Below are 115,343 nucleotides of genomic sequence, written 5' to 3'. Positions count from 1 at the left end.
TAAACTTCGGTTATACGGATCAGGAAGGCTTTTTCAAGTCAAAAGCAATGGATTATGACCGTTATAATCTTCGTGCAAATTTAAATGCCGAAGTCGCTAAAAATTTGAAGGCTTCGATTAAGATAAATGGTATAATTGATAGCAAACAACGTCAATACTTATCAACATGGGAGGTTTATAAAGCTTTGTGGCGTGCAAGTCCTAATGAGAAATTGTATGCTAATGATAATCCGGAATACTTTCAAAAGATGTCATCTGACCAGCTGAATCTTTTGGCAGCAACAGACCCTGATGTTTCCGGTTATAATAAGACAACAAATAAAATCTTCCAGTCTACGATGGAACTTGAATATGCTGTTCCATTTGTAAAAGGTCTGAAGGTGAAAGGCATGTTCAGTTATGATACTTCTATAGCTGATAATACCATATATAAGAAAGAGTATAATGAGTATACTTATAGTGAAGCAACTGATACTTATACTGCTTATGCTATGCAGTCGCCAACTAATCTGGAACGTTATTATGGTAACTCATGGACTACTTTATGGCAAGCTTCTGTAAGTTATGAAAATACTTTTGCATCAAGTCATAACGTATCTGGATTGCTGTTATTTGAAGAAGCACATAGTGTAGGTGATAATATCCGTGCAGCTCGTGATTTTTCTATACCTTTACCTTATTTATTTGCGGGTAATTCTGCCAATCAGCTTGGTACAGCTAATGCAAATGGATTGACAGAAAGTGCTTCTCAGGCACTGGTTGGTAGATTTAACTATGATTATAAAGGACGCTATCTGTTAGAGTTTGCCTTTCGTTATGATGGTTCTTCCAAATTCCCATCACATAGTCGTTGGGGCTTTTTCCCAAGTGCTTCTGTAGGATGGCGCATGAGTGAAGAGAGTTTTATAAAAGACAAATTACCTTTTATAAACAACCTGAAACTTCGCGGTTCTTATGGTAAGATGGGTGATGATTCCGTTGCTGATTACCAATTTATTTCTGGATATGATTATCCGAATACTGATGGTGATAGATATAATAAAACTCCGAAAGGATATTTTTTCAATGGATCATTCATGAATTCATTAGGTTTTCGTGCTGTAGCCAATCCTAATATTACGTGGTACACCGTTAAGACTCTGAATGTGGGTATCGATGCTGATTTGTGGAATGGATTATTAGGAATTTCTTTTGATTTGTTTCAGCGTGACCGTGATAATTTGATGGCTAATCGTATTGCCACTATTCCAGGGACATTCGGTGCTGCAATGCCTAAAGAGAATTTGGAGAGTGACCGTACAAAAGGTTTTGAAGTTGAGTTGAGACATCGTAATCGTGTGGGGCAGGTAAATTATAGTGTTTCTGGAAACATTGCTATTACTCGTTCCATGTGGCGTTACAAAGAACGCACCCCGTCAGGTAACTCCTATGATAACTGGAGAAATAACTTAACTAACCGTTATAATGACATTTGGTTTGGTTATGGTGCAGACGGCCGTTATACTTCGTGGGAACAAATTGCTAACTCTCATATATTTGCAGGTAATGCAACTCTTCCTGGAGATTATGTTTATGAAGACTGGAATGGTGATGGTACAATTGATGATATGGATAGATATCCTATCGCTACAACTACTAATTCTACTGCTGCTAATTTTCAGGATAAGAAAAATTATCCGTTGATGAACTTTGGTTTAACTCTTTCTGCTCAATGGAAAGGTTTTGATGTTAATATGACTTTCCAAGGTGCTGCAATGTCTTATGTATCTTATGGCGAACAGTTGTCGGCTCCGCTACAATTTAATGGTAACGCTTTGGATATGTTCTTGGATAGATGGCGTCCAGTTGATCCCAAACAAGATCCTTATGATCCTTCTTGTCAATGGATTTCAGGATATTATTCTTATGGTGGTACAACTCCGGATCTTAATTCTGAATTCTCTATTCAGAAAGGTACTTATCTGCGTTTGAAGACTGCTGAAATAGGTTACACTTTGCCGAAGAATTGTTTGTCATTCATAGGTATAAAGAATCTGAGAATTTATATGAATGGATATAACTTGTTCACTATAACAGGTGTGAAAGGTGTCGATCCAGAAAGACCAGCTGAACTCTATGGATATATGTATCCGTTGAATAGAACATATAACTTTGGTGCAAGTGTTACATTTTAAGTAAAAGGAGATTATAGAATGAAAAAGCTAAGAAATATATTGATGTGTGTTGCTATAGGAGGTATGTTTGTAGGATGCCAAGATTTGGATATTCCTCCTAAGAATATTCTGTCGGGAGAAGACATATATAATGAAGGTGGTATTACTGCCTATATGGCTGGTTTGTATAGCCAGTTGCCGATGGAAGATTTTAATATGTCAAATGATGGTAGTTACAATGGTTTTTATAATTGGAATTGTATTATTTGGGATATGCTCAGCACTGGTGAAACTGTAAATCGTAATAACACAGGTATTTATATTCCTCAAAAAGAGTACTGGAGTATGGGTTATAAAACGATTCGTCAAGCCAATGATTTAATTGCCAATCTGCCTGCGTATGTCGGAAAACTGAAAGGTGCTGAATCATGGATTGCTGAAGCAAAGTTTATTCGGGCTTATGTATATTTTGCGATGGTAAAACGCTATGGCGGTGTACCTATTTTGGAAACCCCGCAGGAAATGACTAATGACGAGAAAGCATTGTGGGTAGCGCGTAGCAGCCATGAAGAGTGCATAGACTTTATTCTTTCGGATTTAGATTATGCCATTGAAAATTTAGGTAAAACAAAAGTTGCAGGCCGTGCTAATAATACTTATGTGGCAGCAGCTTTCAAGTCACGTGTTGCTTTGTATGCTGGCTCTGTTGCCCGTTATGGACAGACATTTAATTATTCTGGAAGTGAAAGTGGCAAAATGCTTACCGGTATTCCTGAAGGAAGAGCAAACGATTACTTTATGCAAGCCTATAAAGCATCCAAAATTGTAGAAGAAGGTGGTTATAAGTTATATGAGGGAAACTCTGATAAAGAAGCCAACTTCCGTGAGATATTTGCCAATGCTGATAAGAGTGATGAATCTATTCTTATTCGGCAGTATAGTAAAAATGACTTTGTTCATAGTTTTGATGCTGTATATTGTCCGCCTCGTATGACCGCAACTTATGGTGACCGTTATAATGTAACATTGGATTGGGTAGAACTGTTTGACGGCCTGCCTATTGATCCTGCAACGGGATACCTCAAAACAACGGATGACGATGGTAATTATATTGTCTACAATGATGTTAAAGACCTATTGGACAATGCAGAACCTCGTTTAAGGGGCTCTATCTTATTACCTGGACATACTTACAAAGGGGTTGAACTGGATATTCGTTTTGGTATAATAAAGGAGGAAATAGATCCATCTACATCCATTGCCAAGTTTATAAAGGATGATGGACAGACTACAGTCAATTATACAAGTAATGCTTGGTTCAAGAATAACGTTTTGACAACAACCGAGAATGTAAAAGAACAAAAGCCTTATGAAACTTCTACGGGTATGAAACTTAATAAAAGTGGAATGGATGGTCCAGCTAATGGTGGAACGAGTAATACACTGACAGGCTTTCATGGAGCTAAATGGTTGAATTTGAACTGGACAATTGCCGAAACACAGTTACATAGTTCTACACAGTCTTGGATTGATATTCGTTATGCTGAAATATTATTGAATCGTGCCGAAGCTGCATTGGAACTTTACCAGAATGGCGTTGCTACTATCGATGGAAAAGATATGCAACAGGATGCTTACGAATGTATCAATAAGATACGTTCAAGAGCTGGTGCTGAGTTGCTGACCAGTCCTGCAGAACTATCCAATGTATCACGTGATGGCATTGAACGTGGTCAAGGTATCCGTTCGTTTGTATTTGCTCCTAATGAAGGTATGCATATTATCCGTGTAGAACGTTATAAGGAATTGGCTTTCGAGCATAAGATTTATTGGGATTTGCGTCGTTGGTTTACTTTCGATTCACAAATTTATCAATATCGCCGTAGAATGCTGTCTCCATTCTTGTTTGCCAAAGGAGCAACAGTAAATGAAGCAGGTAATCCGGTGGGTAAGTATATTTTTGATACCCGTGTTTGTGAAAGAGCTAATAACTCATTGACATTTGCTACTAAAAATTACTATGATAAGATTCCTGATGGTGAACGTAAGGTAAATCCGTTACTTGAGCAAAATAATCAGTATTAATTAGAAAAAGGAAAATAGTATGAAAAAGATATTTAATTTGCTGTTAGTTACTGCATTAGTTTTAGGCTTTTCATCGTGTGAAAAGGATAATTATGATGCACCGGAAGCTGGTGTCTTCGGGCAGGTTGTAGACCATAACGGTAAACCTTTGCAAACAGCTATGGGACAAGGAAGTATGAAGATACAGATTACAGAATTGAGTTATGCGGGTGGCGATGAATCGATCGTTGTGACGAATCAGAACCTCAATATGAGGCAGGATGGTTCATATTCCAATTCTAAACTGTTTGCAGGTACTTACCGTATGATTCCGTTGGAAGGCGCATTTTATCCTTATGATGTAGAAGGAGAAACGGTGGAATTGAAGAACGGGAAAATGACAGAACGTAACTTTACTGTTACCCCCTATCTGGAAGTAGAATGGGTTACGGAACCTTACTTGGCTTCTGATAATTTCTTGAAATGTGCAGTGAAATTTAAGAGAATAGCAAAAGAAGGAATTGCTATGCCTGATGTAAACAACATACAATTGTATATTTCGCATACGCAATATTGTGGAACAGAATCTGACGGAAATTATACTCCCGGTTCTGTGAAAATAACTAATGATCAGGAGGGCACAACTATTGAGTTAACTTCTAAAGCTGCTATTAAATATTCCAATACCTATTGGGTAAGAGTAGGTGCGTGCTGTAACGACACTTACAAGAAGTATAACTTTACTGATATCAAGAAAATCGATCTGAAATTGAATTGATTAAATAAGTAGGTAGGTAAGTAAGGAGGGTATTTGTTTCCGTAATAAGTGCCCTCCTTCTTTTTTGAACAAAATTTTAGTACTGCTTTTTGGTCATAAACTCTTTTAGGGCGTATCAGGGTCGTACTTTCTTCGCTCTTATACATAACTAAAAATAGTGAAGCTGGTACGAGGAGGGGGTATACATGATACAAAGCAACTCGTTTTGTTCTATTTGTCGGTTGTAAATCTGGTTAGGGGATTGCACCTTATATCGAAGCTGATTATTATGGCAACATAACATAGTTTAAAAGTTTATTGGATGTTTTGTAATGGTATCAGCTACGATTAATTACTTTTTAATGTCTAATTAATTATTTATTTCACTTTCTGTTAATGAGTCGAAGCTATATTTGCAGGAAATAATATTATATTTTAATATCATGAAGAATTTCTATATAGCCTTTTGGACTGCCGCATGCCTTTTGATTTCATCATCCGGATATGCGCAATCTGAATGGAAAAATAATTTCTCTGATCAAGGAGAAATACTGAAAACAGTGGGACGGGGTGAATGTAGCATTGCAGACGGGGTGTTCCGTTCAAAAGGTTCTTATGCTTGTTTCGGTAATCCTGAGTGGAAGAACTATACTATGTCCTTTAAAGCGCGCGCTCCCCAAGAAGCAGAACAAGTTCAAATTTGGGCCGGTTTTCGTGCCAACAACCGTTTTGACCGCTATGTAGTTGGTCTAAAAGGTGGATTACAAGATGATTTATACCTGATGAGAATGGGATATATGGGTACTGATGAATTTATGGGAGTTCGCCCGTTAGGATTCCATCCTGTGCCAGGTCAGTGGTATAAATTAAAGGTAGAAGTATGTGGTAGTCGTATTCGCATTTTCTTGAATGATGAAAAAGAACCACGTATGGATATTACAGATAAAAATAGCAATTTAGCACCCTCCGGTCCTGTGACTTTGGGAGGAGGTTGGATTGAAACTGAGTTTGATGACCTTGTAGTTACTCCTCTGGAAGAGGATGCATTGAAGGATGTGAAGGTTACAGAATATCGTAAGGTAGTAACACCACAAGAGAAGGAAAATAAGCGTCAGTTTGAGAGAGCAAACTATACCTCTGTTAAAGTGAGTGAACTGGAAGAAGGACGCACGGATATTTCGTTGAATGGAAATTGGCTTTTTATGCCCGGATATCAGTTGGATAACAAAGAAAAAGCAATATCTACTACAACGGATGATAAAGATTGGCATGTAATGTCTGTTCCTAATTTCTGGAATCCTATTCGTATTTGGTTACATGGCGAGACTATGCCTTCACCTACAGGAGCTCAGCCTAAAGGAGTTTCTGATACATACTATCAGCAAGAAACAGATCGTTGCGAAGGTTATACTTTTGATTATAGGAAAACAAATGTAGCCTGGTATCGTCAGTGGGTGGAATTGCCTGCTAATATTGAAGGTAAGAACATGACTTTGACTTTCGATGCGGTTTCAAAGGTAGCGGAGATTTATATTAATGGGGAATTGGCTGGCTCACACATCGGTATGTATGGTGAAATACAGGTAGATGGAAGCAAGTTACTGAAACCTGGAAGAAACTTGGTGGCAGTGAAAGTAACACGCAGAGCAGAAGGCAGTTCTTCAGAAAGTGGTAGTGCTGCTATTGATTTTTTCTATTCTTCTGTTCGTGAAAGTGAACAAGAAGGCGGAAAAGTGTCTGTAAAGAGTAATATTCTGAAAGATATTGCCCATGGCTTTTATGGTGATGATCCTGCAGGTATCTGGCAACCGGTGAGGTTAACTATTACCAGTCCGGTAAAAGTAGAAGACATATTTATAAAACCAACTTTAGAGGGGGCTACTTTTGATTTGACAGCGAAGAATCATGGCAGTAAGAAAAGCCAGTTCGATCTCTATACTGATGTCATAGATAAAGAAACCGGTTCACTACTTTACAGTGGCCTTTCTTTGCCTAAACTGGTACTAAATGCTGGCGAAGAGAAGGTGTTTACTTACAGTGTGAATAATTTGAAACCTCGACTTTGGACGCCTCATCATCCTAATTTATATGACTTCCGCTTCCGCTTAGTTGCTGCCAAGGGTGCTGAACTGGATTGTATGACAGAGACTTCCGGTTTCCGTACTTTCGAAGTAAAGGAAGGATTGTTTTTCCTGAATGGTAATCGCTATTGGTTACGTGGTGGAAATCATATTCCGTTTGCTTTAGCTCCAAACGACCTGAATCTGGCCAATACTTTCATGCAATTGATGAAGGCTGGTAATATGGATGTCACTCGTACACATACTACTCCATGGAATAAACTCTGGATGGGAGCTGCTGACAAAAATGGTATTGGTGTTAGCTTTGAGGGTACATGGCCCTGGTTGATGATTCATTCTACGCCGTTGCCCGATGCAAAACTTATTGAGATGTGGAAAGAAGAATTTCTCCGTCTGTTGAAAAAGTATCGTAATCATCCTTCACTACTCTTTTGGACAGTGAATAACGAGATGAAGTTTTATGATAATGACAATGACTTGGAACGTGCTAAAGAGAAATACCGTGTAATTTCGGATGTAGTGAAAGAAATGCGCCGTATAGATCCTACACGTCCTATCTGCTTTGACTCTAATTATCAAGCTAAAGGTAAGGATAAGAAATTTGGAACAGACTTTATGAATAGTATAGACGATGGAGACATTGACGATATGCATGGTTATTATAATTGGTATGATTTCTCTGTATTCCGCTTCTTCAATGGTGAATTTCAGGAACGATATAAAATGCCGGATCGTCCGCTCATCAGTCAAGAAATGTCAACTGGATATCCTAATAATGAAACAGGGCATCCAACACGCTCTTATCAGTTGATTCATCAGAATCCACAATCATTGATCGGTTATGAGTGCTATGATTTTTCTGATCCGAAGTACTTTCTTACGGCGCAGTCGTTTATTACAGGTGAATTAGCCGAGACGCTTCGTCGCTCCAATGACCAAGGATCGGGTATTTTACACTTTGCATTACTCACCTGGTTCCGTCAGGTATACGATTATCAGAAAATAGAGCCGTATCCCACATACTATGCTCTGAAACGTGCTTTGCAACCAGTACTGGTAAGTGCCGAATTGTGGGGGCGCAATCTGTATGGTGGCGATAAACTCTCTACGCGTGTTTATGTAGTAAATGATCGCGAGGATGGTACAGAACTGAAACCAACTTTGCTGCGTTGGGAAATTCAGGATGAAACAGGAAAGAAACTAGTTTGGGGTAGTGAAGAAGTTCCGGTGGTAAAACATTACGGACGTCATTATATTGAACCAAGTATTCAGCTGCCTACCAATTTACCAGCTGACAAGATCAACGCTAAATTAGTATTAAAGCTGACAGAGAATGGATTACCTGTATCTGAAAATGAATATCATTTAGTGTTAGCTCGTAAATCCTGGAATATGAATCAAATCTCAGAAGGTAAGAAAGTGGTTCTTTTGGATAAGGATGGCATGAAAGATAAACTTGATTTCTTACATGTAAAATATCAAACGGTATCTTCCATAAAGGAATTGGTTAATTCTAAACTGAAAGCTGACCTTTGCATTATCTCAGGATTGACTGAATGTACGGATGAAGAAAAGGAACTGATTCGTTCTTATCAGTCAAAGGGGGGTAAGCTTCTTTTGTTGAATAGCAAAGAGGTTGCAAAAAACATTTATCCTGAGCATATCACAGGTTGGATTATTCCGACAGAAGGTGATATTGTGAATATGGAACGTAATGATGCTCCTGTGTTCGATGGTATTGATGTATTGGAACTACGTTATTTCAACAATAATAAGAGAGAAATCCCTTTGGCTTGTAATGCTACTCTGAAAACGAATCGGAATGAAAATTTGGTAGAGTTGGCAGGGCAGATGAAGATACATGCTTATATTGATGGAGGAAAACCGGAAGACCGTATTCGCAAGATAGATTCGATGAGAGGCTTTACTTTAATCCAGATAAAGGATGGAAAGGGATTGGCTACTGTTTCTACAATGTGTACGGAAAAAGCTGATACAGATCCGATAGCAGGAAAGTTATTGGTGAATATGATATCAGATTTGTTGAAATAGCGGATACTAACCCTTAAGTCTGTTTAAACTATTATAGTCAAAATACTATGATGAAGAAATATCTTGTGATTTTTTGTTTGAGTGCTGTAGCCATTTGGGCTACAGCACAAAATGAGCCTTATAAGAATCCGAATTTGTCGCCTTCGGAACGTGCTTGGGACCTATTGAAACGAATGACTTTGGAAGAGAAAATCAGTCAGATGAAAAATGGGTCTCCGGCTATTGAACGTTTGGGAATTCCAGAATATAATTGGTGGAATGAAGCACTACATGGAGTAGCACGTGCTGGAAAGGCAACTGTTTTTCCGCAGGCAATAGGGCTTGCTGCTACTTTCGATGATCAGGCTGTTTATGAAACTTTTGATATTGTTTCCGATGAGGCCCGTGCCAAATATCACGATTTCCAGAGTAAAGGCGAAAGAGATGGTTACAAAGGATTGACGTTCTGGACTCCGAATATTAATATATATCGTGATCCACGTTGGGGACGGGGTATGGAAACTTATGGTGAAGACCCCTATCTTACCTCCCAAATGGGATTGGCTGTGGTAAAAGGTTTACAAGGTGATGGTACCGGGAAGTATGATAAAACGCATGCTTGTGCAAAGCATTATGCGGTACATAGTGGTCCGGAGTGGAACAGACATAGTTTTGACTCCAAAAATATTTCCCAACGTGATTTGTGGGAGACGTATCTGCCTGCTTTTAAAGCTTTGGTGAAGGAGGGAAAAGTGAAAGAGGTGATGTGTGCCTATAATCGTTTTGAAGGAGAACCATGTTGCTCGAACAAGCAGCTACTGATTCGTATCTTGCGTGAAGACTGGGGATATGACGATATCGTTGTTTCAGATTGTGGAGCTATTGGAGACTTCTATTACCCTAATCATCATGAAACCCACCCTACAGCAGCTGCAGCTTCTGCTGATGCGGTTGTATCCGGAACGGATTTGGAATGTGGTGGTAGTTATTCTTCTTTGAATGAGGCTGTACAGAAAGGACTGATTTCAGAAGAAAAGATCAACGAATCTGTGTTTCGTTTATTGCGTGCTCGTTTTCAGTTAGGTATGTTTGATGATGATATGTTCGTAACTTGGTCCGAAATTCCTTATTCAGTAGTAGAGTCAGATGAGCATGTGATCAAGGCTTTAGAAATGGCGCGTAAAAGTATGGTATTGTTGACTAATAAAAACAATGTCTTGCCATTGAGTAAGTCTATTCGTAAAGTAGCGGTATTGGGGCCTAATGCTAACGATTCGGTTATGCTTTGGGCAAACTATAATGGTTTCCCAACCAAATCTATTACGATTCTTGAAGGCATTAAGAATAAACTTCCGGAAGGAGTAGTGTGCTATGAAAAAGGATGTGATTACGTGAATCCCCAAACTGTATTCAGTTATTTTGACTGTTGTTCTTATAATGGTAAGAAAGGATTTAAGGCAACTTTCTGGAATAATAAAGAATTGGAGGGGGAAGCTGCAGCAGTTGGTCACTTTAGCGAGCCGCTTAATTTTGGTAATGGTGGTAATACAGTATTTATGCCAAGGGTAAAGCTGAATAATTTCTCAGCACGTTTTGAATCGGTATATATTCCGAAAGAATCAGAAGAAGTTTCTTTTATTATTTCTGCCGATGACGGTTCACGTTTGTATATTGATGGCAAAGAAGTATATTCAGATTGGCATGATGGGCCTGCAAAAGAGCAGATATATACTCTGAATGCAGTGAAAGGTCAAAAATATAAGGTTGTATTAGAATATTTTCAGGCTGGTGGAGAAGCCTCATTGAAGTTTGATATAGGTATCAAAAGAGAAATAAATTATAAAGAAGTGGCGGATAAAGCGGCTGAAGCAGATGCTATAATCTTTGTTGGTGGTTTGTCTTCCTCATTGGAAGGTGAAGAAATGCCTGTAGATCTTCCCGGTTTCAGAAAAGGTGACCGCACCAATATTGATCTGCCGCGTGTACAGGCCGAAATGCTGAAAGCTCTGAAGAAGACAGGTAAACCGGTAATTTTCGTAGTATGTTCTGGTAGTACACTGGCGCTACCTTGGGAAACTGAGAATCTGGATGCGATTCTTGAAGCATGGTATCCAGGTCAACAAGGTGGAACGGCTGTGGCCGATGTTCTGTTTGGCGACTATAATCCTGCCGGACGTTTACCACTTACTTTCTATGCTTCAAGTAATGATTTACCCGACTTTGAAGATTATGATATGAGTAACCGTACCTATCGTTATTTTAAAGGTAAAGCTCTATTTACTTTTGGACATGGTTTGAGCTATACTACTTTTGATTATGGTAAGGCGAAGGCAGATAAAACGGTCCTTCGGATAGGTGAGGGGATAACTTTAACGATACCATTGAAAAATACAGGTAAAATGGCTGGTGACGAGGTTATACAAGTCTACTTGCGCAATACAGGTGATAAAGAAGGTCCCATTAAAACTTTAAGGGCTTTTCGCAGAGTCAACTTAAAAGCAGGTCAGGCAGAAAATGTACGTTTTGAATTACCGGTCTCAACATTTGAATGCTTTAATCCTGCAACAAACCGAATGGACATTCTTCCTGGTAAGTATGAACTACTTTATGGAGGGACTTCGGATGAGAAAGCCCTACAAAAGTTGACAGTGACATTGAAAAAGTAAAATAAGTTCTCCTATTAATCTTTAATACTGATATGAATAAATATTTATCACTATTTTTTGTCTTTTATCTGCTTTGTAGCTTTTCTGCCAATGCAGGAGAGGGAAGATGTACTATCCCATTAACGGGAGGTGGCTGGTCGTTATGGTTCGATAAAGAAGCAGAGTGGCAGAATGATCGCCTTTATCTGCCTAATGAAATCACAGACTTGTCTATACTACCTGTGAATGAACCCACGGGTGGTTGGCAGGTCTTAAATCATAATCCTAATGCTGTTCCTGTTGAGGTGCCGGGTACGGTAGAGGAATATCTTACCAGTACTGATAATCCTCGTCCGGAACACTTCCGGGGAGTTAGCTGGTGGTACCGTAAAATCAAGATTCCGGCAGATCAGCAGGAGAAGCGCTTTATCATCTATTTTGAATCAGTCCGTATGCGTGCGGAAGTTTATCTTGACGGTAAGTTGGTAGCTTATGACTTGATTGGTGAGACTCCCTTTCATGTAGATATTACTGATGAGGCAAAACCTGGGACAGAGCAGTTATTAGCGATACGTGTAACTAATCCCGGAGGAAATTTCCATTGGCAGGATTTTGATATATTGAAGTGGGGAGAGTACAACATTCCTCCTGCAAGAAGTTTCAGTGGAATAATCGGCAGAGTTAAGTTGGAAAGCGTGAATCCGGTTTTCATTTCTGATATCTATATGCAGAATACTCCAGAACTGACTAAGGTGAATGCAATCATATCTTTTACCAATGAAACACTTTCCAGCGTGAAACAGAATGTAGAACTGGTAGTGAATGAAAAGGCTAATCCCGATAAAGTAGTATTCCGACAAACTTTGAAGAATCTCTCTTTTCCTGTAGGAAACCGTGAAGTAACAATTCCTGTTAATGTTCCAGACGCCAAACTATGGGATCTTTCTACTCCTGAATTATATACCTGTAATGTACAAATAAAGAAGGGTAAGAAGACGCTTGACCAAGATAAGAAAGATTTTGGATTCCGTTGGTTTACTGTTGATGGAATTGGTAAGGATGCAGTATTGCGTTTAAATGGACGGCGTATCATGTTGAAAAGTGCAATCAGTTGGGGATATTTCCCTGTGACAGGATTAATTGCAACAACCGAAATGGCCGAGAAACAAGTACTTACAGCTAAAAAACTGGGGTTGAATATGCTGAACTTTCATCGTTGCATAGGTAGTCCTGTTGTTCTTGAAAAGGCTGACGAGTTAGGGCTGTTGTACTATGAAGAACCGGGTTCTTTCCATTCGGCTAATCATGAGCCGTTTATCCGCACTATAGTAAATGAGAAGTTGAAGCGAATGGTTTATCGTGATCGTAGCCATCCGAGTTTAGTTATTTTTAATCTGATTAATGAGTTTGGTGGTCCATTGACGAAGGATAAGGCACTTGTAGCTAAACGTATGAATGATATGCGTGAGGCTCATGCCGTAGATCCCAGTAGAATTATGACATTTACATCGGGTTGGGCAGGAAGCGAAGATAAAGAAGAGGACTCAAAAGCGCATATGCTACCATTTGACACCACTTTATATAGAAAAGGCTGGTTCGACAACCACCGTGCAGGAGGACCGGAAACCTATGTAGAAAGCTATTATAAAGGTCCTAAAGATAATCTCATGTATACCACTAATTGTACGGAAGTATTTATGAGAGGTGAGGAAGGGGCTATTTCTACTCCTCCACGTATTCAGTTGATTCATGATAAAGTTGAGAGTACAGGTAAAACTGGTTGGGATGGACTTTTCTGGAAGAGTCAGTATAAGGCGTTTACTGATTATTTTCAGGCTAAAGGGCTTGCCACCTACTTTGGTACTCTTGATTCTTTAACTCGTGCAATGGGGAATGTCTCTTTTGAGCATCAGGGAAGACGTATAGAAGGTATGAGAATGCAGAATCTTGGTGATGCTTATATGGTAAACGGTTGGGAAGCAATGCCTTATGATAACCATTCTGGTATTGTAGATATATATCGTAATCCTAAAGGCGATGCTTCTATATTAGCATACTATAACCAGCCGCTATATGTAGCCGTGGCCTCACGTAATCAAGTGGTTAAACTTCCTGGTACTGCAACGGTAGACTTTTATATTGTAAATGAGAAAAACTTGAAGGGTGATCATACTCTTGAGATTAAGGTGATTGCTCCCGATGGAAAAGTTGTTTATACCCAAAATGAAAAGGTGAATATCGAAGGGGGAGAGACTTTTGGACAGCTTCTATTGGAGAACGTAGAAATACCTATTGATAAGACAGAAGGTACTTATCATATAAAGGCTAATATAAAAGCCGGTAATCAGCAGATATGTGCCCAAGGGCACGATGAAGTAGTTGCCGTAAGTTGGAAAGCTACTGATTTGGCAGGTAACGGCGCGTATTACGGCGGTGAAAATGATAAAGTTGCTGCTTTCTATAAAGAAACTACCGGTAAAGAACTTCCGGTTTTCACACCACAACAGGCTGCATTGGATTGGCTCATTGTCAACCGTTCATCATTGGATGCTCCGGTAGCTGTTGCTCCTAATTACTTTCAGGATAAGACGGGAAATTCTACTTTGAAAGTTACTTGGTATTATGATAATGATATGAAGTCTGTTGCCTCTGTAAAATCTGATACAGAGATTAACCGGACTTTTGTGGGAGGTGCCCAACCGGATGAATCCGTTCCGGCTAACCAACCTTTTTCCGTTGTGTGGGAAGGTGACATATATCCACTTGAGTCAGGACAATATTTACTGGGAGTGGAGACGGACGGTGGTGTGCGTTTGTATGTTGACGGATTACAATTGATAGATGACTATAATAATAATTCTCTGATAAAGCAAAACCGGCCGGTTGTTATGGAAGCAGGTAAGCCGGCTAAAATCCGCTTAGAGTATCGACTAGGTGGTCAGGGTGGTCAGATACAATTGAAGTGGTCTCAGCCAAGTGCAACTACTATTGCTCCACAAAAATTGTTTGATCGTGTGAAGAATGATGGAACTACATTGATTTTGCTCGGTGCAACTGAAACTTGGATGCAAGCTGTAGCAGAGTATACAAATACTGTATATAGTGGTTATTACAATGTTGGAAAGAATTGGGTTGGTGGTATTCATTTTGTAAAGGAACATCCTTTGTTCGATGGGCTTCCTGTGAATGATGCTCTCAACTGGCCTTATCAATCGGTAGTGAAAAATGGTGACCGTAGATTTGGTTTCCGTATGCAAGGAGAAGAATTGGTGGTTGGTTCTTATCGAAGTACGCCATTTGAGTTGGGAACAGCAGTGGGAGTTATTCCATGTGGAAAGGGAAAAATAATATTCTCTTCATTGGATATTGTAGATAATTTGGATGATCCTTCCGGACCGGCAGAAGTGGCTCGGAAGATATTGTGTAACTATATTAAATACTCTTTATATCGGTAGTCTTTCCACTTTATAACAATCAATAATTATGAATCGAAATTGCAGAATGACAAAAGTGTTTCCTAAGTTGTGGATAACGGTTTCAATAATCCTGATGACGATGTTTCCCGTGAATATCTCTTGTGCGCAAACAAAACAGCAAGCCCCACAGCAAAGTATTAAAACCATTTATCCGACAAAGGATTGGGTTATATCTGACTTTGTTGTGACCGAGTTTGGAGCTAAGGCCGAACCTGGATTTGATAACAGGGTTGCTTTTCAGGCGGCTATTGATGCCGCATATAAAAGTGGTGGAGGTGTGGTATATATACCTGCCGGAAATTACGAATTCCGTAGCACACAAGTTGGTACTAAAAATGTCAGAGTTCGCCAAGGTCGTTCGGAAACAAAGACAGATTTCCATTTCGAGTATGTTTTACGTCTCCATCCTGGTGTACAGCTACGGGGTGATTGGGCTGATCCGGAGGCTAATAATGGGAAAGTTCTTGGAACGATTCTTGAAGTTCGTGTCGGCAAGGATTCACCGAATTATGATGGGAGCGTTGAAAGTTGGTGGAACGATGGTCAAGCAGGAAATGCACTTCGCACAACCTATACAAGCATAGCTGATAGATTCATAGAAATGAATGCGGGAACCGGGGTAACCAATCTTTCCATCTGGTATCCCGAACAAGATATTAATAATGTAAAGCCATATCCATGGACGCTGTTTCAGACTCAGGGAGATTGTGCCACGATAGAGCATGTTACTCTTGTGAACTCTTATAATGGTTTCAATTCTGCACCGAGTGAGTTGCATTATGTTTTGAACAGCTACATGACTGCTCTGAATAAAGGTATTGAGGTGCATGTATGTACTGATATCGGTCGTATTGAAAATGTCAGTATAAGTCCTAAGTATTGGGCTAATTCAGGCCTTCCGGGATCTCCCTCTCTTGCTGCTGTAACAGCCTATACAAAAGCGAACGGAACAGGGTATCAAATGCATCGTTCGGACTGGGAATATGTTTCTTACCTGCATGTCTCAGGTTACAAGACTGGTGTGTGGATAGGACGTGAACCCGGTTTTGCCGATGCACCGAATGCTCAGTTGTACGAGGTTCATGTAGAAGATTGCGGAAACGGATTGTATGTTGAGGATGTCAACCCTTATGGTATACTTATTTCCAACTCTTCATTCAGAGCTGGTAAAGAGGATAATGCTGTGTACTTTTACAAAGACTTCAGTACTTCCGTACAATTCAATGGAGTGGATTTCAGTGGAGCTATCGTAGGTGATGGTGAAGATGGGGTCGTATCGTTTGAAAGTTGTACATTTGGCGAATACAGTGATTATGCCCTTAAGATGAATAGCGGTAATGTATTGCTGTCTCAATGTGATTTTAAAAAGAATATCGGGCATATATATCTTGGCGCAAATATGCATACTTTGAAATCTGTTAATTCAGGTTATAAAGGCAGGCTGAAGATTGATAATCACAGTACTTCTGCTAAAGTAGAAGTTGTCACAGGGCAAAAATATGCTTTCGCCCCCATTCCTAAAAACATAAAGACAAATATAGACGTACATCCAAGGCCGGCATCAGATAAAGTTTTGAAAGCAGATTTAGCGAAAGCAACTGGTTTTAATAATAATCGTCCGGTAAAAGATATATCAGCAGAACTGCAATCTGCATTGGATGCTGTGAAAGCTGCTGGTGGAGGTACGCTCTATTTGCCAGCCGGAAGATATTTGGTGGATAATCCTATCAAAGTTCCTTCGGGAGTGGAATTGAGAGGATCATGGGATGTACAGCATCATACACAAAGTGGCGGAACTGCCATATTCACCAATTATGATGGTGGAGCTGCAGGAGAAAACGGTTCTTCACTCATACAACTTGAAGCTAATGCAGGTATCAGAGGTATTACGCTGGCACAGCTCAATATCGCTTCTGACGGTTTCAGTGTTGATAATCCGAGAAAGACTCCATTCTTGATACAGGGACAAGGTCCCAAAGTGTATATTGTTAATGTAACCATAGCTGTAGGTGATAAAGGTATAGATTTGGCTTCATACGATACGAGTGGACACTATGTCGATTATTTGGGTGGTGTACCTTTAAGGGCAGGCATTTGGGTTGGCGGTGGAGCCGAAGGGGGATTCATTCGCAATATGCAGCTAAATCCTCACTATGGATCAAGGCTTCCAGAAGGAGGGCAGGGATATCCGGCAGTATTTATGATGCGTTTTGTACAATCCAATTGTAGTGCACTTAAATTTGCAGACGTTAAGAATCAGACTATTTTCAATAACTTCGTTTATGGTTCGGTATACGGAATACATTTTCTGAAAGATGCAATAACAGGCAAGTATCCGGGGGAAATGACTGTTATAGGGCATGGATCTGACGGATGCACTTATTCTTTGTTTGTGGAAGATGCGGATAAGAATACTAAGATAGTTGCTGTTAACTCTGAGTTAGTTAATACAAAGATTCCGAATGAACCGGTCAGGTCATACGTTCTTATGGGAGATAAAGTCAATACTGATAAAGTACATCCGGATGCCAAACTTATCTTGTACAATAGTGCATTTTGGGGTAGTCCTGTTTTTGGAGCAATCATAAACAATGGTATTGTGTCCTTTCAACAAGCTAATTTCTCGCGTTCTGGTACACAGGGTGTAGATGTCAGAGGTGGAAAAGCACATGTGTTCACTTCTTATTTCGCTCAAAAAATAACAGAAGGAACTAACGGAAGTGAAGGCTATGCAAGGCTGGGTATGCAGGGTAAATCGATAGAGTTCACCAATAATTATTATGTTTCCGGATTCCTGTTTAATAAGTCCGGAGAAGGACTGATTTATGGTTCCGATAAGAAATAAGTGTTGCAGGACAGTAACTTCATTTACATACCGCGTTAAATGCTTTTACATTGTAGGTGAATTGTAAATGCTATCTGGTGGTAATCGATGAGTTAACGAAATGTTGTAGGCAAGGTTAATTCGTTTCTACTCAAGAACGAATTAATTTTGCCAACGCTATTTTAAATGTTTGATACTTATTGTGTTGTCATTATTTTTTTTAGGTATGCCAGTTCTGAATAATAATATTTCATTTAAGTGTTGCTTGTTGGGAGTTATTTTCTTGTTTGGGGAAGTCGTTGATCTTAGATCTCAAACGGTAGTGTTCTCTGAACTATCGGCACTTTGTTCAAAGTGATGGGAATTGATATAGATAAGAAAGACGTTCAAATAAAAACGCTATTAATGTTTCATTTTAATTGAAAATTAATTGTCAGATAAGCGCAATGTACCTGAAGGTTTAATTCCCCACCTTTACTTTTGCAGAAGGATGAAAAAATAAAAATAGGTAGAAAGTATTATAAATAATAGATATAAAAGATAATTCATTATGAGGAATAAGTTATTCGTTACATTGGGTATACTGGGCATGAGTTTGTTGGTTTATGCCGGTCCCAAACATTCTCAGGAAACTTCTTATCCAAGTTACAAAGGATTAATTATGGCGGGGTATCAAGGATGGTTCCGTGGACCGCAGGATGGGACCAATCAGGGATATGGGCATTATGGAACCGGAAAATTATTTGATGAAAAACATTGTACCATTGATGTATGGCCTGATGTAAGTGAATATCCGAAAACGTACGAAACTTCCTTTAAACATGCTGATGGAAGAAAAGCGCGTGTGTTCAGTTCAGCGGACCAATCTACTGTGGATTTACATTTTAAGTGGATGAAAGATTATGGAGTAGATGGGGTGTTTATGCAACGTTTTGTTGGATATACCCGTGGTAATCAGGAAAACTCTGTACCTAACCGCATCTTGGCAAATGCTTTGGAAGCTGCTTCGAAATATGACCGTGCTATAGCCGTTATGTACGATCTATCTGGTTTGAAGAAATCCGGTGAAGACTGCTCGATGATTATTGAAGATTGGAAGCGTCTGGTGGATAAACTGAAAGTAACGAATCAAGCGGGTAAAAAGACCTATTTGCATCATAATGGTAAGCCTGTTGTAGCGATTTGGGGTGTTGGCTTTCCCGACCGTCCCTACAATATCAGGAATATTGGTATGGAACGTTTAATAGACTTCCTACAAAATGATCCGGTATATGGCGGTTGTACGGTTATGTTGGGTGTTCCCACTTTCTGGCGGAATTTAGAATCAGATTGCATTAATGATCCCTATTTGCATACGATAATTAAGAAAGTAGATATCGTCTTGCCATGGACAGTTCAGCGCTTTTCTCCTCTGTTACATAACGATATGGATCGTTATCGTGATTTGGTTATTGGAGACATTCGTTGGTGTAAAGAGAATGGGGTAGACTATGTTCCTGCCGTGACTCCGGGATTTAGCTGGCATAATCTCAGTAAGTTGGAGTTCCCGGATGACGTGAAGCCTGTCGGCAGTATTCCACGTCAAGGAGGGCGTTTCTATTGGCAACAGCTTTCAACAGCAATGGTGGCAGGAGCTGAAATGATATATGTTGCTATGTTTGATGAGGTCGATGAAGGTACTGCCATATTTAAATGTACGGGAGATCATCCGGTTAGTGATACAGCCAAGTTTATAGATATGGACGGACAACCTTCTGATCATTACTTGTGGCTGACGGGAGAAGCTGCCCGTATGCTTAGGAAAGAAATGCCATTGACATTTAAGATGCCTGTAAGAAATTAAACAATGAAGCGATATCAGTTAATGATGACTTTACTTGCATCCTTTTTGTTTCTAACGGAAGGGGTGCAGGCTAAAATAACATTACCCGCTTTTTTCTCGGATGGAATGGTGTTGCAACAACAAAGTTCCGTTGCTATTTGGGGGAATAGTGACAAGAAAAAACAAAAAGTTACGGTAAAGACGTCATGGGATAACAGGAAATACACGGTAGCTGCTGATGAATCGGGGCAATGGAAAGTAAAGGTGGAAACCCCTGTATATGGTGGTCCTTATAGTATAGAGGTCAGCGATGGTGAAACGGTGTCTATTAATGATGTATTGATTGGTGAAGTATGGCTTTGTTCAGGTCAGTCTAATATGGATATGCGTGTAGGTGGGCGTTATAGCGATCCGGTGATTGGTTCATTGGATGCTATAGTTACTTCTGAAAATCCCGAAATCCATATGTTTACAGTGGGGAGTAAAATGACGTCCGAGCCCCTGACTGACTGTGAAGGTATTTGGCAAAAAGCCTCTTCAGAAACGGTCCCCGATTTCTCGGCTGCCGGATATTTTTTTGCACGTAAGCTGAATGAGGTACTCAGGGTACCTGTGGGCATTATCCATGCCAGTTATGGTGGTTCGCGGGTAGAGGCTTGGATGAGCAAGGAAGCGATAGAACCTTACAAAGATTTAGAGGATGTACACAATGCTTCCATTCTCTATAATGGAATGTTGAGTCCGGTTGTAGGATATGGCATACGGGGTTGCCTGTGGTATCAGGGAGAAGCCAATGTAGATGCTCCCGATTTGTATACCCAATTGTTTCCGTCATTGGTAAATGATTGGCGGAAGAAGTGGGGAATGGGAGAATTCCCTTTCTATTATGCCCAGATCGCTCCATTCAATTATAATAAAGGTGAAGGAAAAGGAAAGAATTCAGCTTACCTGCGAGAAGCTCAAACAGCATGTTTGAAATTGATTCCTTCATCCGGTATGATCATTCTGACTGATATCGGCGATGCGCGTACTATACATCCGATGGAGAAAGAAGCGGTAGGCAATCGCTTTGCATATATGGCGTTGGGGCGGACTTATGGTAAGAAAGGTTTTCCTACTACCGGTCCGTTATATAAGTCTATGCAGACGGAAGGAAATAAGATAACTCTGTCGTTTGATGAAATGGGCAAGGGGTTGACTACGTATCGCCAACAATTGACAGGGTTTGAGGTAGCCGGTGAGGATAAAGTATTTCATCCTGCCAATGCACGTTTTGGCAAGGATGCACAAACGGTTATTGTTTCAAGTCCGGTAGTGGAACAGCCGGTGGCTGTACGGTATGCTTTTAAAGATTATATAAAAGGTACTCTTTATAATATGTCCGGTCTTCCGGCATCTTCATTCAGGACAGATAATTGGTAATATATAGGATATCATGAAAAACAGAAAGAATTTATTTAGAATAGCTTGTGCCGCATTGTTCCTTTTTACTGGATTACCCCAAAATAGTCGGGCTCAAGAACCTTCCAAAGATTATTGGAACATACGTACCCAATTAACCCCATTGCGTCTCCCTCCTCCATCGGTTGGTTATAAACCGGAGTACCTGGATCTGAACGGAGACGGCAAACCGGATGCCATAAAGTCTGTTACCCACAATGACATCCCTATCTTGTGGCTGGACGATGACGGCAATATGAAGGAAGGTGACCTGGAAGGTGATATGGTGAACGACTGCTTGTTGATTGACCGTAATCGGGATGGAATTTACGGAGGTCAGGGAGACTTGATCATCGACTGGGTAGATACAGACGGAGATGGCAAAGCAGATATGCAGATTGTCATTGAATACCCGAAAGAACGTACAGGGGAAGTATGGCCTAACGGACATTATATGATAATGCTCGATCTGGACCATGATAATGTTTTCAATTATATCAATTGGAATAACTTTACTCTTCAATGTTGGGATCGTAGCGGTTTGTCCGATTTCTATGAGGACTATAGTGGTCATTCTGCTTTCATGAAGATACATACTTCTACGTATGATATGAAGGATTTGCGCTTGAACTGGGAGAATCCCTTCTTGTTCTATGATCCGGATAAAGACAATAGGACAGAAATGGCTATTCGTTTATTGGATTCTCCTAAGATTCACGATCCGAATGCTCCCTCTAACAGTTATGTGAATCGTCAGGTAGAAGGACGGGTAGATTGGGTGTCGCTTTCTGTGGATATTGATAACGACAATGCCACCGGTAATGAGTTTGACTTTGATTTCACTATCGGTTTCCAGGGCGAAGGTTTTGATTATATGGATCAGGTTCACCCTATCAGAAACCTGCGTGGAATGCCCGAGGCTGATAAATTCTTTATGGACCCCCGTTATCGTCAACTGACGGAATTAATATATCCGGATCATGACAGTGCCCGGGAACTGATCTTCCAGCGTGGTAAGTGGAACCGTATCAACTTTATCTATGATGAAGATGATGATTGCAGCCGTTGGGAACGTGTAGAGTTCTATGATCCCAAAGATCCGTTTAAGGTAGGATGGAATAAGGGTGGTATCGACAACAACAAACAGAGTGATGCTGCCGGTGACCGTGGTGAGTGGGACATGGATAATTCGGGTAATGCGCAGCTTTATATCAGCCGCTTTGACGGTCGCCTGCACTTGTATGGAGCAGAAACCGGAGTTTGGCGTATTGATCAGAATGCGGAATACTTCCAGGGATGGGACCGTATGTGGATGGGCTTTCGCGATCCGAAACAGTTTGCTACGGTACTTTATAGCGACCGTGACAATAATGGTTTCTTCGATCATATTGAATATGACCTCGATGGTGATACAAAGATGGAGACCGTGATTGACTTTAAAGAACTGGGTATTGACGATGCCTGTGAGGTGATTGATATTTCCAAGTTTACTTATAATGATTATGTTGCTTTAGGCAAACGGATGTCTGAAGATATCTGGAAGAATGCCGGGCAAGCCGTTCAGGTGGCACGCCAATATGGAGTAGAACCTTTGTGGTATGCTAAATGGATGCAAGCTTCAACCACACGCGAGAAATATAACCGTGGTTACTGGTTGCAATTCTACTTATACAAAGATCTGGAGAATCTGTTTATCCGTCAGGGCGATGCTGCCAAGCTCCGTTTGTTGAATCAAGCTTATTATTCCGGCGATTGGTCAATTGTAGCCAAGAAAGGCAACGAAGGTTTTTATTTCTTTTCTGATGAAGATGTTGCTGCTATTCGCTTATCGGTAAAATCACAGTGGGGAAAGAAAATCATAGCCGATTTGGAACAGAAAGTGAAAGAAAGACGTAAGCATCCGTTGGAAGTGCCTAAAGAAGAAGGAGGACATTTTCATGATTACTTCTGTCCGGTACATAATCTGCAATTTACTTTCCGTTGGGATAAGCCTTTGGCACAATATTGCTCGGCTTGCGATAAAGAGTGGATTGGAAACAACCGTTATGACTGGGCGTGGATTTATGAAGTACACATGCTGAACAGAGATTATATGTATCAGTGTATGTATCTTTATCTGGCCACCGGAAAACAACAATATGCTGATTATATCCGTACCATGTTATTGGATTATGCAGGTAAGTATGCCGGTTGGTTCGAGCATAACTCAGGTAGGAAAGCCACTGCTCAACATAGTGGGAAAGCATTTGCTCAGAGTCTGGATGAGGCCAACTGGGCTACTAAAGTGGCAATGGCCTATATGGCTGTTAAACCAGTTTTATCAAAAGAGGAAGTTCAAGCGATAGAAGAAGGATATCTGCAACCTGCCGCTACTTTATTGTTGCATCGTCCGGCCGGGGCTAACTGGCAGATGTGGCATAATAGTGGATTGGCTGCTTTAGGCATTGCTTTGGAAAATGACTCTATTGTTGATGTAGCAATCAATAAGGATAAGTATGGCTACCACTACCTGATTGAAAAACATAAAAATAACGATGGCTGGATAAATGAGGGATCTCCCCATTATCATTATTATCCGCTGGAAGCCTTGCTGTTCACTGCTAATGCAGTAAAATGCCGGGGGATAAAACTGTTTGATAAGGATTTGCACGATATGTTTGTGGAACCGGTAAAGGGGACATATCCAGATTTATCTTTCCCTGCACATAGCGATGGATGGTATGGGGCTAATCTTCTGTCTCAATCAGCCTTGTATGAGGTAGCAAATGCTCGGTATAACGATCCTTTCCTGAAACGTGTATTGGAACTGACTTATGCTCAGAAAAAGAGACTGGATCCCGAAGCTTTGCTAAGTAACCAGTTGATAAAAGCATCCGGAGAGAGTCTGTTACAACAGAGTTATTCGTTTAATACTTCCGGTTTCTGCTTGTTACGTAGTGATGCACGTACTGTTGTATTGAAATTTGGTGGAGAAGGTATCGGACACGGTCATCCGGATAAACTTTCCATTACGATTCATGATGGTAAGAATGAGCTGGTATCAGACTTCGGAACTTCCGGTTATGGAGTTCCGGATTATTTGAAATGGTATAAGCGTACTCTTTCGCACAATACGGTGACTGTGGATGCTAAGGATCAGAAAAGGAGTGTGGGTAAACTTTTGAAGTTCAATCCCCGTTCTGACGGAGGATATGCTGAGGCAGAAACCACTACAGCTTATCCCGGAGTCAGGATGAAACGAAGCCTGGACTTAAAAGGTACACATTTGCAAGATGTATATACTTGTACATCCGATTCTTCTCATTTATACGAATATGTCATCCTGTTCAATGAAAAACCGATTATGGATGGACAACCTACAGCAACTACATTGACAGGCAGCGAAGTACACGAACGGATTCATAATACTTTCTCCTATCCTTATAAATCTGGTTTTACTTGCCGTACTTCTTCTGCTTCCGTACAATTCGGCATTCCTGAGGGAGAAGTGGTGGAAGTGGTATTGGGCGAGGCTTCGGGAATACCGGCCAATCCAACCGTTAAAGATGGACCGGGTGCGGGAGATGTAGCAGTAAAGCCTTGTTATCCACTGATTATCCGTATGAAAGGGAAGGCTATGAAGGTTGAAGCTAATTGGAATCTTACACGTATCAAGTAACGACTGATTGTTAACATATAAATATTTGCTTTTATAACAAAAACATAAACATATAATTTTATGAAGAATAAACTCTGCATGCTGTTGTTGGTCTCAGGAATCGGATTGTTTTCCTGTGCAGAAAAGAACCTCCCAAAGGAGTATACCGATAGCGTGAATGTATTTATAGGGACTGGTGGACATGGGCACACTTTCCCTGGTGCAACTTTACCTCATGGAATGGTACAGTTGAGTCCGGATACCCGTCTCTTGGGCTGGGATGCTTGTTCCGGCTATTATTACGACGATACTTCCATCATGGGCTTCTCTCATACTCATCTTAGTGGAACGGGTATTGGAGATTATGGCGATATACTCTTTATGCCCGTAGTCGGCGAGAAACCTTTGATTGCCGGAACGGCAGAAAACCCGGATGAAGGTTATCGTTCTCGTTTCTCTCATGAACAAGAGAGTGCCCGGCCGGGCTATTATCAAGTACTGTTGCAGGATGATTCTATCAATGTGGAACTGACCGCTACTTTGCGTGCAGGCCTGCATCGGTATACTTACCCTAAGGCAAGTGATGCCCGTCTGATTGTGGATATGGAACCTACCATTCATGGTCATCAGCATCCTGTTACTCAGATTCGTGTGGTGAATGATTCTACCATAGCAGGAATGAAATATACTGTTGGTTGGGCTAAGCGTCACTATGTATATTTCTATGCAGTGTTTTCCAGTCCGTTTGATTATAAATTGTATTCGGGAACTGAGTATCAATCGGATAGTACATCTGTAACAGTCAATACCGCTAAGGCAGTGATTAGTTTTAGAAATCTCCCTGCTGACGGACGTGTATTGGCAAAGGTCGGTATCTCAAGTGTGGACGAAGAGGGTGCCCGATTGAATGTAGAGGCTGAAATCCCCAATTGGGACTTTGAAGGTGTCATGAAACAGGCGAATACTGCCTGGAATGAAGCCCTTGGAAAGATTGATATCGAAACTTCGGACAATGATAGCCGTACTGTATTTTATACTTCACTGTATCACGCATTTATCCAGCCGAGCCTGGCATCCGATGTAGATGGGCGTTACCGTACAATGGGACATGAGATTAAACAGGATGCTTCTTATACAAATTATACGGTGTTCTCTCTTTGGGATACTTTCCGTGCAGCTCATCCTCTCTATACCATCGTTACACCGGAGCAGAATCAGGCTTTCATTCGTTCACTGCTTCGTAAGTATGATGAGGGTGGCATCTTGCCTAAATGGGAACTGGCTTCTAATGAAACCGGTACTATGATCGGTTACCATGCCGTTTCTGTCATAGCCGATGCCATGATGAAAAAACAATGCGATTTTGATGTAAAGAAGGCATTGGAAGCGTGCATACGTTCATCAGTATATGATACTACGGGTGTCACGCCGATGATGGATCGCCAGATTCTGAATGGGAAACTGATGCCTGTATCCATTAAATATAAGAATGAACTGGGATATATTCCTTGCGATAAGGTAGGTGGTTCTGTTTCACAAGGATTGGAATTTGCCTATAATGACTGGCTGATAGCCCAGATGACGAAGGAGCATAACCGTAAAGACCTTTATGATAAATATATGGAGCTTTCCAGGAACTATCGGAATTATTTTGATCCGGAAACTAAACTGATGCGGGGACGTCTGAGTGATGGCAGTTGGATTACTCCTTTTGATCCGGCATCCGTGCAACGTCCCAGTAATTACGTAGAGGGAAATGCATGGCAATGGGCATGGTTTGTTCCGCAGGACGTAGAAGGACTGATGGAACTGGTTGGGGGACAGAAATCTTTCGAAGCCCATCTGGACACGCTGTTTACTACAAGTTCCGAACTGACGGGTGATCCGAATGCCGCTGCCGATGTTACCGGGATGATTGGGCAGTATGCACATGGCAATGAACCAAGCCATCATATTCCATACCTTTATAATTATGCCGGTGCACCTCGCAAGACACAGGCTTTAGTAGACCATATTCTTCGTACACTCTATCATAACGATCCTAACGGGCTTTCCGGAAACGAGGATGTTGGACAAATGTCTGCTTGGTATGCATTGAGTGCTATGGGATTCTATTCGTTCTGTCCGGGCCGTCCGGTCTATGAGATTGGCCGTCCGATGTTTGATAAAGTAACTATTCATTTGAGTGATGGAAAAGATTTTGTAATCCAAGCGAAGAATAATAGCGAAGAAAATAAGTATATTCGCTCCATGAAGTTGAATCGTGAGGAATTGGCGGAACCAAGATTCTCTCATTTCGACTTGATGAAGGGTGGAGAATTAATATTGGAAATGGAAAACTAAAAAGATGCTATGAAAAGAAGAATTGCTTTATGTATTGCTGTATCGCTTTGTGCGGGTGTGTATGCGGGTAATAATCCCGGTATATATAAGAAAGGCTGGATTGATTTTAACAAGAACGGCGTGAAGGATATTTACGAAGATCCTTCGGCACCGATAGAGGCAAGGGTAAAAGACCTGCTGTCGCAGATGACTCTGGAGGAGAAGACTTGCCAGATGGCTACTTTGTACGGGTCCGGCCGTGTACTGAAAGATTCGCTTCCTACCGAGAAGTGGAAAGATGAAATCTGGAAGGACGGTATAGCCAATATCGATGAACAGGCCAATGGTTTGGGACGTTTCGGTTCTTCTTTATCATACCCTTATGTGAATAGTGTAGAAAACCGGCAGACCATTCAGCGATGGTTTGTGGAACAGACCCGCTTGGGAATACCTGTCGATTTCACCAATGAAGGAATTCGCGGACTTTGCCATGACCGGGCCACCATGTTCCCTGCCCAATGCGGACAGGGGGCTACCTGGAATAAGGAATTGATCAGTGAAATAGCTCAGGTCACCGCTGAAGAGGCTAAAGCGTTAGGTTATACTAATATTTATTCTCCTATTCTGGATATTGCACAAGATCCGCGTTGGGGACGTGTAGTAGAGTGCTACGGAGAAGATCCTTTTCTGGTGGGAGAGCTTGGAAAACGGATGATTAAAGGACTCCAGCAAGAAGGACTGGTTGCCACTCCCAAACACTTTGCAGTATATAGTATACCTGTCGGTGGGCGTGATGCCGGTACCCGTACCGATCCGCACGTAGCACCGCGTGAGATGCGGACTCTTTATATCGAACCTTTCCGCAAGGCTTTTTGCGAAGCCGGAGCATTGGGAGTCATGAGTTCGTATAATGACTATGATGGTGAACCGATTACCGGAAGCTATCATTTCCTTACTGAAATACTTCGCCATGAATGGGGATTCAAAGGATATGTAGTGTCTGACAGTGAAGCGGTAGAATTTCTTTATTCCAAGCATCAGGTGGCTGCCGATGCTGTAGATGGAGCTGCCCAGGTAGTAAATGCGGGACTGAATGTGCGTACTAACTTTACTTTGCCCGAGAACTTCATTCGTCCGCTTCGGCAGGCTATTAGTGAAGGAAAGGTTTCCATGCAGACGATTGATAGCCGTGTAGCAGATGTGTTGCGGGTGAAGTTTGGAATGGGGTTGTTTGATAATCCTTATAAGGGAGATGCAAAACATCCTGAAAAGGTGGTGCATAGCAAGGAACATCAGGCAGTATCTATGAGAGCTGCTTTGGAATCTATCGTTTTATTGAAGAATGAGAATAATATCTTGCCACTCTCCAAAGATTTGAAGAAAGTAGCAGTGATTGGTCCTAATGCGAATGAAGTGCAGAACCTGATTTGTCGTTATGGTCCGGCTAATGCTCCGATAAAGACGGTATATCAAGGAATAAAAGAGTATTTGCCTGATGCAGAGGTTCGCTATGCAAAGGGAACGGACATTATTGATAAATATTTTCCGGAGAGTGAACTTTATGAGGTACCATTGGATCAGGAAGAACAGGCTATGATGGATGAGGCTGTAGCCTTGGCTAAGGAATCGGACGTAGCCATCATGGTGCTGGGAGGAAATGAGAAAACGGTACGTGAGGAATATTCCCGTACCAATCTGGATTTGTGCGGACGACAGGAAAAACTGTTGCAAGCTGTATACGCAACGGGCAAACCTGTGATCTTGCTGCTGGTAGATGGACGTGCCGCCACCATCAACTGGGCTGAGCGTTATATTCCGGGTATTGTACATGCTTGGTTCCCGGGAGAATTTATGGGGGATGCCGTGGCACAGGTACTTTTCGGTGATTACAATCCGGGTGGTAAACTGGCGGTAACCTTTCCCCGTTCGGTAGGGCAGATACCTTTTGCTTTTCCTTTTAAACCGGGTTCCGATTCAAAAGGTTTTGTACGTGTTACCGGTACGCTTTATCCCTTCGGATATGGTTTGAGTTATACTACTTTTGCTTATAGTGATTTAAAGATAGAGAATCCGGTCATTGGTGTACAAGGCAGTGTGAAGCTGAGTTGTAAAGTGAAGAATACAGGAAAAGTTGCGGGAGATGAAGTCGTTCAGCTTTATCTGCATGATGAGAAGAGTTCTGTGACTACATATGTAAAAGTATTGCGTGGCTTCGAACGTATCCATCTGGAACCGGGCGAAGAAAAAGCGATTGACTTCGTACTTACCCCGCAAGAGATGGGATTATGGAATAAGGATAATCATTTCGTAGTAGAACCGGGTACATTTGCTGTAATGGTAGGAAGTTCTTCACAAGATATCAGGTTGCAAGGGAAGTTTGAAGTGAAATAATCGCTATCTTTGCTATGCGATATGAACCATAGTATTTAATCACAATGAAATGGCAACTTTGTAAATAGCTTCGTTTGGTATGGTAGGGCAATAGTTAAGTCTGTTGCCCTATTGGGTTGTGACCGTCTCCGTCACAAGATATTGAAATACTAAACATACAAAAAGAAGTAATTACAATGAATACGAAAACATATCCGCGTACCAACGATTACCAGACTATCTATCTGAATACCATTATCAACAATCCGAATATCATAGTTGGTAACTATACCATATACAATGACTTTGTAAATGATCCGACTCAATTTGAGAAGAATAATGTACTCTATCATTATCCTATCAACCAAGACCGCCTGATAATCGGCAAATTCTGTTCTATTGCCTGTGGGGCAAAGTTTCTTTTTAACAGTGCCAACCATACATTGAAATCCTTGTCCAACTACACATTCCCCTTGTTCTTTGAAGAATGGGGATTGGATAAGAAAAATGTAGCCTCAGCATGGGATAATAAAGGTGATATCATTATAGGCAATGACGTCTGGATAGGTTATGAAGCCGTTATTATGGCAGGAGTGCATATAGGAGATGGAGCTGTCATCGCAGCCCGGGCAGTGGTAACTAAAGATGTTCCTCCCTACACCATAGTAGGAGGAACACCTGCCAGGAAAATACGGATGCGATTTGAAGAAGAGACAATCGCCAAGCTGCAACAGACACAATGGTGGAACTGGCCTGTTGAGAAGATACGTCAGTCCTTACCCTATATCATGGATGGAACGGTTGACCGACTTCCTTAATTCCTCTCTCTGTATCAGAATCATATCTCCATCTTTCACTTTATGTTTCTGGGGCGGTTTGTTGCCTGAAATCGTAATTATACCGTCTTCGAACATACGTTTCACCTGATTGGCAGAGAGTGAGAAGCATCTTCTGATTAATGATGATAATTTGAGATCAAACTCAAACTCGCACTTGATGTGGATTTTGATAACCTCATTGGATAGATTCAGCAGATCTTCCAATGAGGTATCAGGACCGACTTCATATTCTACGCTACCATAATCCAGTCTCAGGTTATTCTTTCTCTCCATTTCAGTAGAAAAAGCATACTTCCAGGCCGCATCTTTATCATTCATTGAAAAACTATGGAATAATGTCTTATCAATCAAATCCGGTTTACTGCGTGATAACAAAGTGAGGTTACAGGTGTTGTCGCACTTCACACATCTGTAAATCAACCATACATCTATGTTCTTCTTTTGAGCATTCATCCTGAACTTATCGCTACAATAAAATCGGTCACTATCGCAGTGACTGCATTTCTTAATTAATAAAGGGGTATTCTTCACCTTTACTTCCCATGTAATTGTTGTCTCCATAAATAAGCTATTGTCTTTCTTTGCGGGTTAAGTAATTTTCCGGCAAAGTTGGATATTAGCCATTTGCATAATTCACAAGATGTCACAAGACGCTATGAAATATTCTTTGTTTATCTGTCAAGTTCATCCATCATTTGGGTTATTTTCTCTTTCAGTTTATCCAGAAATTGTGTCCTGCTTTTCTTCCTGTTCCTGATTTCAAGAAATATCCGGTAGAAATCACCAATCTCAATATCAAAAAGAGTTTCGCAACAGAAAGCGATGTCTTTCAGGTTCGTGTTACCATTATTAAAGCATTTTCCGGCATATAGCGCATAAATGAATTCTACCAATGACACCTTACTTTCCGTCCATTGCAATAGTTTGCTTTCTATGATGGAAGTGAATTTAAGGTGTAGTTTTTCCGATAACGCATCAATCTCTGTGGAGAGATAATGAGTGAGTAGCTTATTTGCTAAGATCTCTGCTACGCTGGAATCATGCAAAGTGGAAAAAGAAGTATCTCTATCCAACGAGTGGCAGTGAACATTTGAAAGGATATCATAATGCTTTCTCATGAAATACAAATGATCTGAGTCGGTTTTACCGGCTTGATAATAGTTATAGAAATTCTTGTCCGAAGAGATGTTCTTCAGACTTTCATATTCCTCCTTCAGGTATTTATATTGAGCTGACGGTGATTTCCCGATCCGATTCTTTTCAATCTGATACAGACGGATATAAAATATCAGTAGACCGGATATTTGTGGTTTCCGGACTTTAAAGAAAAGAATCTCTTCCTCGGGATTGACAAACTGATAGTCCGCAATGGTTGCTTTTAGCCGGACGAGTGAAATCTGTATGAAGCCGACTATTTGCTTTATCTTATCAAGGATATCAATATCTTGTTGCTCAATTCTTTTGATTTCTACTTCTATGTCTTGCTTAATGTTCTTTACGAAATTCTTCATTCGCATTCAGCGCATCCATAACTTTCAGGCGGTTGCAGCGAAACCTGCTAAAAGTCTGAATAGCAAATTACAATTGCCTTGCAGAGACAATGTAGTTAATACTAAAAATGATAAAATGAAAAACCTGTCTGAATAAGAATTATTCAAACGAAAGAAATTAGCCTGTGGTTTGTGAGGCTAATATTAAGCAATAACAAATTTAAGAATTGTGCCCAAAATATTTGCTTTTAGAATTCGGGGCAAATATAGTTCTTTTTTTGTAAATCCCCTAAATCTACAGTCAAAATGTAGATTCAGAGGATATTGAGTATAAAGAGTATTGAATTGAACTATCAGAATATATATTGTATACCGAACTGGTAACCGATATACAATTGTTGCAGTTTTGTAGACTCAGCCTTTTTCCATAAGGAATGGTTCGGGAATATTTTGCTGTTGCTTACATCTTTGGTCATCATATAGTTTATGCCTACCCCTCCGAATAACTCAATATGCTTCCCGATTCTGAAGGACGGTATGAGCGAATATCCAGTATTCAAGACAGGTTCATCCGAATCGTTTCCGATGGTTGAGGCTTTAAGTTCATTGTTAATCCTGAACCAGGAAGTAACAGGAATATGAGCACCGAATCCGCCTTCAGCCACCAATGAGCTATTCTCTGTTTTATGGTTATATCCAACACCTATAATGCCATAAGTGTATCTGCCGCCCGAACGGAATGTGGCTATCGTACTTCCCAATGCATCATAAGTGACAGCAACCCCCATCTCACCATTTTTAATGATGTTGATTAATCCGATGGGACAGTCACTCTTATCCGCTATATTAACCAGTCCGGCAAATTGTATGCCATTGACCTCTTTTGCAATGTTGACTAATCCGGCAATCTGCAAACCGTTTACTTCTTTTGCAATATTTACTAATCCGGCAAATTGGAACCCGGTCATTTCAGAAGCTGTATTTGCCAGTCCTGCCATCTGGAAACCACTGAACTTATTCTTATTTATATTAGCCAATCCCGCAGACTGTACTCCCTGTCCGTCATTTCCTACATAGTTTGAAAGCCCTGCCATCTGAAAACCTTTGGCATCATTCAGAATAATGTTTGAGATTCCTCCCCAGGTGAATGCCTCCTCATTTCTGGAAACACCTACAAGTAAGTTGAGTGAAACAGTATTCGTATACTGATACGAATAGGCTCCATTGGTACTCAGGGGTGGGACAAAACTCAATTGAAATACGGTTTTCTTGTCTTCATTGGATTGAGCAAACAATGCGCTATAAACTAATACACATAGTATTAAAACTAAAATCTTCTTCATCATTTGTTTTTTCTTTGTTACTAATCTTTATATTTCTATCATCTTGATTTCGGTGACAAAGGTAAGTCTAAATCATTCTTCCCTAAAGAGTTTGTAGACGAACCATGCTGTTTCTTATGACGAAATGATGAATATGAGTGATTATTTCCATAATTTCTTTGGTGTGATAAACCAATCCTCAACATGCGATAAACTAACTCTCAGAATGCAAGAATCTATTTTCGGAAATGCATAAAACTATTCATACTATAGCTGTTGTTGAATCTTACAACAACTGTGTTATTATATTACAATAGATATTGTTTTATCTTACAACAGTTGTTGTAAGAATAAAAATGTGTATTTTGAGAATTAGTTTCTTGCATTGTGATGATTAGTTCTTTGCATTGCGGTATATTAGTTACTTAACTTAAGTTCCACAAGCGCAATGAGCCTAATCATTCTTTCTTGAAAAGCTGGTAGACGAACCGCGCTGTTTCTGTTTATTCCAACTCTGTTGCACAGATATCAATTGTCCGCAGTGCGTCCGAGACTGTAGCCGGGGTTATCCCCTGACATTCTATTCTCAGTATCTTTTCCCAATCTTCAAAGTCTACATTCCATATATGAATCTGCGGGAAATGGATGAACAATTTCTCTATTCTCTTTATCTCCTGCTCCTTTTTTATAGAAGTCCGGAAAATTAAAATATTGTCTGTCATTGCGATAATTTATTTTATACCACTTTATATTATTTAGTCTGTTTTAGTCTTTCTGGAAGCACTTCGTTTGATGCAAAGATAAGCTGAATAATCTTCTCGTAAAAAGTTTGTAGACCAACCTGCAGATTCCTTATGACGAAATTAAGAATATGAGTGACCAACTTAAAAAGAGAGAAATTTAAAGAAGCTTTATCGGTATACAAATATCAACGATATGCTTATTTTCAGGGTGAGTCCGGTAGCTATTGTGATACAGTTCGTACGTACATCCTCAGAAATAGGGTGTAGAGGCTCTTGTTGTTGGCACCGAAACTTGCTATTCGCGTTCTGTTTTTGCAACCTGAAAGCCGATTGGAGATAAAATTGTATCTTTGTTATTCATTTTAACCACGACATTTCAGATGGATGGTAATTATCATATATATACCGATCTCTCTGCCCTTCCAGCAGATGAGCATGAAGCGTATTTGGCGGAAGGGTTTAGTGGGGTTTGTACGGGTGGGACGGCTGTAATAAAGGTTTTTTCAGTCAGTCGGCAGGTATCTAAAAACGACCTGGTGACAATTTTGCCACTGCAGTCGGTATCGGTCCGTGAGGTAAGTCCCGATTTCTCCATGACTTTTTTCAAAATCGACAAAACAATGTTTTTGGACACCATGAGCAGTTTGGGGAAGATCACACCTGATTTTTTCTTTTATATGCGTAAGAATTTCCAAATCCGGTTGAATCGGAGTGAAGTTCTGAGGTTTCTTGGTTTCTGCCGTGTGATTGATTTTCGGAACAGTTCTGATGATCCTGCTTTCCGAAGGGAGACTATTTTGCATTTGTTACGTATCTATTATTGGGATTTCTATGTTCATTTCCAGAAAACGGTAAACCGAGGGGCAGATCTCGTTCCATTGAATTCTAATAAGGAAAGTATTGCTTTCCGGTTTGCAATGTTGGTCTATGAACACTATAAGAATCACAAAGAAATGGCGTTTTATGCAGATAAACTGTGCATTACGCCTCAATATCTGACCCGGACCATTCAGGAGGTAAATGGTCAGTCGGCCCGCGAGCTGCTTGCAGATCATGTTGTGCTTGAGGTAAAGGCACTGCTTCGAGATGCAAATCTTGAGATAAAAGACATTGTACGGCAGACGGGGTTTTCAAACCAATCGTCGTTGAGTCGCTTTTTTCGCCGATATACGGGGATGTCTCCGACAGAATATCGGCGTACAATTCACATTATTCGATAACAACAAAACCAGAGAAATGGAACGGCCGGAAACACTAACTTGCAATGAAGGCGGTGCAGCATTTGCAAAAGAGATGCTGGAATTGCTACATGAACAGATATTTTTGACAGAGAGCGTGTTCGCCCGTCTGCCGATGGGGGTGGAAATTTATGATACGACAGGTGTCCTGCGTTGTTTAAACGAGAGGGCACGGCTTATGTACGGTGTCGAATTCGATGCGGTGATAAACAAAGTCAATCTGTTTGACAGCCCTTATGTGGATGAGAAACTTTTAGCGAGAATTCAGTCCGGGGAGGATATAGTGCTTGAATTTGAGTATGATTTTGACCGGGTAAATCAGGAGTATTTCCGTACTTGCAACAAAAATACCATTATCTACGAGGTCAAGATTGTATCGATAACCAATAAGAAAGGGATTATTGTAGGCCATATGCTGCTTACCAACGATGTGACTTCTACCAAAGAGGCGGAGTATCGTACGGAGGAAAGTAAGAAAAATCTGGAGATGGCGATGGAGGCTGCGAATATGTTTTCGTGGGTATACGACGTGCGCAAAATGGAGTTCGGGGTATTACATGGAAATCCTGTTTTCGAGAGTGGTATGTCCTTGGAGCAATTATTACCGATGCTTCATCCGCAGGACTGCACTCCCTTAAAGGAACTCTTCTCCAAATTGATAAATGGAGAAATCGGGCAAGGACAGCTTACAGTACGTATTTTCAATGAACAGGAAGGAGAATATCGGTATTACGAGAGCCGTATGCGGCTTTCAACCGAACATCTGGGTAAATTGCAAATCGTTGGAACCCAGTTGGATGTGACCGAAAAGATACGAATGTCGAAAAAAACGCAGGATCTTTTGGCTAAACGTGAACTGGCCATGAAAGTCAATGATATAGTTCACTGGGATTTCAATGTGCAAATGCAAAAATTCGAATCTTACAACGACCCGGTTAATGATTATGCTTCTGACAAGTTGGTATCTTTGGAGGAGTACTTGAATGTGATTCATCCTGAAGACAGATCTTTGGCCAATGATGCCTTGCAGTCTATGCTGTTGGGGCAGAATATGAACATCAATTTTACCTGCCGCATTCAGACCAAGTATGATGATACATGGCAGTACTGCAATATTACGGGAGTTCCTTTTGAATTTGGAGAGGCCGGAGAAGTCATCCGCTTTACCGGATTTAGACAGAATATTTCTAAGCTTCATCAATTGAATGAGGAGCTTAAGGAACGGAATTACAAAATGGAACTGACGTTCAAGACCGTCGGTATGTCTTATTGGGATTACGATGTGGAGACCCGCCAATACCGGTCGTTCAATGATCCGGTAAACGATTTCAATCCCGAAAAAGCAATTATGCCCGAGGATTATCTGAATGCTGCTCATCCTGAGGATACGGAACGTGTTCGTGAAAATATGGTCGGCATGTCTATTGGGCAGTATAAGGAGTTCTCGCTTCAGTATCGCTCCCGTACCAAATGGGATCAGGATTGGCAAACACTTATTGTTACCGGTCTCCCGTCCGAACGTGATAAGAAGGGAAACGTCATTCGCTATACCGGCATTGCTTTCAACAATACGAAGTGGGAAAGAATGGCTCAGGAGTTGAAGGAAATGAAGAACAAGGCTGAACTTTCCGATCGGCTGAAATCGGCATTTCTGGCTAATATGAGTCATGAGATACGTACGCCGCTGAATGCTATCGTCGGATTTTCCGAATTGCTGGTTGATTGTGACGACCCGGATGAAAAGGCGGAGTACTGGCATATCATCGAGTCCAACAATGACTTGTTGCTGCGACTAATCAATGACATTCTGGATCTTTCGAAGATTGAGTCGGGAATTATTGATCGGAAACGGGAACGGTTTAACTTGACGCAACTGTGCAATGAACTCTATGTGATGATGCGGTCGAAGATTCTGAACGCTGACGTGGAATTGCTTCAAGATAGTCCTTGTCCGGAATGCTGGATTTTTCTCGACAGTAACCGGCTTAAGCAGGTATGGATGAACTTCCTGACCAATGCGATAAAATATACCAGGTCGGGATATATCAGAATGGGATACTCCGTTGAAAAAGGAGGTATTCGGATTTATGTGGAGGATACAGGGGCAGGTATCCCAAAAGAATTGCAGGATCGGGTTTTCGGTCGTTTCCAGAAGCTGAATGAATTTGTTCAAGGTACAGGACTTGGATTGGCAATCTCCCGGGCAATTGTTGAAGCTGCGGATGGAGAGATCGGATTCACTTCTGAGCAGGGGATTGGATCGACTTTTTGGGCATGGGTTCCGTGTGAAATCTTCCAATATGGAGATGTCTGTTGTTCGGAAACATCTCTTCCGAACTGTCGTCCCGTATCTGGCGAAAGTGGTGACAGGAAGTTCAAAATACTGGTGGCCGAAGATAGCGATAGCAATTTTTTGTTAGTGCGGAATATCCTTAAAGATTATGACTTGTTACGGGTGACTAATGGTGTGGAAGCTGTTGAGGAGATTCGTAATGGGAGGTTTGATTTCGTGCTTATGGATTTGAAAATGCCTGTCATGGACGGTCTGGAAGCGACTCGGAAAATTCGGGAGTTCAATAGTGACATCCCGATTATAGCACTTACAGCTAATACTTTCGATACCGACCGTGTCAGCGCTATAGATGCCGGATGTAATGCTTTCTTGCCCAAACCGGTAAAGCGGAAGCAGTTGCTTGAACTTTTCTTGGAGAAATAGAACTTTCTATAAGATTAAAGATAGATTGATGTAAACGGTTCATAACTATACACGATTGGCTTTCCTTTAATAAAACCTTTATGGTAATCATATATGAAATTTAACTTGATATTGGGGATGTCTGCCTGGATGTGGCAGGGGTATTTATTGTTTTTCGTTTTATTCTCCACCCTGACACTTCAGGCACAGAATAATTCTGCAGTGGGTGTCGGTGGTAATTGTCTGCTCATTATTAATACTTATACTTCGGATGCTCCTTGGAGCAATGGTTTCATTGAGCCCGTGCAGAAATGGATGAACGAAGCGGATCTTCCGGTTTTGATTGAGCATCTCAATATGCTGATGGTTGGAAATGCCGATGATTTCACTATGGTTGAAGAATCAATTTTCCGGAAACATGCCAATCATACCCCTAAGGCCGTACTTCTGCTGGGGAATCCGTCACTGCTCTTGAAAGAGGCTATCCGTGCCCATTGGGGGGATATTCCGTTGATTTTGTGTGCGGAGGACGATTTTTACGGACCTCCCCAAGCTTATATCGAAAAAAAATCAATCGCCTGTGAACAGCGTGTTCCACTCTCGACTCTCTCCGACGAATATAACCTGACCGTGTTGCATGCAAAGATGTTTCTGAAGGATAATGTAGATTTACTGCGGCACCTGCTGCCTCGGTTGAAGGAAGTGATATTAATAGGGGATGACCGTTATGTCAACCAGCAGCTTGATTGTGACATGAAACATCTTATGGCAGACGAATATCCAAACCTTGAATATTGTTTTTACTCAGCGGAGAGTATGACATTGGACAGTCTGTTATTTCGATTGAATGATATTGATATCCGTACCACTGGAGTGCTTTTTTCCTCTTGGTTCAGTAAATTCGAAATTGCAGGTCAGCCTGTACTTAATGCTAACTCTTATCGGGTAATTGCTAATATGAATGTTCCGATTTTCGCCCTTAAAGGTTCGGTGATGAACAATAGTGGAATGCTTGGAGGATGTATTTATGATGAAGAAGAGTTTCTGGCGCATCTTAAAGAGACCCTTTTATCAGTCGTTTCCGGAACTCCTGCGCGGGAGATTCCTTTTTTCATTCCTTCCGGGTCAATTCCTACATTTAACTATCTTGCATTGCTTCAAAAAAACTTTTCCTCAAAGCAATGTCCAGCCAACAGTGTGTTTTTCGGACGCCCTGAGAATTTTTTTCAAAAATATAAATATGTATTCGGAGGAATATTCTTTGTTATTTTGTCTTTTGTTCTTTTTCTGTCTCACCGTATCCGCATATTAGCAAAATTGAATGAAGTGCAACAAAGGCAGGTGGAAACAAGCCGGGAACTGAGTACCTTGTTTGAAAACATGCCGGTGGCATATATGAAGGCGAAACTTCTTTATAACGAAACAGGTGGAATAGCGGATATGGAAATCCAGCGTATGAACGGGCGTTTTATGATGAATTTTGCTGCGGATGAAGTAGTTGGAGGCTATAAGGGAAGTGAACTTTTAGGTTCTGATTTTGTCATGACACTGCATTTTGCAGAGTTAGCGCATATAGAAAACAAAACCATTACGTATACTCAATATTTTGCAAAGCCGAATATCTATCTTAATATTGTAGTGGCTCCTGCCGCCCAAAAGGATTACATTGATATCTTCTGTGTTGACGATACGGAACTTTATCGTACGCAGCAAAAGTTCTATGATACCAATTGTAAGTTGGCGATGGCACTTGATGTAGCCAATATCATACCATGGAACTGGGATTTGCAGAAACATAGGATACTTTGCGATGTAAACAGCTCTATTGAGTTAGGCTATACGGGAGTGAATGTCGATGCGGAGAAGTTCTCGGTTCCAGATACAGAGTATTTTTCTAAAATTTTTAAAGAAGATAAAGAGCGGGTAGAACACGCCTATCGTGATTTGATCGAAGGTCGAATAGGTAAAGTGCGTGAAGAATATAGAGTCATATCCCGTGACAGGAATGGGTACAAAATGGATTGGGTGGAAGCGCAAGCTACTGTGGAAAAACGTGGAGCTGATGGCATCCCTCTCACTCTGGTAGGGTCATTGCTTGTTATAACTCAGCGTAAGAAGATGGAAGAGGAACTAATCAAAGCACGTGACGAAGCGCAGGAATCGAACCGTCTGAAATCTGCATTCCTTGCAAATATGAGCCACGAGATACGTACTCCTCTGAATGCTATTGTCGGATTTTCCAGTTTGCTCAATTCAACAGCGGAGAGTTGCGAACGAGAGGAATATATTAAGATTATCGAAAACAATAACGAACTGCTCCTGCAACTTATCGGTGATATCCTTGATTTGTCTAAAATAGAGGCTGGTACACTTGAATTTGTAAAGGTACCGGTTGATGTGAATGCATTGGTGAAAGAGATTGTCAAAGCCATGCAAGTAAAGGTTGATATAAAAGGACTTATACTCCGCTTTACTCAATGCTTGCCCGAGTGCATTATTCTGACTGATCGCAACCGTTTGCATCAGCTACTGGTTAATTTATTGACTAATGCCATTAAGTTTACGGACTCAGGGAGTATTGTAGTAGGATATTCTTTGCAAGAGAACGGAATGCTGCGTTTTTTCGTTACCGATACCGGATGCGGCATTCCTTCGGAGAAAAAGGGTGATATTTTTACACGCTTTGTAAAGTTGAACAGTTTTGTCCAAGGGACAGGATTGGGCTTGTCGATTTGTAAAACTATCATAGATAAGTTGGGTGGAGAGATTGGTGTGGATTCAGAATTGGGTAAGGGTTCGACATTCTGGTTTATGATACCTGCCATTCCTGCTGAAAGGACCGAAAAAACAATTCAGGAGTATACACTTAAGGCTATTGCAAAAGATGATGTCACCATCTTGATTGTTGAAGATAATGTGAGTAATTTCAAACTTTTCGAAACCATCCTTCAGACAGATTACCGTATTCTTCATGCTTGGAACGGTGTAGAGGCGGTCGGGCTGTTCAGACAGCATAATCCACATATTGTGCTGATGGATATTAGTATGCCCGAAATGGATGGATATCAAGCTACCACTGAAATACGTAAACTCTCTTCTGAGGTACCTATTCTCGCTGTAACGGCTTACGCTTATGCCACAGACGAAGAGCAGATTCTCAGCCGGGGATTTAATGGCTATGCTTCTAAACCGGTTAACCCGAGTGTATTACGGTCAAAAATTGTCGACTTACTCAGTACGAGACTGATGCTGCTGTAAGTATGGTTCTTCTTCAGGAGGATGCCGGTAAGTTTGAGATGACTGAAACCTAACCTTTTTTAGTGTGCTTTAATGGTAATCGTGGGAACAGCTTCCTGAACCGTACCAATTGTGTCGTAATATTGCTTCCGGCTACAATAAACGTCACAGCCAGGATAATCAGTACAATTCCGCAGCACAATCTGGGTGTCAGGCTTTCCCCGAAGATCATGACTCCGAAGAATACAGCCGTTACAGGTTCCAAGGCTCCGAGGATGGCTGTAGGGGTTGAACCTATATATTGCACGGCTTGCGTAGTACAGAGGAAGGATATGGCTGTAGGGAAGATAGCCAATGCAATCAGATTCCCCCATAAATACCATTTATCGACAACATGCAGGCTTTGCCCGAAATCTACACGGACCAAAAAGAGCGACAGGCCGAAAAGCAATACATAAAAAGTAACTTTCAGTGTTGCCACATCTTTTAATATCGGTCGGTTTACCCCTACGATATAGATAGCGTAAGAGAGGGCCGATGCCATGACTAATCCGACGCCAACCAGACTAAGCGTTGTACCGTCTCCTCCTTTATATAGTAATCCAATACCACTTAAAGCCAGAAAGATACATAAGACTGTTTGTAATGTGACTTTCTCCTTGAAGGCGACAGCCATAATCAGTGCCACCAAAATCGGATAGACAAACAGTATCGTTGAGGCAATACCGGCTTCCATATAGTTATAGCTTTGAAACAGGGTAAGAGAAGAAATGGCAACCAACCATCCCAGTATGACTAACGGTACTATTTCTTTCCGTTTCAGACTGAAACTTCTGCCTCTCGCTTTGAGCATAATCCCCAGGATGGGAATGGCAAACAGATATCTGAAGAAAAGAACAGAGTCCGGATTCATACCTTCCTTATATAGCGGAAGGGTAAAGAGGGGATTCATGCCATAAGTGGCGGCAGCAACAGCTCCCAATATATATCCTTTGACCTTTGTATTCATAAACACTAAATAATTTCTTAGTTCTGGTTTTCTTTGGGGCTGCAAAGGTAAATTTTTCCTTTATATATTATCATTGCAAACTCCTGAATTTTTTGCTTTTTCTTGCCTTGTCTGACTTCAATTTTTGTATTCTCAAAATATTATTTACCTTTGCGCCATGACAAAGACATTCAAATCGGATTTGGTTTAATAAACAATCTGTGTTTCTGATACAGATTGTCCTTTCGTTTACTCTCGGATAACTCCTTTCGAGAGTAGTTTTCTATTATTATAATTCAAATTTAATCTGCGTACAATGATGAAGGCATTGTTATGCTTTCCGTGTATGCAAAATACATTAAGAAAATGAGTAACGAAAATAAAACAATTCACGATTTCGAACTTAAATTAATCTGTGACTTCTTCTCCAATATGGAACGCCAAGGACCCGGAAGTCCTGACGTAACACTGAAAGCGCTGAGCTTTATAGATGGTCTCACCGACAAATCCCTTATCGCCGACATCGGTTGTGGAACAGGAGGACAGACAATGGTATTGGCCGGACATATTTCCGGGCAGATCACCGGACTTGACCTTTTTCCCGACTTTATTGATATCTTCAATCGCGATGCAAAGCAATCAGGTTTGCAGGACAGAGTGAAAGGCATTGTCGGTTCTATGGACAACCTTCCTTTTCAGCATGAGGAATTAGACCTGATCTGGTCGGAAGGAGCCATTTATAATATTGGTTTTGAACGGGGGCTGAATGAGTGGCGTAGATATTTGAAACCGGGAGGATATATTGCTGTTTCTGAAAGTTCGTGGTTTACTGACGAACGTCCTGCGGAAATCAATGACTTCTGGGTGAATGCGTATCCTGAAATAGATACGATTCCCAATCAGGTAGCCAAGATACACAAAGCAGGTTATCTTCCCGTCGCCACATTTATTCTGCCGGAAAATAGCTGGACAGAACATTACTTTGCTGCAAAGATTGAAGCTCAGAAAATCTTCCTTCATAAATATGCGGGAAATAAGATCGCCGAAGAATTCAGTTCGCTTCAGTTTGATGAAGAAGAACTATACAGTAAGTATAAAGCATTCTACGGTTATACATTTTTCATTGCAAAAAAGATAGAACAATGATTCATTTGAATAATTACGGTTGGAATGACAAGTTAAGCCAACTAAAGCAAGAGTCAACATACAATGCTCTTACACATGGCCGTATATCCATCGTACACCGCACATGCTACGAGGTCGTTTCAGAAAACGGGCTGTTTCAGTGCGAACTGACGGGGAATATGATGTATGGAAAATCAGACTTTGAACTCCCTTGTACCGGTGATTGGGTGCTTTTTCAACCATTCGACGAACATAAAGGGATTATAGTGGATATGCTGCCTCGTGAACGGACTTTATATCGCAAGAAAAACGGAACGGTTGCCGATAAACAGGCCATTGCCTCGTATGTTGACAAGGCATTTATCGTGCAAAGTCTTGATGATAATTTCAATGTTCGCAGAGCCGAGCGTTTCATGGTTCAGATGCAGGAAGAGAATATTAATCCTGTATTGGTGTTCAATAAGGCTGATTTAGGGTTTGACAAGCAGAAAGTTGAAGAACAGATCAGACACATTGCCCGTCAGATACCGATGTTTTTTACAAGTATTCATCAACCTCAGATGATTCTCCAATTACGGGAGTCTATATCGGCAGGCGAAACGGTTGTGTTTGTCGGCTCTTCAGGTGTAGGGAAAAGTTCTCTGGTGAATGCGCTTTGCGAGAAATCGGTATTACTAACGTCTGATATCAGCCTGTCCACGGGAAAAGGAAGACATACTTCTACTCGTCGGGAGATGGTATTGATGGACGGTTCAGGTGTATTAATCGATACTCCGGGCGTCCGGGAATTTGGCTTGGCCATTGATGATCCCGATTCTCTTGCAGAGGTATTGGAGATTTCAGATTATGCTGCATCATGTCGTTTCAAGGATTGCAAGCACATCAACGAACCAGGATGTGCCGTTTTAGAAGCGGTAAGCAGTGGCGTATTGGACCGTAAGGTTTATGAAAGTTATCTGAAACTTCGACGGGAAGCGTGGCATTTCTCTACTTCCGAACATGAAAAGCGTAAAAGGGATAAATCTTTTTCAAAACTCGTGGATGAGGTGAAGAAGCGTAAAGCAAATCGATAATTTCTATATGGGCAGTGCAGTATTCCTTTAGTGGAATAGCTGCACTGTTTTATATGTATACTCAATCAAATCCGGTTAATCTTTCACTCCCATAAATCGGAAAGCTTGTGCCGGTTTAAAGTCTTTCGTTGCATTACCGTGGTAAGTTTCCCCATTGGCTATGGACAATTTAAGTACCGGTGCTCCTTCTGACAGATCCAATTCCTGTAAGTTTACCCAAAAAGTATTCGGTGTCAGGCTTGACTCGAAGAAATAGCGCAAGTTCTTACTATCCGAAACCGTTCTCCATTGTGTCGTGGATATTTCAGGAGATTCGGGAGTCGAGATACCATAAGGAACTGAAGCATTACGGACAACGCTGAATACGCTTGCAATCGCGATTCTCTGATCATCAGTTTTAGGGAGTGCATCTATGTAAAAGCTGGCTCTCGCGAAACGGTCTGAGGGGCGATTGGTTCCGGGCAGGAAACTTAACCCGCCAATTGATTTCCAATATTCGTTCAGTGCTAATTGTTTATTGTAGGTAGGGGAATTTGTCATCACTTTATAGTCCTTACTATGGTAGACGGTCAGTTGTCCACCTATATACTCGAATATTGCACAATCACTTGTTGCATCAGAGATTGATAGGTGCAAAGTAGCCAGGCGAGAGCCGTCGGGCATCTTATCGGATACCACTTGGAAGGTGTTTTCATCAATGAAACTAACAGCCTCATCTACGCTGGCAAAGTTGTCCAGCATATATTGTACCCATGCTGTAATGGCAAGTCCAGGTTTACTTTTATCCCTTACCGGATATTCGGTTTCGGGTAACCACAGTAGATTGGCCACTAACCCCTTTTCATTTATTCCGTCCGTGCTGGCTATTTCAAAAGCAGAAGCCACCACACTACCATACTTGGATGTCCATTGTAATGAGTTTACTCCGGTTTCTCCATTTCTTTCCATTCCTTTCGGAAATACCCAAAGATTGCTATGCATCTCTGTTTTCCAGTCCATTGAACGACCGGTTACTACCATTTTATTGGTTCCTGAATATACTACTCTTGTACACATAATGAAGTATTTATATATTTATGATTTGAATTATCTGTAAGTATCAATCACCGGTTACTATGTCTACCCTTCCGCTCAGATCAAGAAGAGAATCCATATTCGTTGTTATACTTTTATATCCAGACAAGAACATAAGTATATGAAAACGGTTCGGCGGGGATATTTGATTTATGAATAATAAACACAGAAATAATTTTCAATACATGCTCGTTCGTTAATCGGAAACGCATCAGTGCGATAAGCATTTGCAGAAGTGAAGAAAATCTTTAGCCGCTATTTAAATAAGCTATACGAAACTCCCAGATTGAAGAAAGGAACCATGTTCCGTTTCATTTTCACCAATGGTTCCACTTCTGTCTGGCCTTCTTCGTTTCGTACTTTTATGCCTTTTCTTGTATCGCTGTAAAGTCCGGCCATCATCACCATGGAAGCTCCTGCGCGTGCAACCAGATAAAAGTGTTTGTTAATGATGTATTCGTAAACGATTTCCGGATTTAAAGTAGCTTCGCTGAAATAGCAGATGTCCGGCACATTCTTCAGGTTGGGTTTCATGTAGAAATTATCACTTGTCATGGAAGCTCCGGCGGAAAAACGATGACTGTTCAGTTGGTATCTCATGTAAAATTGGCTTGGCATGGTGATGTCTACGCTTAGATTCGGATTATTGAATCGATGCCAGTAAGAAATGATAGGCATAATCGGGATACTACTGAATAAGGTCATCCCCATGATGCCGGCTGTGAAAGTGGTAGTCTTTGTATGCTTGAAAATCATTACGGCAGACAATAACCCTTGTACTTTGCCAAAACCTTTGTCCCAACCGTCTGCAATTACGGAGGCGGATAGAGCCAGCGGTTTGTTGAATACATTAATATAGTAGGTACCATTCAGTCCTCCGGCAAAGTAGTCATACCCGTCTTGTGAAAATATAGCTGACGTAGCGGAGTGGGTTTTCTCAATCGCATCGAACTGATAGCTTCTGTATTGCACATTGGCATACAACGATACTTTCTTCAATTTCAGTACAGGGATCATGGTAGAAAAACTGATCTTGTGCAGGTCGCGTCTTTTTCCTTTTTCCAGTTCATTTCCATCTTGTGTAAATGTATAATTGTGTGCCCACTTGGTTTCCCAGTTCAGGTTTACAGTACGATACATAGAGAAGTTCTTGGCAAGAAAGTTTCTGAAATCTTGAGCCAGTGAATCGGGGATTTTCTGTGCCTTGACTGTGCAGATGCTGAGACACAACGCTACTGTAATAAATATTTTCTTTTGCATTTCGTTTTTAAATAGATTTGTTGAATTTTTTATATTTTTCTCTACTCATTTGTTGATTTATAAACTGGCGCAAAAGTACAGGGGATGCTGGCCGGGAGAAAGGTCTTTTGGATGGAATGTTGGACGAAAACACTTACTAGTTTGGCTTATCTGTTTTTATAGCCTACTTTTGTTGTCAAAAACACATATATGAAGAATCTTATATCACTGAACTGGCGTTCCAAGTTGGAAGGGATGGAGAATGTGAATTTCCTGAATGACGACTACTATATTTACAGAAATGAGAAAGTAGAACCACATACGGGGCCTTTCAAAATGGATATGACTATTTGTGGCATTTGCCTGAAAGGAGAGTCTAAAGGGAGGGTGGATATGATACCTTTTGAGATTAAAGCGCCAGCCATATCCATCGTTTTGCCGGGTCAGATAATAGAGCATGAATATTGTTCTGATGATTTTGAAGGGATTTATATACTTATGTCTGAACGATTCAATGAGAGCCTGAACTTACCTGATCGGTTCTCGAATTTCCTTTCGGTGCGTAATAAACCGGTCATACCACTAACAGATAAACAACTGGATGCCATGCTGACTTATTGTAAGATGGTACAAAGTGTAATCAAAGTGACAGATAATCCTAACCGTATGGAAATTATCCGCCATCTCACCATTGCTTTCTTTTATGGATTGGGTTATTACTTTCATAAACTGCCCGATGGTACTAAGGAAACGAGAAGTGAAGTCTTGATGCGGAATTTCCTGAAGCAAGTACAGGCATTCCATAAACAAGAGAGAAAAGTGGAATTCTATGCAGACAGGCTTTGTCTGAGTCCTAAATATCTCTCGCAGACCATTAAAAGTTATAGTGGAAAAACCGCAGGAGAATGGATCGATGAATATGTAGTGCTCGAAGCCAAGGTACTGTTAAGATCGACCAATATGACCATACAGCAAATAGGTGACGAACTTAATTTTCCGTCCCAATCCTTCTTTGGTAAGTATTTCAAAAGACTTACAGGAATGTCACCGAAAGCGTATAGGGAATAAGATTTCCGTTTCCTGTAAAAGCCGCCCCATTACTTTGGGGGCGAGTGGAAATTCTTGTACCTTTGCACTCGTTTTTAGAAAAGAAGAATCACGATGATCAATAAATATGAAGAACGTCTGGGAACCGAGCGTATGTTGCCACTGGTTTTCAAGATGGCGCTTCCGGCAGTAGCTGCACAATTCGTCAATTTGCTTTATAGCATTGTCGACCGTATCTATATCGGACACATACCAGGCATCGGGACGGATGCATTGGCAGGCGTAGGGGTGACAATTTCTCTCGTGGTATTGATATCTTCTTTTTCAGCAATAGTGGGCGGTGGTGGTGCACCGTTGGCTGCCATAGCCCTCGGGCAAGGTGACCGCCAGCGTGCCGGAAAGATATTGGGGAATGGTTTTACCCTGCTGATTCTATTTACTTTAATTACTTCCTTCATTGCCTATACTTTCATGGAGCCTATCCTGCTCTTTACAGGTGCTTCGGAACATACATTGGGTTATGCGGTTGATTACCTTTCCATTTATTTGCTGGGAACTGTTTTTGTAGAGATTTCCACCGGACTGAATTCCTTTATCAATGCGCAGGGGCGTCCTGCCATTGCCATGTACTCTGTCTTAATCGGAGCTTTATTAAATATCATTCTTGATCCTATTTTTATCTTCTGGTTTGATATGGGGGTGAAAGGTGCTGCTTTGGCTACGGTGATTTCTCAGGCTTGCAGTGCCGCATGGGTACTGTCTTTCCTGTTTTCCCGGAAGGCTTCTCTGCCTTTGGAGAGGCGCTATATGAAGTTGAATCGGGGAATTGTTGTTGCGATGTTGGGACTGGGAGTATCTCCGTTCATTATGGCCAGTACAGAGAGTTTGGTGGGCTTTGTGCTGAATAGCAGCTTGAAAGATTTTGGAGATATTTACGTCAGTGCGTTGACGATATTACAGACTTCGATGCAGTTTGCCAGTGTGCCGCTGACGGGGTTTGCGCAAGGCTTTATTCCGATTGTAAGTTACAATTATGGGCATGGTGATAAGCAGCGTGTGAAGGATTGTTTCCGTATTGCACTGATCACGATGTTCTCTTTTAATCTGATTCTGATGCTACTTATGATCCTGTTCCCGTCAACGGTTGCATCAGCTTTTACAAGTGATGAAAAGTTGATAGAAACGGTCCGTTGGACCATGCCTGTCTTTCTGGGTGGTATGACCATTTTCGGCTTGCAACGTGCCTGTCAGAATATGTTTGTTGCATTGGGGCAGGCTAAGATATCCATTTTTATCGCTTTGCTTCGCAAGGCTATTCTGTTGATTCCGTTAGCACTGATACTGCCGCATTATATGGGAGTGACCGGAGTATATGCGGCTGAGGCTATATCCGATGCTACGGCTGCAATTTGCTGTACGCTGTTGTTCTTTTGGCAGTTTCCTAAGATTTTGGGGAAGATGAAGACGAGATAAGTATATTTGTGTGGAAGATAAAATAGTCTTTATATTTTGATGCTATAATTCATTATCTTATAGAGTTAGATTAACTTTATCAACAAGTGTTTTATATTTTCTTTTAATTTTGTGTATAAACAAAAGTTGGAAGAATCCTTATTCTTTTTTTATCGAAATGACTATCTTTATGCGAGATATTTATATGTCAAAACAAAAGGTTTTAGTCGTATGGTAAAGAAAAAAACTCATATAGACTTCTGTCATGAATTGAAAGCACAGAATTTAAAAGTTACTGTCTTGGGAACATACAAGGATTACAACTCTAAAATTGATGTAAGATGCGATAAATGTGGTTGTGAATGGTCGCCGCGTGCAGGAAGTCTATTGCACGGACATGGCTGTCCCAGGTGTGCCGGAGTCAAACTGAAATCTCATGCGGAGTTTGTGAAAGACTTAAAATCCCTGAGAGATGACGTTATCATAACTGGCCGGTATGTGAAGGCACTCGAAAAAACTAAATTCAGATTCTTGAAATGTGGACATGAGTGTGATATCACTCCTGCACATGTTCTTAGTGGCAGGGGATGTCCGGAATGTGGACGATCCCAGAAAGGAGCGTCTCAGCGCTTGACGATGGAGATATTTTTGGAGCGTCTCCATAAAATCGACCCGAATTTTGTTGTCAGCGAAGGTGCAATGTATATAAACAATCATACACTTATGCCGCTTGTAATGCCTGCGGATATGAGTATCAAATAAGACCTCATGATGTTCTGAACCAACGTGGCTGTCCTAACTGTCACAGGTCCTGCACCTCCTTTTTAGAACAGTTCATATATCACTCATTTGCTCATATTCTGGGCGAATCTAAAGTCATGTCAAGAGAAAAAACGGTGATAGGAGTTGAATTAGACATATATGTGCCTGATTTAAAAGTAGCCGTAGAGCCCGGTTCGTGGCACTGGCATAAAAATATGGTAGCGAAAGACTGGGAAAAGCATCTATTGTGCAAATATAAAGGCATCAAACTCATAACTATATACGACCACTATGATGATGCAACAGCTCCTTTCGATAATTGCCTGGTGACACATTGCGATCTTGTTTCTCGCCGGAATACAGATAAACTGATTGAAATAACAAAAAAGATTCTCTCCGAATTCGGATTAAATTCGAACCTTGGTACAAGTGAGTGGGAAAAAATTAAGAAGAATGCTCAAATTGATTCAAGACGAATGAGCACTGAGGAATTTAGAGAAGAACTGTCTAAAATAAATGATAAGATTGAAATTATTGGTGATTTTGCAGGAGCTAATAATAGAATTAAAGCACAATGTAAAGTCTGTAATCATGAATGGCATGTGAGACCGTCTTCTTTACGTTTAGGTTCGGGATGTCCTAAATGCGCCGGTACTTTAAAAATGACACATAATGACTTTGTTGAAAGATTAAATTCATTACAGCCCAATGTTATCCCTCTGGCAGAATATATCAATATTGATACTTCTATAAGAATAAAATGTAAAATATGTGGCTATATATGGTTTACCCAACCCTATCATCTTGTAGCGAAATATAATAGAACCGGCTGTCCGAAATGTGCCAATAAAGCACGGAGAACCCATGATGATTTTGTTGAGGAAATCGCAAAGCTGTTGCCTACAATTAAAGTTATAGGAACCTATGTAAGCAGGAATAAACCCATATTAGTACAATGTAGTGAATGTGGTAAGACCTGGCAGGCATATCCGGGAAATTTATTGCGGGGAAGCAGCTGTAAAAGCTGTAAATTCAAGAATACAGTGCGACAAAGAAGTAAGAAGATAAGGTGTATCACCACCGGAGAAATATTCAATACATTTAAAGAAGCTGCCGAAAAATACAATATAAGCTGCTCGACAATCTGTCTGTGTTGTAATGATAGCTCTAAGTATAAGCATGCCGGAGGATTGGAGTGGGAGTATACTATACTGTGAATCACGCTTTTTCTATGTTTTGGGCTTTACTAATTTATAGCCTTTGATATTTCCAGACGAAATCTATTCAAACCAAAGTAGGAAGAAAACCCCATCGTTTCCTTCCTACCCGATTCTTTATTTTCAGAAGTTTTTTTATTATGTCACAAAGACCTTTTTCATCATTTCTTCTTCATTTCCTATTTATGGTGCTTCCGTCACATTAACTGTTACCGTCACCTTCTTTGCCGCATCCGACAGATTCTGTATCTCAAAGGTTGCCTCCGCATTTGCCGGGAATGGTCCTGTGGGGAAATCCTTTGCATTTTGGTCCAGCGTCAAGGTATAGTCTATAGCTTCAGTACTATGTCCTTCCGTCTTATCCGCTTTCAGCCAGGCAGGCAAACCTACAATCCGGCTACCGCCTTTGGCAGTCACAGTAAGTTTCATGGACGAGGTGGTTCCGGCATTGGCCTGTTTCTGCATGCTGAGTGTCCCTGTGATCACATCCGGTGATTCACTTCCGGCAGTGTAGGTATTTGCCGCATCCGGTTCCGACGGTGTCCCCGTTGCCGCAGCAATTTCCGGTACTCCTACGGCTGCTTTCACTGCAATCTGGCTTTCTTCGCGTCCCGCCTTGCTGCGCAATAAGATGATGGCTTTCGGGAAAAGATTCCCTGAATAGCTATCGGCTTTTGACACTTTACAAGTATAAGATGCCGATCCGGCACGGGTTACCGGTGTGATTTCCGTCTTTAGCCACTCGGCACCGCCACCCGCGGAACTTGTATAGACAATGCTGCATTCCGCTTCCGAATTGCTGGTGAAAGGAATACTGAAATACTCAGTCTCATCCGGGGAGACGGTGGCTGTATTGTTACCCGCAATAGTGGTTGCTCCCACTCCTGTCAGTGTCCCGATAGCCAGCTCATTTTCCGGCTGATACTCAAAGTCCCCGCCATCCGTCCAGTCCGAAACGGTGATGTTCACATCCAGCTTGAACGGGTCGGCGTCGGTGACGCGCACCGTGTAGCGGTGGTTAGGCTTCACCTCGATGTAACCACCCGTACCCGCTACCGACTGCTCAAACTCTACCATGTAACTCACCTCCTGCGGTATATCCGTCTGGTTCAGCGCATACTTTCCCTTGATAATCAGATACCCCTTGTCGGCAATCGGACTGGGATAACTGTAGAAAGCCCCTGTCTGTGTACCCTTATTGGCATTGGCGCCGTCAAAGTCACGGTCGGGGTAGGTGATAAGCGTCTTGTCCGGATCGGCATCTTCCACGGGAACCACCGGGAAGAAGGTAACGCCTTTGCGGCCGTGCCCCATCGATACACCGGTGATGGTGAGATGTGACAATTTCTCGTCATTGATGATATCGAAACGGGAGACGATACGCGACAGCGTCATATTGATGCGGGTACGGGACCCCATACTGATATCCCGCAGGTCGAGCGCAGGACTGTAGGAACCTACCATCGGCAGGGGTGTCAACAAGATGTCCGTATCCGTGGCAGGATCCAGCAACGGAGTGGTAAAGGTGAGGAAATCCGTTTCAGTGGGAATACCCGCTTTGGTCACAATGTTATAGTCCGCACCCGGTGAACTCTGTTCCAGCGCTACGAAATTGGTGTATTCTGCTCCGGCTTTCAGCAATTTCGGCTGATTGGCAATGCAGTAGAATTTGGTGAACAGGCCTTTCTTGGGGCGCAGGGTGGCGAGTGCTATATTGTAACCCTCCACGGTCAATATAATTTTCGTAGCGTTAGGTATCGTAGAACCGTCCGAACGGTAACAGAACCGTTCCTGATAAGTATATGGCCCTTCCTCCTTGTCCGAAGAGAACACATAAATATCCAGCGAAGTGATTTCATTCTCTTCGGTCGTGGCGATGGGGGCATCGGCGCGGGTAGTGCCTGCCGTCTTTATGTTCAGCTTGTTCTGAAAGCCGAGGATGATTTCGCGGCGCGTCGGGTCATTGACCAGCGGGTCATCACCGGGAGTAGTGGCCGACGGCACTTCCGCTTCGCTGCACCCCGCAAGGGACAGGGCAAGCAGGCCTATCACCCATGCGGAAAACTGTTTTCTATTTTTAATCATAATCTTATTGTTATTAATGGGTTACTGAATTAAGGAGCTACAGCAGCCGCACTCACCAGCACTGTCACGTCTTCCATGCCCGAGATATTATTTTTCAGCACAATCGGCGCGGCTGTGAAGTCGGTTACGGCATCCTTCACGGTCAGGGTGAATGTCTGGCTGCCGGTAGCATCCGTCGGAGCGGTTCTTGCAAAGGCGGTGGTCTCGGCAATGGTGAACCAGGACGACAGCGTGCTTGCCGTCACGCCTTGCGGAGAAGTAATTTTCACCTCAACGGTGCTTCCGTCAGTGCGGGGCACATCGGTAATCTTATAGTTATTGTAAGCGGCTCCGCCTGTTGTCCCCGTCAGTTCAATCGTTGTAATGGCAGGATCGAGCAATTCCACCGTCAATTCCAGTGTCTTGCTTGCATCTCCCAGATTGATAATCTCGAACTTGCTGTTTACATCGCTGGTTGCTGTCACGTCTTTCAGCATAAGCGTGTAGTACTCTTCCACCGGAGTAGAAACAGGAACATCCGTGGCGGGAGTACCCGTCGTGCTTGGCGCAGGGCCTGATTTGCTCTTCGAAACTTCCAGCCAGGGAAGCTGATTATTCAATACTAATTTCGTTCCGAACGGACAGCTTGCCCCGAGTGTGATGCTGCTCTTGCTTGTTTTATACATCGTGAGTTTACCATTCGCCTGATCGTATAAGTTGAAGTTCCCCGTAGCCGCATCCGGTGTGGCAAAATCCAGTACCGGTGCCGTGGCGGGCGGTACAATGGCCAGCGTAGTGTAAACTGATTCATCCTGTGAAGCCGATTCATTGGCCAAGGTCAGTGTAACGGGAACATAAGGAGTGGCGGCAGTCAGCGTATATTTGAAGGTCATGGTAGTGGTGGTCACTCCGTCTACGACTTCCGACTTGTAACTGGTATCGTCATGCTCCAGCCAGTCGATGTCCCATCCCGTTGTGGTGCTGAACTTCGGCTGTACCTTGCCGCTGGCCGTAGCGGTCAGTGTGATGGTTTTCTCCGTACCGTCGGCCGTCACGCTGATTTCTTTGGTGGCGACGTCCGTATCGGTTCCTTCCACATTCAGGGCGGTTACTACGGGCGCGGCATTGTCGGGTTTTACGATGACCCCGCCGCCACTGGTCCAGTCCACAATTTCAAAGAAGGCGGTGATGGTGGCTTCCATCACTTCCTTGATGTGCAGGGTGTAGCGGGTGTTGGCCACTACGTCTATGAATGCAGTCGCTCCGCCGGTATCGGGAGCGCGCTGTATGTCGAGATGGTATTCCACGGGCACAGGGTCTTTCTGCATCGGGTTCTGGTATTTGCCTTTGATGATGAGGAACGCCTCGTCCGTGTCTTTCAAAGGATAGGTATAGAGGGCGCTCTCCGTCACTCCCTGATTGGCTTTGGGCAGCATCAGATAGCTGCCTTCGGCTACGGGGTACTTAATGAGGCTGGCAGTACGACCGGCATCATCCAGTGTGGTCAGCGTCCCCGGCATCACGGTAGCCTGGTTGCGTCCGTTTCCCAGCGCGACGCTTTCAATGATCAGTCCCGTCTTGGCGGATTCATTGTCGATGTCGAAGCGGCTCACGCGGCGTTTCAGTTCGATGTTCACCGTGGCGATATTGCCCAGTATCTTCGTTGTGCCGCTTCCGGTCATTACTAATGGAGTGCCCAGGGCGGTGCCTGCCGGTTCCAGTTTGGCGGTACAGTACTTTTCAAAGTCCGTGGCTTTCGTGCCGGCGGTTTCTATGGCTCCGGTGGCGGCGTTGGTTTTCACCGCTACCAGAGGGTCTATCGGGTCTCCGTCGGCTTTGTAGAGTGTGGTGCTGTTGGCTACGCAATACAGTTTCAGGTTGGGGATGCCCTTCAGTTCCGTCGGGAAGATGGAGGCCTTGCGGGCGGTTCCGGCACCGCTCAGTTTGAAGGTTTTCGCTGCGGTGTCGTCCTGTGCGGCGGCTTTCCACGTTTCCAGATACTGGTAGTCTCCGCCGTCGGCGGTGGCTGCAAATACATAGATGTCCAGGTTGTCTATCTGGTTCTCACTTTCGGAAGCGATGGCGCGGGTGTATTCCTGCGACTCTCCTCCGCCACTAAATACGAGACGGATCTCTTTGCCTACTCCTTTTCCCGGAGCATCGTCGGTGCCAAGCTCCCCCTGGCTGCATCCTGCAAGCAGGGCCAGCAGAGCCGACATCCAAAGAATGTTTTTCGTTTTCATCATTTGTCTATACTGTTTTTGAAAGTTAATAATCTTATTGTGAGGCATTTCCCGGGCCGTACTGCTACGGGTGGCGTAGACGGTCAGCTACGCCGGTAGTAGACGGCCGTCTATGCCATCCGTAGGTGGCCACCTACGCCTGCCGTAGCAGTACGGTTGCCGCCGGACTATCCTAACGGGTCCTCTTCCAGACCTCCATCAGGACCGAGACCGCCTCCATCGGGTGCTTTGCCTATATAGATGGTTTTCATCACGCTGCGCGGCACTTTCAGCATGGTCTTGCTGTTGCTGCCGAATTGTGTGGTTACTTTGAGTTCATACGTCCCGTCCGCCAGATCGGCAGGGATGATGAACGTCAGTTTCGAGGGATCGTTTGTCACCCAAAGGTCTTCGGCTACTTTGGTTTCCTTTCCTGAACTGCTTTTCAGGGTGATACCCACTGACGGGTCGGTTCCCACCACTTTCAGCTTGCCGCCTGTGAGGGTGAAAGCACGTCCTGCCGTGGCTGAAGCATCCTGTGCACGGGTGGAGGCATCCTGCACGCCGCCGATGTACATGGCGCTGCCTTTCTCACCGATGATGCCCACTGTGGTTGCCTTGATGGCTTCCCGCAGGTCGGCGCCTACGTTGAAGTTCACCACGATGGAGTTCTTTGCCGGATTCCAGGTGGAGTTTTCTATGACGCCGCGGAAAGCGACTGAGGCGTAATACAATCCCGTGTTCACACTCATACCGGTCATCAGCATGCGTTTGATGATCCGCTTTTGCAGGTCGAAGACGTGGCGGATGGTTTCTTCACGCAGGCCGGAGTCCTCCGCTTTCAGTTCGGCGATGATGCGGTTTTCGTCCGCACTGCCGATGGATACGGGGACGAGGATCATGTCCTCTTTGTTGTCCACGGTTACGGTATTGTCCGCCAGTTGGCCGTTGATTTGATACTTGATTTCGTTTGCCATAATTTATAAATATTTATAATGAATACTATCGGTAAAACCGGAGTCTTGCCGTTGTTAATAATTCGAATAATTATGGCATGAGGAATGAGTCTCTTGGAGAAAAGCCGGGAGGGAGTTTCACAAAAAAATCATTCCAACATGCCAAAGAACGAAAGCTCGTTTGACATGTTGGAATGATTTTATAAATATAGGGTAACGCTTAAAAGTCAGGCGTTAGTGTGCGATGTAATCAATTGATCAACAACTGCTATTAATTTTTTTGCAGGTTCAATCATTGGAGATATATCCTCTTCAGTAACATTATAAATACAATTATAATCACCTTTTTCGCGCATAGACTGTAATTGGGATAGTAAACGTCCCAGTTCTATGTCTACTAAGTTGGTTCTAACAAAATGCATCCCAAATAGATTGACTAATCCTTCATGGCTTTTGAATGCATATCCATACTCTATAAGGAGTGCAGAAACGGCATGAAAACAAGCATAATAAAGACGATTAGCTACCACTTCCCAAAAACAGAGAGTGACATTACCTTCCGCTTGTTTCAAAGTGGTACGGGCTTTTTCCATCTGGAAAATGACTAGACTTTTTCTTTCTTCATCCGATAGTTTCATAATAGTGCTACTCCTTCCTCATTTACGTTTTTATAGAATGGTGTAAAGCTACTGGCTGCCCACTCCTTAAGAGTATATAGTACAGGATTGATGCGTTCGTTCAGGTCCCATCCTAAAGCGGTGAAAGGGAATGAAACGTTGTCATAGTCTGATTTCTCCAGTTTATCCTTATCTAATATGATAAGCACATCCCAGTCAGATGTTTCATCAGCATCTCCGCGAGCTCTCGAACCATACAACAGAACTTGTGCTCCGGCAGGTAAATTAGTTTTTGCTATCTTCTTTAAAGAAGAGAATACTTTGTTAAAATTGCGTTTCATAATTCAACCTCCTTTATTTTATCAATAATCTTATTGTTTTGATGAAGGCTTTACAAAGATAATCATAATTTCTATTCTCAGCATCCCGAAGAACAGGTTTTTACGTTTTTATCAAAATGTATATTCTATTTATAGAGACACTTTTGTGCATTATAAAAATCATTCCAACATGTCAAAGAACGAAGGATTCTAAATCCTAATATTAGAGGCAAGCGGATTACAAATTCGCTTGAATGTTTTTTTAAAAAGGTCTGCAATAGAAATAATAATGATTCTCTGTTCTATGGGGATAGCCATAAGCTGACGATGTAAAGCCACTATAAATGTCAAGGGTCCGTGCTGATAAATCACCACCGTATCCATCCTTTGACCAATGTCGTCCAATGTTAAAAACTTGTTTTTGAAGAGAATTAAAATTAATGCTGTAAGAAGCAATGTCATCATAATTAGTTTGAGATCTACCGGAAAAAAGTCTGTATTGATCCATTGTTACGAAGCTCCATCCTGAAGGTACGGAACTATTGATGCTACTCCACGTTGCCTCTGTATGCGGTGAATAAATCCAGTAATTATTCAGTGCATAAGTTGTCATTCCGTACACAACAGGTGAACCTGTCCATTCATCAATTTGGTAGTCGGGAAATCTGACATCATCTGCTTTAAACTTAAAATAGTATAGATTTTTTGCAGTTTCATTGATAGTGACATTCTTAAATGTAAATTTGAAAGTGGTAGTAGTTCCCGACGTTTTACTTTCCTGGTTTACGGTCTGATAGTCTTTTGCACGTGAATCTGTTGAGCTTTCATCATAACTATAAGTTGTACCTCCTTTAAATGTCACCGTAAAATTAGTTATTCCCCAAAGGTTTGTATCTGTTGTAGATAATTTCATGTCTACGTCTGTTGCTGCCCGTGTGAAGGTTATTCCGGATTTGTTTGCTGTAAACGTGGGCAATGATGATTTAAAAGTAACCGCAATTGCTTCTTTTTTTGTATCATCCGATAAGTTTTTTACATAGAGTGTTCCACCGTTCGCATCACTAAGTGAGAAACTGCTTGTTTGGTACTTTATTACATAATTATGCTCTTTCGTATTAGATTCCGCAAGGTCAGCTTCTACTCCTCCGGGTAATTGTAATACACTTCCTCCCAAAGAGTATATTTTCAACGTTGCTGTAGAATAATAAGACGATTTCAACTGATACAAGTTCAGTGATTTACTACTTGATATATATGAATTAGCGGAAGGGTCTGTACTGACTACCTCAATTGTGGGTGCTTGGAATTCTCTCGCAATATTCACTGTTATTCCTGTTCCTCCGGAAGCGTTTGTGAATACGATTTGCGTATCATCGAAACTTGCTGCGTCCTCTATCAGTTTGAAAGTGAAACTTGCTGTTTTACTTTCCGGTGTGCTACGTGTAGACACCGGTGTAATGTTTTCCAGCCATGACGGGCACTTGCTTATGGTAGGTTTACTATAATTATCCATTGTTAGGGTGAATTGCTTGTCCTTGATGACAGGCATAGTAAGCGTGGCGGTGGTGGCTGTTATAGATGAAAGGCTGATTCCTGCGCTTTGATTTGTTATTTGTAAGTTATCGAGTCGATTAGGTAGTAATTTCACTTTGATGTTCTCGGCTTTTGTCTCGTCCGAACGATTTTTCAAGGCTACGGTGATTTCTTTTTCAGTCAAGTCGGTAGCATCCGTACCTGCCCATTGGAAAGTATATTCCTGCGTGGTGTGCGGGCTCGAAGCCGGACTGACTGTGATGCCCGCATCAGCAGGAATCTCTATCTTGCTGCCGCCCACGGAAGTGACTACTATCGTACCTGTGGAAATTTTGGAACTGACTGTCTGTACCAGATAGAGTGTATTGTCTACTGCATTCCAGTTATTTACCCCGTCGGGGCTCATTGCAGCACCTGTGGGTTTTACGATGGGGGCACTCAAAGTAGCGTCTATATCTATAAGTATCACTTCCTCACCGCCTCCTGCCTTGTCCATCAGGCAGAGAATGCCGCGGGGATAGTTGTCGCCTGTATAATTCTCATTAAGAGTTACTTTGTATTTCACTTTCTGCGTGGCTCCTGTTCGTGCTGTGGTAACAGGGATTTCTTCCAGTTTCAACCAGTTGTCAGCAGTGTTATTACCATAGTAGTTTAATTGCGCTTCGACTCCTGCATTGGAGCCGGTGGTAGCGGTAAAACTACTTCCTGTTTTAAGTGCCAACGTGATGATACCGGTGTTGATGTCATAAGTCGTTTCTGTTGCGGGTAGCAGGTCTGCTACGATGACAGTCTCCAGCCCATTTTCGGGTTCGTAATCATCTATATAGTCACCCGTTTCCCAATCCACCAAACGGATATTGGCTGTCAGTTCAAAAGGGTCGGTTTCGGTTATCTGCACCGTATAGCGGTGATTGTGGTTTATCTCGATTAGGCTTCCGTCACCATCGGTCACACGTTCGAAAGGGATGCGATAAGATACTTCTTTCTTTTCATCCGTCAGGTTCATGGCATACAGTCCTTTCAAAATCAAAAATCCTGCATCTATGGCTTTACATGGGTAGCAATAGAAAGCTTTGGTGGTAGTTCCTGCGTTAGCATTCAGTCCGTCGAAAAGGCGGTAAGGGTATGTAATCAGTTGGCCGTTTGTGGCAGGAACATCTCCTGTCGGACGAATGGGGAACAGTGTTACACCTTGTCTTCCGTTTCCCATGCTGATATCCGTGATAGTAAAATGAGACTTCGTAGCATCGTTTACTATATCGAAGCGTGCCACGGCGCGAGTGAGTGAAACATTCAGTCGCACATAAGTTCCCATACTGTATTCGCGCAAGTCGGTAGGCTGACTGTTGGCACCGGACATGGGCAGCGGGGCAAGCAGGATATTGGCATTAAAACCGGTGGGATTTAAGAGCGGGGTATTCAATTTAATGAAATCGCTTTCGGTAGGCGTTCCGGGGCTTGTTACTATATCTCCCGGTACACCGGATTGTGTCTGAGAACTTTGCTGTAACGGGGTATAATTCGTGTATATATTTCCTGTGGCATCATTCATTTCGGTTTGATTGGCTACGCAATAAAACTTGGTGAATAAACCCTTGCGGGGGTAGAATACCACATTTATTTTCCCGGCGGCCTCGTCCGCTTTCAGTTCGAGAGGGGAAGTACCCGCGGGCAGGGTTCCGGCATCCGAACGGTAGGCGAAACGTTCCTGAAAGGTGTAAGGCCCTTCCTCTTTATCACTGCCGAAAGCATAAATATCGAAACTTTCAATGCGGTTTTCATCCTCCTCGGCTATACCGTCGCGGGTGACAACCCGGCTTTCGGGCGTACTGTTTACAAGGATCAGCTTGTTTTGTAGAGAGATTACCACCGAACGGCGGTTAGGGTCATTGGCCTGCGGGTTCTCCGGTGTTTCGGGAGTGCCGCCTATTGTTTCCACTTCGGAGGTGCAACCAGCCATCAGGCAGGACAGTATCACCAATGAAAAGTGCAGAAAGAATTTAGCGAATGTTTTCATGCTTGTTACTTTTATGCGGTTATTACTTATTTCCATTCCTCGTTCTTTTTATTCTCTATTCTGTTTTCTGTTTTTCGTTCTTTATTTTTCATTCTTCATTTTCTTCAGGTTCTTCCTCGCCTTTTCCGGTTCTACGCCCAGTGCCTTGCGAAACCATTCTTCCGCTTTCTTCCGGTCACCTTCCAGATAGGCCAGCACACCGAAATCATTCCATGCACGCGGATCATCGGCCACCTTGTTCAGATATTGCCGTGCGCTTACCGGATCACCAGCCATGATTACCGCCGAAGCAGCATTGATATTGGCCAGCACATCGTCCGGGAAGTGGTAGGCGGCTATCTCATAAATTTCACGGTATTGCTCCGTGCCGGGGCGATAGAATGCGGCTACCCGGTACATCTCCTGCAATGATAGCAGGCGGGGATGGGTATATATCAGACTTGCCGCCTCTTCGATATTGAAAGCGCGGGCCTCATAGCCCACCGTGATACGGATACGTCTCAACTGCGGAAAATAGCTTTTCAGTAGTTCCCGATATACGGTTCCTCCGTGCATATCCATCAATTGCTTTTCGCGTCCTTCAAAAATGCCGGTTCGGGCAATGAGGGACAATACTTCGTCACCGTGATTCATGGGGTGACGTTGCAGAAGTTCCACCAATCCGTCCCAGTCTTCGGGCACGGAAGAAACTTTATAAAGATCGTGCCCCGGTGCATACGTGGCACGCATATACTCCTTGAAACAGTGTGCGCGGTTGGAAGCCAGCATTTCATTATCCTTATATATCCCGTCGGGCGAAGCGTAACCGCAGATGGAGATACTCGAAATATTTGCCAGATTCCCCTCGGTAAGTGGACGCATCAAGCTGTCCAGTTTCTCCAGTTCGGGGTGGTTGTTGTGGAATTCGCGGCGAACGTCATAAACTCCGGTAGGGTAGTCTATATATAAGGTGGCACTTTCCGAACGGTGTTTCTGAGTTTCCATATCGGGGGTGAGGTAAGTCACCATGGCTGTACATTCGGCACAGGGCATACAGTCCGGTCTGCTTGGAGTTTCCTGTCGGTTGGTGGCATTTTCATGTCTTTCTGTAACTGCCTGCGGGATTGCCGTCTGCTCCGGCAGATTTACAGCCTGTCCTTGTGAAACGGCCATTTGCCCCTGTGAAATTGATACCTGTCCCTGCGGAACATGGAAAGGGCTTGTCAGGGCAAGATCGGTTATCACCGGCTCTACTCCGAGCATCTTCATCCGGCAGCAATCCCGCCGTTCGCGCATCAATACCAATGAAGCGTGTTCCATCCATGGGCTATAGGCAACGGATACCTTATAAATAATGCTGTCTTTCCGGTTTCTGTCATAAAGCGTACGGTAAGGAGGCAAATAGCCGGGAGACGGTTGAAGCGCCTGCCGCCTGTGGTCGGCACGGGCACGGCGACGTCCGCTCACTACCACAGCGGGCAGCTCTTGCAGACGCCCTGCGCCACGAAGCACGGGGGTGAACAGATAAGCCTCCGCATTCCCCGCTTTTGCATCACTCAGATTAAGCAGCAGTTCTATGTGAAGACTGTCTCCCTGCGTAAAGACATGCGAACCGAGTGTTAAAGTTCCGCCCGCCCATGCTTCCGCAGTCAGCAGTACCCCAACCAGACATCCTATTATTTTCTTCATCCTTTTCATCCAGCCTCTTTAATTTTTAATTGCCTTTTTATCCCAGTCCTCCGCCTTCCGCCCAGTCCGACGAACTGAGCTGTGTTACCACAATCTTCTGCCCGATGGTTACCAGCAGGTCAAACTCCTGTTCCGTGTTTTCATCCAGATTGACAGGCAGTTTACGAAAGAATAGCTGCAAGTCAATCTCCTTCATAATCCGCTCATTACCCCGGTAGATGCTCAGCAACGGATGTGATCCTGATGTCAGGCGATACGTTACCAATTCTCCCGTCAGTTCATCGTTATAGTTCATCGCCGCCTTGGCCTGATGCCATATTACCGGGCTGCCTATGGAGGGAAATGTGAAAGCTCCGTCACCACCGGCCAGCGGTATGTCGTAACCTGCCGGAAAGCCGTATTCGCAAGGCACGCCCCGCAGGCGGAATGTATAGCCTCCCGTTCCTTCCGCCGGATAGTATCCGTCTTCCCAATGTACGGTAATCCGGAGGACGGCGTGGCAGTGGGTCAGGTAGACGGTCCGGTTCACAGAATTTCCCGTAGTGGGAATTTCAAACGTGCTATATCCATAGTATAGTCTTTCGGTATTCGGTCGATATTCGCTTGTGGATGTTCCTGGGGGTGTTCCCGTAGCCGAAGTCATTGCCAGTTCACGGATTTGTGTCACGCCGGGTTGGGGTGCGGGTACTACATCGCTTTCATATCCCCAGTTTCCCCATGCCACGAGGGTATATCGTCCGGGAGTTAACTCTCCCTGCCAATACTCCAGGCTGTCACCTTTCAGTAGCCGGATGTCCTTCAACACTCCGTCCGCATCGAAAAGGAACTGGTGGATGTTGTCCACATACATGGAGAGTTGTCCGGCGTCGGGCCTGCCGGCATAGCGGTAATTCAGCCGTACATTGTAGGGACACACTCCCGGTTCGTCAAAATCGAACGTGCAGGAGGTGCAGAACCATAGTATGCAACAGAGGATTACCATAACTTTCATCGTATGAAATAAATGAGTGACACACCGGCCCGTGTAGGCCCGAAATAATTCCTTTTATAATGTCCCATGCGCTCGCCGCAGCCTGCGCACCGGTATTTATCATATTCCATGCGGGCATATCCGCCACCAATTACGGCTTCTATCGAGAAGCGGTCGCCCAGCACCCAGTGGTAACCGTAAGTGATGCCTCCGCCATACAGGTCGCCCCGGTAAATAATGTCTTCCATGCCCGAAAAGAAAGGGATCTGGCCTACGTTGTAGTAAGCGTAATGTCCGTGGACTCCCAGGAAGTGTCCTTCGAACTTGCGGCAAGGCCAGTAGCGTAATTCCGGTTGTATCAGGTAGAGATTCAGCTTCATATCATTGCCGAACTTCCAGGCATTGTAAGCCCCGTTCAGTGCCATTGTGAAATGACGGCTGATGCTGGTTTCCACTCCTGCATTGGGTGTGGTAGTTCCCCACAATAGCAGGTCGGTACGCAATGCCACGCGTTGGGCAAAGGCAGCGGTACTCATCAGACTGAGCAGCAGGAACAGCAAATAAAGTCGTTTCATGGCAATTCGGATTTATTGCACAGTTTAGATATGGGGTATGGAGTTCTCGATAAGGCATTCGCTCACGGGAAGTTCCGCTATGGAAATTTCCATCAGATAAAGGCGTGTCATCTGATTGACAATGCCCAGTTTGCGGGCTGTTGTCCCATAACAGGAATAGAATTTTTCGTCACTGGGGCGATTGAAGTAAACGCCTTCTCCCAATGCTTCAAGAATGGAAAGGAGGTTGATTTGATGATATGCACAGGCAAGGCGGTAGGATTCGGGGTGATTATCCGGCTGATTATCCGGTCGATTTTCTATCAGTGCTATCAGGCGTCCTTTTGATAGCTTTTGCAGCAGGTACGTAATTTCGGAAGGCGAAGGATTAAGGGAAGTACTCAACTGGTAATCCTTATACTGTATGTCGTGCAGTACCGCCAGGGCGAGTTTTGTTCTGAGTGTTAACATATAGCGCTTGCTTTTTATGTAGATTATTGTCTGTTTTGTTTGGAATGTTCCGATTCCCGGTAGGAAACGGAACGGGCGCTACCGTAACCATAAATTAGGCGGATAATAATCGTCCTTCCTAACTAAAAAGGAAGACAATTACCAATTTTATCTTCCTGTATTCCTCAATTTTATAATGAGATGCTCCGTATTAAGGTATGGGTAAGGGGAACTTTGTATTCAAACAAAAAAAGTGAAAGCTTTTTAATCAATACAAAGAGCTTTTCCACTGATATACTATATTATTACAGGAATATAATATTTATTGACATGACTTTTTGAGACAAAATCTAACTTTCAGGATGAGAGAGATGTTTTTGTCGTGTCTGGTGTTGTAATTTAACTGATTTTTTACAGAAAACTGGGAAACTTCGATAAGTATTTCCTGCTTTCCTTGTTTATCTCAATTGTAAGTCGTTCCTTTACCGCCGGAATCGTTCCGTTTCCTACCGGGAATCGGAACAGAAGTATGAAGCTCATTCTTAGTGCTTTTCCTCACTTTATAGTTTCCTTTTTCTTTCCTCTTCCATTCCTTTGCTGCCATCGGATTAACCAATGCTGCCATTTGCAAATTCACCACCGCCAGTTGTTCATCAGAGAACGACCTCAAATAAGTATGTGTTATCTCTTCCGAAGCATGGCTCAATCCTGCGCTAATTTTGGCTACCGGTATATCCTCATTATATGCCAGAGTCGCCCACGTATGCCGTACCACGTATGAAGTCAGTCTCACCCCCGATCCTAATCGTTCAGATAACCGATACAAATGTTTATTATAAAGTCGCAAGGCACTCTCATATTGTTTCCTCTCCTCAGGTATACTTCCCGGTTGGCGTATAATCCTTAATAAATAGGGTGAACCCGAATCATCACATAAATACCTCTCGATAATTTCCCACATCCACGGTTCAAGCGTAATCGTCAACATCCTCCCCGTCTTACTACGGCGATAGCAAAGCACATTATCCTGAATATCCGTCTTCCTCAAATAAGCCAAATCAATAAAAGGAATCCCTCGTAGATAATAAGAAAGAATAAACAGATCCCGTGCCACCCCCAAACTTGGTGTATCCTCCAAATCAGCATCCGCCACCATACGAAGCTGTTCAATACTCAGCGCCCTTTTCCTCGTCTCCTCGTATCCCATAAACACCTCACAAAAGAGCCGCTTAGCGTCTTTCAGCTCTTTCTCCTTTTCTGCTTCCCGACAAATGGTCCGCAATGCTCGGAAATAGCACGCCGAAGTATTACGCGAACATCCCGAAGCCCACAAATAGTGTTCAAAGCCCAAGAAAAATCCTGCCGTCAATTCTTTAAAAGTAACTAACTCCATATTAGCAAACTCTTCCAAGCTATGCAGCATACTCCTGCAAGTATGCTCCGCCGAGAACTTAAACAATTCCCCAAAACTATCCGCATGAGCCACAATACCCTCTTTTAATGTCTTCATTTTCATCATACTGTTCTTTTTATTAATGATTATTCCCTCCCAAACCCCACTCTCCATTATTTGTTTTGGGTAAGAAAAGAGAGAAACTTCAAAAGTAAGAACAGAGAAGATAATCGCTTGTCATGAAATGCGCTAGTTTGTTTATGAGGAATACTAATAGAAGTATATTTTTCTCTAGAATAAACTTAATGGCAAAACTTGATTATAATTAGGTTTTAGGAAGGCTCAAATTTTATTTTAAAGATATTGTATTGATACTAAGCTTTTATTTTATATTTGTTAAAAATGGAATTCAAAGGAGGACTAAGACTATAATATTGTAGAAATTAGCATTGTAAAAATGCTCTGATCTGGTACTCATGAGATGATATAGAGAAGTAGGGAGAAGAGAATGTTATTTATAAATAATCCTGTTTCTTTAAATTAAAAAACGGTTTATTGTATTTTTTCGTTAGTTGGGATAAAATTACTCATTGTTGCATGCGGTTCAAAGATGTAGTTTGCATGCTAATATTGCATAATAGTTTAAATAAAAATCAATATGCTAAGATTTAAAATTATAGTATCGAAAAATTATGGGATAAAACTCATATTAGTTGGGCTTATTTCTTATTTTTGCAAAACAGATTGTAGTCTTTATAATCGTCATCTTAAAAGATTCCTTTAATAACTTTATAAAAAGAGCAAAATGAAAGAACAGGATATTCAACACATTATAAACAAGCTGAATAGAGCTAAAATAATTTTTCTCAAACTTATTAAAGCCAATGATGTAGGTGCAACCGGTGCTCATCAGGCTGGTTTTCACCTCCCTAAAAGCTCTTGGAGACTGTTTTTTGATTCCCCGGGAGTAAAAGGATATAATAAGGACAAATATGTAACAATCCAATGGGGGAGTGGCCTATACACGGATAGCCGTGCTATTTATTATGGTAAAGGAACCAGAAATGAATATAGATTAACACGTTTTGGACAGAATTTTCCTTATTTGAAGGAAAATAATATTAACGACATACTGATAATTATAAGAAATCCAGATGATTCTTATGAAGGTTTCGTCATATATAAAGAAAATATCCCTTTCTTCAAACTAAAATCTGGATATAGTGAAGATAGTTTCAATACTATTATAATAAATGATAATAATAATAAAGAAGTTATCCCTCATGAGTACGAGATTGAGTTCCCTCCCGAGGAATATAGTTCGAATGAATTATTACAAAGTGTTGAGAATGAAGAGATAAGGCAAAAACCTTTCAGGCCCAAAGCACATATACTTAGTTTATTGGGAGACGAGCTAATAAAAAGTCCCGTTATGGCTATTTATGAACTTATCAAAAATGCGTATGATGCAGATGCGAAAAAAATAGATGTAAACTTTAATAATATAGATTTATCAGGGAAAGCTTTTATATCTATTGAAGATGATGGTATAGGTATGACATCTGAAATAATTGAGAATGTGTGGTTAGAACCGGGAAGTGATTTTCGCAAACCTGTAGATACTTCCACATCGTTAAGAAAAATAATAAAATCTCCACTGTTTCATCGCGTTCCAATGGGCGAAAAAGGTATTGGACGTTTTGCTGTTCACAAACTGGGAACAGAGATAACACTTATTACTAGACCATTACTTATTACAAAAGATGAGAATGATAAAATTCTGGCGACCTCACTTGCTAATTATGAAGTACATTTATCAATAAATTGGGACTCATTTGGTTTATCCAAACATTTATCTGATATTCCTGTTACATGGAAAATTAAAAAAGATCCTACGGCTTTTAGATTTAGAAATAAGAGTGGGACCTATATAGAATTACGAGGTTTAAAAGAGAACTGGACTAAAGGTATGGCTAAAGAATTAAAAAGTCAGACTATTTCTATGTTATCTCCACGTCTCGAAAAAGATCAATTTAAGATTAACTTGGCTTTTGATAATCAATGGTTGCAAGATTCTCCTTCGACTAAAGAACTTTTGGAAGAAGCACCATATAAAATTACAGTATTTGTAGATCAAGAGTTCAATGTAACGTTTGAATATGAATTTTCTTTGAAAAATAATGATAGAATTGGTAAAAGAATAATCAAAGAAGATAAGCATTACGATAGAAATATAAAAAGCTCTTTAAGACCTTATTTGCGCTCTTTATATGTGCAGCAAGGATATGATAATATTGAAATAGAAGTTCTTTTACAGGAATTTGATGAGGATTTAAAATCACTGCCATTTGGTAGTGTGTTATTCGAATTTTTCTCGTATGATTTAGACTCGACTTCCATGAGAGATTATTCCAGTGATAGTAGACTTACTAAAGCTATTTTAAAAGAACACGCTGGAATTAAAGTCTTTAAAGGTGATATGCGTGTATTTGATTATGGTGAAAAAGGGAATGATTGGTTGGGAATTGACTTAGAACGTATTCAAAACAAAGAGTGGTTTTCAAATAACCAAAATATAGGATATGTTTATCTAGATCCGGAACGGTCTGTCTCACTTATTGAAAAAACGAACCGTGAAGGTTTTATTCATAACAAGTCATTTGATTTCTTTTATATTATACTAAGATATCTGCTTACAGAATTTAAGAATATTCGTTCTACTGATCGAAATAGATGGCTGAATTACAATCGGAAAACAGCTGAAAAGAATTTTGAATCAAGAATTAATAGTTTTAAAGAATTAGTTTGGAACTCTGAAATTGATACAGATGATAAGAAAGAAAAGATAATCAAAGAAGCTGAAAAATTAGAAGAAAAATACGAAGAAGATACGAAAGTTTTGTTAATACCAGCAGGGGTTGGTATGACGGCTTCAGTTGCATTACATGAAATTGAAAAGCTTGTTCCAAGAATGGAAGAAACTGTTCGCCAAAATTTACTTGATAAGGATATTATTAAGGAGCAAGTAGCTGAATTAAAATTATACACTGAAGGTATTATTTCTGTATTAAGAAAAGGAGGAAATGGAAATATAAACATTAGTGCTACGATTAAACGCGCTGTTAATAATTATAAATTTAAATTGAGCGATCGAAATATCAAGGTTCACTTTGACCTAGATGAAACCATGGATAGTTTGAAAGTTGAGAAGAGATTTTTTACCACAATGCTAATGAATCTTGTAGATAATAGCATATATTGGCTCGACACCGTTTATCGAGAAGAAAAAGCTATATATATCAAATGTTTCAAAAACAATGATATAGCAACTGTTATTATTGCGGATAATGGTCCTGGATTTAAAGATGACATATCCGAAATCATTCAACCTTTCTTTTCTAGGAAAGATGATGGAATTGGTATAGGGTTGTATTTAGTAGACACAATTATGATGAAATATGGAAAATTCGACATAGTAGATGAATCCGAAGTAAACAGTTACGGAATCCCTAAATTTTACAATGGAGCTATCGTGAAACTTGTATTTAATAAAAACTAATATATGAATTATTTTGAACCAAATGTCGTTATTGTAGACGATAAACTTGATGAAATCCAAGGCATAATTACATATTATCAAAAAAATGGTATTGGATGTAAATATTATAATGCAGATTTATCAGACGGGGATGATTATCCGGAAAACGAAATGTCAGATGTTACATTTCTGTTTTTAGATTTATTCTATTCAGACCACTTTGATGTGGAATTAAGTACTAGTTGGGTAAGGTCAATTATTCAGCCGGGAGCATTCTATGTGTTGATACTATGGACTAAAGATATTTCCAAGAAAAGTGTTATAGAAGAGCGATTAAAGGAAATGAATTTGATGCCGTATTCCCTTATTATAAAGAATAAAGGAGACTATGCGATCAATAGTTCTATGAAATATGACTATACAAATTTATTAGTATCCATCGATCAAGAATTGAAGAAGATTTCTGCCATTGAAGAAATTCTCATTTGGAAGAACGCATTGAAACAAGCTGCAAACATCGTACTTGGAGGCTTAATTTCTGAGAGGACACAAGAGTTTACAGATAAGCTTAAAAAAGTCATAGAGAGCCATGGGGGAAAAAGCATTTCAAATGCTTCTGAACCTATGTTAAAAAGATCGACTTTGTTTGAGGCCTTAAATAATGTTTTATTATCAAATATTCCACAATTTGATGCAAACTTTGAAATTTCAGATGAGAATAAAAAAGGCTTATATGATCTATCTTCAATAACAAGCAATACAATTGATAGAAAATTAAATAGTTGGTTTCATTTTAGTTTAAGAAGTGATTTAGAAGGAAAAACGCTTCCTGGCATCATTGCCAAAAATAAATCGTCATTGTTAAAGCAACTTTATTCAATAACGGATGATGAAATTGTAAGAGAGCTTATATCTCCTCAAGTCAGCTCCGCAGGAACAATCATAGAGGATATAGTTTTAAATATTACGCGTCCGTGTGACTATTCCCAGAATAAATACGGCAAGAATCTTAAGCTATTAAGTGGTATAATCATAAGACACCCATTAAGAAAAAATAACGAAAAGAGAGATATAAAGCTTAATGATAAAAAGTATAAATGCATATTAAAGTTTGACCACTTATATCATAATGATATAGATGATGATTTGACTTTAATATTTGACCTGCGATACTGTTTTTCAATACCTGTATCAATTTACAAGAAAAGTTTTGATAATAAGAAGATGCTTAACAGAGAACTCCTGTCTGATATTCAAGTTACATATGGTAATTATGTTTCTCAATTAGGGTATACTAAAATTATTTAAGAAAATAAGGTTACACATAATAATTATGATAGAAAATGGCTGATGTTCATTCAAAACTAATACGTAGTTACAACATGTCTAAGATAAAAGGGAAAGATACAAAACCTGAGCTAATGGTACGTAAATATCTTTTTAGTCATGGATTTCGCTACAGAGTGAATGTAAATGTTCTTCCAGGAAAACCTGATATCGTACTTCCTAAATACAAAACAGCCATTTTTATTAATGGTTGTTTTTGGCATGGGCATGAGAACTGCAAGTTTTATGTATTACCTAAAACCCGTACTGAGTGGTGGAAACAAAAAATAGATAGAAATAAACAGCGAGATATAGAAGTTCGTGAAAAACTACGCTATATCGGATGGAGGACAATGGTTATTTGGGAGTGTCAGTTGAAACCACGGAATAAAGACAAAACCTTAGACGCGATTGTTTCCGCTTTAAATCAGGTCTTTATTGATAAATATAAGATAATTCCTAAAAGATATTCCACATCTAAAGATAATCTCAGTATAGTAGCTGAGGAAATCTCTCCTTATCAAATTTTAAAGAAGGATATTGATGGCAATGAGGGATGAATAACTTTTAATATATTTATTGCTAAATCGTTCATCCATTTTCCATTAACATGGTTCTTACTAATTGTTCTGAAACTACAGTAATCAAAGGGACTACTACAGAGTTGCCACATTGACGATATGCTTGTAAATCAGATACACTATTAATAATATAATTGTCAGGATACCCCATCAACCTAGCACACTCACGTGGTGTAAGCCTTCTTGGATTCATTCCCTCGCCTTGTGGAATTAAGATCTCAGATCCATCTTTATAATAACGGGCACTTAAAGTGCGACTTATGCCATTTAAATCAACCAAGCCATAACCAAAACCATTTCCTTTTGCTTTATGTTTATCTGCATAAGTTTGCAAATATTCCCATAAATTATTTGTAAGCGTGTATTTTGAATCTGTTTCAGCTTCTAAAATATCTCTGATTTTTCGGATTGGTTCTCCTAGTTCAGGAAAAGAAAAATTTTCACGACCATGATACAATCTTTTATCAAATCCTACAATCATAATGCGCTCTCTATGTTGAGGAACAAAAGCTTTCCCATCCATTACTTGATAATGAACAGAATATTCAAGTTCTTCTAGGGTGTCTTTGATTATTTTAAAGGTGTTCCCTTTATTGTGCGAAACGAGATTTTTGACATTTTCCAAATAAAAAGCTTTAGGCCTATGGCGGTTAATAATATCGGCTACTTCAAAAAATAGTGTACCCTGCGTTTTATCTTTAAATCCAGTTTCTCTACCTAAACTTTTTTTCTTGGAAACTCCGGCTATGGAAAAGGGTTGACAAGGAAACCCAGCGCAAAGCACATCGAATTGGGCTGGAATATACTGTTTTGTCTCCTCTTTCGTTATATCCCCAAAAGGCATCTCACCAAAATTCGCCATATAAGTTTTCTGTGCAAAGCTATTCCATTCTGATGAAAAGACACATTTGCCTCCTTGCTCTCTCATTGCCAAGCGAAATCCGCCCATCCCTGCAAATAGGTCTATAAAAGTAAATCTATAGTTGACAGGGTCGGGGAAAGGTATATGAAAGAAATCCCCAAATAAACCTGCCTGTAAAGGATTATAAAGAATGCTATCTGCTATTTCTATTTTGGGAAATTTATACCCAATATATTCTCGGAGAAACTTAATCGCTTGCTGGCGAGAAGACTCTTTAACCAGTTCTCCGTTATGCAAATAATGTGTAATCAATGCCAATTGATTATTATAAGATTTTGGACCATAAAAATGAATTTGTAACTTTTCTCCGGGAGCTTTTATTACTGATATTTTTTCAGGGAAATTCTTCAATTTTATTTCTTGCAGCATATTATGATATCATTATCTATTAATCTATCTGCAAAGATAGAAAATTTATAATTGGCAAACAGCTCGTTTGCTAATAAAAGACTAAAGAAAACAACTTTTATGCAAATCTAAAATTAATGATTGTATTTTTTTCTTTTTTATTGGCAACATTATTTGTACTTGTGGCTGCAATAAGAATTATAACCGTAAAGTACCTGTTATCCTTTTATCTAAAGTGGTCTTCTGTATATCATTATATTCTCTTATTGATTAGGATGATTATTCTTTCCCGATTGGGACATTTAGCTTTTGGTGTGTTATTTTTGAAATCTCATAGTTTCTCTTTTAATAGATATGCCCAAACTTTGATGCTTTCGCTTACCATCTTGGCAAATACAAACCATTAGCGGATGTTTACCATTACTAAGAACTTTAGATTTGTAACACAAAATATTAACTGTTTCACTCATACGAATTTTCGGTTTATATCAAAGAGCGAAAAATGTAGTATTTGAATGAAAAAAGCAGCTATCTAATTTAGATAGCTGCTTTTTTCTCAGTGATCCGCTTGGGGCTCGAACCCAAGACCCCAACATTAAAAGTGTTGTGCTCTACCTGCTGAGCTAGCGAATCAAACCTTTATTGCTGTTAAGCGGGTGCAAAGATAGGTACTTTTATTTAATTTGCAAGGAATATGAGGAAAAAAGTTTGCATTATTTTTCTTCTATACCCTCTATTGGTTGATCTTCAGTGGTTTCTGCCTTATAAATATTTTCTTGATTAATGATGTATCGTTGATAATAGGAGAGCATCAGAGTGGTAAGCGGCAAAGCTATAATCATACCCAGCATTCCCATTAACGATCCCCAAATGGATAGGGAGAGCAGAATAATAGCCGGATTCAGACCGGTAATCTTTCCCATGATACGGGGAACGAGATAGCCATCTTGTATGATTTGTACTACTATAAATACAGCAGCGGCCGAAGCTATGATGATCCAGAAATTATCACCGGTATCCGCAGCTTTCAGAATGGCAAGCATGATGGTGGGGACAAAGCCGATGATTTGTAGATAAGGCACCATATTCAGCGCACCGATAAATAATCCCAAACCAATGGCCAGCGGGAAATCAATAATCAGAAAGCCGATACTGAATAGAATGCCTACGCACAAAGCTACTAATGCCTGTCCGCGGAAATATCTGTTCATGCCGTCTTTTACATCATTCAATATGCCGGTTACTGTTTTCCGGTATTTCTTTGGCATCAGGTGTGCCCAGCCTTCGGAAATACTTTCGTAATCAAGCAGAATAAACACTATATATAATAGGATAAGGAAGACGGTGAAGAACCCGAATAAGAGGTTGATAGACTCCGATATAAGCGACCATAGTTTAGGAACGGTTACTTTAAGGGCATCCAATATATTCTCCTGGCTGAACATTTGCTCTAGGATGTGAAGGTCGATATTCTGCCGGATAAATTCGGAGAGGGTAGTGGGGACATTGCTTGCTGTATGAGTGGTGCTGAAGTACTCTATCAATAAATCCTTTACCCGCAGGAATTCCTGAATCATGGGCGGCACAAGCAGATAGAATGCAACGCTTCCTATAACGCTGAGAGTAAACAAGGCACAAAAGATAGATATTATTCTGTTTTTTAGCCGTAGCTTATGCTGGAAGAAGCTTACCAATGGATATATCAGATAAGCAATAAGCCATGCAAGGAAGAACGGAAGCAATACGCCGCTCAATCGCTTCAGGAGCATTAATACCCCAATGATGATAGCACCGAGAATGACAGCACGGATAAAACTGTCGAATGTAATTTTCTTACGTTCCATAAGACTTTTGCTTTTTATTTATAGTTTATCCACCGGCGGCAGTCCGGTCTCCCTTTATTGCCCGCAGATAACATTCCCGGCAGAGGGGTTCGTATTCGGCTGTTTCTCCCAGAAGGACTTGTTTGTCGTTCTTGACAGTGCGGTGTGAGAAGGAGGCCAATTGCCCGCACTTCACACAAATAGCGTGTACCTTGGATACTTCATCGGCAATGGCGCAAAGTCCCGGCATAGGACCGAAGGGAAGGCCGCGGAAGTCCATATCCAGACCTGCTACAATAACACGTATGCCATTATTGGCAAGCTCATTACACACATCAATCAGACCATTATCAAAGAATTGCGCTTCGTCGATACCTACTACATCGATTTCTGAAGTGAACAGCAGGATACTTGCCGATGAATCAATCGGGGTAGAAGCAATGGAATGGCTATCGTGAGATACGACCTCTTCTTCCGAATAACGTGTATCAATGGCAGGTTTGAATATTTCTACGCGTTGTTTGGCGAATTTTGCGCGTTTCAGACGGCGGATCAGCTCTTCCGTCTTACCAGAGAACATTGAGCCGCATATAACTTCGATTCTTCCTCTACGATTGGTTTCCTGTATATGGTCTTCCGAGAATAATACCATTGTTCTAAAATGTTTATTTTAGCCGCAAAAATAACACTTTTAATGGCTTTCCGATATTTTTTCATTATTTATTTCTACATTTGCGGCATTAACATTTGTGATGCGAAAGGAAATGCAGACATTATTGGACGACATAGAACTGGATATTCAGGAACTGAAATATTTAATGCAAGTTCTTGCAACAGACGCCAACCCTACATTGAAGGTAGTAGCTAAACGGAATATACAGCAGATGCGTGCACGACTGGATGCTTTGCAGAAACTGCTGGACGAAACTCCCGTAGAGGTAGTTGCCATTCCTGAAGCTCCTGTCGCTCCAGTGGTTATTCTCGAATCGGTCGCTGCTCCTGAACCGGTTAAACCGATTCCTGTAGAACCGGTCGTTGTTGAAATCACCAAGCCGGTAGAGGTCGTATCTCCCAAGCCTGAGTCCACGCCCAAACCCGAGCCTGAACCGTCCGCAATAATATCTTCTGCATCGCCTATTTTAGCAGAACGGATAAAACCGGCCACTGATCTGCGGCATGCTATCAGTCTGAATGACTCATTCCGCTTTGCCCGTGAGATTTTTGGCGGTGATACTGCCCGTATGAATGAAGTGATACGCCAATTGGGGGCTGCTCCTTCATTGGAAAAGGCATTGGAACTCTTTTCTTCTACCGTTAATCCTGATGAAGAAAATGAAACGGTGGTTGATTTTATAGAACTTCTTAAGAAATACTTCAGCTAAAGCAATTACGGATATGGGAAAACTTTATGTAGTGCCTACTCCGGTAGGAAATTTGGAAGATATGACATTCCGGGCTATTCGTATTCTGAAAGAGGCGGATTTGATTCTTGCCGAAGATACGCGCACTTCCGGAATCTTACTGAAGCATTTTGAAATAAAGAACGCAATGCAATCCCATCATAAGTTTAATGAACATAAAATGGTGGAAAGTGTTGTTAATAGAATAAAGGCGGGTGAAACTGTTGCGTTAATATCGGATGCAGGTACACCGGGAATCTCTGATCCGGGCTTTCTGGTAGTGCGTGAGTGTGTTCGCAACGGTATTGAGGTACAATGTTTGCCGGGGGCTACAGCTCTTGTGCCGGCTTTGGTTGCTTCGGGCTTGCCAAATGAAAAATTCTGTTTCGAAGGTTTTCTTCCGCAGAAAAAAGGACGTATGACACGTCTGAAGATATTGGCAGAAGAACGTCGTACCATGGTGTTTTATGAGTCTCCCCACCGTCTGGTGAAAGCGCTGACTCAGTTTGCAGGGCATTTCGGTGCGGAACGTCAGGCATCTGTATCCCGGGAGATCTCGAAGATACACGAAGAAACGGTGCGTGGCACTCTGACTGAATTGATTGAGCATTTCACAGCCAATGACCCGCGTGGAGAAATAGTAATAGTAGTAGCAGGAATAGACGATTAAATAACTTCATTAACCAACGTAAAACAAAAGCGTATGAAAAAGTTAGCAGTTTTAATTGTATGTGCGGCCGTTATGGCATCGTGCGACGGCTTGTCAGGTGGAAGTAAAGACCAACTGAAAGCTGAAAATGATTCTCTTTTGATGGAACTTACTCAGCGTAATGCTGAACTGGATGAAATGATGGGTACTTTCAATGATATCTCTGAAGGCTTCCGCCAAATCAATGCCGCCGAAAGCCGCGTAGACTTGCAGCGTGGTGCGGTTTCAGAAGGTTCTTTATCAGCTAAGCAGCAAATAGCCACTGATATTGAATTTATCCAGAAACAAATGCAGGAAAACAAAGAGCAGATCGCTAAACTGGAAGCTATGCTGAAAAGTAGTAAGAATAACTCTACCCAGTTGAAGAAAGCTGTAGAATCTCTGACCCAGGAGTTGGTAGCCAAAACCCAGCGTATTGAGGAATTGCAGGCTGAACTTGCCTCCAAGAATATTCGTATTCAGGAACTGGATGCAGCTGTGACTGGCCTGTCAACTGACAAAGAAGTGCTTACTGCCGAAAATGAAGCAAAGGCCAAAACGGTAGCTGAGCAAGATAAGGCACTGAACACTGCTTGGTTTGTTTTTGGAACAAAAAAAGAACTGAAGGATCAGAATATTCTGACAAATACCGGTCTCTTCCAGAAAAAGCAAGTGCTTAAGGATGGTGACATCAATAAGGACTATTTCACTCAGGTTGATATTCGTACAACGAAAGAAATTAAGTTGTACTCCAAGAGTGCAGATGTCTTGACCACTCATCCGGCAGGTTCTTATGCTTTGGAGAAAGATGATAAAGATCAGCTCGTTCTGAAGATTACGAATCCGAAAGATTTCTGGAGCGTATCCAGATACCTGGTTATCCAAGTAAAATAACTTAATTAAATTATAAGAATGGCAGGGAAGGGTTATCCCTGCCATTCTCTTTTTATATGCAATACAAAAATATCTTTTTCGACCTGGACGATACTCTCTGGGCCTTTTCTTTTAATGCCCGTGATACATTTGAGGAAATGTATCGCAAATATGAATATGATCGCTATTTTCGGTCTTTTGAACATTTCTATGAACTCTATGAGAAGCGTAATATCGAATTGTGGGCAGAATATGCAGATGGAAAAGTGACAAAGGAAGAATTGAATCGTCAACGTTTTCTCTTTCCGCTGGAGGCAGTAGGAGAGGGGGATGCAGCTTTAGCGAAAGCTTTTTCTGATGACTTCTTTGCGGTTATTCCTACAAAAAGCAGATTGATGCCCCATGCGCAGGAAGTGCTGGAATATTTGGCACCTAAATATAATCTTTATATTCTCTCCAATGGGTTCCAGGAACTGCAATGCCACAAAATGCGTTCTGCCGGAATTGACCATTATTTCAAGAAAGTAGTTCTATCAGATGATATTGGTATCTTAAAGCCATGGCCCGAGATTTTCCATTTTGCCATGTCGGCTACCCAGTCTGAACTGCGTGAATCGTTGATGGTAGGTGACAGCTGGGAAAATGATATAACGGGTGCTCAGGGAGTAGGCATGCATCAGGTGTTCTATAATGTAACGGGACGTACCGAGTTTCCATTTAAGCCTACTTATCAGATTACAGATTTGAAAGAGTTGCTCCAATTGTTGTGACATTGAGGGATTAGTTGTAATTTTGTCAGCGTAAACACATAATTTGCAGCTATGGATACTATTTTACCTTTCGCTTTGCTTTGTTTCACTTCTTTCTTTACGTTGACAAATCCTCTCGGGACTATGCCTGTCTTTCTGACCATGACCCATGGAATGACGGATAAGGAGCGGCAGTCTGTAGTGTCTCGTGCTACATTAGTGGCTTTCATCACGATTATGATCTTCACCTTTGCTGGTCAGTTCCTGTTCAAGTTCTTTGGGATCTCTACAAACGGATTTCGTATAGCCGGTGGTGTCATCATCTTTAAAATCGGCTTTGATATGTTGCAAGCACGTTATACACAAATGAAATTGAAAGATGAAGAGATTAAAACTTATGCTGATGACATCTCTGTCACCCCTTTAGGAATTCCGATGCTTTGCGGTCCCGGTGCCATAGCAAATGCCATTGTGTTGATGCAGGATGCCCATACTATCCAAATGAAAGGTGTACTGATTGGTATGATCGCCTTTATCTACTTGATTACATTTTTCATCTTGCGCGCCTCTACACGGCTGGTAAAAGTCTTAGGGGAAACGGGAAATAATGTGATGATGCGCCTGATGGGACTTATTCTGATGGTAATTGCTGTGGAGTGTTTTGTGAGTGGAGCAAAGCCGATATTGGTGGATATTTTGAAAGAAGGAAGTCTAACTATATAATAGAAAGGATGAATTCTTGATTTCTCAAATGAATTCATCCTTTTATTTGTACGGATATTTAATGTTTTGGATTGTACAATACTTTTAGAGTATTCTTACCTTGTCTTATGATATATAGTCCACTTTGTGACAATGGAACGGTTGTTTGTGTTCCTTTTACGCTCGTTATCTTAACTCCCTGACTGGAGAATATATCAATAACTTCGCTGGAATTTTCACTTGTAATCTCCAAGCCGGTATTTGTAGGAATGACTTTTAACCCTCCAAAAGATTCAGTTTGCTCAATACCTGTTTCTACATCTTTAATTGTGAAAACCAATCTTAATTCACTGTTAGTAAACTGTTTCCAGGTATCATCTTTACGGTAACTTCCTATAGCATAGTATTCTCCAGCAGGTAATTCGGGGTTTCCTGTGATAGTGATAGTGCTGGAAGTATTACTTGGTATTACAGTATAGTCGCTGATGCGCGTGTAAGGGAGTAATGCTCCGTTCTTACGTATATATATAGCAAAATCATCTTCATATTTTAAACCTTTATTTTCGATTTGTATTTTGAAAGATATATCTTTTCCTTCTACAGCTTCACCAATAAGTTCTGCAGGAGCGAGTTGATACAAATCGGAACTGTTTTCTATACTGTTTAGCAGGATACTATTAGCAGTAATCTCTACACTATAACAGATGCTTCTACCTTCCAGACCGCGTAACATGCTTGGTACTTTTTCACCTTCCTTTTGTGAGGCAAAATGAAGTTGATATTTGCCGTTAGGTACAGTAGGTGGAATTGTGCCGCTGAATGTGATGCTATTCCAACCACTTCCTACATCAATGTTGGAAATAGAAGAGGGTGTTGTAAGAAATGTGATGAACTCATCTCCTTGATATAGAGCTAATCCGATAACACCACTCATAGGAGTAGAAGTGTTCCATATTTTAGTAAACTTTGCACTGATACTTTCATTTCTTTCATATTGATTTTTTGTAATATCCATGCTTCCCTCTAATGTAAAGCCACTAATAACTTCTCCTGTTGTCTTCGGTTGTACAAGGAGCATAATATATTGCATATTATTATAGGCGCCACTTCCACTTCCTGTGCCGCCTGATCCTGGATTCAGGGAGCTTAAGGAATAATATCCATTTGCATATCCGCTCCATCCCCAGTTAAAATGATACATGTCATTCTCGTCACAGCCATCCAATACGAATGCATGACCTCCTTCGGTGCTTTGTCCACTGTATAGAATAGGGCGCCCGGCAATCAATTCTTTTTGAATCATATTTTTCCAGCGTCCTTCAGTATTATAATCACGTCCTTCAAAGTATATATTAGGATTATACCCGAAGAATTTCGTCAGGGCACTATATTGCTTGAAGATGCCTGCCCCACTACCGCCGGCTGCACTTAAGTTATAATCCATATCCATAGCTACACCACAGTGGAGCATCAATTCGGCTACAGCTTTCTTTTGTTCCTCAGTTGCTGCATTTGTGTATTGAGGCAGCATCAGATCCCATTTATAGTTGGCTTCTTCAAAGTTTACGGAAAGTGATTTTTTTAAAGTTGCAGTAGTGTAACTGTAACTACCAATTCCTTTTTGAGGATATTCATAATATTTCATAACCATGGCCAATGCCGTAGCAGCACAGCCGGTAACGGTGAGTTCTCCTTTTTCTTCTGGACAATCCAGATTATAAGGATTTCCTTGGTCCCATTCAATTTTGCCTAAAAGTGGGGCTATTGCCGGTGGAACAGCCCTTGTCTTCAGGTCTTGACTTTCAGATTGGTTCTCGCCAGAAATACTCTCCTGATTTATCTGCTGCATTTCGGTTGCGTAAAACTCCAGCCAATATTTAGCATTAGGAGGTAATTGCTTCATATCTATATTGCCTCTGTCAGAGTATGCTAAGATCTCACGTGCACAGTCGTTGCCTGAAACGATGATAAATCCATTGTCTTTTTCTATGTTAATGATATAATAAGCTGGATAGATTTCAGGACCACGAGTGATTGTTATCTCACTGTTCATTAGTTGAAGTTGGGGTGCATCGTCAGATTTTATTAGACCATGAGAGGCTACGAAAGCTTGCGCGATTTCTAATGCTTGCTTCGGCGTACGCGGTGTGGCATAAAGCCAGCAAGAGTACAAAAGCATAATGATGAGTGAGAGCTTTGTTTTCATAAAATGAGGTTTTAATAAGATTATATGAGCAAGAAAGGCTATCCCATAAAAGATGAATGGAATAGCCTTTTTCTATTATGTACCTTTTAATTAACGTACCATTTTGCAATCATAGTATTGGAACCAGACATATTTAGAGTAATTACCTGCATCATCCATAATGGCACCTGCGACTCCACTGTCGAAAGTGATGGTTTCAAAGTCATCACTCCACATTCCAGAAACGTTAGCCCAGCTAAGTCCTGCTGAACTCAATGAAGCGAAGCGCACACTTGCTGTGAAACCTAATCCGAAATCCATATTGTCAGCGATAGTTTCATTACATATTATTTGCAGACCGTTTGAAGAATATGACATCCTCCATGTAACATAATCTTTTCCATTAAATTTCGTACAATTATATCCATCTCCCTTTTCGTTCATCTCTACTACTACAGGGAATGAGGCGGCTACTCCTTTACTATCCACGGCTTGGAAAGTCCAGTCTCCGATCAACTTATCGTACGGGTCAACTACTTCCTGAATGTTTACCTTGCAGGCACCTGTTCCGATACTAGCTCCTTGAGCGTTTGTTATTTCTAATGTAAATGAACGGTCAAAGTTATCTTCTTTAGTCGAAACATTTAGGTAGATTTCAGCATTTACTGTTTCCACATCTGCTGGTACTCTTATTTTTTCAGAAGTAAGAAGAACGGTCTTATCATTTTCCACAGAAATGCCACTGGCATTTTTAACTGTTACAGTCACTTCTATAAGTCCACTATGCTCTCCTGTTACTGTAATAGGAACTTGAATACTGCTGACATTCTCTTTCACATCTATTTCACTTTGAGAGAATCCCACAGTAGCATTGCCCGAATTCATATTTTCGTCATCATCGCTACAAGCCGCAAATGTTAGTGGCAAGAGCATCATTGCTAATAATTTAATATATTTCATAAATACCTTTCTTTAATGATTAATAACCTGGATTCTGCTGCCCAGCTAATTGTGGATTCGTTTCCATTTCTGCTGATGGGATAGGCCATACCAAACGGTAGTCTCCTGCCGGATATGAAAGATTTCTTCCATTAGGAACGATAATGTTATTGATAGCTGGATTTTCCGGGTGATCAGGATTACGTTGGAAGCCAATGCCCCAACGGCGTAAATCGCTCATACGGAAACCTTCTCCGATCAATTCCTTCAAACGCTCGTTGCGTATTTCTTGAATCAATGCCTGACCACTATAATTAATCTCTTCATAGCCAGTAATACGCTTACTGCGTAATTCATTGAGATATTTATTAGCCAATGTCGGGTTAGTAGTAGCAGCAGCTTCTGCAGCAATCAAGTAAATTTCTCCCATACGGAATACCTTAGGCATATTTATATAATTGGGAGTCGCAGAAGTTTTTAAACTTTCATTACCCGGAAATTTTTTGAATACATAAGCTTGCACATTGTTACCATCTACTGCCAACTTCCATACAGTAAAGAAAGCATCGAAACGAACATCACCTTCATCTTCATACATACTCAGCATATCGAAAGTAGGAATGTAATCAGCTCCATCCAGTTTAGTACTTAAATAAGCACCACCGGTAGAAGAACCTAATTCTGTAGTACTCATGAATGGGCGGAAGATAGCTTCAGTACCTTCATCTTTTGTCCACATAGCTTCATAAGCTTTAATTTCTGCCAATTTATAGATCTGAGATTTGATGATTGTTTCAGCTTTTGACAGCGCTGTTGTATTGTCACCTTTCAACAAAGCAATACGTGCTTGCAGTGCCACTACTGCATAAGAAGAAAAGTAGGCAGCATTTGGAGCTATAAATTCATTGTCGGTTTTCTCGTACTCAAGTAATGCGTTATAGGCATCGGTTAAGTCGTCATTAATTAATTTATATGTTTCATCCTGAGTGCTACGTCCCGGGTATTTACTGCTATCGCCGGTTGGATTATAAACCGTCACCAAAGGCAAACCTTTACCTATTGTTTGTGCAATACTTGCTGAGTAAGTTTCGCAATAATGATCAATCAACCAGTAATAGCAATAAGCTCTTACAAATTTAGCTTCACCATCATAACGAGTCAATTCTGTACGTTCTTCTGCAGTATATTCATTATTTGTCAGCATCTCATCCATCTTATTAATGATAAAGTTAGCTGAGTTGATAATTGAATATAAATTTCCCCATATAGTGGCGATATCTCTTGTTGCCGAGTTTATATTTCCGTTAGAGAACTCACCGATACGGTTTCCGTTATTACTAACTCCATGGAACATATCCATCTGGATTTCCGGATAGTTAACATATCCGCCGGTGGTGAGACTTCTCATACTTGAGTAGAGGCCGTTGCGGAAACGGCGACAGTCATTCAGATTCTGGATGGCAGTATCATTATCAAGGCTTCCATAAGGTTTCTTGTCCATATCGCAGGAAGTCACCAATGCGCCCACCATTAATAGTGCTAAAAATATTTTTTTCATAATCATCTTTTTCTTAATTAAAATGTTAATTCAACACCAAATACGAATTGTCTTGTATTAGGATATCCGAACTTAATCAAGTTGATATCAGGTTCAGGGTCATAACCGGTGAAGTTAGTAAGTGTCCATAAGTTACGGCCGGTGAAGAAGATGTTGAAGCGTTCGATTACACCGCTGTGTTTCAATATAGACTTCGGCAGTTCATACTGAACGGTTACATTCTTTAAACGAAGGAACGAAGCGTTCTCTACCAAGTGATCATCCATCTGAATAGCTTCTGTTGATGCCGGAATATCTGTAATTTGTCCTGGCTTAGTCCAGATATTCAACATGTTGGTAGATTGGTTTATAGAAAGTCCCTGTGCTGCGTTTTCAATGAAGAATCTATCGTTACTAATCAGGTACTTTTTGCCGGCCCAAGTAAAGTCAGCACTGACAGAAATTCCTTTCCAGCTAAATTCTGTACCAAAACCTCCATTCAACGGAGCATATCTGTCTTTGCCAATTAGAACCGCATCTCTTTCCTTATTATATACTTTGGTCAAATTGCCGTCTTTATCATACCATATTTGTTTACCATCACGTGGGTCAACACCAGCTCTGCGCACAAAGTATAATTCACCAACTGAATGACCTACTTTGTATTGCAAACCATAGTCGGGCAAACTATATTCATCACGTCCATTGAATAACTCGGTGATCTCATTCTTATTATAGTTGAAGTTAGCTCTGAATCCCCAGTAGAAATTACTATTCTGAATGATATCTACTTTGAAATCCAAATCAACTCCTTTATTAACCATAGCACCAATATTTCCGGCACCAGAGCTAAAACCAGTAGTATAAGAATAAGGTATATCCATTAATAAGTCAGTTGTCTTTTTACGATAGAAATCTACATTAGCAGTTAAGCGATCGAATATGCGGAAAGACAGACCAGCATTGACACCTGCAACTTTTTCCCAAGTAAGGTCTGTGTTACTAGCTTGCGAGATTCCCAAACTACCTTCACTGTTGTAAGGACTACCGGAGCCAATTAAACCATAGTAAGCATAATCACTAATACCGGAGTTACCAGTAGTACCATAACTAACCTTCACTGAAAGTTCATTCAGCCAATCTATGTTGTCCATGAAACTTTCTTTTTTCATATCCCACATAGCACCAACTGACCAGAAATTAGCCCAACGACCATCTTTAGGGAACTTAGAACTTCCGTCACGACGGAATGTCAGATCCAGATAATATTTGGAAGCGTAATTATAGCTGCCAGTAAAGAACATAGAATTGAATACAGTTTCTACTTGTGTATGTGTCAAGTCATCTTTAGGTGAAACAGGAGTCGGAGCTTGCGTTAATTTCATCTGACGGGCATCTGTATGGCCTTCAGTAAATACTCCAAAACTTCTGGATTTAGCGATGATAGATTCCTGTCCGGCCAGAACGCTTACATTGTGGTCGTCGATATTGAATTTATATTCAGCCGTATTCGTATATGTAAATGCATAATATCTGCTAAAGCTTTCCTGGCGGTAACCGTCTCGTGCGGGAACGCTAGTTCCCATTGGTGTTTTGAAAGCTTCATACGGAAGTCCGATGTTTGATAGAGTCATATCATATGCATCGATAGATTGCTGTGCTCTTACTGTTAATCCTTTAATCGGAGTAAGTTCCTGATAAAGATTGATGTTGGCAGTGACAATTCTTCTTTGTACATCACGGTTGTCATTAACAAAATTAGGCGTAGTCAATCCACTATAAAGAAGGTGGGTAGCTCTATCTCCCCACTGGATGTTGCCGTTATCGTCGAATGTATAAAAACGAGGTGAATCATAAGGCAATGCAAATCTGGCAAAAACAGATGGACTACTTGAATAAATACTTGAAGATTCTGTCTCATTATTCGTTTCATACTGGCTGTAGCCCAAATTCGATTGTAGACCTACTTTTAACCATTCTTTTACACGTGTATCAAAGTTAAAACGCAGTGCTTCGCGACGAAGGCCCGACTGTGCAATGATACCCTCTTGCTCATGATGATTCAAAGATAAATAGTAAGACATGTTAGAACCGCCACCATTGATAGCTGCATCTAATGTATAAGTTGGTGCATGGCTATCAAATACTTCATCACGCCAGTTAGTATCTATACCATATTTTTCTACTCTATCCTTAATGGTTTGTGGAACAGGACTACCTACTAATTCTCGGAATTGGATGTACTGAGAAGAGTTCATCATCTCAACGTTGTCCTGAACCATACTTGAAAAACCATATTGAGCACGTAAAGTAACATTGGCCTTTTGATCAAACTTACCCTTTTTACTGGTAATTACAATAACACCGTTTGCTGCACGTGAACCGTAAATAGCTGTTGAAGAAGCATCTTTCAATACTGTGATGTTCTCTATATCACCAGGATTCAATGAATTGAAAACAGATGATGAAATCGGAGCACCGTCCAAAATGAATAGCGGAGTATTACCTGCATTAATGGAGTTTACACCACGTAAACGGATTGTAGCAGATTTAGATGGGTCACCCGAACTGGACAATACTGAAAGACCGGAAACCTGACCAGCTAAGGCATCGGTAAAGTTGACTGTGGGATTCTTCTCCAATTTCTTTCCACCAACCGAAGCAACAGATCCTACCACAGAACCTAGTTTCTTACCAGTTCCATATCCTACAATAACAACCTCGTCAAGTAGTTCTGTATCAGGCTTCAATGTGATCTTTACATGAGAAGCAATTGCCACTTCCTGTGGTTGCATGCCAATGTACGAAACCTGCAAAGTCTTCGCAGAACTTGGTACGTTCGGTAAAGTAAAATCACCATCTACACCGGTAATAGTACCAATTTGAGTACCTTTTACCAATACAGAGGCTCCAATAACTGGCTGCCCATCTTCTTCAGAAATCACAACACCTGTGATGGTCTGAGTTTGGGCAGTTACTAGGCCTATTCCAACAAAAAGACAGGCCAATAACAGCATTAATTTTCTTTTCATAAATTCTCTCTTAAAGTTTAACTTTACATTAATTGTTTCTTTACTCTAACAAAATGCAAATATATTAATAAAACTGAAACGAACAATTATTTTGTTGAAAAAACCTTGTAAATCTATCAATTTGTTAACTGAATGCTTGTTTTTATGCTTAACAGCAGCTTTTTTGCACTAAAAAAACCTAAATGACTATTTAAATGCTATCACTATGAAGCCCCTTCTTGACTGTTATTCCTTAATACGCCCCTTCTCTTTTAAACAAAAAGTGTTAATAATGCATGTCGGAGGAATAAAATTGAAAGCCATTTTACGTAGATTTACCTTTTTTATAAAGGAAATACAAAATAGAAAAACTCTTTTGGGGCATAGTTTTGCAGATATTAAGCCTTATTTAGTTCTTCTATAGCACATTATCCCGTCTTATTTGTTCATAGTATTAACTAAAACAACTAATGATGAACAAGATTATTTACAGTTTGGTGTACAACAGGAAAAAGAGCCTTAACAAGAAAGGTATGGCTCTGGTGCAGGTAGAGGCCTATCTGAACAGGAAAAAGAAGTATTTTTCGACAAAAGTCTACTTAAGACCCGACCAATGGGATGCAAAGAAACTACTAGTTAAAAACCATCCTAATGCAGACGCTTTAAATCGATTAATTTATGAATTTGTCGCAACGATAGAAAAGCGTGAACTTGAACTCTGGCAACAGGGTAAAGCTATTAATTTGGATGTTCTAAAAGATGTACTTTCTGAAAAGCAAGAGCAGGAAGATAAATCTTCGTTTATTCCCTTTTTTAAGCAAGAGGTAATGACTTCCGGCTTAAAAGAGAGTACTAAACGCAATCATTTGTCTACGCTTGCTCTCTTACAAGAGTTTAAGAAGAATGTAACATTTTCCGATCTAACTTTTGAATTTGTATCCTCTTTCGAATACTTCCTGCAGTCAAAAGGATATCACACCAATACGATAGCCAAACACATGAAACACTTGAAACGCCATATTAATGTAGCCATTAATAAAGAATATATGGATATACAAAAATATGCCTTCAGAAAATATAAAATTAAAACTGTAGAAAACGGCCATACACATTTGTCTCCGGAGGAATTGGAAAAATTAGAGACCTTGCAATTGACAGGACGCTATACGAAATACCAGAAAACTTTAGACGCTTTTTTGTTCTGTTGCTATGCTGGTATGCGGTATTCTGATTTTGTAAATATGAAGCCTGATAACATTGTAGAGATGCACCAGGAGACATGGTTGATATATAAATCTATTAAAACCGGTACTGAAGTTCGATTACCACTATATTTACTTTTTAGTGGAAAAGGAATTCTGATTTTGAATAAATATCAGGCAAACCTACAAGACTTTTTCCATTTAAGGGACAACTCAAATGTGAATAAAGAACTAATAATAATTGCCCGGTTAGCAGGATTGGCTAAAAAGGTATCATTTCATACTGCTCGACATACCAATGCTACATTATTAATTTATAATGGTGTCAATATCACAACTGTGCAGAAGCTTTTGGGACATAAGAGCGTGAAAACCACACAAATATACACGAATGTAATGGATGCGACAATAATAAGTGATTTGGAGAAAAATCACTCCTTGGTTCATCGTAAAAAGGGGAAATAAACTCCACTAAATTTAAGGTGTAATTATTTGCCGTGAAAGTTTAAATTTTAAGGCTAAATGAGTTACACCTTTTTTTAAGTTCTGCATATTATACGCTTCCTACTATTTTTGTTCTAATTCTCTCCTTTTCCAATACCCTGCATTACCCTCTTTCTAAATTTAGAGAGTAATATATGGCAACTTGTCAAGGTAGACATAAACTAAAAGAGTCTTTCACTAATTTTTCTTTAAAGAAACTTGCAAACTTGCAAAACTTGCAGGGCCTCTCACACACACACACGCACGCACGTACATAATAAGTCGGTGATAATCGTTCTCATAGAAAGATCCGTCTCCTTGCTGTCTATTGCTGGAAACGATGAGTGCATTCGAAGCCAAGCTAAACAAACTGCTGAGTTCTGCTTCCGGATGCAAGAATGAATATCCGTACCTGCAAACTTTAGTCATCTACGTGTTTGTTTCCAGAAAAGGAACATTGATGTGCGGCTGCCCGAAAACCCAAATTTATCGCGCGCGTATACGTGTGTGTGTGAGAGGCCCTGCAAGTTTTGCAAGTTTGCAAGTTTCTATATTTTCCCAGTTGAGAAAATATTTCTTTCCAACTGGGAAAAAAACTTTTTCCAACTGGGCAGCATTTACACACGCTTTTGACCAGTTATACCTTTGCCACTAAGTTACGTAGTAGTTAACTATCGACCTAAAGCCAATAGGAAACGACTGTTACGTGGCCTCGTTTTTGAAATATTCCAACAATATATTTCATAAGATCAAAGACGTTTATTCGTATTTTTGGACACAATAACACGGTTAACATTTTGTACATTTACATCTTAGAAAAACTTGCAGTATCGGATTTTTGCATCTTTTTTGCGGCTGCATAATGCATAATGCTTTCATTATTAACAATGTAAGTCTAATGTGCGGGTTAATATAGGTAACTGTAATCACATATATAGTTATGCTAATGTTCATATTATAAGCATTTTGATAAATTGGATTATTTTATGCCAGAGTTCTACATGGTCCGTCTTGCTGCAGATTATCAGTAAAATACACCGTGCTAAGTTCTGCGAAAACGCTTCAGATTACGTATATTGGTATGCAAGCACAAGACGTTGCAATAAAACCGAATGTAAAGGTTATTATGAAGTCGGATACTGAAATGTTGGATGAAGTAATGGTTATAGCCTATGGTACCACAAAGAAAGAGTCTTTTACTGGTTCTGCGGAGGTTATCAAGTCTGAGAAATTGAAAGAAAGACCTGTGGCAAACGTTACGAAAGCATTGGATGGTATGGTTGCCGGTGTACAAACTACTTCAGGTTCAGGGCAGCCAGGATCAGGCTCTTCTGTAGTCGTCCGTGGTTATGGCTCTATCAATTCATCACAATCACCGTTGTATGTAGTGGATGGTGTTCCCTATGATGGTAACATTTCAGCAATCAATCCTAATGACATTGAAACGATGACAGTTCTTAAAGACGCTTCTGCTGGTGCTCTTTATGGTTCTCGTGGTGCGAATGGCGTGATTATGATTACTACCAAAAAAGGTAATTCCGGTAAGGTAAAAGTGAACTTGAAAGCAAATTGGGGTGTTTCCTCACGCGCTATTCCACGTTATGAAACGATGGACGAAGCCGGTTATTTAGAAACAATCTTCCAGTCATATAAGAATAATCAGATTATCAACGGTGGAGTTTCTCCGGAGTTGGCGGGTGTTGCTGCATTAGAGGCTATGAAAAGTGGATCCACTGCTATGCTGGGCCAGAATGAACAGTATAACCCTTTTAATTATAGTATTACAGAACTGATCGATCCTGTGACGGGAAAAGTACGTAGTGATGCCAAATTAAGATATAGTGAAGACTGGATGGATGAAGCTTTAAAAAGCAATCCTTTACGTCAAGAATATGTTGCTTCGTTCAGTGGTGGAAGCGACAAAACTAAATATATGTTTTCTTTAGGCTATCTTGATGAAGAAGGTCTGTTAAAGACAACAAAATTCAATCGGTATAATGGACGTTTGAATATAGACTCTGAAGTTACGAACTGGTTAAAAGCTGGAATGAGCGCCAACTACTCTCGCAATGAGAGCAATACAGCTGTTGAAAATTCATCCGGTTCATCCAATGTTTGGTACAGTGCACAATTAATGGCTCCTATTTTCCCTGTCTTTGAGAAAGATGCCAATGGTGCTACGATTTATGACAATTTGGGAAATGCCGTTTTTGACTATGGTAAAAACAGACCAGCCGGTGCCAGTTCAGAGTGGAACACAATTGCTACCTTATATGATGATATGTATTCTACTCAAAGCGATAACCTGAGCGGACGTGTATATACAGAATTAGGTGATTTGAAGAACACATTCCTGCAAGGATTGAAATTCTCTGTTAATTATGGCTTTGACTTAATCAATTCAGCTGGAGCAACTTATTATAATCCATATAACGGCAACTCTGTATCCGTAAAAGGTACTATACAGAAAGCTACTGCACGTACATTCAGCTATACTTTTAATCAATTGTTGACATACGACAGAAAGTTCGGTGATCATCATTTTGAAGCTTTGGTTGGACATGAATTTTATAAATACAGATATGATTATTTGTCAGCAACCAAGACGGGATTCCCATTTGGTGGACTTTATGAACTGGATGCAGCTACAACGATTACAGGAGCATCTTCTTATCAGAACAATTATGCAGTTCAATCTGTGTTATCACGTTTGAATTATGATTTTGCCGATAAGTATTACCTTTCTGCTAGTTTCCGTACCGATGGTTCTTCTCGTTTCTATAAGGATAACCGTTGGGGTAAATTCTGGTCAGTCGGTGGTAACTGGCGTATCTCTCACGAATCTTTCATGAGTGACATTACTTGGATTAATAATCTGTCATTAAAAGCCAGCTATGGTGTACAGGGTAATGATGCCATATTGAATGGTACCAAACAGAATTTTTATGCTTGGCAGTCATTTTATGATTTGGGTTATGCAAACTCGTCGATGAGCGGTGCAGCCGTAACTTCCTTGGAAAATAAAGAATTGAAATGGGAGAAAAATGCTAACCTGAATATTGGTATTGAAGCAAAATTGTTTGATCGTGTATCTGCTACTATCGAATGGTATCAACGTAAGACGACAGATATGTTAATGTCATTCCCAATGGCAACTTCACTCGGTTTTGATGGCTACAACAAGAACGTTGGTAGTATGCGCAATACAGGTATTGACCTCACATTGGGAGTTGATATCTTTAAAGATACTCCGTTTACCTGGAACTTAACGCTCCTTGGCTCTACGATTAAGAATAAGGTTTTGCAACTGGCAGATAAACCGGAAATCATTTCCGGATCTTATATCATTCGCGAAGGTGAGACTTTATATTCATTCTATACTGCAACTGCCGCTGGCGTTGATCCCGCAACTGGAGAACAACTGTATTGGGCATGGGATACCGATGAAAACGGAGTTAAGGGCAAAAAGTATATAACTAACGATATGGCCAAGGCTACTGCATGCAAAGAAATTCAGGGTAGCCGTATTCCTGATTTATATGGTTCCATCAATAATACATTCAAATATAAAGGATTTGATTTGAGTATCCTTTGTACATATTCTATTGGTGGTAAAGTATTGGATGGTATTTATAATACCTTATTATATGGCAATTATGTAGGACAGGCAAAGAGTAAAATGCTGGAACGTGCATGGAGAAATCCGGGGGATATCACAGACATCCCACGTATTGAAATCGGAAAGAGTTACATTGTTACTGATAACAGTTTGATTGACGCTTCCTATTTTGCTATTAAAAATATTGCTTTAGGATATTCTCTACCTTCAAAGTGGATGAAATCTATCGGATTCGATTCTGCACGCCTGACTGCAACGGCAGACAATGTTGTGTTGTTCAATCACCTGAAAGGTATGGACCCTCAATATAACTTCACTGGGGGAACGGATTTTGGTTACGTACCTGTCAGAACAATTTCATTCGGAATTGATATCACTTTCTAAACCTGATTAAATAATATAAAAGATGAAAAAAGTATTATATATATTTTCTTTAATCGGCCTTCTTGCATTCTGCTCATGTGCCGATGAATTGAATACGGAACCGACTGACAAGGTATCAGGTTCTACGATATTTGCAGATGCAAGTAGCGCAGAAACTGCTATAAATGGTGTATACCGTATGTTATATGTAGCAGGGTGGAGTTCAAACTGGGGCTCAGAAAACTGCGGACAGACAGCTATCCAATTGCTCGGAGATCTGATGGCTGAAGATCATTTAATGAAAGAGCAGGGACAAGGCTGGTTTTATGAAGATTATCGTTTGAATGTTCATGGAGACTATTCAAATAAAGCTGGACGTCCTTATTCTATTTGGAACTTCTATTATACTATTGTTAGTAATGTAAATTATATCATTGCTTCAGAAAACACAATGGGAGGCGATCCGGAACTTAAGAACAGCGTTGTAGGGCAGGCCTATGCCATGCGTGCGTTTGCCTATTACTATCTGATACAATTGTACCAACAAACGTATAAAGGACATGAGGATGCACCCGGTGTACCTTTGTATACAGGGGCAACGGTTGCCGGTTCGGAGGGAAGCCCTCGTGGAACCGTTCAGGGAGTTTATACTCAAATCAATTCTGATATAGAAAAAGCTATTGATCTGTTAGGAAGTATCAGTAATAAAGTGCAAACGCATGTATCTCATATAGATTACTATGTAGCTAATGGCATAAAAGCCCGTATCTGCCTTACTCAACATGACTATGCAGGTGCTGCGACAGCAGCTGCTGAAGCCTTAAAGAAACCTTCATTGAAAGTTGCCACTATAGCCGAATTGGGCGGGAATAATAGTGTAAAAACAGCAGATGTTTTATGGGGAATGGAAATTATAGCCGATCAGTCCAGTGGTTTTGCAAGCTTCTTCTCGCATATGGATGCTGATGCACCGGGTATGTATGCTTCTAAAGCACGCCAATGCATAAGCACAGGGTTGTATAAACTGATTTCTGATACAGATGAGCGTAAAACAGCGTGGTTCCGTGGGGCCATTCCTTCTGATGAAGAAAAGGCAGCTTCATCTTATACGAGTTACTGCCAAATTAAGTTTAAAATGGCAGATTACACTACCCGTACGGGTGATTACTTACTTATGAGAGCAGAAGAGATGATATTAATAAAGGCTGAAGCCGAATGTCATCAGAAAGAATATGGTGCTGCCCGTACCACAATAAAAACTTTAGGAAACGCGAGAGATAGTAAGTTTGAGGAACGTTTAGCTGCCCGTACAGATGCAAATACTTATAATTCTGACACTAATGCTCCTTTGGAAACATTAATGGATGAGATTTTATTCCAACGTCGTGTGGAACTTTGGGGTGAAGTAGGACGCATCTTCGATATGCAGCGTTTAGGTTTGGGGTATAATCGTAATTATGAAGGCTCTAATCATACAGAGAAGGTAACGACAAAGAACACTAATGCCGCTTCTCCATTATTTATCCTTCCTCTGCCGCAGTCTGAAATAGATGGTAATGAGAATATTACCTCTGCGGATCAGAATCCTATAGTTCAATAATTTATAAACCTATATAATGAAGGAAAATATGAAACTATATACAATAAAGAAATATGCTGCTATATTGCTCTGTTTGGCAGCTTTTACCTCCTGCGATACAGATGTAGAAGGTACGAAATATGGTGTAAACGGAGTTGAAGCAGCTTTTGCATCTACTCAAATGAATGTGGAAGTAAGTGCTGAAGACAATGGTATCATCCGGGTTCCCGTGTATCGCGGAAATACAGATGCAGAGGCTTCAGTCGGTATTAGCATGGATGAATCTACAGTAGAAGAAGGTGTATTCACCTTGAAAAGTTCCAATATAGCCTTTGCAAAAGGCGAAGCAGTGGGATACGCAGAATTAGCTTTCGGTTCTATAGATGACTTGAGCGCTACTGGCAAATATGAGATTGTACTGACCATAGATGACAAGGATGCATTGTCACCTTCTAAATCCGGTGAAATAACTGTAACTGCTCAGAGAAAGTTGACATGGGAGGATTACGGAACCGGGATATATACTTCAGAACTTTTCGGCCAGGCATGGGAACAGCCTATATTGAAAGCTAAAGAAGGTAATATATACAAGTTGCCGGATTGTATAACAGAAGGATATCCCATGGTCTTTACATTGAGTGAAGATGGCCAAACTCTGGTTAATTGGGACTTACAAGCTACTGGATATAAACATGCTACTTATGGAATGGTGTATTTCACTCCTACCGACATGCAACGTCAAGGCAATAAGTTGTTATTCGCAATGCGTGGAGCTGTTGCTGTAGAAGGTGGGTATGGAATTTTATACAGTGGTTTTACAGAAACATTAGAATTACCGGAATAATTGTTTCCTACTACTTCTGTTATTGGGGAAATAAGTTTGTAACAGAGTATATCTGATACAAAAGATATGAATAAGGCTACCTCATTTTTATCTTGAGGTAGCTTTTCTTTATAAATTATACTATTTAGTTTTCGCTTTTCTGTTTTTCTTGTCTCTTGTTCTTTTAAATATTTTTCTCTAAAAGGTGAATGATGACTTTTTACTGAAAAATATATACTTTAAATTATATTTGCCTCTATACATGAACTGCTAATCAGAATTAACTTTCAATTATTTATTATTTTGTACATTCGTGCAGTGAATTAAACGCACAGTAATTGTTTAATAGTTCATTTATACTTTAATGAAAGCGGTATATTGCTGAAATTCAATATAATACTTTCTAAATATGGGATAATACTAGTAGAATTTAATGAATTCATGTATATATAAAATGCTTATATACAAATAATTATAAAATAGGAAATACATAATATTTAGTTCTTTAAGACATGCTAATTAGTTGATTATTAATAAAATAAACACCGCATTAGTTCTGCGAAAACGCTTCAGATTTCGTTTATTGGTATGCAGACACAGGAGGTTGCAGTCAAACCTAACTTGAAGGTTGTAATGAGAGGCAATGCCGAAGCTTTGGACGAAGTTGTGGTAATTGCCTACGGTACCGCTAAAAAAGAATCATTGACAGGTTCTATTTCGGTAGTTGACAATAAAAAGATCGAGAAACGTATTACAACCAGTGTGACCGGCGCACTTGAAGGTGCCGCACCGGGCGTACAAGTAAATAATACCTATGGCGAACCGGGACAAGCTCCCGAGATTCGCATCCGCGGTTTCGGTACATTGGTGTCAGGTGCTTCAAGTCCTCTGTATGTAGTAGATGGAGTTCCTTTTGATGGAAATATGGCCGAACTAAACTCTAACGATATTGAGAGCATGTCCATCTTGAAAGATGCCGCCTCAGCTGCATTATATGGTAACCGTGCTGCTAATGGTGTAGTCCTCATTACGACCAAAAGTGGACGTAATACTAACAAACCAAGCATTACACTACAGGTAAATCAGGGTATATACAACAGAGGTATTTCTGAGTATGAACGTCTGGATGCAGACCGTTGGATGGAAGCAAGTTGGATGGCCAAGAAAAACTCTATGATGAGCAATACCGGGATGTCAGAAAGCGAGGCGGCCGCATATGCTACGAGCCACCTAATCAGTGAGTCCATCGGTAGAAACATTTATAATGCTGCTGACGATAAACTGTTCGACAATAACGGAAAGCTGATAGCTACTCGTCTGACTGGTTATGACGACCTTGACTGGCAGGATGCCATTGAACGTAACGGACATCGCCAAGAATATAACTTGTCAGCTGCTGCATCTGGACAAAAATATAATGTATATTCGTCCGTAGGCTATTTGAATGAAAAAGGATATGTGAAGGCTACCGGTTATGAACGTTTCTCAGGCCGTATCAATACTACTTATACTCCCAACAAATGGTTTAAGGGAGGTGTAAATCTTACAGGATCTTGGACTAAACGCAACTATAATAGTAATGCCAGCGGTAATGCGTATGCCAATCCATTTTACATAGCCCGCTATATGGCGCCGGTATATCCTGTTTATTTACACAATGCTGATGGCACATATCAATTGGACGCTGCAGGAGACAAAATATATGATACTACTTCCCCTTATTTAAGCAACCGCCATATAGCATATGAAATGTTGTTCAACAAGCAGGAAAGCGTACGTAACGTATTAGGCGGACAAGCTTTTGCCACAATCTCATTACCTTATGGAGTGTCATTGACTGTAAAAGGTGACCTAAATAACAGTACTTCCAATAATAAGAAGTACGACAATCCGGAAATAGGTGACGGTGCTACCAACGGTGGTCGTTTGACTAGCTATGCTTACCAGTACAGAACCACGACCTTGCAAGAAATCGTAAATTGGAGCTACCAGTTCAATAACGTACATAATGTTGAAGTTATGGCAGCTCACGAAAGCTACAGTTGGGAACGTAAATATACAGCAGGAATGAATACCGGCATGGCAGTAGATGGAAATCTTACTATGGGTAACTTTCTCAATAACTCTTATTTCGCAGGAAGTGATGATGAAGACAAAACGGAATCTTATCTGGCACGTCTGAAATACAACTATGATGATCGCTATTTCTTGGAAGGTTCGTTCCGTCGTGACGGTTCTTCACGTTTCCACAAAGATAACCGTTGGGGTAATTTCTACTCCGTAGGTGCAAGTTGGAACATGAAACAGGAATCTTTTTTGCAAGATGTTGACTGGTTAGATGCATTAAAACTGCGTGCTTCCTACGGTGAAGTGGGCAACAATATGGGCGTCAGCCTTTATGGACATATGGCTCTTTATACTATCGACAAGAACGGTGGTGAAGCTGCGTTGGTAAAACAGTCACTTTCTGCACCGGATATTAAATGGGAAACGACTCAGACCGTAGACATCGCTGTAGAAGGACGTCTGTTTAACCGCCTGAACTTCCAAATAGGCTACTTCGACAAGCGCTCTAAAGATCTACTATTTGAGGTTCGTCTGCCGCTTTCGGCTGGCTCTTATCCTTGGGTTGCTGATACTGCCCCGATGAACCTGACACAATACAAGAATATCGGTACCGTTTCCAACCGTGGTTGGGAAATCTCTTTGAATGCTGACATTATCAATAATAACGACTGGAAATGGAACCTTGGCGTGGACGCTACTTTCTTGAAGAATAAAATTGTGAAACTGCCTGACGGAAAAGATATTCTGCACGGTATGCAGAACTATTCTGAAGGGCATTCCATCTACGAATGGTACACTTACCACTTCGAAGGCGTGGACCAGATGACTGGTACTTCTCTCTATACACTGGATCCGGATAAGAAGGCTACTGCCGAAGAAGCTGGTGCATTGACTACCATCAATGGTACAGATTATGCCACTGCCACTTCATACGCCAAACGTGATTGGGCAGGTAGCGCACTTCCCACAGTCTATGGATCCATCAGTTCGGCGCTTTCTTGGAGGAATTGGGATTTGAATATGTTGTTCACCTATTCTTTAGGTGGCAAGACATATGATGGCAGTTATGCTAGCCTGATGGGAGTATCCGAATCAGGTGCTTCTGGTAACGCTTACCATAAGGATATCCTAAATTCTTGGAAAGAAGTTCCCACCGGTATGACAGAAACTTCCGCCAACCGCATCAATCCGAATGGAACTCCGCGTGCCGATTTTCATAAGTCATCCGACTTGAATGCCGCCAGCGACCGTTGGTTAACCAGCTCTTCTTATTTGGTTTTCAAGAATTTGAACCTGTCTTACAGTCTACCTAAGAGTTGGCTGAAGAACATGGGATTGGAAGGGTTGTCGTTGACTGCCGGTGTAGAAAACCTTTTTACACTAACCTCACGCAAGGGACTAAATCCGCAATATTCGTTTAATGGAGGTTCGGATGATACGTATGTGACAGCCCGTGTATATAATTTCGGTTTGACTGTAAAATTCTAAAGATATAACCATATAATTCGTATTAGAAATGAAAAAAATACTCAATAAATTGTTCACAGGTAGCCTATTGGCATGTATGGTGTTAGTGTCCTCCTGTGCCGGTGACTATTTGGATACCGCTCCCACCGATTCAACGGGAGCATCCGATGCCGTAGGGACCACGGCAAATGCAATGAAAGCATTGAACGGTATAGCCAAAATTATGACTACACAGCAGTATTATTTTGGTCAGGGATTTGCAGGCGAAAATAACATCATGGCTCATTATGAAAACTATCCGAGCGAGAATTACTTATATAATATGTATGCTTCCGGATGGTCACCTATTCATAATCAAGAATTCCATACACGCACTAACTCTATTTATGACGCATACGCATGGTACTACTATTATACTATCATTGGTAATGCGAACACTATTCTTGCCAATATTGATAATGCTGAAGGACTTCAAACTGAAAAAGATTTTGTCAAGGCTTCAGCACTGACTTTCCGCGCATACGCTTTCGAAAAGTTAGTGCACTATTACTGTTGGCGATGGCAGGATTCCAATAACGGCGCTTCACAAGGACTCGTGCTCCGTATTGATGAATCCACTGGCGGACAAGGCTATGCTACTCTGGCTGAGACGTATGTTCAAATCTACAAAGATTTGGATGAAGCAATTGCCTTGTATAACCAGAGTGGTATGGACCGTGATGCCGCACAAGTATGGATGCCGAATGTAAATGTTGCTCATGCAGTCTATGCTCGTGCTGCTATAACTAAACAAGATTACACCAAAGCTCTGTCCGAAGCCAAACTCGCCCGCCAAAACTATCCGCTTATGAGTAACGCTGAATATCAATCTGGTTTCTGCAATCCGACGAGTGAGTGGATTTTCGGTTGTTTCGGCGGTTCGCAAGAAAATAATTGGTATTGGAGTTATGGTACTCAGTTTGCTTGTAACGGATATTATGCGAGTGCAAACAATACTGGTGCTGGGGCCATTGGGCGTGAGCTTATTAACCGCATCCCGGACAATGATGCCCGCAAAGCGCTGTTCTTGACAGAAGACAAATTCCCCGGCTATGATTTTAATGATGGCTCAGCCATGGATTTGACTTACGGTATTCTTGGACTGGGTAAAGGCGAAGAAGCTGACTTGCTTTGGGAAGACGCTGCAGAGTATTGCCAGAGAATGGCGGTAAGTGGACTTGCCGCTCCTTATCAATCTGGCTATATGTATTTGGGCGGACAGTTGAAATTCTATGTATTTGATACTCCGGGGGTAAGCTATCTGCCTTTCATTCGTTCATCAGAAATGGTATTGATTGAAGCGGAAGCCAACTACTTCTTGAACAATGAACCGGATGCACAAGTTGCTTTAATAGAATTAAACGCTACCTCTGGACGTAATCCTGAATACACTTGCACGAAAACCGGTGAAGCCCTCTGGAACGAAATCATGGATTATCGTGAACTTGAACTTTGGGGTGAAGGCTTTGCCTGGAGTGATTACAAAAGATGGAATCGTTCTGTAGTGCGTAAAGGATTCGCTGATGGAGGTAATGCACATATTTCCATTGCGAAAACGATTCCAGCTGATGGTGCAAACAAATGGACTTGGGATGTACCCTTGAATGAAACCGATTACAACGATGAATTGAATCTTGCAGGAAAATAATTCCATCAGAACATATTGGCGGAATTAATTTATTACCATACCGATATGAACTATAATTCCGTCAACAGGTTTTACTGGACTTATAAATAAAGTGTTTTGTTTTAGTGGAGGGAATGTTCAATGACATTCCCTTCATTGCTGTTTTATTATGAAATTGGTTAGTTGAAAAGCATCATTCCTGTTAAAACGGACATTAAATGCCTTAATAATTGATTCTGTAATCAATACACCACTTGGATTTAATTATACAGCTCAAGACGAGGTAAGTATTATAACTTTTCCATAAGACTCTAATGAAAAGTGATGTATAGAAAAAAGAACTATAAATTGCCTCCATCCTGTTAGTAATTAGCCTTAGTTATGTTCTAAATCATCTTGAAGTAAACACAATTTTACTATTGTTTATAATTTTTCTTCTGACCTTTAGGTAATAAGAAATAATGTAGGTACAGGACTTTTTGAAGTGGATAATAATGAAGAGATAAGGTTTATCAATAAATATCCAGGCCAGAATGGAAGATTACCGGTTAATAATGTACGCGTTACTTCGCTTATCAGATATCTACTTAATAGCAGCTGAAGCTGCACTGAAAAAATCAACTCCCAACTAGAATAAAGCTGATTTCTATTTGAATAAAATTCGGAAACGTGCAGTTTCTGAATTAACTTTGAAAAAAAGAAGAAAGGAACTGGTCATGGAAAGTCATCGCTTCTACGATACTATGCGACTGGGATTAACCCTAAACCGTGAAAAAACACCAGGTGAAGGCACTGATCATTACTTAAATTCAACGGATTTAATATCTCCGAACTGGAATGATTACAGAATAATATTAGCTATTCCACAAGCAGAAGTTGATGTTAACCCTAATATTCAAGGACAACAGAATCTGGGATACGAATAAGGTCTTCTTAAAATAAAGTTGTTTTAGATAAAATGCCCCCTAAAAGTTTTATATAAAACTTTTAGGATGTTTTCTTATATTTATTTTCTCTAATTAAACCTGTAATTCATTATTATATAAGAGAATAAATATTGATTTAATATAGGCTAATTGCAAGTTAGAATAAATGTTCTATTTATCGTTTTTACCGATACAGTTATTTGTTGTTTGTGAGAATGAAATTGTTCGTATTAAACTCAACTGCATATAATACTCTTTTGTTGAAAAATCAAGACTAGATGGTAGTTTATTGATATGCATGCAATTTACCAATCTGGTTTGGGTAGAAAATTTAAGTATTTCATACATTTGAATTTCTACCTGAACCTATAGTATTGGTTTTATCGCTCATTTATATTCACAATCAAACAGTAACTGACTAATTACTAGGTGTTTGAAAATCAAACAGAAGAACTTTTAGGTAGATACAAATATATGCTCATGTTTTGTATATATCTAGTTACTAGATATTTAATAAATTATAATTGTCTTGATTTGAGTTCTGTAAATATATATTTATTGTTGATTATCAACAAAATGCAACCTACTTAGTTCTGCGAAAACATTGCATATTTCTTACATTGGTATGAAAACGGAAGAAGTAAGTATCAAACCGCACTTAAAAGTTACGATGAAAATCGACAGCGAAATGCTTCAGGAAGTTGTGGTTACTGGTATGCAGCGTATGGACAAACGTCTTTTTACTGGTGCTACATCAAAATTATCTGCCGATGATGTAAAATTAGACGGCTTGCCTGAAATAAGTCGTGCACTGGAAGGGCGTGCTGCTGGTGTATCCGTTCAGAATGTCTCCGGTACATTTGGTACAGCTCCTAAAATCCGCGTACGTGGAGCTACTTCTATTTATGGTAGTTCTAAGCCGCTGTGGGTAGTAGATGGGGTTATTATGGAGGATGTTACCGAGGTTAGTGCTGATGATTTGTCATCCGGTGACGCAGTTACGTTGATTAGTTCAGCCATTTCAGGATTGAATGCGGATGATATTGAAAGTTTCCAGATTTTGAAAGATGGATCGGCCACTTCTATCTATGGTGCACGCGCAATGGCAGGTGTAATCGTTGTAACAACAAAGAAGGGTAAAGCTGGTTCCAACAAAATTAGTTATACCGGTGAATTTACGATGCGAATGAAGCCCAGCTATACCAATTTCAATATCATGAATTCACAAGAGCAGATGGGAGTATTCAAGGAGATGGCAAATGCTGGCTACTTAAACTTCTCAAATGTTTATCGTGCATCTGACAGTGGTGTCTATGGTAAAATGTATCATTTGATTAATGACTACACTTCAAGTGGTGGCTTTGGTTTGCCCAATACAACTAAGGCAATCAATGCCTATTTGCAACAAGCCGAGTACCGAAACACAGACTGGTTTGATTATCTGTTCAATAGTTCTGTTTCACAAAACCATGCGATCAGTATGTCAAGCGGTACAGAAAAAGCCTCTTATTACACATCACTTAGTGTCATGAACGATCCGGGATGGACCAAACAAAGCTCGGTTCAACGCTATACAGCCAATGTAAATGCCTTGTATAATATCTACAGCAATTTATCATTGAACCTGATAGGAAATGCTTCGTATCGTAAACAAAAAGCTCCCGGAACTTTAGGTTCGACACCTAATTATGTAACCGGAGAAGTATCACGCGATTTTGATATTAATCCATATTCGTATGCATTAAATACTTCACGCACATTGGATGCTAATGAAACCTATGTCCGCAATTATGCTCCGTTCAACATTTTGCATGAACTTGAAAACAACTACATGGACTTAAATGTAGTTGATATGAAGTTTCAAGGAGAATTAAAATGGAAAATACTCAAAAATTTAGAAGCTTCTGCTCTGGGTGCTTATAAATATTCTACAACGACACAATCACACTATGTTAAGGATTACTCTAACCAGGCTTGGGCTTTTCGTGCAATGGATGATGCTACCATGCGTGATGCTAATCCCTGGCTGTATACCGATCCGGACAAGGTGAACTCTCTACCCGTCAGTGTATTACCGGTAGGTGGATTTTATCGTGAAACAAAATATGGAATGAATAGTTGGGATTTCCGTGGAACATTGAATTATAACGATGTATTTGCAGAAGATCATATTATCAACCTTTTCGGCGGTATGGAAGTGAATTCTATGGACCGCACGAAAACATGGTTTAATGGTGTAGGCATGCAGTATGAGATGGGTATGCTCCCTTCTTATGACTATCAGTACTTTAAGCAGGGTAATGAAGAGAACACAGATTATTATACTGTAGAAGAAAGCCGTTCACGTGAGGTGGCATTCTTCGCAACAGGTACTTATTCATATAAAGGACGATACACCGTTAATGGTACTATCCGCTATGAGGGTTCCAATAAGTTAGGTAAGAGTCGTTCTTCTCGTTGGTTGCCTACTTGGAATGTATCTGGTGCTTGGAATGTACATGAAGAAGCATTCTTTGAAGATTTACGCCCGACATTATCGAACCTGACTTTAAAAGCATCTTATTCACTGACTGCAGACCGTGGTCCGGCAAACGTAACCAACTCTCGGGTAGTGATTAGTAGTTTTAATCCTTGGCGCCCATTTACTTCAGTGAAAGAGTCGGGGTTACAGATTGACGACCTTGAGAATAGCGAACTTACTTATGAAAAGAAACACGAACTCAATATCGGTGCTGAGATCGGTTTTCTGGACAATCGCATCAATTTAGCAGCCGATTGGTATAAACGTGATAATTATGACTTGATTGGCGCTATTAATACAATGGGTATTGGTGGACAAGTGATGAAGTATGCTAATGTAGCAAGTATGAAATCGCATGGCATAGAGTTTACATTGTCTACACGTAATATTGTAACTAAGGATTTTAAATGGAATACAGACTTCATCTTCTCGCAAGCTAAAAATGAAGTAACTGATTTGGAAACCAATACCCGCATTCTGGATATGGTGATTGGCTCTGGTTTTACAATGAAAGGTTATCCTGTACGCTCTTTGTTCTCTATTGATTTCCAAGGGTTGAACGAAGAAGGACTTCCTACCTTTATTAATGAAAGTGGAAAGCAAACTGTAACAGAGCTTAATTTCCAATCGCGAGTAAAAGACTATTTAGTATACGAAGGACCTACAGATCCGACCATTACAGGCAGTTTTGGAAATACCTTTAGTTATAAAGGTCTTAAGCTGAATGTCTTTATGACCTATTCATTCGGTAATGTTATTCGCCTAGACCCGGTTTTCAAAAACTGGTATTCTGATTTGGCAGCCATGCCCAAAGAATTCAAGAACCGTTGGACGCAGTCGGGCGATGAGAATACGACTAATATTCCTGTTATTGCGGACCGTCGTTTGAATCAGGAATATAATCATTTGAGTTATGCTTACAATGCTTATAACCGCTCTACTGCACGTGTGGCTAAAGGTGACTTCATCCGCATGAAAGAAATCTCATTATCATATGATTTCCCCAAATCCTGGATTGCACCATTAAAATTCAACAACTTATCACTTAAGCTACAAGCTACCAACTTATTCTTGATTTATGCTGATAAGAAGTTGAACGGACAAGACCCTGAATTCTTCAATACAGGTGGTGTAGCAGTCCCCGTACCACGTCAGTTTACGCTAACCTTGAGATTAGGAATTTAACCATTAAAAAGAGAAAAAACATGAAACATATATATATAGCACTTATAGGAACTGCATTCTTGCTGGGTTCCTGCGATGACTTCCTCAATACGATGCCAGATAACCGTGCTGAGATTGACACGGAAGCAAAAGTAACATCTATACTTGTATCTGCTTACCCAGACAAGACCCCTGTCCTTATGATGGAATATAGCAGTGACAATGTAGTGGATCACGGGCCTCAGTACGCAGTCAATTATAAGGATCAAGAGGAAATCTATTTGTGGTCAGATATTACGAGTGATGGTAATGATGATCCACGTTACATGTGGCAAACTTATTATAGAGCCATAGCAGCTGCCAATCAAGCTATACAAGCAATATATGATTTGGGTGATCCCGCCAGTCTGGCTCCTCAAAAGGCGGAAGCTTTGATGTGCCGTGCTTATGCCCATTTTGTATTAGCAAATGTCTTCTGTTTACCTTATAACCCGGAAACAGCAGATAAGGATATGGGAATTCCCTATTCTGAAAAACCGGAAACTCAAGTAATTGTGAAATATGAAAGAGGAACCATGACTCAACTTTATGAAAAAATCAATGCGGATATAGAAGCGGCTTTGCCATATATCAGTGATGATGTTTACACTGTCCCCAAATATCATTTTAATAAAAAGGCCGCTTATGCTTTTGCAACTCGTTTTAACTTATTCTATGTGAAACCGGATAAGTCAAACTATCAAAAGGTAGTTGAATATGCAACACAAGTATTGGGAAGCAACCCAGATAGGGTACTGCGTCAAATGTCCAATTATATTCCACTTGGAGCAGGCGATGTGACAAATGCCTACGTGCAGGCAAGTGAAAACTGTAACCTTTTAATTATTCCGGCATATTCCGCTGCTGGACGAATCGGCTCCGGAAGTGGCCCACGTTACAATCATGGGCGGGAAATAACCACTTATGAGACTTATTGGGCCGAAGGTCCATGGGGGTCTTCAGGTTCCGGCAGTTTCTTGATTCTGGGTAGAAAACTTTATGGTTCGAATCAGACTGTACGTTTCCCGAAATTGGATGAATTCTGGGAATATACAGACAAAACATCCGGCACAGGTTATGCGCATATTGTATTTGTTCCATTTACAACAAACGAAACATTACTTTGCCGTGCAGAGGCTTATACATTTTTAGAGAAATATGAGGAAGCTGCTGCCGATTTAAATAGTTGGCAAGTTACAAATTGCCTTTCTTCGTATGTTGATGATAATGGCATGCCCCATACTTTGCAAACATTGACTCGTGAAAGCATTAATGAATTCTGGAATGGTATTAAATATTGCCCTGTACCATCTATGGCTGATGGAGGTAGTGATCGTACTATTAAAAAAGAGCTTCACCCTCAAGGATTTACTGTAGCACCTGGTGAACAAGAGAATTTTATTCAATGTGTATTGCACATGCGCCGTATTGAGACAATGCATGATGGACAACGCTGGTGCGACATTAAACGTTATGGTATAGAAGTAGCGCACAACCGTTATGGATTGGCTACAGATATATTGAAAGTCGGTGATCTGCGTCGCGCCATCCAGTTGCCTTCGGATGTTATTGATGCCGGTTTGGCTGCCAACCCAAGATAATAACCTTTAAAAATGAAATGATTATGAAATATATAAAACTATTTTTATTGATTACATTCACTTTGTGCTTAGGGGCTTGCAGTGAAGATGATCTTGACTCAAAGAGTATTTTTGATACGGAAGAGCCGGAAATGAATGAATTCGACAATTGGCTGATGAAGAACTATGTAAAGCCTTATAATATCAGTTTTAATTATAGATATGATGACAAGGAATCGAACATGGAGTTTAACCTGGTTCCTGCAGACTACGATAAGTCTATAGCTTTGGCCAAAATGATGAAATATGTCTGGATTGATGTTTATAAAGAAGTAGCTGGTGATGAATTCGTCAAAACGTATTGTCCACGAGTGATGCAGTTGTTTGGTTCTCCGGCGTACTATCCTAACACTGGCAGTATTGTGATGGGTACCGCCGAAGGAGGAATAAAGGTGACATTGTATAATGTAAACGTAATTGATATTGAGCATCCGTATATTGATATCAATAGTCCATTTCCTGATAAGAGTGGCAGTACAACAGATTTGAATTATTGGTTTTTCCAAACAATGCACCATGAGTTTACCCACATTTTGCAGCAAAAGAAAAACTATGATACAGATTTCAATTTAATTTCTGCCGGTAATTATAGAGCTACGGACTGGATTAATCTGAAAGATTCTGATGCACCTAAATCCGGTTTTGTATCTGGATATGCGAGTAAGGAAGCAAATGAGGATTTTGCAGAAATTCTTTCTGTTTACATAACTCGCACAGAAGCTGCTTGGCAAAAGTTATTAGCAGCCGGAGTTGTTGGTGAAGATGAATCTGGTAAACAGGCCATCCTTGATAAGTTGGAAATTATAAGAGAATATTTAAAAGGTAGTTGGCAAATAGATATTGATGAGTTACGTAAAGTCGTTACCCGTCGCTCCGCAGAAGTAGCTACTCTTGATTTAACAACACTTAATTAGAAAGTAATATGAAAAAAATATTTAATTTATTATTTATATCGCTTGCCGTCGCTCTTTATTCATCCTGCACACCGGAAGAGGACGATTTATTTAATGATTCTTCTGCCAATCGTATTGAAGCGACACTAAAGGCTGATAAAGAGGTATTGACAAGTGCCAAGAATGGTTGGTTGATGGAGTACTACCCTTCCGCAAACCTAACTTATGGAGGTTATAATATATTAGTTTCATTTGCAGAAGATGGTACAGTACAAGTAGCAAGTGATATATATGATGCTGAAGCAAAGATTGCCAGTACGTATGTATTAAAGCAAAGTGCCGGTCCGGTATTGAGTTTTGACACCCACAATGAAATTATGCACTTTTTCTCAGATCCACATAATCCTGGAGGAATAGGCAGTGATGGAAAAGGTATGGAAGGAGATTTTGAGTTTACTATTATGGAGGCCACTAAGGATAAGGTGATACTAAAAGGAAAGAAGAATCTTACCAAAATCATAATGACTCCATTGGCTGAAACAGTTGCATGGAAAGATTTCTTGCAAGGTGTTCAGGATGCAGATGAAGTGTTTTCTCAATTCATAGCTTATAAATATACAGAAGGAGATTTTAAAGCGGATGTTACAGTTTCATATAGAAACCTTGCAATAACTTATACGGAAGGTGATAATGATGTTACAGTAGAAGTACCATACATTATAACGACTGAAGGAAATATTAAATTCCGTGAGCCAGTGGTTTTGAATGGCAAGTCAATTGAGGAATTGAAATATCAGCCTGATGAAAAGTATGGTACCTTTTCTCCGACAAATGGTGTAAATGCCCTCTTTACTCCAACTTTCCCACTTAATTATCTTTTGCTCAACAATGACTGGTATTTTGCAATGAGTGGATTAGGAGATCCTCAAGCTATTGCTAGGTGGAATGCTATAAAAACTCAAGTAATGCCCGCATTAGGGCTCCCTTTGGATTATGCATTATTTACACCATACGATGCCACAACTACCGCTTTTTATTGGAGTTGTGGCGGTACGGCAGGATTCTTGCTTTTCAATAACAAAACTGCGGGCGACAATCAGGTGAACTTTACGTTTGCTTCCAGAGGTAATAATTTTGGAGTTACTTTATGGAATGATTATAATTGGAGCTATATGGTTTATCCATTTAATGGAAAGACTTTCACTTTGTCTGCCGACAGTGATGAAAATCCTACTGTAATAACAATGACAGATAATTCTAACTCTAAGAATACAATCAAATTATATAAAGAGGAAATATTAGATCCATTCAATAAGTAGAGACTTCTACCTTATAAAGTATACTTGGGTATGTTACCCAAAGTGTTTTTAATTAAAGTGTTTTTAAGAAGGTGCCTGTGGAGGTGCCTTCTTTTTTAGTACATCCAACATGAGCGTACGCTATAGGAGTATAAGTCCCGAATGAGCCCTAATAGTGGGGAGCCAATAACAGGGGAGCCATAGTGATGTACTGATAAAGGTCTATATAGTTCTTGATGTCTGCAAAGCCTACTAGCTCTTTGTCTATAAAAATAATATTCGCTTCCGATATCTTTTCTTTTATTATATCTGATCATTGCTGTCCCATTAAAATCTAAAATAGTTCTTTGAAATATTTGAAATTTAGTTAGTTACAGATGTTTTTCGATTAAACGGATTTCGATTTGCACCTTTGCTTCTCTAAAAGGAGATTTGCAAATGCATAAAGATAAATACGTTTTCGCTCAACTAGTGTCATTCTTGGATAGGAATAAGTTCAACTATATTGTACGCAAGTATGATGGCGACAAATATGTGAAGCACTTCACTTGCTGGAATCAACTACTTGCTTTGATGTTTGGTCAACTTTCTAATTGTGAAAGTCTGCGAGATTTAATAGTTGCGCTTGAAGCCCATCATTCCAAATGTTATCATTTAGGAATGGGCAAAAACGTATCAAAGTCATCGCTGGCACGAGCAAATCAAGATAGAGACTATCATATCTTTGAAGAATACTCTTACTACCTGGTTGGTGAAGCACGACAAAAGCGTGTTAATCATATTTTCAAACTTGGCGGTAACGTTTATGCCTTCGATTCGACAACTGTTGACCTGTGCCTTTCAGTCTTTTGGTGGGCTAAATTCCGCAAGAAGAAAGGTGGTATCAAAGTGCATACATTATATGATGTAGAAACGCAGATTCCTGCATTCTTTCATATCACGGAAGCATCCATACACGATTCTAAAGTTATGATTGAAGTTCCTTATGAACCAGACTCTTATTACATCTTTGACCGCGGTTACAACAACTTCAAGATGCTGTATAAGATTCATCAGATTGAAGCCTACTTCGTTGTCAGAGCAAAAAAAATCTCCAGTACAAATCCATCAAATGGAAACGTAGGCTGCCTAAGAATGTGTTTTCAGACGCAAGCGTACTTCTGACTGGATTCTATCCTAAACAATATTATCCAGAGCCAATTAGGCTGGTTAAATATTGGGATGAAGAACAAAAAAGAGAGTTCATATTCATAACCAATGCGATGCATATATCTGCACTTCAAGTTGCCGAACTTTATAAAAATCGCTGGCAGGTAGAGCTGTTTTTCAAATGGCTCAAGCAGCATCTTAAAATCAAACGATTTTGGGGTACTACAGAGAACGCTGTTCGAATACAGATATATGCTGCAATATGTACTTACTGTTTGGTGGCAATCATTCAACACGATATGAAACTGGATAGAAGTACATACGAAGTGCTACAAATATTGAGTATCTCATTGACTGATAAAACTCATCTGAGAGACCTCTTTGATAAAACTAAATTTCAAAATGACAAAGAACGATTAGGACCAAATGGGCCAAGTTTATTTAATTTTTAATTTGTCCCAGTTTTAATGGGATACTAGTGATATCTGATATTTGTAAAAGAATATAGTTCTTACCTATTCTATACTGACCGATTATCACTTTTATTAATCCTTTCCAATAAATGGTTCTATTCTATTGGTGTATAGAGGGCGCGATATATAAGTTTTCATATTCAATCATTAGTGTCCCATTAAAATCGGGATACTAATGAGAATATGTAATAAAGATAAATCTGAGACTTTTAAAAAGGTAAGTTTTTTGATCTTAAGATTGTTTTGTTGATAAATAATCTATACGTAAAATGCGAAGAATACTTTTATAAGATGTTCTTCGCATTTTTGTATAGATATATTATAGACATAAGTAAATTATCTTGCATAAAATAACAATATAGCAACTTGAGACTAATTATAAATGTTTCAGAAATAGAATTGTCAATAGGTATGCATTTGTTTATCAACTGGTTATATCTTATCACAGAGCAATATTGGGTAGAACGTTATTAAGCATGAATGTAATGAATGTATATATATACATCTAATTATCAGCGTAATATATAAATATACCTTCCTAATAGATAGTTCCTGTCAAGTATGTATATCGTTGATGTACAGTATGTTATTTTAGTGGTAGTTCTGCGAAGACTTTGCAGGTTTCGTATATTGGTATGCAGACACAAGAAGTGGCAATTAAACACAATCTAAAGATCGTGCTTAAGGCAGATGCTGCTATGCTTGATGAAGTAGTAGTAGTGGCTTATGGTGCTGCAAAAAAGAGCTCATTGACCGGTTCTGTTGAAATAGTAAAAGCTGATCAGTTATCCAAAGTACCGGTAAATAGTGTAGACCAGGCATTGCAAGGTAAAGCAGCAGGTGTGCAAGTAACTGCTGCAACTGGACGTCCAGGTGCCAGTGCTAATATTAAGATTCGTGGTACAAGTTCTATCTCGGCCGGTAGTGATCCACTATTCGTAATCGATGGTGTACCTGTTTCTTCTGCAGATTTTGCAGCACTAAACTCGAATGATATTGAATATATGTCTGTATTGAAGGACGCATCTGCAACCGCGATATACGGTTCCAGGGGTTCTAATGGTGTTATTCTTATCACAACCAAGAAAGGTCAAAGTGGTAAAACTACAATTGACTTAAAAGCCATCTTTGGAATTTCCACCAGAACTTTATCTGATAGTGATTTTACAATGATGAACGCACAAGAAAAACTTACTTATGAACGTCAGCTAGGTATTGGCCGCGGTTCATCTGGTGGAGCTAATGGTGGAGCAATGACTGATGCTGAAATTGCTGCTGTTCAGAACACAAACTGGGCTGATGAAATTTTCCGTACTGGTACTACACAATCTTATGAATTGAATGTGGCAGGAGGTACTGATGCAACTCGTTTCTATTTGTCAGGTCAATATTTTGATCAGGATGCTATAGTACCCGGTTCTTATCTTAGAAGAAGTACATTGCGTGCTAATCTTGAGCATAAGATTAAAGATGTGGTGAAAATTGGCTTTAATTCTTCTGCTGGTATTTCCAAGGAAGGTTTATTGAGAACAGACCGTAATGCTTTAAATCCGTTCAACTATATATTTAATGCTAATCCTTATGATGCTCCTTATAACGAAGATGGTAGCTACAATACTGATATGAAAGTTGCTGGTAATCAAATTAATATCTTCGAGAATATTGCTAATAATCCTTCAAGCTTAAGTAAACTTAAAATTATTGCAGCTTTCAATTTGGAATGGAGAATTTGGGATCAACTCAAATATACAACGGTAGCGGGTATAGACTTTACCCAATATCAAAACTACCAATTTAATAAGCCCGAATCTCAGTTATCACAGATTTTAGGTTCGCCTTATGGATATCGCAACGACCGTATCCAGCAACGCTCTACTTGGGTGTGGACGAATATGTTGAGTTATGACAAAACCTTTAATGAAGTTCATGCTATAAAAGCCGCTGCTGCAATGGAGGCTCAATCCAGTCATTACCGTACATTAACTGCCTCTGTTAGTGGCTTTGCTACTGGCAAATTGGATGCAATTTCCGTTGGAGCTACAGATAAAGATGTGGCTGGAAATACCACTGACTGGAGAATGCTTTCGTATTTGGCAACAGCTGGTTATACTTATGACAGTAAATACATTATTGATGCAGCTATTCGTTGGGACGGTTCTTCACGCTTTGGAGCAGATAACCAATATGGTATGTTCTGGGCTGTAGGTTTAGGTTGGAACATGGAACGTGAATCATTCTTGCAAGATGTAAGCTGGCTTACTCGTTTGAAAGTACGTGGTAGTGTAGGTACCAGTGGTAATAATAATATTGGTGATTATGCGGCACAAGGAGTATATGGTTATGGTAGCTATAATGGTGCATCAACTGCTTATCCTGCGCGCTTACCGAATCCTAATCTGTCTTGGGAAAAGAGTATGCAAGCATCTGTGGGTTTGGATGCATCTTTGTTCGACTCACGCTTAAACGTTACATTTGATGTTTATCAACGTAAAACAACCGATTTATTACTTTCAACTCGTTTGTCTATGACTTCAGGTTTTTCAAGTCGTATTGATAATGTTGGTGAATTAATGAATAAGGGATATGAATTTTCTATCAATGGTGACCTCATTAGAACAAATGATTGGAAACTAACTTTAAACGGAATGATTTCTCAAAATAAGAATGAAATCAAGAAGCTATACAAAGGAAATGATATTTCTATTGGTTGGAATAACTTGATTAAAGAAGGTTATCCTATCAATATCTACAAAATGGTACGTTGGGCTGGAGTAAATCCTGCTAATGGTGATGCGTTGTATTATACTGCAGATGGTAAAATTACCAATACATACAATTCAAATGACGCTGTCGTTTTGGATGGTAAGACTCCTGATCCGAAATATTTTGGTTCATTCGGTGCAAATCTTTCGTATAAAGGATGGGAATTAGCCGCTGATTTCTACTTCTCTGGTGGAAACTATATTTATAATCATATCCGTTTCTTTACGGAAAGTGATGGAGCACAGTATGGTAACAATCAAGATAAAAGCATGCTGTATGATCAATGGAAAAATCCGGGAGATATAACCAATGTACCTAAACAAAGCATAAACAATAGCTCTTATCAGTCTACCAGATATTTGGAAGATGCATCTTATTTGCGCTTGAGAAATTTGACCTTGGCATATACTTTCCCAAAACAATGGCTTAAGGTAGCCCATGTAGAGAAGTTGCGACTTTTTGCACAAGGTTTGAATCTGTTTACTGTAACAGGATTTAAAGGACTTGACCCTGAGGTAGGTGATTCACCAGCAGGTACAGGTACAGGTGCCACAGGTGGTGTGCTTGACTTTAGCTACCCGGCTTCCAGAACAATCATGTTCGGTATTGAAATAGGTTTCTAATTATTTATGAATTTCAAAAAAAGACACTCGTATGAAATTAATTAAAAAAACAATAATACCAGCAGTTGCTCTTTTTAGTTTGTCATTGACCGGATGTTCTGGTTTCTTGGATACCACTCCTCATGATTCTCTAAATAGCGACAATGCACTAGAGTCTATACAAGACTTTGATAATACGACCAATAGTGTATATGAATCAATTCGGTCGGCATCTTATACTACAGAATTTATGTTGATGGTGCCGGATGTTATGTCTGATAATCTAACGTTGAATCGTGATGGACGCTTGATTTACAATGAGTTTGCCGATTTTAAATTTTATGCCGACACATATGGAGTGACAGGAATGTGGTCTGCTGCTTATAATGGTATTTTAGGTGCTAATGAAGTTATTACCCGTCTGGATGGCATGGAAACAGCTGAAGCAGACAAAAAATTAGCTGCCAACCTACTGGCCGAATGTCTTGCTTTACGTGGCATGATACATTTTGACTTGGTACGTTTATATGGTAGAAACTATCAGCAAGCTTCTGATAGCGATTTAGGAGTTACCTATAAAAAAGATACGGAAACCACTTTTCCGGCACGTAATACTGTGAAAGAAGTATATACATGGCTGGTGGAAGATTTGGAAAGAGCAAAAGGGTTGATGACTGATGATTATAATACTAAAATCAATTATCGCTTGAATAAGAAATCTGTTTGTGCTATCCTGGCGCGCGTGTATCTGACGATGGGTGAAAATCAATTGGCTGTAACAAATGCAACAGCGGCTATTGCAGGTGATGGTTCTGATATGGCAGATACTCAAGGTTTCAGTAAAGTATATACTACCAGTATGGCAGTTCCTGAAGTCTTATTCCGCATAGCACTTAAATCAGATGATGGAATTTTGCCTGGTAACAGCTGGGGACAGGGTGCTACAACCAGTTATGTAGGTAATTATTCTGTTTCTTGCGGATTAAGAGAACTGTATTCAACAACTGACTGTCGTAATTCTGTTATCAAAATGGTTACCAGCGAAAGTGGTGATTGTAATATGGTATGGAAGTGGGCTAATGGTGGTGCTTCTGCTGGTCTGGTTGATATTCCTCTTATACGTACTGCCGAAATGTACTTGACCCGTGCAGAAGCTAATTACAATTTGAAGCAATATGCTCCTGCTTTAGCAGACTTGAATATTGTACGCTCAAAACGTTATTCAGATTATGAAGAAGGTAATGAAAGTGGTGAGAGCCTGGAAAAAGCAATCCAATTACAAAGACGTTTAGAATTGGCATTTGAGGGGCACCGCTTCTTTGACCTGAAACGTAGACATGAAGATGTAGAACGTGACGGTTTAGGTTTCCTAGCAGATGGTACTGGTGCTCCCGCTGGTGCTCAGGAAGTATCAGCTGATAGTCCTTACTATCTCTTACCTATTCCACAAAGTGAAATAGATGCTAATGAGAATATGGTTCAAAACAAGTATTAATTTCTAAAAACGGAAACAAATGAAAAAATTGACATATTTAATATTGGCTGCCGGATTGTTGTTTGCTTTTGCCGCATGCGATGATAACGAACCGCAATCGTTCAGAGCGGCAGACTCTAATGCAAGCTTTCCGACTACGACAGCTTCTGTAGACGAGAATGCTACCGAACCGCTCGAAATTCCCCTTGCTTTAGCAGGGATTAAAGGCAGTGGAAAGGTAATAGTAACCCTTACGGCTTCTTCTGAAGGAGAAAGTAATCCAGCTATTGAAGGGACTGACTTTGTTATTGAAAACAAAGAAATAGTTTTCGAAGATGGTTGTGGAATACAAAATGTAATTGTACGACCGATAGATAATGATATTTTTACCGGAAAGAAAACTTTTAGAATTATAATCTCAGCAACATCTCCTAAATTATTGGAATCTGCACAGAATAGTGTTCTTGTTACGATTGTCGATGATGAACATCCATGGGCAGCTATAATCGGAACCCATAATATGACCGGTATTTCTGCTTTCGATGAAGTTACTCCGGTTAGTGTTCCGGCTTTAATTACTGCT

At 40.6% G+C, this 115,343-nt stretch carries 69 protein-coding genes, 1 tRNA gene and 3 pseudogenes (2 of these 73 only partly in view); 46 read left to right on the top strand and 27 right to left on the bottom strand.

Going from position 1 to position 115,343, the window contains the following annotated elements:
- The 13 genes from DW036_RS16875 to DW036_RS16815 form a co-directional block, all read left to right on the top strand.
- A protein-coding gene (locus DW036_RS16875) for a TonB-dependent receptor (protein WP_233560477.1) crosses the window boundary here: on the top strand, window positions 1–2,174 show its 3' portion. 997 nt of this gene lie to the left of the window's left edge; 2,174 of the gene's 3,171 nt are visible here — the last part of the coding sequence; its start codon lies off the left edge, out of view; its stop codon occupies window positions 2,172–2,174.
- 18 nt (window positions 2,175–2,192) lie between these two features.
- On the top strand, window positions 2,193–4,238 hold the full coding sequence (locus DW036_RS16870) for a RagB/SusD family nutrient uptake outer membrane protein (RefSeq protein ID WP_118465415.1): 2,046 nt from the start codon (window positions 2,193–2,195) through the stop codon (window positions 4,236–4,238).
- A gap of 19 nt (window positions 4,239–4,257) precedes the next feature.
- Window positions 4,258–4,995, top strand: a complete 738-nt coding sequence (locus DW036_RS16865; protein WP_118465414.1) for a DUF3823 domain-containing protein — start codon at window positions 4,258–4,260, stop codon at window positions 4,993–4,995.
- Between the two features lie 422 nt (window positions 4,996–5,417).
- The gene (locus tag DW036_RS16860; protein ID WP_118465413.1) at window positions 5,418–9,107 is read left to right on the top strand and encodes a glycoside hydrolase family 2 protein; all 3,690 of its coding nucleotides are present in this window, start codon (window positions 5,418–5,420) and stop codon (window positions 9,105–9,107) included.
- 47 nt (window positions 9,108–9,154) lie between these two features.
- On the top strand, window positions 9,155–11,752 hold the full coding sequence (gene xyl3A, locus DW036_RS16855; RefSeq protein WP_187374629.1) for a xylan 1,4-beta-xylosidase: 2,598 nt from the start codon (window positions 9,155–9,157) through the stop codon (window positions 11,750–11,752).
- A gap of 32 nt (window positions 11,753–11,784) precedes the next feature.
- Window positions 11,785–15,186: a PA14 domain-containing protein gene (locus tag DW036_RS16850; protein ID WP_118465412.1), complete on the top strand. Its 3,402-nt coding sequence runs from the start codon at window positions 11,785–11,787 to the stop codon at window positions 15,184–15,186.
- Between the two features lie 28 nt (window positions 15,187–15,214).
- On the top strand, window positions 15,215–18,052 hold the full coding sequence (locus DW036_RS16845; RefSeq protein WP_118465411.1) for a glycosyl hydrolase family 28-related protein: 2,838 nt from the start codon (window positions 15,215–15,217) through the stop codon (window positions 18,050–18,052).
- Window positions 18,053–18,581: 529 nt separating this feature from the next.
- Window positions 18,582–19,874, top strand: a complete 1,293-nt coding sequence (locus DW036_RS16840) for a glycoside hydrolase family 71/99-like protein (RefSeq protein WP_118465410.1) — start codon at window positions 18,582–18,584, stop codon at window positions 19,872–19,874.
- 3 nt (window positions 19,875–19,877) lie between these two features.
- Entirely contained in the window at window positions 19,878–21,275 is a 1,398-nt protein-coding gene (locus DW036_RS16835) for a sialate O-acetylesterase (RefSeq protein WP_118465409.1), read from the top strand.
- 13 nt (window positions 21,276–21,288) lie between these two features.
- Window positions 21,289–24,951, top strand: a complete 3,663-nt coding sequence (locus tag DW036_RS16830; RefSeq protein ID WP_118465408.1) for a heparinase II/III family protein — start codon at window positions 21,289–21,291, stop codon at window positions 24,949–24,951.
- Between the two features lie 60 nt (window positions 24,952–25,011).
- Window positions 25,012–27,273 carry a GH92 family glycosyl hydrolase gene (locus DW036_RS16825; RefSeq protein WP_118465407.1) on the top strand — a complete coding sequence of 754 codons (2,262 nt, stop codon included), beginning with the start codon at window positions 25,012–25,014 and terminating at the stop codon, window positions 27,271–27,273.
- Between the two features lie 9 nt (window positions 27,274–27,282).
- Complete coding sequence (locus tag DW036_RS16820; RefSeq protein WP_118465406.1) at window positions 27,283–29,643, top strand: glycoside hydrolase family 3 N-terminal domain-containing protein; 2,361 nt, start codon at window positions 27,283–27,285, stop codon at window positions 29,641–29,643.
- Between the two features lie 176 nt (window positions 29,644–29,819).
- Window positions 29,820–30,440: a CatB-related O-acetyltransferase gene (locus DW036_RS16815; RefSeq protein WP_118465405.1), complete on the top strand. Its 621-nt coding sequence runs from the start codon at window positions 29,820–29,822 to the stop codon at window positions 30,438–30,440.
- Here DW036_RS16815 and DW036_RS16810 read toward each other — a convergent pair.
- The 4 genes from DW036_RS16810 to DW036_RS16795 form a co-directional block, all read right to left on the bottom strand.
- On the bottom strand, window positions 30,399–31,022 hold the full coding sequence (locus DW036_RS16810) for a DUF1062 domain-containing protein (RefSeq protein ID WP_118465404.1): 624 nt from the start codon (window positions 31,020–31,022) through the stop codon (window positions 30,399–30,401). The genes DW036_RS16815 and DW036_RS16810 overlap by 42 nt on opposite strands.
- Before the next feature lie 110 nt (window positions 31,023–31,132).
- Window positions 31,133–31,972, bottom strand: coding sequence for an RteC domain-containing protein (locus DW036_RS16805; protein ID WP_118465403.1), 840 nt, complete (start codon window positions 31,970–31,972; stop codon window positions 31,133–31,135).
- Window positions 31,973–32,304: 332 nt separating this feature from the next.
- Entirely contained in the window at window positions 32,305–33,297 is a 993-nt protein-coding gene (locus DW036_RS16800) for a hypothetical protein (protein WP_118465402.1), read from the bottom strand.
- A gap of 479 nt (window positions 33,298–33,776) precedes the next feature.
- Window positions 33,777–33,995: a hypothetical protein gene (locus tag DW036_RS16795; protein WP_118465401.1), complete on the bottom strand. Its 219-nt coding sequence runs from the start codon at window positions 33,993–33,995 to the stop codon at window positions 33,777–33,779.
- Window positions 33,996–34,396: 401 nt separating this feature from the next.
- On the opposite strand from DW036_RS16795, the gene DW036_RS16785 reads away from it, so the two are divergent.
- The 3 genes from DW036_RS16785 (at window position 34,397) to DW036_RS16775 (ending at window position 41,207) form a co-directional block, all read left to right on the top strand.
- Window positions 34,397–35,236 carry a helix-turn-helix domain-containing protein gene (locus DW036_RS16785; protein WP_118465517.1) on the top strand — a complete coding sequence of 280 codons (840 nt, stop codon included), beginning with the start codon at window positions 34,397–34,399 and terminating at the stop codon, window positions 35,234–35,236.
- A gap of 16 nt (window positions 35,237–35,252) precedes the next feature.
- Window positions 35,253–37,970, top strand: coding sequence for a response regulator (locus tag DW036_RS16780; RefSeq protein ID WP_118465400.1), 2,718 nt, complete (start codon window positions 35,253–35,255; stop codon window positions 37,968–37,970).
- A 93-nt stretch (window positions 37,971–38,063) separates the two neighbouring features.
- Window positions 38,064–41,207, top strand: coding sequence for an ATP-binding protein (locus tag DW036_RS16775; protein ID WP_118465399.1), 3,144 nt, complete (start codon window positions 38,064–38,066; stop codon window positions 41,205–41,207).
- Window positions 41,208–41,256: 49 nt separating this feature from the next.
- On the opposite strand, the gene DW036_RS16770 is transcribed toward DW036_RS16775, so the two are convergent.
- The gene (locus tag DW036_RS16770) at window positions 41,257–42,195 is read right to left on the bottom strand and encodes a DMT family transporter (RefSeq protein ID WP_118465398.1); all 939 of its coding nucleotides are present in this window, start codon (window positions 42,193–42,195) and stop codon (window positions 41,257–41,259) included.
- A gap of 312 nt (window positions 42,196–42,507) precedes the next feature.
- Between DW036_RS16770 and DW036_RS16765 the strand changes: the two genes are divergently transcribed.
- Both DW036_RS16765 and rsgA read left to right on the top strand, forming a co-directional pair.
- Window positions 42,508–43,320 (top strand): class I SAM-dependent methyltransferase, encoded by an 813-nt coding sequence (locus DW036_RS16765; protein WP_118465397.1) that lies wholly within the window; start codon window positions 42,508–42,510, stop codon window positions 43,318–43,320.
- Window positions 43,317–44,372, top strand: a complete 1,056-nt coding sequence (gene rsgA, locus DW036_RS16760; RefSeq protein ID WP_118465396.1) for a ribosome small subunit-dependent GTPase A — start codon at window positions 43,317–43,319, stop codon at window positions 44,370–44,372. Before DW036_RS16765 ends, rsgA begins: the two co-directional genes overlap by 4 nt.
- Window positions 44,373–44,447: 75 nt before the next feature.
- On the opposite strand, the gene DW036_RS16755 is transcribed toward rsgA, so the two are convergent.
- Window positions 44,448–45,428: a linear amide C-N hydrolase gene (locus tag DW036_RS16755; protein ID WP_118465395.1), complete on the bottom strand. Its 981-nt coding sequence runs from the start codon at window positions 45,426–45,428 to the stop codon at window positions 44,448–44,450.
- Between the two features lie 273 nt (window positions 45,429–45,701).
- A complete protein-coding gene (locus DW036_RS16750; RefSeq protein ID WP_118465394.1) occupies window positions 45,702–46,706 on the bottom strand; it encodes a hypothetical protein in 1,005 nt (334 codons plus the stop codon).
- Window positions 46,707–46,895: 189 nt separating this feature from the next.
- Here DW036_RS16750 and DW036_RS16745 point away from each other — a divergent pair, with 189 nt between their 5' ends.
- The 4 genes from DW036_RS16745 to DW036_RS26035 all read left to right on the top strand — a co-directional run bounded on the left by DW036_RS16745 (window position 46,896) and on the right by DW036_RS26035 (window position 51,163).
- Entirely contained in the window at window positions 46,896–47,753 is an 858-nt protein-coding gene (locus DW036_RS16745; RefSeq protein WP_118465393.1) for an AraC family transcriptional regulator, read from the top strand.
- A 93-nt stretch (window positions 47,754–47,846) separates the two neighbouring features.
- On the top strand, window positions 47,847–49,205 hold the full coding sequence (locus tag DW036_RS16740; protein WP_118465392.1) for an MATE family efflux transporter: 1,359 nt from the start codon (window positions 47,847–47,849) through the stop codon (window positions 49,203–49,205).
- Between the two features lie 210 nt (window positions 49,206–49,415).
- Window positions 49,416–49,946: a hypothetical protein gene (locus tag DW036_RS26040; RefSeq protein ID WP_233560476.1), complete on the top strand. Its 531-nt coding sequence runs from the start codon at window positions 49,416–49,418 to the stop codon at window positions 49,944–49,946.
- A gap of 116 nt (window positions 49,947–50,062) precedes the next feature.
- Window positions 50,063–51,163 (top strand): hypothetical protein, encoded by a 1,101-nt coding sequence (locus tag DW036_RS26035; RefSeq protein ID WP_233560475.1) that lies wholly within the window; start codon window positions 50,063–50,065, stop codon window positions 51,161–51,163.
- Between the two features lie 183 nt (window positions 51,164–51,346).
- On the opposite strand, the gene DW036_RS16730 is transcribed toward DW036_RS26035, so the two are convergent.
- Both DW036_RS16730 and DW036_RS16725 read right to left on the bottom strand, forming a co-directional pair.
- Complete coding sequence (locus DW036_RS16730) at window positions 51,347–53,248, bottom strand: fimbrial protein (RefSeq protein WP_118465391.1); 1,902 nt, start codon at window positions 53,246–53,248, stop codon at window positions 51,347–51,349.
- A 29-nt stretch (window positions 53,249–53,277) separates the two neighbouring features.
- Window positions 53,278–54,747, bottom strand: a complete 1,470-nt coding sequence (locus DW036_RS16725) for a hypothetical protein (RefSeq protein WP_233560474.1) — start codon at window positions 54,745–54,747, stop codon at window positions 53,278–53,280.
- A 118-nt stretch (window positions 54,748–54,865) separates the two neighbouring features.
- On the opposite strand from DW036_RS16725, the gene DW036_RS26030 reads away from it, so the two are divergent.
- Entirely contained in the window at window positions 54,866–55,069 is a 204-nt protein-coding gene (locus DW036_RS26030) for a hypothetical protein (RefSeq protein ID WP_233560473.1), read from the top strand.
- Window positions 55,070–55,637: 568 nt separating this feature from the next.
- On the opposite strand, the gene DW036_RS16720 is transcribed toward DW036_RS26030, so the two are convergent.
- The 9 genes from DW036_RS16720 to DW036_RS16680 form a co-directional block, all read right to left on the bottom strand.
- Complete coding sequence (locus DW036_RS16720; RefSeq protein ID WP_118465389.1) at window positions 55,638–56,426, bottom strand: DUF4469 domain-containing protein; 789 nt, start codon at window positions 56,424–56,426, stop codon at window positions 55,638–55,640.
- Window positions 56,427–56,632: 206 nt separating this feature from the next.
- A complete protein-coding gene (locus DW036_RS16715) occupies window positions 56,633–57,043 on the bottom strand; it encodes a HEPN domain-containing protein (protein WP_118465388.1) in 411 nt (136 codons plus the stop codon).
- Window positions 57,040–57,363: a nucleotidyltransferase domain-containing protein gene (locus tag DW036_RS16710; protein ID WP_118465387.1), complete on the bottom strand. Its 324-nt coding sequence runs from the start codon at window positions 57,361–57,363 to the stop codon at window positions 57,040–57,042. The genes DW036_RS16715 and DW036_RS16710 overlap by 4 nt, the downstream gene beginning before the upstream one ends.
- Window positions 57,364–57,604: 241 nt before the next feature.
- Entirely contained in the window at window positions 57,605–60,928 is a 3,324-nt protein-coding gene (locus DW036_RS16705) for a hypothetical protein (protein ID WP_233560472.1), read from the bottom strand.
- A 45-nt stretch (window positions 60,929–60,973) separates the two neighbouring features.
- Complete coding sequence (locus DW036_RS16700; protein ID WP_233560471.1) at window positions 60,974–62,560, bottom strand: DUF3868 domain-containing protein; 1,587 nt, start codon at window positions 62,558–62,560, stop codon at window positions 60,974–60,976.
- 37 nt (window positions 62,561–62,597) lie between these two features.
- Entirely contained in the window at window positions 62,598–63,542 is a 945-nt protein-coding gene (locus DW036_RS16695; RefSeq protein WP_233560470.1) for a FimB/Mfa2 family fimbrial subunit, read from the bottom strand.
- A 5-nt stretch (window positions 63,543–63,547) separates the two neighbouring features.
- Window positions 63,548–64,105 (bottom strand): DUF3575 domain-containing protein, encoded by a 558-nt coding sequence (locus DW036_RS16690; RefSeq protein WP_026367568.1) that lies wholly within the window; start codon window positions 64,103–64,105, stop codon window positions 63,548–63,550.
- Between the two features lie 24 nt (window positions 64,106–64,129).
- Complete coding sequence (locus tag DW036_RS16685) at window positions 64,130–64,555, bottom strand: hypothetical protein (protein ID WP_118465384.1); 426 nt, start codon at window positions 64,553–64,555, stop codon at window positions 64,130–64,132.
- A gap of 442 nt (window positions 64,556–64,997) precedes the next feature.
- Window positions 64,998–66,053 (bottom strand): site-specific integrase, encoded by a 1,056-nt coding sequence (locus DW036_RS16680; RefSeq protein WP_233560469.1) that lies wholly within the window; start codon window positions 66,051–66,053, stop codon window positions 64,998–65,000.
- A 679-nt stretch (window positions 66,054–66,732) separates the two neighbouring features.
- Between DW036_RS16680 and DW036_RS16675 the strand changes: the two genes are divergently transcribed.
- The 3 genes from DW036_RS16675 to DW036_RS16665 all read left to right on the top strand — a co-directional run bounded on the left by DW036_RS16675 (window position 66,733) and on the right by DW036_RS16665 (window position 71,351).
- Window positions 66,733–69,486 carry an EcoRII N-terminal effector-binding domain-containing protein gene (locus DW036_RS16675; protein WP_118465383.1) on the top strand — a complete coding sequence of 918 codons (2,754 nt, stop codon included), beginning with the start codon at window positions 66,733–66,735 and terminating at the stop codon, window positions 69,484–69,486.
- 3 nt (window positions 69,487–69,489) lie between these two features.
- Window positions 69,490–70,773 (top strand): hypothetical protein, encoded by a 1,284-nt coding sequence (locus tag DW036_RS16670; RefSeq protein WP_118465382.1) that lies wholly within the window; start codon window positions 69,490–69,492, stop codon window positions 70,771–70,773.
- Between the two features lie 74 nt (window positions 70,774–70,847).
- Window positions 70,848–71,351, top strand: coding sequence for a very short patch repair endonuclease (locus tag DW036_RS16665; RefSeq protein ID WP_229096692.1), 504 nt, complete (start codon window positions 70,848–70,850; stop codon window positions 71,349–71,351).
- A 31-nt stretch (window positions 71,352–71,382) separates the two neighbouring features.
- On the opposite strand, the gene dcm is transcribed toward DW036_RS16665, so the two are convergent.
- The 5 genes from dcm to DW036_RS16640 all read right to left on the bottom strand — a co-directional run bounded on the left by dcm (window position 71,383) and on the right by DW036_RS16640 (window position 75,117).
- Window positions 71,383–72,663 carry a DNA (cytosine-5-)-methyltransferase gene (gene dcm / locus DW036_RS16660; protein ID WP_118222816.1) on the bottom strand — a complete coding sequence of 427 codons (1,281 nt, stop codon included), beginning with the start codon at window positions 72,661–72,663 and terminating at the stop codon, window positions 71,383–71,385.
- Between the two features lie 296 nt (window positions 72,664–72,959).
- Window positions 72,960–73,046 (bottom strand): hypothetical protein, encoded by an 87-nt coding sequence (locus DW036_RS26025; RefSeq protein WP_233560486.1) that lies wholly within the window; start codon window positions 73,044–73,046, stop codon window positions 72,960–72,962.
- A 156-nt stretch (window positions 73,047–73,202) separates the two neighbouring features.
- Window positions 73,203–73,275: transfer RNA gene (locus tag DW036_RS16650), tRNA-Lys, on the bottom strand.
- A gap of 80 nt (window positions 73,276–73,355) precedes the next feature.
- Window positions 73,356–74,486 carry an AI-2E family transporter gene (locus tag DW036_RS16645; protein ID WP_007219750.1) on the bottom strand — a complete coding sequence of 377 codons (1,131 nt, stop codon included), beginning with the start codon at window positions 74,484–74,486 and terminating at the stop codon, window positions 73,356–73,358.
- A gap of 25 nt (window positions 74,487–74,511) precedes the next feature.
- A complete protein-coding gene (locus DW036_RS16640; protein ID WP_007219749.1) occupies window positions 74,512–75,117 on the bottom strand; it encodes a thymidine kinase in 606 nt (201 codons plus the stop codon).
- A gap of 100 nt (window positions 75,118–75,217) precedes the next feature.
- Between DW036_RS16640 and DW036_RS16635 the strand changes: the two genes are divergently transcribed.
- From DW036_RS16635 to DW036_RS16615, 5 genes are read left to right on the top strand one after another with little or no spacing between them, the layout of a single operon-like run.
- Window positions 75,218–75,847 (top strand): hypothetical protein, encoded by a 630-nt coding sequence (locus DW036_RS16635; RefSeq protein WP_118465381.1) that lies wholly within the window; start codon window positions 75,218–75,220, stop codon window positions 75,845–75,847.
- A gap of 13 nt (window positions 75,848–75,860) precedes the next feature.
- A complete protein-coding gene (gene rsmI, locus DW036_RS16630) occupies window positions 75,861–76,535 on the top strand; it encodes a 16S rRNA (cytidine(1402)-2'-O)-methyltransferase (protein ID WP_118465380.1) in 675 nt (224 codons plus the stop codon).
- A 33-nt stretch (window positions 76,536–76,568) separates the two neighbouring features.
- On the top strand, window positions 76,569–77,447 hold the full coding sequence (locus tag DW036_RS16625) for a hypothetical protein (protein ID WP_118465379.1): 879 nt from the start codon (window positions 76,569–76,571) through the stop codon (window positions 77,445–77,447).
- A gap of 56 nt (window positions 77,448–77,503) precedes the next feature.
- Window positions 77,504–78,196 (top strand): YjjG family noncanonical pyrimidine nucleotidase, encoded by a 693-nt coding sequence (locus DW036_RS16620; RefSeq protein ID WP_118465378.1) that lies wholly within the window; start codon window positions 77,504–77,506, stop codon window positions 78,194–78,196.
- A gap of 51 nt (window positions 78,197–78,247) precedes the next feature.
- Entirely contained in the window at window positions 78,248–78,898 is a 651-nt protein-coding gene (locus tag DW036_RS16615; RefSeq protein ID WP_118465377.1) for a MarC family protein, read from the top strand.
- Between the two features lie 58 nt (window positions 78,899–78,956).
- On the opposite strand, the gene DW036_RS16610 is transcribed toward DW036_RS16615, so the two are convergent.
- The 4 genes from DW036_RS16610 to DW036_RS16595 form a co-directional block, all read right to left on the bottom strand.
- Window positions 78,957–81,083 carry a C10 family peptidase gene (locus tag DW036_RS16610; protein WP_118465376.1) on the bottom strand — a complete coding sequence of 709 codons (2,127 nt, stop codon included), beginning with the start codon at window positions 81,081–81,083 and terminating at the stop codon, window positions 78,957–78,959.
- Between the two features lie 90 nt (window positions 81,084–81,173).
- A complete protein-coding gene (locus tag DW036_RS16605) occupies window positions 81,174–82,022 on the bottom strand; it encodes a hypothetical protein (RefSeq protein ID WP_118465375.1) in 849 nt (282 codons plus the stop codon).
- 19 nt (window positions 82,023–82,041) lie between these two features.
- A complete protein-coding gene (locus DW036_RS16600) occupies window positions 82,042–83,559 on the bottom strand; it encodes a RagB/SusD family nutrient uptake outer membrane protein (protein WP_233560468.1) in 1,518 nt (505 codons plus the stop codon).
- A 17-nt stretch (window positions 83,560–83,576) separates the two neighbouring features.
- Window positions 83,577–86,570, bottom strand: coding sequence for a TonB-dependent receptor (locus tag DW036_RS16595; RefSeq protein ID WP_118465373.1), 2,994 nt, complete (start codon window positions 86,568–86,570; stop codon window positions 83,577–83,579).
- Between the two features lie 452 nt (window positions 86,571–87,022).
- Between DW036_RS16595 and DW036_RS16585 the strand changes: the two genes are divergently transcribed.
- From DW036_RS16585 to DW036_RS16500, 15 genes and pseudogenes are all read left to right on the top strand, one after another.
- Window positions 87,023–88,216 (top strand): site-specific integrase, encoded by a 1,194-nt coding sequence (locus DW036_RS16585; protein ID WP_118223890.1) that lies wholly within the window; start codon window positions 87,023–87,025, stop codon window positions 88,214–88,216.
- 1,057 nt (window positions 88,217–89,273) lie between these two features.
- Window positions 89,274–92,237: a TonB-dependent receptor gene (locus DW036_RS16575; RefSeq protein WP_118465370.1), complete on the top strand. Its 2,964-nt coding sequence runs from the start codon at window positions 89,274–89,276 to the stop codon at window positions 92,235–92,237.
- Window positions 92,238–92,259: 22 nt separating this feature from the next.
- Window positions 92,260–93,816, top strand: a complete 1,557-nt coding sequence (locus DW036_RS16570) for a RagB/SusD family nutrient uptake outer membrane protein (RefSeq protein ID WP_118465369.1) — start codon at window positions 92,260–92,262, stop codon at window positions 93,814–93,816.
- 28 nt (window positions 93,817–93,844) lie between these two features.
- Complete coding sequence (locus DW036_RS16565) at window positions 93,845–94,639, top strand: hypothetical protein (protein WP_233560467.1); 795 nt, start codon at window positions 93,845–93,847, stop codon at window positions 94,637–94,639.
- Between the two features lie 531 nt (window positions 94,640–95,170).
- A pseudogene (locus tag DW036_RS16560) lies at window positions 95,171–98,173 on the top strand (SusC/RagA family TonB-linked outer membrane protein); the annotation flags it as partial.
- Window positions 98,174–98,201: 28 nt separating this feature from the next.
- Complete coding sequence (locus tag DW036_RS16555; protein ID WP_118465366.1) at window positions 98,202–99,839, top strand: RagB/SusD family nutrient uptake outer membrane protein; 1,638 nt, start codon at window positions 98,202–98,204, stop codon at window positions 99,837–99,839.
- A 629-nt stretch (window positions 99,840–100,468) separates the two neighbouring features.
- Window positions 100,469–100,744 carry a RagB/SusD family nutrient uptake outer membrane protein gene (locus DW036_RS16550; RefSeq protein WP_233560466.1) on the top strand — a complete coding sequence of 92 codons (276 nt, stop codon included), beginning with the start codon at window positions 100,469–100,471 and terminating at the stop codon, window positions 100,742–100,744.
- Between the two features lie 592 nt (window positions 100,745–101,336).
- Window positions 101,337–104,450: pseudogene (locus tag DW036_RS16545) on the top strand (SusC/RagA family TonB-linked outer membrane protein); the annotation flags it as partial.
- 20 nt (window positions 104,451–104,470) lie between these two features.
- On the top strand, window positions 104,471–106,069 hold the full coding sequence (locus DW036_RS16540; protein WP_118465364.1) for a RagB/SusD family nutrient uptake outer membrane protein: 1,599 nt from the start codon (window positions 104,471–104,473) through the stop codon (window positions 106,067–106,069).
- Between the two features lie 23 nt (window positions 106,070–106,092).
- Complete coding sequence (locus tag DW036_RS16535) at window positions 106,093–107,022, top strand: putative zinc-binding metallopeptidase (RefSeq protein WP_118465514.1); 930 nt, start codon at window positions 106,093–106,095, stop codon at window positions 107,020–107,022.
- 8 nt (window positions 107,023–107,030) lie between these two features.
- A complete protein-coding gene (locus tag DW036_RS16530) occupies window positions 107,031–108,320 on the top strand; it encodes a DUF4302 domain-containing protein (protein ID WP_118465363.1) in 1,290 nt (429 codons plus the stop codon).
- A gap of 417 nt (window positions 108,321–108,737) precedes the next feature.
- Window positions 108,738–109,900: pseudogene (locus DW036_RS16520) on the top strand (IS4 family transposase).
- Window positions 109,901–110,535: 635 nt separating this feature from the next.
- On the top strand, window positions 110,536–113,307 hold the full coding sequence (locus DW036_RS16510) for a TonB-dependent receptor (protein WP_255421316.1): 2,772 nt from the start codon (window positions 110,536–110,538) through the stop codon (window positions 113,305–113,307).
- Between the two features lie 31 nt (window positions 113,308–113,338).
- Entirely contained in the window at window positions 113,339–114,781 is a 1,443-nt protein-coding gene (locus DW036_RS16505) for a RagB/SusD family nutrient uptake outer membrane protein (protein WP_118465361.1), read from the top strand.
- Between the two features lie 19 nt (window positions 114,782–114,800).
- Window positions 114,801–115,343, top strand: the 5' portion of a protein-coding gene (locus tag DW036_RS16500) for a Calx-beta domain-containing protein (RefSeq protein ID WP_022391682.1). The gene runs 342 nt beyond the window's last position; only the first 543 of its 885 coding nucleotides appear in the window; it begins with the start codon at window positions 114,801–114,803; its stop codon lies off the right edge, out of view.

It is taken from the genome of Bacteroides sp. AF39-11AC (genome assembly GCF_003474285.1).
In the GTDB taxonomy this organism is placed as follows: Bacteria; Bacteroidota; Bacteroidia; order Bacteroidales; family Bacteroidaceae; genus Bacteroides.
The sequence above is the reverse complement of the archived record's forward strand: the minus strand, read 5'-3'. Positions and strand labels throughout refer to the sequence as shown.

What these genes read in the sequence shown, in the direction of transcription:
- DW036_RS16870 (WP_118465415.1), top strand. Translation starts at nt 2,193, where the DNA reads ATGAAAAAGCTAAGAAATATATTGATGTGTGTTGCTATAGGAGGTATG.
- DW036_RS16865 (WP_118465414.1), top strand. Translation starts at nt 4,258, where the DNA reads ATGAAAAAGATATTTAATTTGCTGTTAGTTACTGCATTAGTTTTAGGC.
- DW036_RS16860 (WP_118465413.1), top strand. Translation starts at nt 5,418, where the DNA reads ATGAAGAATTTCTATATAGCCTTTTGGACTGCCGCATGCCTTTTGATT.
- xyl3A (WP_187374629.1), top strand. Translation starts at nt 9,155, where the DNA reads ATGATGAAGAAATATCTTGTGATTTTTTGTTTGAGTGCTGTAGCCATT.
- DW036_RS16850 (WP_118465412.1), top strand. Translation starts at nt 11,785, where the DNA reads ATGAATAAATATTTATCACTATTTTTTGTCTTTTATCTGCTTTGTAGC.
- DW036_RS16845 (WP_118465411.1), top strand. Translation starts at nt 15,215, where the DNA reads ATGAATCGAAATTGCAGAATGACAAAAGTGTTTCCTAAGTTGTGGATA.
- DW036_RS16840 (WP_118465410.1), top strand. Translation starts at nt 18,582, where the DNA reads ATGAGGAATAAGTTATTCGTTACATTGGGTATACTGGGCATGAGTTTG.
- DW036_RS16835 (WP_118465409.1), top strand. Translation starts at nt 19,878, where the DNA reads ATGAAGCGATATCAGTTAATGATGACTTTACTTGCATCCTTTTTGTTT.
- DW036_RS16830 (WP_118465408.1), top strand. Translation starts at nt 21,289, where the DNA reads ATGAAAAACAGAAAGAATTTATTTAGAATAGCTTGTGCCGCATTGTTC.
- DW036_RS16825 (WP_118465407.1), top strand. Translation starts at nt 25,012, where the DNA reads ATGAAGAATAAACTCTGCATGCTGTTGTTGGTCTCAGGAATCGGATTG.
- DW036_RS16820 (WP_118465406.1), top strand. Translation starts at nt 27,283, where the DNA reads ATGAAAAGAAGAATTGCTTTATGTATTGCTGTATCGCTTTGTGCGGGT.
- DW036_RS16815 (WP_118465405.1), top strand. Translation starts at nt 29,820, where the DNA reads ATGAATACGAAAACATATCCGCGTACCAACGATTACCAGACTATCTAT.
- DW036_RS16810 (WP_118465404.1), bottom strand. Translation starts at nt 31,022, where the DNA reads ATGGAGACAACAATTACATGGGAAGTAAAGGTGAAGAATACCCCTTTA.
- DW036_RS16805 (WP_118465403.1), bottom strand. Translation starts at nt 31,972, where the DNA reads ATGAAGAATTTCGTAAAGAACATTAAGCAAGACATAGAAGTAGAAATC.
- DW036_RS16800 (WP_118465402.1), bottom strand. Translation starts at nt 33,297, where the DNA reads ATGATGAAGAAGATTTTAGTTTTAATACTATGTGTATTAGTTTATAGC.
- DW036_RS16795 (WP_118465401.1), bottom strand. Translation starts at nt 33,995, where the DNA reads ATGACAGACAATATTTTAATTTTCCGGACTTCTATAAAAAAGGAGCAG.
- DW036_RS16785 (WP_118465517.1), top strand. Translation starts at nt 34,397, where the DNA reads ATGGATGGTAATTATCATATATATACCGATCTCTCTGCCCTTCCAGCA.
- DW036_RS16780 (WP_118465400.1), top strand. Translation starts at nt 35,253, where the DNA reads ATGGAACGGCCGGAAACACTAACTTGCAATGAAGGCGGTGCAGCATTT.
- DW036_RS16775 (WP_118465399.1), top strand. Translation starts at nt 38,064, where the DNA reads ATGAAATTTAACTTGATATTGGGGATGTCTGCCTGGATGTGGCAGGGG.
- DW036_RS16770 (WP_118465398.1), bottom strand. Translation starts at nt 42,195, where the DNA reads ATGAATACAAAGGTCAAAGGATATATATTGGGAGCTGTTGCTGCCGCC.
- DW036_RS16765 (WP_118465397.1), top strand. Translation starts at nt 42,508, where the DNA reads ATGCTTTCCGTGTATGCAAAATACATTAAGAAAATGAGTAACGAAAAT.
- rsgA (WP_118465396.1), top strand. Translation starts at nt 43,317, where the DNA reads ATGATTCATTTGAATAATTACGGTTGGAATGACAAGTTAAGCCAACTA.
- DW036_RS16755 (WP_118465395.1), bottom strand. Translation starts at nt 45,428, where the DNA reads ATGTGTACAAGAGTAGTATATTCAGGAACCAATAAAATGGTAGTAACC.
- DW036_RS16750 (WP_118465394.1), bottom strand. Translation starts at nt 46,706, where the DNA reads ATGCAAAAGAAAATATTTATTACAGTAGCGTTGTGTCTCAGCATCTGC.
- DW036_RS16745 (WP_118465393.1), top strand. Translation starts at nt 46,896, where the DNA reads ATGAAGAATCTTATATCACTGAACTGGCGTTCCAAGTTGGAAGGGATG.
- DW036_RS16740 (WP_118465392.1), top strand. Translation starts at nt 47,847, where the DNA reads ATGATCAATAAATATGAAGAACGTCTGGGAACCGAGCGTATGTTGCCA.
- DW036_RS26040 (WP_233560476.1), top strand. Translation starts at nt 49,416, where the DNA reads ATGGTAAAGAAAAAAACTCATATAGACTTCTGTCATGAATTGAAAGCA.
- DW036_RS26035 (WP_233560475.1), top strand. Translation starts at nt 50,063, where the DNA reads ATGTCAAGAGAAAAAACGGTGATAGGAGTTGAATTAGACATATATGTG.
- DW036_RS16730 (WP_118465391.1), bottom strand. Translation starts at nt 53,248, where the DNA reads ATGATTAAAAATAGAAAACAGTTTTCCGCATGGGTGATAGGCCTGCTT.
- DW036_RS16725 (WP_233560474.1), bottom strand. Translation starts at nt 54,747, where the DNA reads ATGCCGGGGACGCTGACCACACTGGATGATGCCGGTCGTACTGCCAGC.
- DW036_RS16720 (WP_118465389.1), bottom strand. Translation starts at nt 56,426, where the DNA reads ATGGCAAACGAAATCAAGTATCAAATCAACGGCCAACTGGCGGACAAT.
- DW036_RS16715 (WP_118465388.1), bottom strand. Translation starts at nt 57,043, where the DNA reads ATGAAACTATCGGATGAAGAAAGAAAAAGTCTAGTCATTTTCCAGATG.
- DW036_RS16710 (WP_118465387.1), bottom strand. Translation starts at nt 57,363, where the DNA reads ATGAAACGCAATTTTAACAAAGTATTCTCTTCTTTAAAGAAGATAGCA.
- DW036_RS16705 (WP_233560472.1), bottom strand. Translation starts at nt 60,928, where the DNA reads ATGGAAATAAGTAATAACCGCATAAAAGTAACAAGCATGAAAACATTC.
- DW036_RS16700 (WP_233560471.1), bottom strand. Translation starts at nt 62,560, where the DNA reads ATGAAGAAAATAATAGGATGTCTGGTTGGGGTACTGCTGACTGCGGAA.
- DW036_RS16695 (WP_233560470.1), bottom strand. Translation starts at nt 63,542, where the DNA reads ATGGTAATCCTCTGTTGCATACTATGGTTCTGCACCTCCTGCACGTTC.
- DW036_RS16690 (WP_026367568.1), bottom strand. Translation starts at nt 64,105, where the DNA reads ATGAAACGACTTTATTTGCTGTTCCTGCTGCTCAGTCTGATGAGTACC.
- DW036_RS16685 (WP_118465384.1), bottom strand. Translation starts at nt 64,555, where the DNA reads ATGTTAACACTCAGAACAAAACTCGCCCTGGCGGTACTGCACGACATA.
- DW036_RS16680 (WP_233560469.1), bottom strand. Translation starts at nt 66,053, where the DNA reads ATGATGAAAATGAAGACATTAAAAGAGGGTATTGTGGCTCATGCGGAT.
- DW036_RS16675 (WP_118465383.1), top strand. Translation starts at nt 66,733, where the DNA reads ATGAAAGAACAGGATATTCAACACATTATAAACAAGCTGAATAGAGCT.
- DW036_RS16670 (WP_118465382.1), top strand. Translation starts at nt 69,490, where the DNA reads ATGAATTATTTTGAACCAAATGTCGTTATTGTAGACGATAAACTTGAT.
- DW036_RS16665 (WP_229096692.1), top strand. Translation starts at nt 70,848, where the DNA reads ATGTCTAAGATAAAAGGGAAAGATACAAAACCTGAGCTAATGGTACGT.
- dcm (WP_118222816.1), bottom strand. Translation starts at nt 72,663, where the DNA reads ATGCTGCAAGAAATAAAATTGAAGAATTTCCCTGAAAAAATATCAGTA.
- DW036_RS26025 (WP_233560486.1), bottom strand. Translation starts at nt 73,046, where the DNA reads ATGGTTTGTATTTGCCAAGATGGTAAGCGAAAGCATCAAAGTTTGGGC.
- DW036_RS16645 (WP_007219750.1), bottom strand. Translation starts at nt 74,486, where the DNA reads ATGGAACGTAAGAAAATTACATTCGACAGTTTTATCCGTGCTGTCATT.
- DW036_RS16640 (WP_007219749.1), bottom strand. Translation starts at nt 75,117, where the DNA reads ATGGTATTATTCTCGGAAGACCATATACAGGAAACCAATCGTAGAGGA.
- DW036_RS16635 (WP_118465381.1), top strand. Translation starts at nt 75,218, where the DNA reads ATGCGAAAGGAAATGCAGACATTATTGGACGACATAGAACTGGATATT.
- rsmI (WP_118465380.1), top strand. Translation starts at nt 75,861, where the DNA reads ATGGGAAAACTTTATGTAGTGCCTACTCCGGTAGGAAATTTGGAAGAT.
- DW036_RS16625 (WP_118465379.1), top strand. Translation starts at nt 76,569, where the DNA reads ATGAAAAAGTTAGCAGTTTTAATTGTATGTGCGGCCGTTATGGCATCG.
- DW036_RS16620 (WP_118465378.1), top strand. Translation starts at nt 77,504, where the DNA reads ATGCAATACAAAAATATCTTTTTCGACCTGGACGATACTCTCTGGGCC.
- DW036_RS16615 (WP_118465377.1), top strand. Translation starts at nt 78,248, where the DNA reads ATGGATACTATTTTACCTTTCGCTTTGCTTTGTTTCACTTCTTTCTTT.
- DW036_RS16610 (WP_118465376.1), bottom strand. Translation starts at nt 81,083, where the DNA reads ATGAAAACAAAGCTCTCACTCATCATTATGCTTTTGTACTCTTGCTGG.
- DW036_RS16605 (WP_118465375.1), bottom strand. Translation starts at nt 82,022, where the DNA reads ATGAAATATATTAAATTATTAGCAATGATGCTCTTGCCACTAACATTT.
- DW036_RS16600 (WP_233560468.1), bottom strand. Translation starts at nt 83,559, where the DNA reads ATGAAAAAAATATTTTTAGCACTATTAATGGTGGGCGCATTGGTGACT.
- DW036_RS16595 (WP_118465373.1), bottom strand. Translation starts at nt 86,570, where the DNA reads ATGAAAAGAAAATTAATGCTGTTATTGGCCTGTCTTTTTGTTGGAATA.
- DW036_RS16585 (WP_118223890.1), top strand. Translation starts at nt 87,023, where the DNA reads ATGAACAAGATTATTTACAGTTTGGTGTACAACAGGAAAAAGAGCCTT.
- DW036_RS16570 (WP_118465369.1), top strand. Translation starts at nt 92,260, where the DNA reads ATGAAAAAAGTATTATATATATTTTCTTTAATCGGCCTTCTTGCATTC.
- DW036_RS16565 (WP_233560467.1), top strand. Translation starts at nt 93,845, where the DNA reads ATGAAACTATATACAATAAAGAAATATGCTGCTATATTGCTCTGTTTG.
- DW036_RS16555 (WP_118465366.1), top strand. Translation starts at nt 98,202, where the DNA reads ATGAAAAAAATACTCAATAAATTGTTCACAGGTAGCCTATTGGCATGT.
- DW036_RS16540 (WP_118465364.1), top strand. Translation starts at nt 104,471, where the DNA reads ATGAAACATATATATATAGCACTTATAGGAACTGCATTCTTGCTGGGT.
- DW036_RS16535 (WP_118465514.1), top strand. Translation starts at nt 106,093, where the DNA reads ATGAAATATATAAAACTATTTTTATTGATTACATTCACTTTGTGCTTA.
- DW036_RS16530 (WP_118465363.1), top strand. Translation starts at nt 107,031, where the DNA reads ATGAAAAAAATATTTAATTTATTATTTATATCGCTTGCCGTCGCTCTT.
- DW036_RS16505 (WP_118465361.1), top strand. Translation starts at nt 113,339, where the DNA reads ATGAAATTAATTAAAAAAACAATAATACCAGCAGTTGCTCTTTTTAGT.